General features: G+C 72.4%; 95 protein-coding genes. 60 read left to right on the forward strand and 35 right to left on the reverse strand.

What is annotated here, in order from left to right:
* Positions 1-128: 128 nt before the first annotated feature.
* Entirely contained in the window at positions 129-359 is a 231-nt protein-coding gene (locus tag GWK15_RS20150; RefSeq protein ID WP_168043186.1) for a hypothetical protein, read from the forward strand.
* Positions 360-439: 80 nt separating this feature from the next.
* Positions 440-1,366, forward strand: coding sequence for a 4-hydroxy-3-methylbut-2-enyl diphosphate reductase (ispH, locus tag GWK15_RS20155; protein ID WP_168043187.1), 927 nt, complete (start codon positions 440-442; stop codon positions 1,364-1,366).
* Between the two features lie 6 nt (positions 1,367-1,372).
* On the opposite strand, the gene GWK15_RS20160 is transcribed toward ispH, so the two are convergent.
* The gene (locus GWK15_RS20160) at positions 1,373-2,638 is read right to left on the reverse strand and encodes an MgtC/SapB family protein (RefSeq protein ID WP_168043188.1); all 1,266 of its coding nucleotides are present in this window, start codon (positions 2,636-2,638) and stop codon (positions 1,373-1,375) included.
* Positions 2,639-2,718: 80 nt separating this feature from the next.
* On the opposite strand from GWK15_RS20160, the gene GWK15_RS20165 reads away from it, so the two are divergent.
* Both GWK15_RS20165 and GWK15_RS20170 read left to right on the forward strand, forming a co-directional pair.
* A complete protein-coding gene (locus tag GWK15_RS20165; RefSeq protein WP_168043189.1) occupies positions 2,719-3,540 on the forward strand; it encodes a HesA/MoeB/ThiF family protein in 822 nt (273 codons plus the stop codon).
* 70 nt (positions 3,541-3,610) lie between these two features.
* Positions 3,611-5,506 carry a hypothetical protein gene (locus tag GWK15_RS20170; RefSeq protein WP_168043190.1) on the forward strand — a complete coding sequence of 632 codons (1,896 nt, stop codon included), beginning with the start codon at positions 3,611-3,613 and terminating at the stop codon, positions 5,504-5,506.
* 10 nt (positions 5,507-5,516) lie between these two features.
* Here the strand turns inward: GWK15_RS20170 and GWK15_RS20175 are convergent, their stop codons facing one another.
* Complete coding sequence (locus GWK15_RS20175) at positions 5,517-8,624, reverse strand: AAA family ATPase (protein ID WP_168043191.1); 3,108 nt, start codon at positions 8,622-8,624, stop codon at positions 5,517-5,519.
* Positions 8,625-8,671: 47 nt separating this feature from the next.
* On the opposite strand from GWK15_RS20175, the gene GWK15_RS20180 reads away from it, so the two are divergent.
* From GWK15_RS20180 to GWK15_RS20205, 6 genes are read left to right on the forward strand one after another with little or no spacing between them, the layout of a single operon-like run.
* Positions 8,672-9,019 (forward strand): hypothetical protein, encoded by a 348-nt coding sequence (locus GWK15_RS20180; protein ID WP_168043192.1) that lies wholly within the window; start codon positions 8,672-8,674, stop codon positions 9,017-9,019.
* A 14-nt stretch (positions 9,020-9,033) separates the two neighbouring features.
* Positions 9,034-9,387: a DsrE family protein gene (locus GWK15_RS20185; protein WP_272870074.1), complete on the forward strand. Its 354-nt coding sequence runs from the start codon at positions 9,034-9,036 to the stop codon at positions 9,385-9,387.
* Positions 9,388-9,431: 44 nt separating this feature from the next.
* A complete protein-coding gene (locus GWK15_RS26085; RefSeq protein ID WP_245211787.1) occupies positions 9,432-10,319 on the forward strand; it encodes an SH3 domain-containing protein in 888 nt (295 codons plus the stop codon).
* A gap of 44 nt (positions 10,320-10,363) precedes the next feature.
* Positions 10,364-10,657: an SH3-like domain-containing protein gene (locus tag GWK15_RS26390; RefSeq protein WP_168043193.1), complete on the forward strand. Its 294-nt coding sequence runs from the start codon at positions 10,364-10,366 to the stop codon at positions 10,655-10,657.
* A complete protein-coding gene (locus tag GWK15_RS26395; protein WP_168043194.1) occupies positions 10,654-10,947 on the forward strand; it encodes an SH3-like domain-containing protein in 294 nt (97 codons plus the stop codon). Before GWK15_RS26390 ends, GWK15_RS26395 begins: the two co-directional genes overlap by 4 nt.
* A complete protein-coding gene (locus GWK15_RS20205; RefSeq protein WP_168043195.1) occupies positions 10,947-11,531 on the forward strand; it encodes a nitrile hydratase subunit alpha in 585 nt (194 codons plus the stop codon). Before GWK15_RS26395 ends, GWK15_RS20205 begins: the two co-directional genes overlap by 1 nt.
* Here GWK15_RS20205 and GWK15_RS20210 read toward each other — a convergent pair whose 3' ends face one another.
* Positions 11,532-12,884 (reverse strand): MATE family efflux transporter, encoded by a 1,353-nt coding sequence (locus GWK15_RS20210; protein ID WP_168043196.1) that lies wholly within the window; start codon positions 12,882-12,884, stop codon positions 11,532-11,534.
* A complete protein-coding gene (locus GWK15_RS20215) occupies positions 12,877-13,362 on the reverse strand; it encodes a winged helix-turn-helix transcriptional regulator (RefSeq protein WP_168043197.1) in 486 nt (161 codons plus the stop codon). Before GWK15_RS20215 ends, GWK15_RS20210 begins: the two co-directional genes overlap by 8 nt.
* Before the next feature lie 174 nt (positions 13,363-13,536).
* On the opposite strand from GWK15_RS20215, the gene GWK15_RS20220 reads away from it, so the two are divergent.
* Positions 13,537-14,031 (forward strand): GcrA family cell cycle regulator, encoded by a 495-nt coding sequence (locus GWK15_RS20220; RefSeq protein WP_168043198.1) that lies wholly within the window; start codon positions 13,537-13,539, stop codon positions 14,029-14,031.
* Between the two features lie 226 nt (positions 14,032-14,257).
* On the opposite strand, the gene GWK15_RS20225 is transcribed toward GWK15_RS20220, so the two are convergent.
* A complete protein-coding gene (locus GWK15_RS20225; protein WP_168043199.1) occupies positions 14,258-14,932 on the reverse strand; it encodes a hypothetical protein in 675 nt (224 codons plus the stop codon).
* A gap of 146 nt (positions 14,933-15,078) precedes the next feature.
* Here GWK15_RS20225 and GWK15_RS20230 point away from each other — a divergent pair, with 146 nt between their 5' ends.
* The 4 genes from GWK15_RS20230 to GWK15_RS20245 all read left to right on the forward strand — a co-directional run bounded on the left by GWK15_RS20230 (position 15,079) and on the right by GWK15_RS20245 (position 18,523).
* Positions 15,079-15,930, forward strand: a complete 852-nt coding sequence (locus GWK15_RS20230; protein WP_168043200.1) for a SirB1 family protein — start codon at positions 15,079-15,081, stop codon at positions 15,928-15,930.
* Positions 15,931-15,988: 58 nt separating this feature from the next.
* On the forward strand, positions 15,989-16,957 hold the full coding sequence (locus tag GWK15_RS20235; RefSeq protein ID WP_168043201.1) for a Bug family tripartite tricarboxylate transporter substrate binding protein: 969 nt from the start codon (positions 15,989-15,991) through the stop codon (positions 16,955-16,957).
* A gap of 67 nt (positions 16,958-17,024) precedes the next feature.
* Entirely contained in the window at positions 17,025-17,798 is a 774-nt protein-coding gene (locus tag GWK15_RS20240; RefSeq protein WP_168043202.1) for a (Fe-S)-binding protein, read from the forward strand.
* Positions 17,795-18,523, forward strand: a complete 729-nt coding sequence (locus tag GWK15_RS20245; protein ID WP_338147306.1) for a 2OG-Fe dioxygenase family protein — start codon at positions 17,795-17,797, stop codon at positions 18,521-18,523. The genes GWK15_RS20240 and GWK15_RS20245 overlap by 4 nt, the downstream gene beginning before the upstream one ends.
* A 205-nt stretch (positions 18,524-18,728) precedes the next feature.
* Here the strand turns inward: GWK15_RS20245 and GWK15_RS20250 are convergent, their stop codons facing one another.
* Positions 18,729-19,238: a fasciclin domain-containing protein gene (locus GWK15_RS20250; protein ID WP_168043203.1), complete on the reverse strand. Its 510-nt coding sequence runs from the start codon at positions 19,236-19,238 to the stop codon at positions 18,729-18,731.
* A 164-nt stretch (positions 19,239-19,402) separates the two neighbouring features.
* Between GWK15_RS20250 and GWK15_RS20255 the strand changes: the two genes are divergently transcribed.
* From GWK15_RS20255 to GWK15_RS20280, 6 genes are read left to right on the forward strand one after another with little or no spacing between them, the layout of a single operon-like run.
* On the forward strand, positions 19,403-20,827 hold the full coding sequence (locus tag GWK15_RS20255) for a LutB/LldF family L-lactate oxidation iron-sulfur protein (RefSeq protein WP_168043204.1): 1,425 nt from the start codon (positions 19,403-19,405) through the stop codon (positions 20,825-20,827).
* 4 nt (positions 20,828-20,831) lie between these two features.
* Positions 20,832-21,539 (forward strand): LutC/YkgG family protein, encoded by a 708-nt coding sequence (locus GWK15_RS20260; RefSeq protein WP_168043205.1) that lies wholly within the window; start codon positions 20,832-20,834, stop codon positions 21,537-21,539.
* Positions 21,536-22,069, forward strand: a complete 534-nt coding sequence (locus GWK15_RS20265) for a Smr/MutS family protein (protein WP_168043206.1) — start codon at positions 21,536-21,538, stop codon at positions 22,067-22,069. Before GWK15_RS20260 ends, GWK15_RS20265 begins: the two co-directional genes overlap by 4 nt.
* Positions 22,066-22,434 carry a helix-turn-helix domain-containing protein gene (locus GWK15_RS20270; protein ID WP_168043207.1) on the forward strand — a complete coding sequence of 123 codons (369 nt, stop codon included), beginning with the start codon at positions 22,066-22,068 and terminating at the stop codon, positions 22,432-22,434. Before GWK15_RS20265 ends, GWK15_RS20270 begins: the two co-directional genes overlap by 4 nt.
* Entirely contained in the window at positions 22,434-23,567 is a 1,134-nt protein-coding gene (locus GWK15_RS20275; RefSeq protein WP_168043208.1) for a benzoate/H(+) symporter BenE family transporter, read from the forward strand. The genes GWK15_RS20270 and GWK15_RS20275 overlap by 1 nt, the downstream gene beginning before the upstream one ends.
* Complete coding sequence (locus GWK15_RS20280) at positions 23,555-24,145, forward strand: DUF2585 family protein (protein ID WP_338147307.1); 591 nt, start codon at positions 23,555-23,557, stop codon at positions 24,143-24,145. Before GWK15_RS20275 ends, GWK15_RS20280 begins: the two co-directional genes overlap by 13 nt.
* A gap of 4 nt (positions 24,146-24,149) precedes the next feature.
* On the opposite strand, the gene GWK15_RS20285 is transcribed toward GWK15_RS20280, so the two are convergent.
* Entirely contained in the window at positions 24,150-25,109 is a 960-nt protein-coding gene (locus GWK15_RS20285) for a tripartite tricarboxylate transporter substrate binding protein (RefSeq protein WP_168043209.1), read from the reverse strand.
* 204 nt (positions 25,110-25,313) lie between these two features.
* Here GWK15_RS20285 and GWK15_RS20290 point away from each other — a divergent pair, with 204 nt between their 5' ends.
* A complete protein-coding gene (locus GWK15_RS20290) occupies positions 25,314-26,315 on the forward strand; it encodes an NAD(P)-dependent oxidoreductase (protein ID WP_168043210.1) in 1,002 nt (333 codons plus the stop codon).
* 112 nt (positions 26,316-26,427) lie between these two features.
* Here GWK15_RS20290 and GWK15_RS20295 read toward each other — a convergent pair whose 3' ends face one another.
* The 5 genes from GWK15_RS20295 to GWK15_RS20315 all read right to left on the reverse strand — a co-directional run bounded on the left by GWK15_RS20295 (position 26,428) and on the right by GWK15_RS20315 (position 31,422).
* Positions 26,428-27,396, reverse strand: a complete 969-nt coding sequence (locus tag GWK15_RS20295; protein ID WP_168043211.1) for a Bug family tripartite tricarboxylate transporter substrate binding protein — start codon at positions 27,394-27,396, stop codon at positions 26,428-26,430.
* 52 nt (positions 27,397-27,448) lie between these two features.
* Positions 27,449-28,948, reverse strand: a complete 1,500-nt coding sequence (locus GWK15_RS20300; RefSeq protein ID WP_168043212.1) for a tripartite tricarboxylate transporter permease — start codon at positions 28,946-28,948, stop codon at positions 27,449-27,451.
* Complete coding sequence (locus tag GWK15_RS20305) at positions 28,948-29,478, reverse strand: tripartite tricarboxylate transporter TctB family protein (RefSeq protein WP_168043213.1); 531 nt, start codon at positions 29,476-29,478, stop codon at positions 28,948-28,950. The genes GWK15_RS20300 and GWK15_RS20305 overlap by 1 nt, the downstream gene beginning before the upstream one ends.
* Positions 29,475-30,497, reverse strand: a complete 1,023-nt coding sequence (locus GWK15_RS20310) for a tripartite tricarboxylate transporter substrate binding protein (protein WP_168043214.1) — start codon at positions 30,495-30,497, stop codon at positions 29,475-29,477. The genes GWK15_RS20305 and GWK15_RS20310 overlap by 4 nt, the downstream gene beginning before the upstream one ends.
* A gap of 115 nt (positions 30,498-30,612) precedes the next feature.
* Positions 30,613-31,422 carry a GNAT family N-acetyltransferase gene (locus GWK15_RS20315; RefSeq protein WP_168043215.1) on the reverse strand — a complete coding sequence of 270 codons (810 nt, stop codon included), beginning with the start codon at positions 31,420-31,422 and terminating at the stop codon, positions 30,613-30,615.
* A gap of 76 nt (positions 31,423-31,498) precedes the next feature.
* Between GWK15_RS20315 and GWK15_RS20320 the strand changes: the two genes are divergently transcribed.
* From GWK15_RS20320 to GWK15_RS20345, 6 genes are all read left to right on the forward strand, one after another.
* Positions 31,499-32,515: a Gfo/Idh/MocA family protein gene (locus GWK15_RS20320; protein ID WP_168043216.1), complete on the forward strand. Its 1,017-nt coding sequence runs from the start codon at positions 31,499-31,501 to the stop codon at positions 32,513-32,515.
* Positions 32,515-33,336 (forward strand): sugar phosphate isomerase/epimerase family protein, encoded by an 822-nt coding sequence (locus tag GWK15_RS20325; protein ID WP_168043217.1) that lies wholly within the window; start codon positions 32,515-32,517, stop codon positions 33,334-33,336. Before GWK15_RS20320 ends, GWK15_RS20325 begins: the two co-directional genes overlap by 1 nt.
* Positions 33,333-34,766 carry an enolase-like domain-containing protein gene (locus tag GWK15_RS20330; RefSeq protein ID WP_168043218.1) on the forward strand — a complete coding sequence of 478 codons (1,434 nt, stop codon included), beginning with the start codon at positions 33,333-33,335 and terminating at the stop codon, positions 34,764-34,766. Before GWK15_RS20325 ends, GWK15_RS20330 begins: the two co-directional genes overlap by 4 nt.
* A 69-nt stretch (positions 34,767-34,835) precedes the next feature.
* Positions 34,836-35,333: a YcgN family cysteine cluster protein gene (locus tag GWK15_RS20335; RefSeq protein ID WP_168043219.1), complete on the forward strand. Its 498-nt coding sequence runs from the start codon at positions 34,836-34,838 to the stop codon at positions 35,331-35,333.
* Complete coding sequence (locus GWK15_RS20340; protein ID WP_168043220.1) at positions 35,330-36,268, forward strand: dihydrodipicolinate synthase family protein; 939 nt, start codon at positions 35,330-35,332, stop codon at positions 36,266-36,268. Before GWK15_RS20335 ends, GWK15_RS20340 begins: the two co-directional genes overlap by 4 nt.
* Positions 36,268-36,582: a cupin domain-containing protein gene (locus tag GWK15_RS20345; RefSeq protein ID WP_168043221.1), complete on the forward strand. Its 315-nt coding sequence runs from the start codon at positions 36,268-36,270 to the stop codon at positions 36,580-36,582. The genes GWK15_RS20340 and GWK15_RS20345 overlap by 1 nt, the downstream gene beginning before the upstream one ends.
* On the opposite strand, the gene GWK15_RS20350 is transcribed toward GWK15_RS20345, so the two are convergent.
* Positions 36,572-37,456: a DMT family transporter gene (locus GWK15_RS20350; RefSeq protein ID WP_168043222.1), complete on the reverse strand. Its 885-nt coding sequence runs from the start codon at positions 37,454-37,456 to the stop codon at positions 36,572-36,574. The genes GWK15_RS20345 and GWK15_RS20350 overlap by 11 nt on opposite strands.
* Before the next feature lie 76 nt (positions 37,457-37,532).
* On the opposite strand from GWK15_RS20350, the gene GWK15_RS20355 reads away from it, so the two are divergent.
* The 3 genes from GWK15_RS20355 to GWK15_RS20365 are packed head-to-tail and all read left to right on the forward strand — an operon-like array spanning position 37,533 to position 39,700.
* Complete coding sequence (locus GWK15_RS20355; protein WP_168043223.1) at positions 37,533-38,252, forward strand: M48 family metallopeptidase; 720 nt, start codon at positions 37,533-37,535, stop codon at positions 38,250-38,252.
* A 39-nt stretch (positions 38,253-38,291) separates the two neighbouring features.
* Positions 38,292-39,305, forward strand: a complete 1,014-nt coding sequence (locus GWK15_RS20360; protein ID WP_168043224.1) for a zinc-binding alcohol dehydrogenase family protein — start codon at positions 38,292-38,294, stop codon at positions 39,303-39,305.
* Between the two features lie 23 nt (positions 39,306-39,328).
* On the forward strand, positions 39,329-39,700 hold the full coding sequence (locus GWK15_RS20365) for a hypothetical protein (protein ID WP_168043225.1): 372 nt from the start codon (positions 39,329-39,331) through the stop codon (positions 39,698-39,700).
* Here GWK15_RS20365 and GWK15_RS20370 read toward each other — a convergent pair whose 3' ends face one another.
* The gene (locus tag GWK15_RS20370) at positions 39,701-40,534 is read right to left on the reverse strand and encodes a sugar phosphate isomerase/epimerase family protein (RefSeq protein WP_168043226.1); all 834 of its coding nucleotides are present in this window, start codon (positions 40,532-40,534) and stop codon (positions 39,701-39,703) included.
* A 128-nt stretch (positions 40,535-40,662) separates the two neighbouring features.
* Here GWK15_RS20370 and GWK15_RS20375 point away from each other — a divergent pair, with 128 nt between their 5' ends.
* Genes GWK15_RS20375 through GWK15_RS20385 form a run of 3 tightly spaced genes read left to right on the forward strand, consistent with a single transcriptional unit; the run spans position 40,663 to position 44,474 of the window.
* Positions 40,663-41,712, forward strand: coding sequence for an ABC transporter substrate-binding protein (locus GWK15_RS20375; protein WP_168043227.1), 1,050 nt, complete (start codon positions 40,663-40,665; stop codon positions 41,710-41,712).
* Positions 41,713-41,731: 19 nt separating this feature from the next.
* A complete protein-coding gene (locus GWK15_RS20380; protein ID WP_245211788.1) occupies positions 41,732-43,423 on the forward strand; it encodes an ABC transporter permease in 1,692 nt (563 codons plus the stop codon).
* A gap of 1 nt (position 43,424) precedes the next feature.
* Positions 43,425-44,474, forward strand: a complete 1,050-nt coding sequence (locus tag GWK15_RS20385) for an ATP-binding cassette domain-containing protein (protein WP_168043228.1) — start codon at positions 43,425-43,427, stop codon at positions 44,472-44,474.
* A 106-nt stretch (positions 44,475-44,580) separates the two neighbouring features.
* Here the strand turns inward: GWK15_RS20385 and GWK15_RS20390 are convergent, their stop codons facing one another.
* Positions 44,581-45,126 carry a cytochrome P460 family protein gene (locus GWK15_RS20390; protein ID WP_168043229.1) on the reverse strand — a complete coding sequence of 182 codons (546 nt, stop codon included), beginning with the start codon at positions 45,124-45,126 and terminating at the stop codon, positions 44,581-44,583.
* Positions 45,127-45,224: 98 nt separating this feature from the next.
* Here GWK15_RS20390 and glpK point away from each other — a divergent pair, with 98 nt between their 5' ends.
* The 5 genes from glpK to GWK15_RS20415 all read left to right on the forward strand — a co-directional run bounded on the left by glpK (position 45,225) and on the right by GWK15_RS20415 (position 50,533).
* A complete protein-coding gene (gene glpK, locus GWK15_RS20395; RefSeq protein ID WP_168043230.1) occupies positions 45,225-46,730 on the forward strand; it encodes a glycerol kinase GlpK in 1,506 nt (501 codons plus the stop codon).
* A gap of 139 nt (positions 46,731-46,869) precedes the next feature.
* On the forward strand, positions 46,870-47,514 hold the full coding sequence (locus tag GWK15_RS20400; RefSeq protein ID WP_168043231.1) for a Flp family type IVb pilin: 645 nt from the start codon (positions 46,870-46,872) through the stop codon (positions 47,512-47,514).
* Between the two features lie 126 nt (positions 47,515-47,640).
* Positions 47,641-48,822, forward strand: coding sequence for a hypothetical protein (locus GWK15_RS20405; RefSeq protein ID WP_168043232.1), 1,182 nt, complete (start codon positions 47,641-47,643; stop codon positions 48,820-48,822).
* The gene (locus GWK15_RS20410; protein WP_168043233.1) at positions 48,819-50,198 is read left to right on the forward strand and encodes an acyclic terpene utilization AtuA family protein; all 1,380 of its coding nucleotides are present in this window, start codon (positions 48,819-48,821) and stop codon (positions 50,196-50,198) included. Before GWK15_RS20405 ends, GWK15_RS20410 begins: the two co-directional genes overlap by 4 nt.
* Positions 50,189-50,533: an AtuA-related protein gene (locus GWK15_RS20415; RefSeq protein WP_168043234.1), complete on the forward strand. Its 345-nt coding sequence runs from the start codon at positions 50,189-50,191 to the stop codon at positions 50,531-50,533. The genes GWK15_RS20410 and GWK15_RS20415 overlap by 10 nt, the downstream gene beginning before the upstream one ends.
* A 1-nt stretch (position 50,534) precedes the next feature.
* Here GWK15_RS20415 and GWK15_RS20420 read toward each other — a convergent pair whose 3' ends face one another.
* The 6 genes from GWK15_RS20420 to GWK15_RS20445 all read right to left on the reverse strand — a co-directional run bounded on the left by GWK15_RS20420 (position 50,535) and on the right by GWK15_RS20445 (position 55,232).
* The gene (locus GWK15_RS20420) at positions 50,535-51,227 is read right to left on the reverse strand and encodes a DUF1194 domain-containing protein (RefSeq protein ID WP_168043235.1); all 693 of its coding nucleotides are present in this window, start codon (positions 51,225-51,227) and stop codon (positions 50,535-50,537) included.
* Between the two features lie 154 nt (positions 51,228-51,381).
* Entirely contained in the window at positions 51,382-52,332 is a 951-nt protein-coding gene (locus GWK15_RS20425; protein WP_168043236.1) for an SMP-30/gluconolactonase/LRE family protein, read from the reverse strand.
* Positions 52,333-52,395: 63 nt separating this feature from the next.
* On the reverse strand, positions 52,396-53,574 hold the full coding sequence (locus GWK15_RS20430; RefSeq protein WP_168043237.1) for a cupin domain-containing protein: 1,179 nt from the start codon (positions 53,572-53,574) through the stop codon (positions 52,396-52,398).
* Positions 53,568-54,005: a hypothetical protein gene (locus tag GWK15_RS20435; RefSeq protein ID WP_168043238.1), complete on the reverse strand. Its 438-nt coding sequence runs from the start codon at positions 54,003-54,005 to the stop codon at positions 53,568-53,570. The genes GWK15_RS20430 and GWK15_RS20435 overlap by 7 nt, the downstream gene beginning before the upstream one ends.
* Positions 54,006-54,018: 13 nt before the next feature.
* Complete coding sequence (locus GWK15_RS20440) at positions 54,019-54,606, reverse strand: hypothetical protein (RefSeq protein WP_209442321.1); 588 nt, start codon at positions 54,604-54,606, stop codon at positions 54,019-54,021.
* A gap of 89 nt (positions 54,607-54,695) precedes the next feature.
* On the reverse strand, positions 54,696-55,232 hold the full coding sequence (locus tag GWK15_RS20445) for a hypothetical protein (RefSeq protein WP_168043239.1): 537 nt from the start codon (positions 55,230-55,232) through the stop codon (positions 54,696-54,698).
* 146 nt (positions 55,233-55,378) lie between these two features.
* On the opposite strand from GWK15_RS20445, the gene GWK15_RS20450 reads away from it, so the two are divergent.
* The 5 genes from GWK15_RS20450 to GWK15_RS20470 all read left to right on the forward strand — a co-directional run bounded on the left by GWK15_RS20450 (position 55,379) and on the right by GWK15_RS20470 (position 60,006).
* Positions 55,379-56,338, forward strand: coding sequence for a Bug family tripartite tricarboxylate transporter substrate binding protein (locus GWK15_RS20450; RefSeq protein WP_168043240.1), 960 nt, complete (start codon positions 55,379-55,381; stop codon positions 56,336-56,338).
* Between the two features lie 16 nt (positions 56,339-56,354).
* Positions 56,355-56,861 (forward strand): tripartite tricarboxylate transporter TctB family protein, encoded by a 507-nt coding sequence (locus tag GWK15_RS20455; protein ID WP_168043241.1) that lies wholly within the window; start codon positions 56,355-56,357, stop codon positions 56,859-56,861.
* Positions 56,858-57,751, forward strand: a complete 894-nt coding sequence (locus GWK15_RS20460; protein ID WP_168043242.1) for a PhzF family phenazine biosynthesis isomerase — start codon at positions 56,858-56,860, stop codon at positions 57,749-57,751. Before GWK15_RS20455 ends, GWK15_RS20460 begins: the two co-directional genes overlap by 4 nt.
* A 117-nt stretch (positions 57,752-57,868) precedes the next feature.
* The gene (locus GWK15_RS20465; protein ID WP_168043243.1) at positions 57,869-59,365 is read left to right on the forward strand and encodes a tripartite tricarboxylate transporter permease; all 1,497 of its coding nucleotides are present in this window, start codon (positions 57,869-57,871) and stop codon (positions 59,363-59,365) included.
* Between the two features lie 8 nt (positions 59,366-59,373).
* A complete protein-coding gene (locus tag GWK15_RS20470; protein WP_168043244.1) occupies positions 59,374-60,006 on the forward strand; it encodes a flavin reductase family protein in 633 nt (210 codons plus the stop codon).
* On the opposite strand, the gene GWK15_RS20475 is transcribed toward GWK15_RS20470, so the two are convergent.
* The 10 genes from GWK15_RS20475 to gltS all read right to left on the reverse strand — a co-directional run bounded on the left by GWK15_RS20475 (position 60,003) and on the right by gltS (position 72,861).
* On the reverse strand, positions 60,003-61,250 hold the full coding sequence (locus GWK15_RS20475) for an MFS transporter (protein ID WP_168043245.1): 1,248 nt from the start codon (positions 61,248-61,250) through the stop codon (positions 60,003-60,005). The two genes, GWK15_RS20470 and GWK15_RS20475, sit on opposite strands and share 4 nt — an antisense overlap.
* A gap of 58 nt (positions 61,251-61,308) precedes the next feature.
* Complete coding sequence (gene pgaD, locus GWK15_RS20480) at positions 61,309-61,761, reverse strand: poly-beta-1,6-N-acetyl-D-glucosamine biosynthesis protein PgaD (RefSeq protein WP_168043246.1); 453 nt, start codon at positions 61,759-61,761, stop codon at positions 61,309-61,311.
* The gene (gene pgaC, locus GWK15_RS20485; RefSeq protein ID WP_168043321.1) at positions 61,761-63,026 is read right to left on the reverse strand and encodes a poly-beta-1,6-N-acetyl-D-glucosamine synthase; all 1,266 of its coding nucleotides are present in this window, start codon (positions 63,024-63,026) and stop codon (positions 61,761-61,763) included. Before pgaC ends, pgaD begins: the two co-directional genes overlap by 1 nt.
* Positions 63,027-63,031: 5 nt before the next feature.
* Positions 63,032-64,978 carry a poly-beta-1,6-N-acetyl-D-glucosamine N-deacetylase PgaB gene (pgaB, locus tag GWK15_RS20490; protein ID WP_168043247.1) on the reverse strand — a complete coding sequence of 649 codons (1,947 nt, stop codon included), beginning with the start codon at positions 64,976-64,978 and terminating at the stop codon, positions 63,032-63,034.
* Positions 64,978-67,452: a poly-beta-1,6 N-acetyl-D-glucosamine export porin PgaA gene (gene pgaA / locus GWK15_RS20495; RefSeq protein ID WP_168043248.1), complete on the reverse strand. Its 2,475-nt coding sequence runs from the start codon at positions 67,450-67,452 to the stop codon at positions 64,978-64,980. The genes pgaB and pgaA overlap by 1 nt, the downstream gene beginning before the upstream one ends.
* A 225-nt stretch (positions 67,453-67,677) precedes the next feature.
* Positions 67,678-68,946 carry a DNA polymerase IV gene (locus GWK15_RS20500; protein WP_168043249.1) on the reverse strand — a complete coding sequence of 423 codons (1,269 nt, stop codon included), beginning with the start codon at positions 68,944-68,946 and terminating at the stop codon, positions 67,678-67,680.
* Positions 68,927-69,322 carry a hypothetical protein gene (locus GWK15_RS20505; protein ID WP_168043250.1) on the reverse strand — a complete coding sequence of 132 codons (396 nt, stop codon included), beginning with the start codon at positions 69,320-69,322 and terminating at the stop codon, positions 68,927-68,929. The genes GWK15_RS20500 and GWK15_RS20505 overlap by 20 nt, the downstream gene beginning before the upstream one ends.
* The gene (locus GWK15_RS20510) at positions 69,319-70,209 is read right to left on the reverse strand and encodes an ROK family protein (protein ID WP_168043251.1); all 891 of its coding nucleotides are present in this window, start codon (positions 70,207-70,209) and stop codon (positions 69,319-69,321) included. The genes GWK15_RS20505 and GWK15_RS20510 overlap by 4 nt, the downstream gene beginning before the upstream one ends.
* Positions 70,210-70,213: 4 nt before the next feature.
* Positions 70,214-71,674, reverse strand: coding sequence for a TAXI family TRAP transporter solute-binding subunit (locus GWK15_RS20515; protein WP_168043252.1), 1,461 nt, complete (start codon positions 71,672-71,674; stop codon positions 70,214-70,216).
* Between the two features lie 5 nt (positions 71,675-71,679).
* Positions 71,680-72,861 carry a sodium/glutamate symporter gene (gene gltS / locus GWK15_RS20520; RefSeq protein WP_168043253.1) on the reverse strand — a complete coding sequence of 394 codons (1,182 nt, stop codon included), beginning with the start codon at positions 72,859-72,861 and terminating at the stop codon, positions 71,680-71,682.
* Between the two features lie 101 nt (positions 72,862-72,962).
* On the opposite strand from gltS, the gene GWK15_RS20525 reads away from it, so the two are divergent.
* The 13 genes from GWK15_RS20525 (at position 72,963) to GWK15_RS20585 (ending at position 84,444) form a co-directional block, all read left to right on the forward strand.
* The gene (locus GWK15_RS20525) at positions 72,963-73,202 is read left to right on the forward strand and encodes a sulfurtransferase TusA family protein (RefSeq protein WP_168043254.1); all 240 of its coding nucleotides are present in this window, start codon (positions 72,963-72,965) and stop codon (positions 73,200-73,202) included.
* Positions 73,199-74,128, forward strand: a complete 930-nt coding sequence (locus GWK15_RS20530) for an arginase family protein (protein ID WP_168043255.1) — start codon at positions 73,199-73,201, stop codon at positions 74,126-74,128. Before GWK15_RS20525 ends, GWK15_RS20530 begins: the two co-directional genes overlap by 4 nt.
* Positions 74,129-74,321: 193 nt before the next feature.
* Positions 74,322-75,287, forward strand: a complete 966-nt coding sequence (locus tag GWK15_RS20535; protein ID WP_168043256.1) for a Bug family tripartite tricarboxylate transporter substrate binding protein — start codon at positions 74,322-74,324, stop codon at positions 75,285-75,287.
* A gap of 34 nt (positions 75,288-75,321) precedes the next feature.
* A complete protein-coding gene (locus GWK15_RS20540) occupies positions 75,322-75,579 on the forward strand; it encodes an exodeoxyribonuclease VII small subunit (RefSeq protein WP_168043257.1) in 258 nt (85 codons plus the stop codon).
* The gene (locus GWK15_RS20545) at positions 75,569-76,492 is read left to right on the forward strand and encodes a polyprenyl synthetase family protein (protein ID WP_245211789.1); all 924 of its coding nucleotides are present in this window, start codon (positions 75,569-75,571) and stop codon (positions 76,490-76,492) included. Before GWK15_RS20540 ends, GWK15_RS20545 begins: the two co-directional genes overlap by 11 nt.
* On the forward strand, positions 76,492-78,411 hold the full coding sequence (dxs, locus tag GWK15_RS20550; RefSeq protein WP_168043258.1) for a 1-deoxy-D-xylulose-5-phosphate synthase: 1,920 nt from the start codon (positions 76,492-76,494) through the stop codon (positions 78,409-78,411). The genes GWK15_RS20545 and dxs overlap by 1 nt, the downstream gene beginning before the upstream one ends.
* 2 nt (positions 78,412-78,413) lie before the next feature.
* Positions 78,414-79,151, forward strand: a complete 738-nt coding sequence (locus GWK15_RS20555) for a TlyA family RNA methyltransferase (RefSeq protein ID WP_168043259.1) — start codon at positions 78,414-78,416, stop codon at positions 79,149-79,151.
* A 51-nt stretch (positions 79,152-79,202) separates the two neighbouring features.
* Complete coding sequence (locus GWK15_RS20560) at positions 79,203-80,129, forward strand: BKACE family enzyme (protein ID WP_168043260.1); 927 nt, start codon at positions 79,203-79,205, stop codon at positions 80,127-80,129.
* Between the two features lie 113 nt (positions 80,130-80,242).
* On the forward strand, positions 80,243-81,580 hold the full coding sequence (locus tag GWK15_RS20565) for a FliI/YscN family ATPase (RefSeq protein ID WP_168043261.1): 1,338 nt from the start codon (positions 80,243-80,245) through the stop codon (positions 81,578-81,580).
* A 28-nt stretch (positions 81,581-81,608) separates the two neighbouring features.
* Positions 81,609-82,256 carry a glutathione S-transferase family protein gene (locus GWK15_RS20570; RefSeq protein WP_168043262.1) on the forward strand — a complete coding sequence of 216 codons (648 nt, stop codon included), beginning with the start codon at positions 81,609-81,611 and terminating at the stop codon, positions 82,254-82,256.
* Between the two features lie 64 nt (positions 82,257-82,320).
* On the forward strand, positions 82,321-83,223 hold the full coding sequence (locus tag GWK15_RS20575; RefSeq protein WP_168043263.1) for a hydroxymethylglutaryl-CoA lyase: 903 nt from the start codon (positions 82,321-82,323) through the stop codon (positions 83,221-83,223).
* Positions 83,224-83,276: 53 nt separating this feature from the next.
* Positions 83,277-84,203, forward strand: a complete 927-nt coding sequence (locus tag GWK15_RS20580) for a S1C family serine protease (protein WP_168043264.1) — start codon at positions 83,277-83,279, stop codon at positions 84,201-84,203.
* 91 nt (positions 84,204-84,294) lie between these two features.
* Complete coding sequence (locus GWK15_RS20585) at positions 84,295-84,444, forward strand: peptide chain release factor 1 (protein ID WP_168043265.1); 150 nt, start codon at positions 84,295-84,297, stop codon at positions 84,442-84,444.
* Here GWK15_RS20585 and GWK15_RS20590 read toward each other — a convergent pair.
* The gene (locus GWK15_RS20590; RefSeq protein ID WP_168043266.1) at positions 84,432-85,157 is read right to left on the reverse strand and encodes an aspartate/glutamate racemase family protein; all 726 of its coding nucleotides are present in this window, start codon (positions 85,155-85,157) and stop codon (positions 84,432-84,434) included. The two genes, GWK15_RS20585 and GWK15_RS20590, sit on opposite strands and share 13 nt — an antisense overlap.
* A gap of 249 nt (positions 85,158-85,406) precedes the next feature.
* On the opposite strand from GWK15_RS20590, the gene GWK15_RS20595 reads away from it, so the two are divergent.
* The gene (locus GWK15_RS20595; protein ID WP_168043267.1) at positions 85,407-86,171 is read left to right on the forward strand and encodes a 3-ketoacyl-ACP reductase; all 765 of its coding nucleotides are present in this window, start codon (positions 85,407-85,409) and stop codon (positions 86,169-86,171) included.
* Here GWK15_RS20595 and GWK15_RS20600 read toward each other — a convergent pair.
* A complete protein-coding gene (locus GWK15_RS20600; protein ID WP_209442323.1) occupies positions 86,155-86,559 on the reverse strand; it encodes a hypothetical protein in 405 nt (134 codons plus the stop codon). The two genes, GWK15_RS20595 and GWK15_RS20600, sit on opposite strands and share 17 nt — an antisense overlap.
* Before the next feature lie 119 nt (positions 86,560-86,678).
* Here GWK15_RS20600 and GWK15_RS20605 point away from each other — a divergent pair, with 119 nt between their 5' ends.
* Complete coding sequence (locus GWK15_RS20605; RefSeq protein ID WP_209442324.1) at positions 86,679-87,464, forward strand: helix-turn-helix domain-containing protein; 786 nt, start codon at positions 86,679-86,681, stop codon at positions 87,462-87,464.
* Here GWK15_RS20605 and GWK15_RS20610 read toward each other — a convergent pair whose 3' ends face one another.
* Together GWK15_RS20610 and GWK15_RS20615 are read right to left on the reverse strand one after the other, a co-directional pair.
* On the reverse strand, positions 87,465-88,247 hold the full coding sequence (locus GWK15_RS20610; protein WP_168043269.1) for a potassium channel family protein: 783 nt from the start codon (positions 88,245-88,247) through the stop codon (positions 87,465-87,467). It lies immediately after the preceding gene.
* Positions 88,248-89,147 (reverse strand): NAD(P)-dependent oxidoreductase, encoded by a 900-nt coding sequence (locus tag GWK15_RS20615; protein WP_168043270.1) that lies wholly within the window; start codon positions 89,145-89,147, stop codon positions 88,248-88,250.
* A 207-nt stretch (positions 89,148-89,354) separates the two neighbouring features.
* On the opposite strand from GWK15_RS20615, the gene GWK15_RS20620 reads away from it, so the two are divergent.
* On the forward strand, positions 89,355-89,852 hold the full coding sequence (locus tag GWK15_RS20620) for a DUF992 domain-containing protein (RefSeq protein ID WP_168043271.1): 498 nt from the start codon (positions 89,355-89,357) through the stop codon (positions 89,850-89,852).
* Positions 89,853-89,977 lie beyond the last annotated feature (125 nt).

Consider the following 89,977-nt stretch of genomic DNA (forward strand, 5'->3'; position numbering starts at 1 on the left):
GGGGGCGCCCGGGGGGGGGGGCACCCGGCCGTTCCCCCCCCGGGGGGGGGGGGGGGGCGAGCAGAACGCGCCCGGAGCCCCCCCCCAGCCGGACCGGCACGGGAACCTTTCCCTGGGCCGCCGCCGCGGTGGCGGCGGCCGTCTTCGACCTGACCGGCAGCCTCATCGCCGCCATCGCGACGGCGGCCATTCCCTTCGCGCTGGGCGTCACGAACCTGATGCCCTTCGCGGGCTGGGCCGTGCCGGTGGCCTTCGTGGCCTGGGCGGTGACGGCCCGCACCCTGGCGCCGGAGGCGAATGCCGCCGCGCCGGCGCCGGACCGCGCCGTCCTCGCCGCCGCGCCGGCCGCCACGGACTGATCCCGGCCACCCGCACCGCTTGCATTCCGGCGAACCGACCCAAACCTCTTACCAGAGAACAAGTCGGGAGCCTGTCCGGGATGCGGGTGATCTTGGCGCAGCCGCGCGGATTCTGCGCGGGCGTTGTGCGTGCGGTTGACATCGTCGAGCGCGCGCTCGCGACCTTCGGGCCACCCGTCTATGTCCGGCACGAGATCGTCCACAACGCGCATGTCGTGGCCGACCTCAAGGCCCGCGGCGCGGTCTTCGTGCGCGAGGTGGACGAGATTCCCGAAGGCGCGGTCGCCGTCTTCTCCGCCCATGGCGTGGCGCGGAAGGTCGAGCGCGCGGCGGCGGAGCGCGGCCTCGACGTGCTGGACGCGACCTGCCCGCTGGTCACGCGCGTGCACAATGACGGGCGCCGCTACGCCGCCCAGGGCCGCGCCGTCATCCTGGTCGGCCATGCCGGCCATCCGGAGGTGATCGGCACGCTCGGCCAGATCGAGGGCGAGGTGCACCTGGTCGCCACTGCCGAGGACGTCGCCGCCCTGCCGATCCCGCCCGACCGGCCGGTCGCCTACGTCACCCAGACCACGCTGTCGGTGGATGAGACGCGGGGTGTGATCGCCGCCATCGCGGCGCGCTTCCGCGACGTCGCCGGGCCCGACACCCGCGGCATCTGCTACGCGACGCAGAACCGCCAGACGGCGGTGCAGGACCTCGCGCGCGTCGCGGAGCTCGTCCTGGTCATCGGTTCGGCCAATTCGTCGAATTCCAATCGGCTGCGGGAGATCGCCGCGGAGTGCGGCGTGCGCGCGCACCTGATCCCGGATGCCGGGGCACTCGACCCGGCGTGGCTCGAGGGCGTGCGGGTGGTGGGGGTGACGGCTGGCGCCTCGGCGCCCGAGCGGCTGGTCGAGGCGCTAGTCGCGCGGCTGCGCGCCCTTGGCGCCACCGCGGTCGAACCGCTGCCCGGCCCCATCGAGGACGTCGCCTTCCGCCTGCCGCCGCGCCTCGCTGCGGCCTGAGTCGCCTCAGCCCGGGGTGGCGAGGAGCGCCGCCGCTCCGGCGGCCAGACCCGCAGCGGAGCCCATCCCGAAGATCCGCCCGAAGCGTCCGCTGCCCAGCGTCACGCCATAGGCGGCCTTGGCGACGATGTTGCTCGCCACCGCCACGGCGACCGCCTTCGCCGCCAGGGCCGTGGTGATGGTCTCGGGTGCCAGGAGCGGGACGGACAGGGTGATCGCGTCCACGTCGGTCAGCCCCGTGACGGCGGCGATGACGATGACCGCGGCGCCGCCGAGCCTCTCCGAGCCGAACTTCGCCAGCGCGCCGACGCCCGCCAGCAGCAGCGCCATGCGCAGCACGGCGCCGATCTCGAAGGGATTGCCGAGCGGCGTGTCGGTGTCGGAGGCGCCGCTCCGCCGCCGCACCAGCACCGCGGCGACCAGCCCCATCGCCGCCGCGGCGGCCAGCAGCGCCGGCGACAAGGCCCGTGCCGTTTCCGGCGCCACGATGAAGGCCAGCACCGCCGTCCGCAAGCAGGAGACGACGCCCGCCACCAGCGCCCCGGCCGCGAGCGCCCCCGCCGCACCGCCCTTCGCCGAGGAGGCGGCATTCGACAGCGTCACGGCGGTCGAGGAGACTAGCCCGCCCGCCGCCCCCGCGAGCAGCAGCCCCGTGCCCTCGCCGCCGAGCTTGATGCCGAGGTAGCCGAGGAAGGAGATCCCGGCGAGCAGGATGGCCAGCGTCCAGACCTTGTGCGGGTTCACCCCGGCGAGCCAGGGGATCGGCACGTCCGGCACCAGCGGTAGCGCGACCAGCGTCATGGACAGCAGCAGGATGGCGGATCGCAGCTCGACCCAGGTGATGCGCGCCATCAGCCCGTGCAGGCTTTCCCGCGCCGCGAGCACGGCGGTCATGGCGACTGCGGCCGCACCGGCGGCCTGGGCTTCCCCCGCCATGGCCAGCGCGCCCAGCGCATAGGTCGCCACCGCCGCGACCAGGCTGGTGGCGCTGTAGCGATCCTCGGCCTCGGCTTCCCGCAGGGCGAAGGGGATCAGCGCCGCCATCAGCGCGAACAGCCCGGCGCCCAGCAGCAGCGCCCCGCCCACGGGCCCGAGCGGAGCGGCGAGCGCCGCCACGATGCCGCCCGACAGGCCGACAAGGGCGAAGGTCCGCACGCCGGCGGTGCGCTTGCCGGCGGCCTCGTCCCGTTCGCGCCAGTGTCGTTCCGCACCCACCAGCAATCCGATGGCCAGCGCGACCGCCAGGCGACGGATCAGGTCCTCCCCATGCATGGCGGCATTTCGCGCCGCGGCGGCCCGCGCCGCAAGGGTGCGGCTTGCGCCGGCGGGTGCGGCGCGCCCATATCCCGGCCATGGACCTCGACTTCACCACGGCGGAGTTGCACCGCTATTCGCGCCACATCCTGCTCGAGGAGGTGGGCGCGACCGGCCAGGCGAAGCTGCGCGCCGCGCGCGTTCTCGTGGTCGGCGCCGGCGGGCTGGGCTCGCCGCTGTCGCTGTATCTGGCCGCGGCGGGGGTGGGCACGATCGGGCTGATCGACCACGACGTGCTGGAACTGTCGAACCTGCAGCGGCAGGTGGCGCACACCACCGCGCGCATCGGGCGCAACAAGGCCGAAAGCGCCGCCGAGACGCTCACCGCCCTGAACCCCGGCACGCGCGTCGAGGTCCATGCGCGGCGGCTGGACGTCGCGGCGGCGCTCGAACTGATCCCGCGCTACGACATCGTCTGCGATGGCACCGACAATTTCGCGACGCGCTTCCTGCTCGGCGATGCCTGCCACCTGCTGAAGCGGCCGCTGGTCAGCGCGGCGGTGCTGCGCTTCGAAGGGCAGCTTTCGGTCTTCGCCGGGCATGACGGCATCCATCCCTGCCATCGCTGCCTGCATCCCGAGCCCCCGCCGCCGGGCCTGGTGCCGACCTGTTCCGAGGCCGGCGTGCTCGGCGCCGTGACCGGCGTGATGGGCACGCTGCAGGCGACCGAGGTGCTGAAGCTCATCATGGGCATCGGCGATCCGCTGAAGGGCCGGCTGCTGCTGTGGGATGCGCTCGATGCGCGGTTCCGCACGGTGCGGCTGAAGCGCGACCCGGGCTGCGCGCTGTGCGGCGATGTGCCGCAGATCACGGACCTCTCGGGCCATCTGGAGTCCGCGCCGCCCGTCTGCGCGATCTGACCTCCGCGCGCTTGACGCGGGCGGGGCCCGGCGGGAACGGTGGCGGTTCGTTCCGGGCGGGAAGGCGGCCATGCTGATCGGCAGGATTTTCGGACGCGGCGTGTGCCGCTGCGGTTCGGCCGCGGATGCGCGGCCGCTGACGGCAGCACCCGTGCAGCCGCAGCGCGGCGGGGATCCCGCACTCGGGCCGGCTTTCGGGCCGCTGCCGGCGCCGATCGGCGCATGGACGCCGTTCCGGTGGGGCGCGATCGAGGTGTTCTACACGCTGAACAGGGACGCGCATCCCGCGCATGCCCTGCCGGACGCCATCAAGGATCCGCCGAAACAGGCGGACGACTGCGTGATCGGCGGCATCGCGTTAGGGCGTGTCGAAGACCTCGCCCATCCGGCCCATGTGCAGAAGGTCGCGCTGATGGCCGAGCATTGCCTCGGCGTCTATCGCGGCTTCGGCTTCAGGGTGCCGGCATCGCTGCGCATCCACCTCTGCACCTTCGGCACCGATGCGGATGCGAATTTCCGGGGCGGGACCGAGGTCTGGCTCGACCATGTCTGGGTCTCGACGCGACTGAACGAGACGGATGCGCTGCTGACCGTCGCGCACGAGGTCTTCCACCGCGTGCAGTACGAATACAACGCGACCATCGCCAAGACCTCGCCCTTCTATGCCGCGCTGCGCGAGGGCGGGGCGCGCCTCGCCGAGGACTGGGTGCTCGATTCCGGCGACCGCTACCTCAAGGACGGCATCGAGTTCCTCGAGGATCCCGGCCGGCCGCTGATGCACCATCCGGGACCTGGCCCGGAAATCCCGCCGCATTCCTACGCCGCCGCGCTGTTCTGGCGCTGGCTGTGCGAACAGCATGGCGAGATCCGCAGCGGCACCGACGGCATCGAGGTGATGCGCACCATCCTCGAGACCATGAAGGACGGTTCCGGCTACATCCTGACCGACCTGCGCGAGGCGCGCGGCGCCGTGGTGGGGGAGGGGCATCTCGATGCCTTCCAGCACCTCGACCGCGCGGCGGGCGAGACGCTGTCGACCGAGACCGACTGGGGCAATTTCCTCGTCGCCAACTGGATGCACGGCACGGCGAGCCCGACGCCCGACAAGCGCTTCGACTATGTCGAGGACGACGACCTTGGCGGCAGTTTCTCCCGCCGTCGTCCCTTCGTCTGGCCGGGGGAGAAGAAGACCGCGGCGGACCTCGCCGCGAAGCCCTTCGCCTTCGAGATCCCGCGCGGCGCCGTCCGGGCGGGCTTCTCCGCGCGCTACACGGTGGTCGATCTGTCCCAGGGCACGCCGCCGCCCCTGCTGCGCCTCGACTTCAAGGTGCTGGAGGGCATGGAGGATCCGCTCGTCCAGGTGCTGATGATCGGCCGCAACGCCGCGGGCAAGGAGGACCTCAAGGACCTGCTGCGCAGCGACCGCACGGACTGGACGACCTTCATCCCGACGAAGGGCCTGACGCAGGTGGTGGTGATCGTCGCGGCGCGGGAGCATCCGGGGCGGTATCGCATCGCCCTCGCGCCCGCTGCCGGCCAGGTGGTGCTGCACGCGGCGGCGTGCAATGCCGCCCCGGGCCGGAGCTACGAGACCGACCCGCGCGAGGGCGCCTGGCCCTGGACCTCGCCCGACGTGGCGCTGGACGGCGATGCGGTGCGCGTGCGCGTCACCAATCGCGGCGATGCGCCGAGCGGCCCGGTGACGGTGACGCTGGCGGCCCAGGGAACGACGCGCGACGTGCCGCTGCGCGCCGGCCGCTGGACCGATGTGGGGGAGGCGACGACCGGCTCCATCGCCCCGGGCGCGACGGCGGAATTCCGCATTCCGTGGACGGCGCCGCGCACCCCGGCGGCGGCGACCGGCTGGGGCCTGAGGGCGCGGATCGCTTCGGGCGGCGCGGCCTTCGTCGTGCTGTCCTCGGTCGGCAGGCTCTCGCTGCCGGACCGGATCGACGCGGTCCTCTGACCGCCGCGCGTCAGAAGCGCGCGGGGGCCGAAAGGGCGCGGATCTGCGCGGCGAGGGGGCGCAACGACAGCGCCTCCGCTTCCTCGAGCGCTTGGGCGGCGAGCGCGGCGGCGCCGTCCTCGTCGCCGGCCTGGCGGGCCAGCTGCGCCTCGACCATCAGCGCATGGGCCACGGCACCGCGCGATCCCTGCCGTTCGGCGAGGCTGCGCGCCGCCTTGGCCTGGGTCGCGGCCTCGGCCCTTTGGCCATCGGCGAGGAGCGCCTCGGCCAGCATGGCGAGCCGCAGCGGCTGCTGGAACATGAAGCCCATGCGGTCGGCATCGGCGACGGCGGCGGTCAGTTGTCGCACCCCGTCGGCCCAGCGCCCCGCCGCGGTGCAGGCGGCGCCGAAGAAGCCCTCGGCCACCGGGATCATCAGTTCCGTCTCGGCCTTGCGCGCGAAGTCGAGCGCGGCCTCGAGCGAGGCCATGGCCGCGGTCGGCTCGCCGGTCATCAGTCGCAGATGGCCTTCGGCGATGCTCGCGAAGATCGAGGTGAAGGGCCGCTGCACGGTGGCGGCGAGCGCCTGGCAGGCCTCCACCGCCTCCGAGGCGCGCTGGAATTCCCCGAGCTCGGACAGCGCGCGGGCGCGGTAGCCGAGGGCGACGACTGTCAGCGGCCGCTCGAGCCCGAAGCGGTCGAGGTAGCCCGGCTGCTCGGCGAATTCGGCGACCGTCGCCATGGAGTCCGCCGCCGCGGCGAACTGGCACAGCCCCATCTGCCCCAGCCCGGCCTGGAAGCCGGCGCGCACCACCAGGGCGCGGTCCCCCGCGCTGCGTCCGATCGCCGCGGCGCGTTCCGCCGCGCCGATCGCCCCGGCATTGTCGCCGGCGAGCCAGCGCTGGTGGCTCATGAACAGGGCCAGCTGGCCGAGCCGTTCGTGGTCGCCCAGGCGTTCGGCGATCTCCTCCGCTTCCCGCAACCGGCCGAACAGTGGTGCCACCTGGCCGAGGCGGAACAGCGGCGTGCGCAGGTCGAAGCGCAGGTCGACGGCCTCGCGCAGCACCTCCTCGGTCTCTGGCAGGTGGGCGAGGGCCTCCATCGCCTGTTCTAGGAACTGCACCGCCTCGCGGTTGGCCGAGCGCGCGGCGGCCTTGCCGCCGGCCTGCCGCCCGTAATGCGCTGCCTTGGTCCAGGTCTCGCCGCGCGCGGCGTGCAGGGCGAGCGCCTCGATCCGGTTGGTCAGGCGGTCGCCGAGCGGGCCCTCCAGCACCTCGACCAGCCGGGCATGCTGGGCGCGGCGATGGGACCGCAGCATCCCGGCATAGGCGGTTTCCTGGATCAGGGCGTGGCGGAAATTGTAGGTCGCCTCGGCGGCCTCGATCTCGCGCACCAGCAGGTTCGCGCGTTCGAGCCGCACCAGTGCGGGCAGCACCTCGCCGTCCGGGACGTCGAGCATGGCCGCGAGGATGCGCGGTTCCACGTCGCGCGCCATGATCGCCGACGCCTGCGCCACCTGCTTGTCGGTCGGCAGCAGGCGGTCGAGGCGCGAGGCGATGATGCTGCGCACCGTGTCCGGCAGGTCGAGCGTCTCGAGTTCCGCGACCAGGCGGTAGGCGCCGCGTTCGCCGACCAGCGCGCCCTGTTCCAGCAGCGAGGAGATGCATTCCTCGAGGAAGAAGGGATTGCCGCCGGTGCGTTCCGCCAGCAGCCGGGCGAGCCGGTGGTTGGCGACATGGTCGCCGAGCATCTGGCGGATCAGCTCGAGCGTGTTCTCGCGCGACAGCGGCTCGACCCGCAGCGCGGTGACCGAGGACGGCCAGGACCGGCTGAATTCCGGCCGGTGGTCGAGCAGCAGCATCTGCCGCGTCTCGGGCAGGGATTCCGCGACGCGGTCGAGCACAGCGAGCGTCTCGCCATCCGCCCAGTGCAGGTCCTCGACGGTGAGGACGAGCGGGCGTTCCTCGGCCAGGTGGCGAAACAGCCCGGTGAAGGCGGTGTGCAGGCGCCGCTGCCGCTGGTCGGGCGCGAGGGCACGCCAGCCGGCCTGCTCGGCGCCGCGGCTCAGCGTCGCGACCAGGGCCGGGATCGAATCCGCCATGCGGGTTCCGGCATCCCGCAGCCCGTGCTCGACGCGTTCCTGCACGCGGTCGGTGTCGTCCTCGGGCGCGATGCCGAAATGGCTGCGCGCCAGCGTCGCGAGCGGCGCGAGCGGCGTCGTCGCGTCGTAGGGCTGGCAGAAGGCGTGCATGACGCGCGGATTGTCGCGCGGCTGCCGGGCGAGGAATTCGTGCACCAGCCGCGACTTGCCGCAGCCCGCATCGCCCACCAGCACCACGCCCCCGCCCTGTCCGGCGGCGCTGCGGTCCAGCGTCGCCATCAGCGTCGCCATCTCGGCATCGCGGCTGACGAAGGGCGCGTGGCCGCGCCGCGCGCTGACCTGCAGGCGCGGGCGGCGCGGATCGGCCGCGACCAGGCGATAGACCTCGACGGGCTCGGTCGCGCCGCGCAGTTCCAGCATGCGCGGCGTGTCGGCGGTGACGTAGCCCTCGACCAGGCGCAGCGTCGCGGCCGAGATCCACACCTCGCCCGGTTCGGTCGCCTGTTCGATGCGGGCAGCGATGTGCACCACGGCCCCCGCGGCATCGAGGCCCATGGCGAGGTCGTTGGCGACGTCGTGGACCACCACCTCGCCCGAATGCACGCCGATGCGCGCGGAGATGTCGACGCCGAGGCGCGCACGCTGGTCGAGCGCCACCTTGCGCAGCGCGTCGCGCATGTGCACGGCCGCGCAGCAGGCGCCGAGCGCGTGCTGTTCCATCGCGACCGGCGCGCCGAACATCGCCATCACGCCGTCGCCCTGCACGCGGTTGACGGTGCCGCCGAAGCGGCGGACGGCATCGACCATCGCGTCGGTGGACGGGCGCAGCAATTCGCGCGCGCGCTCGGGGTCCTCGTTGAAGATCAGCCTGGTCGATCCGCGCACGTCGGCGAAGAGCACCGTCAGCGCCTTGCGTTCCTCGGTGCGCGCATTCGCCGATGCGCCGAGGAAATGACCGCAGACATGACAGAATCGTGCCCCCGTCAGCGACGGTGTCGCGCACTTCGCACAGACCGGGCTATCTTCCGGAGGGGGCATCGTGATGCATTATCATATGCATCGTTACTTGGGGGATGGGTGATCAGATGAGCGACGATCCATTTCAGAGCATGCCTCTGGCGAAGGCGCGCGAGGCCGCCTTCGACGCGGACAACGATCGTGCGAGCTACGAAATCCTGTGGACGCCGGGTTCCGTGACGCGGGCGGTGTTCCATCCGGGCGCGTTCAAGGTGACCTATCGGCAGAACGGACGCATCCAGCGCTACCTGATGAAGGACGGCGTGTGGGAAGCGCAGGAACCGGAGGACGTCGTCGCCGGCCAGACCATCACGCGTGATGAGACGGGAACAATTCAGCGCGTCGTCAACCTGGGCGCGAATGATCTCGAGGCCGACAAGGACCAGGATGGCGGCCGCTCGAAGGTCTGGCCCTGACGCGACTCGGCATCCTGCTCGAAGCGGGCACGCATGAGCGTGCCCATTACGCGCTGGTCGTCGCCGCCGGCGCTGCGGCGCTCGGGCGGGAGACGACGCTCTTCGTGACGAATGCGGGCTGCCGGCTGCTGCTGGATCCGACGCCGCTGCGCGACGATCCGCGCGAGGCGAGGATCGTCGCGCGCGGCGTCGCCGGCATCGCGACGCTGCTGCCCGCCTGCGCCGAACTCGGCGTGCGGATGATCGCCTGCGAGGCCGGGCTGAAGGCCGAGGGGCTCGTGGCCGCGCCGCTCGCAACTGGTGTGGAGGTTGCCGGCATCGCCACCTTCCTGTCTGCCGTGGGCGACGGGCAGATCGTCACCCTGTAGCGCGCTTGCTTGACCGCGCGGGGGCGAGGGGGGGAGACAGGGGCATGACAGCCGCCCTGCGCACCGGAGTCGTGATGCTGGCGCTGCTCGGCGCCACGCCGGCGCTCGGGCAGTCGAGCCTGGGCGGCGCGGGCAGCCTGCCGCCGCCGCAACGCCCGGGCGGCACGCCGGCCCCGACTGCGACGCCGCCGGCGGCCACGCCGTCCCAGCCGCCGCGCCAGGCGACGCCGGCCCCGGCCAACCGCCCGCCCGCCCAGGCGCAGCAGCGGTCCGGCCAGACACGGCCGCAGGCCGCCGCGCCGGTGGTGCGCCCGCCCTCGCGCCCCGACGCGCGCCCGCCGGGCGGCAGCGCCGCGGCGCGGCAGGGCGGCACCTCGCGCCGCGCCGGGGCTGCCGCGGGCGCCGCCGCGGGGGCCGCGGCCGGAGCCGCCGCCGCGCCGCGCCCGGCCGAGCCCGCGCCGGCCGCGCCGCCGCCGGAACCGCAGCCATCCATCGGGTCGGTCACGAACCTGCCGCTGCCGCGCTTCGCCGCGCTGCGCTCGGACGAGGTGAACCTGCGGACCGGCCCGGGCACGCGCTTCCCGATCGAATGGACCTACCAGCGCCGCGAATTGCCGGTGGAGATCACGCGCGAATTCGAACTCTGGCGCCGCATCCGCGACCCCGAGGGCACCGAGGGCTGGGTCCACCAGTCGACCCTGATGGGCCGGCGCAGCGCCATCGTGCGCGGCGCCCCCAACACCGAGGTCGTCCTGCGCCGCCGCCCGGAGGAGACCGCCAATCCCGTCGCGCGGCTGCGCCCCGGCGTGATCGTCCGCCTGCGCCAGTGCGAGGCGCGCAACCCGTGGTGCGAGGCCCAGGTCGGCGACCACCGCGGCTACATCCGCCGCGCCGAGGTCTGGGGCGTGCTGCCGGATGAGGAAGTGAAGTAGCCCCGGCTTGCCGGGCCGGCGCCGGGCGGCCTAGCCTCGCATCCATGTCGGACGACACCCCCATCCCGGCGACCCACGACATCGGTGGCCTCGCCCGCTTCCATTGCACGCCCGTCGAGCATGACGAGGTCCCACCCGATGGCTTCGGCCGCAAGGTCGATGCGCTGCGCCAGGTCCTCGCGCAGAAGGGGCTGATGACCGTCGACGAGCTCCGCCGCGGCATCGAGGGCATCCCCGAGGCCGAGTATTTCGCCCTCGGCTACTACGAGCGGTGGCTGCGCTCGATCACCGCGCTGATGATCGAGAAGGGCCATGTCCAGAAGGACGTGTTGGAATGAGCGACGCGCCCCGCTTCGCGCCCGGCGCGGCCGTGCGCGTGAAGGACGACTGGCCCGAGCGCCGCGGCCCCTGCCACATCCGCACGCCGCACTACATCCGCGGCCGCCGGGGGACGGTCGTGCGTCCCCTCGGCGCCTTCGCGAACCCCGAGGACCTCGCCTTCGCCCGGCCCGCGCCGAAGCGCACGCTCTACCACGTGTTGTTCGAGCAGGAGCCGATCTGGCACGAGGGCAAGCCGGCCGACACCATCATGGTCGAGGTCTTCGAACACTGGTTGGAGGAAGCCTGATGGCCGCCCCCCCGCGTCCCGAGAGCCTCGCGCTGCTCGACCGCCTGATGGCGGCGCTCGAGGCCAAGGGCATCGTCACCGAGGCCGAGATCGCCGAGCGCCAGGCCAATACCGACAAGGCGAGCCCCGAGACCGGCGCGCGCATGGTCGCGAAGGCCTGGACCGACCCGGCCTATCGCCAGCTGCTGCTGACCGACGGCAAGGCGGCGGCCGAGGCGATGGGCGTGTCGATGGCCGGCGCGCCGCCGCTCGGCGTGCTCGAGAACACGCCGACGCGGCATCACCTGGTCGTCTGCACCCTGTGCTCCTGCTACCCGCGCGCGGTGCTGGGCTATCCGCCGAATTGGTACAAATCCTTCGCCTACCGGTCGCGGGCGGTGCGCGAACCGCGCGCGGTGCTGGCGGAATGGGGCCTGAACCTGCCGGACAGCGTGGAGGTGCGCGTCGTCGACAGCACCGCCGATTATCGCTGGATGGTGCTGCCGATGCGTCCCGCCGGGACGGAGGGCTGGGACGAGGCGCGGCTCGCGAGCCTCGTCACCCGCGACGCCCTGGTCGGCGTCGCGGTCGCGAAGCCGGCCTGATCAGCCGCGGCCCGGCCACACGCCGGGCCGCACCGCCGCCGCGCAGATCGCGCCATAGGCGGTGATGCCGAGGGCGACCGCGACGAACTGGCCGGTCAGCCCGAAGCCCATCACGTCCGACAGCAGCCAGCCGCCGCCGACGGCAAGGCCGATGCGGCTGAGCCCGGCGGCGACCGGCCAGGCCATCCGTCCCGCCCCCATGGCCGCGAAGTAGAAGGCCATGCCGACGCCGAAGCCCGGCATCGCCCAGGCGATGATGCCGAGCGCCTGTGCGGCGATGACGCGCACCGCCGGGTCCGAGGTGAACAGCGCGGCGGTCTCGGCGGGGAAGATCGCGACCGGGATAGCGATGGCGCTGGTGACCCCGAGGGCGAGCGCAGCACCCGTCCAGGCGATGCGCCGGGCCTCGGCCCAGTCACGGCCGCCGACGGCGCGGCCCACGAGGGCCGTCAGCGCCGAGCCGACCCCGAAGGCGAGCGGGATCATCAGGAATTCCATGCGCGCCGAGATGCCGTAGCCCGCGACGGCGGCCGGCCCGTGGCGGGCGATATGCGCGGTGACCAGGATGGTCGCGAGGTTCGCGATGGTCGCCATGATGCAGGCGAGCAGCCCGACCGCGAGGATCCGCCGGAAATACGCCCCGCGCAGCGGCGTGCGCAGCGACAGCGTGAAGCCCGCGCCGCCGCCGAGGACCACCGCGGCCATCAGCGCGGCCACCCCCCACATCGCGATGCCGTAGGCGAGGCCGGCGCCGGCCAGGCCCATGCCGAAGGGTTCCATGAGCAGCCAGGCGAGCGGCGGATAGGCGAGCCAGCCGCCCACCATGCCGCGCGCCGCAAGCCCGTGCCGTCCGCCGCCGCGCAGGATCGAGGCGAGGGTATTGGCGAACCAGGTCGGCAGCGCGCCCACGCCGAACAGCCAGGCGGAATAGACGGCCGCGGCCGCCGCCGTGTCCGGCCCGCCGATCAGGCCGAACACCGCCTGGGGCAGGAGCACGAGTGGCACCACGAAGAGCGCCGCGCCGCCGCAGGCGATCACGAGCGCATGGGTCGCCAGCGCGGCCGCTTCGTCCCGGTTGCCGGCGCCGAGGGCGCGGGCGATCGCCGAGACGACGCCGCCCCCCATCGCGCCCGCGGTCATCTGGCTCATCAGCAGGGCGAAGGGCAGCACCAGGGCCCAGCCGGCGAGGGGCAGGGTGCCCTGCCGCGCGGCGAGCCAGGGCTCGATCAGCTGCGCCCCGACCTGCGTCGCGGCGAGCAGCGTGGTGGGCGCCGCGAGTGCGAGGATGCGGCGGATGCGGTCCCGCGTCGCGATGGTGGCGGCCGGGGCGGCAGCGGCTCCGGCGTCACCCATCGGCCTGGTCCTCGCCGAAGCGGCGGCGCACCGCGTCGTTGGCGCCGGGGCCGGGCAGGATGCGGACCTCCTCCGGCAGGATCCGCGACCCGTCGGCGCGCAGCGGCTCGGGGGCCTGCACCGGCGCGCCGGTCAGGGTGTCGATCATCACGGTGGGTGGTCCTTCCGGGCCGGAGAGATGCCGCGCGCCCCAGTCGCGGATGGCGAGGTAGAGCGGGAAGGCATCCCGCCCGCGCTCGGTGAGGCGATAGGCGTGCCGCCCGCCATCGGGCACGCGCTCGAGGATGCCGTGCTCGACCAGGGCGGAGAGGCGCGTCGAGAGGATGTTCGGTGCGATGCCGAGGTTGCGTTCGAAGGCGTCGAAGCGGGTGGTGCCGGCGAAGGCCTCGCGCAGGACCAGGATGGTCCAGCGTTCGCCCAGCACCGCCATGGCGCGGGCGACGGGGCAGCGCATGCGGGCGAAGTCGGTCCGTTGCATCGCGGGCCATCCAGTGACCGGCGCATCGGACCTGAAAAGCTTTCAATTTGCAAGTCAGCGGGCGGCGAGTCTTGTCCACAGGATTCTGTGGCTCTGCGCCATCGCAGCGCTTGTGTCCCGAGGCCCCTTTTGCCTACTGTATCTTGTGTCTGGGGGACATCGGGGGAGCTTGTCATGGACTGGACGGCGGAGGCGATCGAGCGCCTGAAGGCGCTCTGGGCCGAGGGTCACTCGACGGCGGAGATCGGTCGCCGGATGGGTATTTCGAAGAATGCCGTGGTGGGCAAGGCGCATCGCCTGAACCTCTCCGCGCGCCCGAGCCCGATCCGCCGCGACGCGGCGCCGCGCCCGGCCCCGGTGCCGCGCGCCCCGCGCCCCGTGCCGGCGCCGATCCAGCGCCTTGCGCCTGCGCCGGTGGTGCGCCCGGCCATGGCCCCGGCGCCGCAGCCGGCCCCGGTGGTCGCCGCTGCGCCGGCCCCGGTGGTACGCGGCTTCCCCGCTGCCCGGCCGCGCCTCGGCGCACGCAGCTGCTGCTGGCCGATCGGCGAACCCGGGACCAGCGGCTTCCGCTTCTGCGGCGGCGAGCCGATGGCCGGCAAGCCGTACTGCACGGAACACGCGGCGCTCGCCTATGTGAAGCCGCGCGACCGGCGCGAGGACGCGGCGTAAGGCGCTGCCGGAGGGGCGCCGCCCCTCCAGGCCTCCCCGCCAAAGGCCGAAAGGCCTTTGGGAACCATGAATTGGCGCCGGGCAGGGCGGGCTGAGGCCGCCTTCCCGGCGTTTTCATGTGCGCCCGCCCGGCTGCGGGCATCCGACACCTAGTATCGGTTTCCAAAGGCCTTTCGGCCTTTGGCAGGGAGAGCCCGAGAGGGGCGGCGCCCCTCTCGGCCCTGCGTCATCGCCTGCGCACGGGCGCGCTCTCGACCGTCGCCGCCGCCTTCTGCTGATCGAGCCGCGCCAGGTCCTCCGCCACGTAGCCGCGCAGCGTTTCGGCCGTATCGATGGTCGCCTGCGGTGCGCGTTCGGCCTGTGCGATGCCGGCGGCGGCCCCGGCGCGGATCGCCTGGGCGCGGTCGGCGAACCAGGCGTCGCGCGCCTCGGCCGAGGCGAAGGGGGAGGGCGGCATCACCACCGTGGTGTTCTCGTAGCGGCGCGTGCGGCCGGTCCGCACGGCGTCGGCCACCTGCACGACCGCGGTCGGGCCGGTCGGCTGCGGGTGGTGGATGTCGGGGGCGAAGTCGCGGATGGGGCGGATCATGGCGACCGTCTCCATCCGGCCGGCCGCGGTGCAGCGCGCCTCGATGATGGCGGTGCTGCGCGGCAGCGTGACCTGCGCCGGCGTCGTCACCGTGCCGACCGCCGCTTGCGTCGCCGTGTTGGTCAGCACGCAGGACGCGCCGGGCGGTTCGGAGGCGAGGGTGATGCTGCCCGGATAGGGCGCCGGGCGCGACGCCCCGGCGAGCGCCGTGTTGTCCGAGACCGCGCTGCCGCAGCCGGCCAGGGCCAGCAGGCCGGCCAGGCCGGCGGCAAGGGGCAAGGCCCGGCGAATGGCGGGCGTGGCGTGCGGCATGGTGGTCCCCTTCCAGGTCGCGCGGCCCCCGCGCGATGTCTCTGGGCCGGAACGTTAACCGTTCGGAAACAACCGGCAACGGGGAAAGCGCGCCGACTCCGCAGGCGTCGCTTGATGCCGCCCGCCGCCGCGCCGAGACTGTGCCCATGCCTGCTTCTTCCCAGGACGAGGCCCGCGCCGCGCTCGAGGCCGCGGGCCAGTTGCCGGACGCCGAGATCGACCTCGCCGCGACGGCGCTGCAGTTCGCCCGCATCGACGCGCCCGGGGCCGATTGGCGCCGCGCGGCGGAGACGCTGACGGGCGTCGCGCGCCTTGCCGTCGCTTCCGCCGCGGCGGACCCGATCGCCGATGGCGGGGATCTTTCGGCGCGCCGCGCCGTGCTCGCGCGCGTGATCCATGAGCTGTTCCACTTCGCCGGCGATGCCGAGACCTATGACGACCTGGCCAACGCGAACCTAATCCAGGTGCTCGAGCGCAAGCGCGGCCTGCCGGTCGCACTCGGGATCCTCTGGCTGCACGCCGCCGAGGCCGCGGGATGGGGCGCGCACGGCGTCGACTTTCCCGGCCATTTCCTGATCGCGCTGCAAGGCGAGCGCGCGCAGCAGGTGATCGACGTCTTCGGCGGCGGGGAGGCGCTCGAGGCGCCGGCGCTGCGCGGCCTGCTCAAGCGCATCGAGGGCGAGGCGGCGGAACTTCGCCCCGGCCTGCTGCGCCCGATGGGCAAGCGCGAGGTGCTGCTGCGGCTGCAGAACAACATCAAGCTGCGGCGACTGAAGGCGGGCGACCTCAAGGGCGCGCTCGACTGCACCGACGACATGCTGCGCCTCGCGCCCGATGCCGCGCCGCTGTGGCGGGAGGCGGGGCTGATGAACCAGCGGCTCGAGCGCATCGGTGCCGCACTCGCCTGCTTCGACCGCTTCCTCGACCTGGTGCCCGAGGGCGATGCGGCGGCGCGCATCCGCGCGCTGACGATCGAACTCCGCCAGCGGTTGAACTGAAGCCGCAGGCGCGTAGTCTCCGGCCCCAACAAGCAAGGGCCGGAGGATCGTCCAACCCATGAATCGTCGCCTGCTGCTCGCGGCCGGACTCGCCGCGCCGTTCGCGCGCGCCCATGCCCAGCCTGCCGGGTCGCCCAACCGGCCGATCCGCTTCGTCGTGCCCTTCGTCGCCGGCGGCAGCACCGACGTCGCGGCGCGGATCATTGCCGACCGCATGGGCGAGACGCTCGGCCAGCCGGTGATCGTGGAGAACCGCGGCGGATCGGGCGGCAACATCGGCGGGGACATCGTCGCCAAGGCGCCGCCCGACGGGCACACCATCCTGATGAGCGTGACCGGGCTGCTCGCGACCAACAAGCACATCTACCGCCAGATGGCCTTCGATCCGGACCGCGACCTCGCCCCGGTGTCCATGGCCTACACCGCCGACATGGCGATCGTCGTGACCAACCGGCTGGGCACGCGGACGCTCGCGGAGTTCGTCACGCTGGCCAAGGCCAATCCGGGGAAGTTCTCCTTCGGCTCCTCGGGGCACGGCGCCTCCACGCACACGGCGGCCGAGCTGTTCCGCCAGCAGGCGGGCATCGACATGGTGCACGTGCCCTATCGCGGGTCGGGCGCGGCGATGAACGACCTGATCTCGGGCAACATCGAGATGATGCTGGTGCAGATCGCCGGCGCGGCGGGGAGCATCCGCGCCGGGCAGGTCACCGCGCTCGCCGCGACCGGGCCGCGGCGGCACCCGCTGATCCCGGACGTGCCCTCGATCGCCGAGGCCGGCTACCCGCAGGCCGAGGCGACCTCCTGGGGCTGCGTCATGGTCCCGGCCGGGACGCCGGCGCCGGCGGTGCTGCGGCTGTCGCAGGCGGTGCGGGAGGCCGTCGTCCACCCGCCCGTCGCCCAGCGCCTGGAAGGGGCAGGCGTGGACGGCGCGGCCTCGACGCCCGAGGAACTCGCCGCCTTCCTGCGCGCCGAGAGCGAGAAGTGGGGCCGGGTGGTGCGCCAGGCCGGCATCCGCGTCGAATAGCAGGGCGGCGTCCAGGTCGGGCATCGGGGACTGTTGCCAGGGCGGCGCGGTCCCTATTCTCCGCCCCATGTCGCAGACCAAGCCGCGCGTCGCCCTCCTCGTCACCTGCCTGGTGGACCTCTACCGGCCGACCGTCGGCTTCGCGGCGATCCGATTGCTGGAGCAGGCGGGCTGCCTGGTCGAGGTGCCGCCGGCCCAGACCTGTTGCGGCCAGCCGGCCTACAACAGCGGGGATCGCGCGGCGGCGAAGGACCTCGCGCGCCAGGCGATCGACACCTTCGCGGGCTACGACTACGTCGTCGCGCCCTCGGGGTCCTGCTCCGGGATGGTCGCGCACCATTATCCGTCGCTGTTCGAGGACGACCCGCAATACCGCGCCAAGGCCGAGGCGCTGGCGGAGCGGACGCACGAGCTCGTCTCCTTCCTCCGCGACGTGATGAAGATGGAGAAGGTCGCCGCGCGCTTCGACGGCAGCGTGACCTACCATGATTCCTGCTCGGGCCTGCGGGAGATGGGCGTGAAGGCGCAGCCGCGCGCGCTGCTCGCCACCGTCGAGGGGCTGAGCCTGGCCGAGATGGCCGAGCCCGAGATCTGCTGCGGCTTCGGCGGCACCTTCTGCGTGAAGTATCCGGACATCTCGACGCGCATGGTGACGGACAAGTGCCGCGACATCGCGGCGACGGGCGCGGGCACGCTGCTCGCGGGCGACCTGGGCTGCCTGCTGAACATGGCCGGCCGCCTGAAGCGGGAGGGCAGCCCGGTGAAGGCGCGGCATGTGGCGGAGGTGCTGGCAGGCATGACGAACGACTTGGCGCCGATCGGCGAAGGCGGGTCGCGGTGACCGCCCCGGCGGGACCGCTGGCCGACCTGGCGGCGAAGGGCTTCGCCCGGGTCCCGGGCACGACGCTCATCGGACTGATGGGCGAGGCCGGGCGGGCCGAGGCGCTCGCGCGCTTCTTCGCCTCCTGGGCGCGTCTCGAGACCGATGCCTTCATGCGCGACGGCGGACGTTATCGCCGCCGCCGCATCGCGAACTTCGCCGCCGAGCCCGGCGTGCCGGGCCATGTCCGCGGGCCGCACCGGCCGCATTTCCAGGCGGTGGTGCACAACACGCTGAATGGCGGCGTGGATCGCTGGTTTGCGGCGATGGAGGACGAGGTCGCGGCCTCGGCGCCGCTGACGGCGCTGCTCGACCTCGGGCGTTCGATGGCCGAGGCGCTGCACGGGCCGCAATCCTGGTTCGTCGAGGCGCACCAGTTCCGCATCGAGGCCGCCGCCGGCGCGCCGGGCTTCCCGACGCCCGAGGGCGTGCACCATGACGGCGTGGACTTCGTGCTGATCGCGATGATCGCGCGGACGAATCTCACGGGCGGGGAAACGGTGATCGAGGACGATGCCGGCAACCGCCTGGCGCAGTTCGTCCTGCAGGACCCGCTCGACACGGCGATGGTGGACGACCCGCGGGTGATGCACGGGGTGACGCCGGTGGCACCCGCCGATCCGGCGCTGCCGTCCTGCCGGGACGTGCTGGTGCTGACCTGGAAGCGGGGCGGGGTGCCGGGGTGAGGTTGGACCGAGAGGGGCGCTGTCCCTCTCGGGCTCTCCCCGCCAAAGGCCGAAGGGCCTTTGGGAACCGGCTTCTGGTGCCGGGCGTTGCTGCGCGTAGCGACAGTGAAACGTGCGTCTGCGCGCATGTCGCCCGCGGTCCAGGGGGCCGCAAGCCCCTGGCGGGGTGGTCCGGAGGGGCGGCGCCCCTCCGGCAATCCGAGCCTCAGCTCGGGATCAGCACCGCGCCGATGACGTGGATGATCCCGTTGCTGCACAGGATGTTCGGGCGGACGATGCTGCCCGAGGCGCCGGACGGCGCGGCGTTGCCACGGGCGGCCTGGATGCGCGGCTCGGTCGCGGTGCCGCCGACCACGCGGATATCGATGCCCGAGAGCATGCGCACGCGGTTCCCGCGGGCGGCGATGTCCGGCAGGCGCAGGCGGCCGGCGGCAATCAGGTTGCGCAGCGCGGCCGGGTTGGCGTTGCGGAAGTCCGGCGGCGCCGCACCCCAGGCGAGGTTGGTCGGCGCGAAGACCGTGAACGGGCCGGGGCCCTTCAGGACATCGTCGAGGTCCGCGCGGCGCAGGGCGGAGCGGAAATCGGAGACCTCGGGGATGATCCCGAGCACGTCCATGATCGGGTAACGGCCATCGGCAGCGACCTGGGCGGTCTCGCAGCCCGCGAGCATCAGGGCCCCGCCGCCGGCGGCGAAGAGGGAACGACGCGTGATCACCGGGCGCATCTCCTTGTAACGGCGCGAATCGGGCCCCGGGCACGGGGCGCGGCCTTTTCGCGCCCCGTGCGGCATAGGGCAAGCCCCGTGACGGCCCGGCCTGTCACCGGCTGCCTTTCGCGCTAGGATAGGCGCTTCCGCAGCGTCTCCGTCGGGATATCCCCTTGGTCCAGATCACCTCCCCCGCCTTCAAGCAGAACGCGGCCCGCGCCCTGGCGGATGCCGGGCTGCAGAAGGCGCTCGGCAAGGCGAAGGGCGCCTTCCTGCAGCGCCGCGCCGAGGCCGTGGCCCGCCTGCCCGAATTCGAGGAACTGCGGAACATCGGGCGCGACATCAAGAACCACACGCTGGCGAACCTCGACTTCTACCTCGAGACCTTCGCGGCGAACGTGGAGCGCGCCGGGGGCAAGGTGCATTGGTGCTCGACGGCCGATGAGGCACGGGCGGCGGTGCTGGAGATCTGCCGCCAGGCGGGTGCTAAGACGGTCACCAAGGGCAAGTCGATGATCTCCGAGGAGATCGCCCTCAACGACCATCTCGAGAAGAACGGCGTCACGCCGGTCGAGACCGACCTCGGCGAATACATCATCCAGCTCCGCAAGGAGCATCCGAGCCACATCATCGCCCCCGCCTTCCACCTCAACCGCGAGGACTGGGAGGCGGATTTCCGCCGCATGCACACCGACCTGCCGGCGGATCGCGTGTTCAACGAACGGCGCGACATCCTCGCCGAGGCGCGCACCAAGCTGCGCCAGCGCTTCATCGCCGCCGACGTCGGCATCACCGGCGCGAACTTCCTGATCGCCGAGACCGGGTCCTCGGTGATCGTGACGAACGAGGGCAATGGCGACCTGACGCAGACGCTGCCGCGCGTGCACATCGCGCTCGCGTCGATCGAGAAGGTGGTGCCGACGCTCGAGGACGCGACATCGCTGCTGCGGCTGCTGGCGCGGTCCGCCACGGGGCAGGATTTCTCGGTCTACACGACCTTCAGCACGGGCGGGCGGCGGCCGGGCGACCTGGACGGGCCGGAGGAATATCACGTCGTCCTGATCGACAACGGCCGATCCAACATGATCGGGTCCGAGTTCCAGGAGATGCTGCGCTGCATCCGCTGCGCGGCCTGCATGAACCATTGCCCGGTCTATGGCGCGACCGGCGGGCACGCCTATGGCTGGGTCTATCCGGGGCCGATGGGGTCCGTGCTGACGCCGGCGCTGGTCGGCGTCGACAAGGCGGGGCTGCTGCCCAATGCGTCGACCTTCTGCGGCAAGTGCGAGAGCGTCTGCCCGATGAAGATCCCGCTGCCGAACATGATGCGGCATTGGCGGGAACGCGAGTTCGAGCGCCACCTGACGCCGGCGACGGTGCGCAGCAACCTCGCCCTCTGGGCCTGGGTGGCGCAGCGGCCGGGGCTCTATCGCTTCGCGACGAAGATGGCGGTGGGGACGCTGCGGCTTCTCGCGCAGGGCAAGGGGGCGCTGCGCTCCATGCCCTTCGCCGGCGGCTGGACCCAGGGGCGCGACCTGCCGGTGCCGGAGGGCGGCACCTTCATGGACCGCTACGCGAAGATGCAGCGGGGACGCTGAGGCGATGAGCAAGGAAGCGATCCTCGGCGCCATCCGCCGCGGGCTGAAGCGCGGGCCGCTGCCGGCCGACCAGCGCGCGATGCTGGAAGGTCGCCTCGCGACCCATCCGCGCCACCTGATCCCGCAGCGGTCCCGCCTGCCGCGGCCGGAGCAGGTGACGCTGTTCGTGAAGAACGTCGAGAAGGAATTCGGCACCGTCGCGCGCGTCGCCTCGGCCGCCGAGGTGCCCGGCGCGGTGGCCGACTACCTGGCGCAGCAGAACCTCGCGCCGCGCTTCGTCCTCGCGCCGAACGACGAGCTGACCGGCCTGCCCTGGTCCGAGAAGCCCCTGCTGGAATTCGAGGCACGGCGCGCCCAGCCGACCGACACCGTCTCCGTCCAGCATGGCTTCGCGGCCATCGCGGAGACGGGGACGCTGATGCTGCCATCGGACCCGCAGCGCCCGACCACGCTCAATCTCCTTGCCGAGACCGAGATCGTCGTGCTGCGCGCCTCGCGCATCGTCGGCGCCTATGAGGAAGCCTGGGACCGGCTGCGCGCGGAGCGCACCGATCCCGTCACCGGCGGCTTCATGCCGCGCAACGTGATGCTGGTGACCGGGCCCTCGCGCTCGGCCGATATCGAGCAGACGCTGGAACTCGGCGCGCACGGGCCGCGGCGGCTGCACATCGTGCTGGTCGACGACGACCCGGCCGCACTGCCGGAGGCATGACCCGCCGCCGCCCGCGCGGCCTGACCGAGGCCGATCGCGCGCTGTGGCGGGCCTATGCGGCGGAGATCGTGCCCCTGCCGGGGCGCGAGCTGCCGCCCGAGTCCGCCCCGCCGCCCGTCCCGGTCGCCGCCCCGCCGCCCGCGCCTGCCGCCGCGCCGGCCGCGCCCGCGCCGCGCTGGGCGCCGCCCGACATCGTGGTGAATGCGCCGCCTTCCGGGCTCGACGACCGGCGCTGGCGCGACCTGCGGCGGGGCAAGGTGAAGCCCGAGCGCACGCTCGACCTGCATGGACGCTTCGCGCAGGAGGCGCATGGCGCCGTGCGCGCCTTCCTTGCCGACGCCTATGCCGACGGGCTGCGCTGCGTCGCCGTCATCACCGGGCGCGGTTCCTCGCCCGAGGGCGGGGTGCTGCGGCGGGAATTGCCGCATTGGCTGAATGCGCCGGACCTGCGGCGGATCCTGCTCGGTGCCGCGCATCCGCATCGGGCGAACACGGGCGCCGTTCACCTGCTGCTGCGGCGGCGGCGATGACGCCGTTCGGCGCCAGGCTGCGGGAACTGCGCGCGCAGCGCGGCGTGACGCTGAAGGACCTTGCCGCGGCGCTGCAGGTCTCGGCGGCCTATCTCTCGGCGCTCGAGCACGGGCAGCGCGGCAAGCCGAGCGCGGGCCTGGTGCACCAGGTGAACGAGTTCTTCGGCCTGATCTGGGACGATGCGGAGGAGCTCGCGCGCCTCGCGCGGCAATCGCACCCGCGCGTGGTGCTGGACACCTCCGGCCTCGCCCCCGAGATCACCGATTTCGCGAATCGCCTCGCGCGCGAGATCCGGCATCTGACGCCGGAGGCGGCGGCACGAATGGAGGCGGAACTCGACCGCCTGCCGAAGGGGAAGCGTTGATGCAGGCGGTCTCGGCCGGTCTTCTCGCGGGGTTCGTCGGCTTCGCGTCCTCCTTCGCCGTCGTGCTGCAGGGGCTGGTGGCGGTCGGGGCCTCGCCGGCGCAGGCGGCCTCGGGGCTGATGGCGCTGTCGATCGCGATGGGGCTCGCGGGCATCGTGCTGTCGCTGCGGCTGCGGCTGCCGATCAGCGTCGCCTGGTCGACGCCCGGCGCCGCGCTGCTCGCCGCGACCGCCGCCCCGGCGGGTGGCTTCGGGGAGGCGGTTGGCGCCTTCCTGGTCTGTGGCGTGCTGCTGACGGTGGCGGGCTTGTGGAAGCCGCTGGGGCGGGCGGTGGCGGCGATCCCGGCGCCGCTCGCGAATGCGATGCTGGCGGGGATCCTGTTCACGCTCTGCCTCGCGCCGGTGCGCGCGGTGGCGCAGCAGCCGGTGGCGGGGCTCGCGATCATCGTCGCCTGGGCGGTGGTGGCGCGGATCAACCGCGTGCTGGCGGTGCCGGCGGCGGTGGCGGTCGCGGTGGGGGTGATCGCGGCCTCGGCGCCGCTGCCGACGCAGGGCTGGGTGCCCGATCCGGTGCTGGTGATGCCGGGCTTCTCGCTATCCTCGCTGACCGGCATCGCGCTGCCGTTGTTCATCGTGACCATGGCCTCGCAGAACATCCCGGGCCTCGCGGTGCTGTCGGCGAATGGCTACCGGCCGGAGGCGGGGCCGCTCTTCGCGACGACCGGCGCCTTCAGCCTGGCCTCGGCGCCCTTCGGCGGGCATGCGGTGAACCTCGCGGCGATCACCGCGGCGTTGTGCGCGGGCGAAGGGGCGGGGCCCGATCCGGCGCGGCGCTGGGTCGCGGCGGTGGTGGCGGGGGCGACCTATGTCGTCTTCGGCCTGCTCGCCGGCGGGGTGACGGCCTTCGTCGCCTCGGCCCCGCCGGTGCTGATACAGGCGGTGGCGGGGCTGGCGCTGCTCGGGCCCTTCGGGGGGGCGATGCTCGGCGCCGTCCATGCGCCCCAGGGGCGGGAGGCCGCGTTGGTCTGCTTCGTGGTCACGGCTTCGGGTGTTGCGTTCCTCGGCATCGGCGGGGCCTTCTGGGGGCTGCTGGCAGGGGGCGCGATGATGATCCTGGCGCGGTGGCGGGCGTGACGGCGCGCTGGGTGCCCTGGGCGGCGATGGCGGGGATCCTCGCCGTCGTCGCGGGCACGCAGTTCGCGATGGGGCGCCTGCCGATCTGCGCCTGTGGCGAGGTGAAGCTGTGGCACGGGGATGTCTGGTCCTCGGGCAATTCGCAGCACATGACCGACTGGTACACGCTGTCGCACCTCGCCCACGGCTTCGTCTTCTATGCGCTGCTGCGCTGGCTGCGGCCGGGCTGGAGCGTCGCCTGGCGCGCCGTCGCCGCGCTTGCGATCGAAGGCGCGTGGGAGATCGCGGAGAACACGCCGCTGATCATCGACCGCTATCGCGCGGTGACGGCCTCGCTCGATTATTACGGCGACAGCATCGTCAATTCCTTCGGCGACGGCCTCGCGATGCTGGCGGGCTTCTTCCTCGCGGCGCGGCTGCCGGTCGTGGCCTCGGTGCTGGTCGTGCTGTCGCTCGAAGGTGTCGCGGCCTGGATGATCCGCGACAACCTGGGGCTGAATGTCCTGATGCTGCTCTGGCCGGTCGAGGCGGTGCGCGAGTGGCAGATGCAGGGTGCCCCGACCGGCGTCGGACGATAGCCCGTCAGGTGATCCAGGGCTGGCGGCGCCAGAGGTCGGCGTAGACGCCCTGCACGCGGCGCATCCGCGCTTCCCAATGCTCGCCGGGCTCGTAGTTCGGCTCGATGAACTGGGCCTCGAAGGTGCGGCGGGTGGCGGGGTCCTCGGCGGCGTCCTTCACCGCCTCGCGCAGGCGCTCGACGATGGCGGCGGGCGTGGCCTTCGGCACGACGATGCCGCGCTCGGAATACATCTCGATGTCGATGCCCATGCTGCGCAGGGTCGGCGTGTCGGGGGCGAAGCGGCTGCGCTCGGCGCCGGCATGGGCGACGTAGCGCATGCCCTCGGGCGTGGGCGCGTATTCGCCGATCGAGACCATGTTCACCTGCACCTGGCCGGCCATCAGCGCGTTCCGCTGCTGCGGCGCGCCGTTGTAGTGGACGATGGTGAAGCGCGCGCCGGTCGCGCGTTCCAGCATCACCAGCAGCAGGTGGTCGTCGGTGCCGATGCCGGAGGTGGAGACGACGATCTCCTCCGGACGTTCGCGGCCTAGGCGGATGAGGTCCGCCATGTCGCGGATCGGCCCGTCCGACTTGACCATGAAGCCGGTCGGGTCGGTCATCACGTTGCCGACGAAGGTGAAGCTGTCGAGGTTGTACTGCGCGCGACGTTCCACCGGGACGGTGACGAAGGAGGGCATGTTGGTCAGGCCCAGCACCAGCCCGTCGGGCCGCGCCCGCGCGACGTAGGTCAGCGCGATCTCGGAGGAGGCGCCAGGCCGGTTGGTGACGGTGACCGGCTGGCCCAGCCGCGGTTCGAGATGCCGGGCGAACAGCCGCGCGACGATGTCGGTGCCGCCGCCGGCCGAGAAGCCGACGGCCAGTTCGAGCGGCCGGTCCGGGCGCCAGGGCGCCGCGATCGCCGGCGCGGCGAAGGGGGTGGCGATCAGGGCGCCGAGGGCGGCGCGGCGGGTCAGCGTCGTCATGCGGTCCTCCTGGGAACGGACCGCTGATGTGCCGGGACTCCGGCGGATTTTCAGGGGGGAATCTCGGCGCGGCCGCGTGAAGCCGTGAAGGTCAACACACGGGTCGCATCGAATCTGTAAGAAATTTACAGCACGCCCGGCCCCGCCCCATCCCGCCGGCGGGGAAATGCCCTAGGCTGCGCCGGATACGGGAAGGAAGCGTTCATGCTGCGTGTTTTCCTGACGCATACGCCGGAGATGTTCGCCGGCTACTACGGCGCGCGCGCCCTGGCCGCGCTGCAGCAGCATGCCGAGGTGGTGCGCAACCCTGGCACGACAGTGCTGTCCGGCGCCGCGCTGGCCGAGGCGGCGCGCGGCTGCCAGGCGATCGTCGCTGACCGCGCGACGCCCGGCACGTCCGAGACCTTCGCCGCGGCGCCGGACCTCGTCGCCTTCATGCGCGTGGCGGTCGACATCAGCACCATCGACGTGGCCGCGGCGAGCGCGGCGGGCGTACTCGTCACGCGCGCGACGCCGGGCTTCGTGGACAGCGTCACGGAGCAGGCGGTGGGCTTCATGGTGGACCTGGCCCGCGGTCTGTCGGGCCATGTGCAGGCCTATCGGCGGGGCGAGGAGCCGCAGGGGCGGATGGGCGTGCAGCTCTCGGCCGCGACGCTCGGCATCGTGGGGTATGGGCGGATCGGGCAGCGGCTGGCGGAGGTCGCGCTCGCGCTCGGCATGCGGGTGCTGGTGGCGGATCCGCATGCGACGGTGGCCGATCCGCGCATCGTGCAGATGCCGATGGCCGAGTTGCTGCCGCAGGCGGATTTCGTGGTGTGCCTGGCGATCTCGATCCCCGAGACGCGCGACCTGTTCGATTCGGCGGCCTTCGCGCGGATGAAGCGGGGGGCGCGGTTCATCAATCTCTCGCGCGGGGAGCTGGTGGACGAGCAGGCGCTGGCGGCCGCGCTGGACAGCGGTCAGTTGTCGGGGGCGGCGATGGATGTGGGGCGGGCGCTGGACCAGCGGCCGTCGTTGTTCCTGGCACGACGGCCGGATGTGATTGCCGCGCCGCATATCGGCGGCATGACGCCCGAGGCGATGGAGCACCAGGCGATGGACACGGTGCGGCAGGTCGCTTCGCTGGCGCGGGGCGCGTTGCCGGACAACGCCGTCAATGCGGCTGCCGCGCATCGTCTCTCGCGGCTCGGCATATCGGTGGCCTGAAGTCTCGGTTTGCAAGGGCCTTTCGGCCTATGGGCACCCATTGGCGTTGCTTCGCAACGTCAATGGGATCCCCGCCGGGGTGGTCCGGGGGGGCGGCGCCCCTCCGGTCGCGTCAGCCCGCGGCGATCCCCGCGCGGCGAACCACGTCCCGCCACCGCGTCGTCTCGCTCTCGATCGTCGTCGTCAGTTCCGTCGCGCTGCTGGCCTCGACGCCGAAGCCTGTGGCGGCCAGGCGTTGGCCGACTTCGGGCAGGCGCAGCGTGGTGGTCACCTCGGACTGGATCCGCGTGGCCAGCGGTGCGGCCATGCCGCGGGGTGCGACGATGCTGTGCCAGGATCCGGAGGTGAAGTCTGGCAGGCCGGCTTCCATGATGGTGGGGACCTCGGGCAGCAGCGGGTGCCGGGTGCGGCCGCCGACGGCGATGGCGCGCAGGCGCCCTGCCTGCACCTGCGGCACCACCGTCGCCATGTTCAGCAGCGCGAGGGACAACGTGCCCGAGACCAGGTCCGTCGCTGCCGCACCGCCGCCGGGATAGGGGATGTGGGTCGGCCTGGTGTCGGTGCGCTGGGCAAACAGTTCCATGCCGAGATGCTCGGAGGAGCCGATGCCGGAGCTGCCGTAGGAGGCCTTGTCCGGGTTGGCGCGCATCCAGGCGATGAGCTCGGGCAGGGTCGTCACCGGCAGGCCAGGATTCACCACCAGCAGGTTGGGCGCGCTGATCGCGACGGTGAGCGGCGTGAAGTCGCGGATCGGGTCGTAGCCGGCGCGGGCGAGCAGCAGCGGGTTGATGGTCATGATGCCCGAGGCGGCGACGAAGAGCGTCGCGCCGTCCGGCGCCTGCCGGGCGACGTATTGCGCGGCGACGGCGCCGTTCGCGCCGGTGCGGTTCTCGACCACGAAGGGCTGGCCGAGCCGCGCCTGGAGATGCTGGGCGAGGGTGCGCGCGAGGATGTCGGACGGCCCGCCCGGCACATAGGGCACGACGATGGTGGTCGGGCGGGTCGGCCAGGCCTCCTGCGCGCGGGCGCGTGGGGCGATGGCGATCGCGGGGGCGGCCAGGAACAGGCTGCGGCGGTTCATGCGGAAACTCCCGGGGATTTTCGCCCCGGGAGGAAGCAATCCGCGTGCCGGATCAGGCCTCGGCCGGCTTGCGCCGCCGCAGCAGGCCGGCGACCGAGGGGATGGACCAGAGCGCCGCGATCAGCGTCAGCGCGCAAAGCCCCATGCTGATCGGGCGGGTGAAGAAGGGCGTGACATCCCCGCCCGAGAGCACCAGCCCGCGCAGCAGGTTCTTGTCCAGCAGGTCGCCCAGCACGATGCCGAGCACCAGCGGCGCCATCGGGAAGCGCAACTCCCGCAGGATGAAGCCGACCAGCCCGGCGCCGAGCATCACCCAGATGTCGAAGAGCCGCGACGTGATGGCGAAGGCGCCGACGGTGCACAGCACGAAGACGATCGGCATCAGGCGTTCGCGCGGGATCAGCAGGATCCACAGCAGCGGGCGCACCAGCACCAGGCCGTAGAACATCTTCACCATGTCGGCGATCACCAGCATGGCGACGATCTGGTAGATGAACTCGGGCGCGGTGATCGCGAGCATCGGCCCGGGGTTGAGGCCGTGGATCATCATCGCGGCCATCAGCACGGCGGCGGGTGCCGAACCCGGGACGGCGAGGGTGAGGACGGGGATGATCGCGCCGGGGACGCAGGCGCTCTCGCCGGTCTCGGCGGACATCAGGCCCTCGATGCTGCCCTTGCCGAACTTCTCCTTTTCCTTCGAGGCGCGCTTGGCGGCGGCGTAGGAGGTCCAGGCGGCGATGTCCTCGCCGAGGCCGGGCATCGCCCCGATGAAGGTGCCGAGCGCCCCGGATCGCAGGATGGTCTTCCAGTATTTCGTGACGTCCGACAGGCGCGGGATGACGGAATCGATCTTGGAGGAGACCGCCTTCACCGCCGGCCCGCGCATGGCCGAGAGCACCTCGGCCACGCCGAAGACGCCCACCAGGACGGGCAGCAGGCCGAGCCCGCCGGCGAGATCGCCATTGCCATAGGCGAAGCGGGCATAGGCGTGGTTGGTCTCCTGCCCGATGGTCGCGACAAACAGGCCGATGAAGCCCGCGATGTAGCCCTTGAGCGGATCGCCGCCCGACAGCGACCCGGCGATGATGATGCCGAACATCGCCACCCAGAACATCTCGTAGGAGCCGAACTGCAGGGCGAATTCCCCGAAGCTCGGGGCAAACAGGGCGAGGATCAGCGTCCCGAACAGCGTCCCGAGCCAGGAGCCGGACGTCGAGATGCCCATCGCCCGGCCCGCGAGGCCCTGGCGCGCGAGCGGGAAGCCGTCGAGCGTCGAGGCCGCCGAAGCCGGCGTGCCCGGGATGTTGAGCAGGATGGCGCTGCGCGACCCGCCGTAGATCGCGCCGACATAGACGCAGACCAGCACCAGCATCGCGACGTTCGGCCCCATGCCGAAGGTCAGCGTGGTCAGCAGCGCGACGCCCATGGTGGCCGTGAGGCCCGGCAGGGCGCCGATGATGATGCCGATCAGCGTGGCCCAGAGCGCGTGCCACACCGCCCCGCCGCCGAGCACATGGGCGAAGCCGCCCGCCAGGTTGTTGAGCGCGTCCATCAGGGCAGCCGCAGCAGGAAGAGCTTCTCGAAGACCAGCATGACGCCGAGGCCGGTGCCGATGCCGATCAGCGCGGCCTCGATCATGCGGCGGGCGCGGCGTTCGGGCCCCTGGTCCCATTCGAAGGCGGTGGTGAAGGCGAAGACGAACAGCGCGGATGCGATCCAGAACGGCACCCGGCCGACGAGCACGCCCGCATAGAGCACGCCGAGCAGCGCCGCGAGACCGAGCCGCCGCCCGTCGCCGGTGGCCTTCGCGACCGGCCCGCGCGCCGCCCAGCCGCCGCGCCCGATCGCCCGGACGCCGAGCACGACGGAGAGCAGCGCGAGCATCACGCCGTAGAAGCCCGGCACGATGCCGGGCGCGGTGAGGCCGGTGCCGGATTGCTCGACGAAGCGCGGCATGGCGATGGACTGCTGGACGATCGCCACGCCGAAGACGAAGAGGAGCGCCGCGGTGATAAGGTCCGCGCGCGGCGAGGCCGGCGCCTTTTCCCCATCGAAGGGGGACTCGGCCTCGACCTCGCTCAAAGCCGGGCGATCCCCAGCGTGTCGGGCGAGACGCGCGCCTTGCCGCCGTCGAAGTAGAGCCAGGCGGTCTGGCGGACCATCTTCCACGCCTCGTCATGGGCCTGCTGGCCGTAGATGGGCGTGAAGAGCGCGGCGCGCGACGTCGCGTAGTCCTTCAGGCGCTGGGAGTTCGCGATGGTGGTGCGCCAGATGTTGGTCATGGTCGCGACCGCGGGTTCGGGCACGCCCTTGGGGCACCAGATGCCGAAGTAGTTGAGCGGCGCGGGCATGTTCGGCAGCCAGCGGCGGACCGAGGGGATCTCGATCGCCGGGCTGTTGCCCTGCGCGGCGAGCGTCACCGGGTTGTCGGACTGCACGGCGAGCGGGATCAGCCGGCGGGCGCGGATCATCTCCGCCGCCTCGACCAGCAGCACCGCGCCGAGCGGCGTTTCGCCCGAGACGGTCGCGATCATCGCGGGGTTGCCGCCGTCATAGGTGGCGTGGCGGTATTGCAGGCCCGGCGTCGCGGCGCGTACGGCCTCCATCATGTTGTGCCCGGCCGAGGAGACGCCGGCGGTGGCGATGCCGATGCCTTGGCCGCGGGTCTTCAGCGCCTCGAGCGCCGCGCCGAAGTCGCGGAAGCCGGATTGCGGGTTGGCGACCAGCACGTTCACGTTCGCCACCGCGAAGAACAGGTTCCAGTCCGACAGCTGCGTGTCGAGCAGGCCGAGCACCTTGTAGCAGCCGACGTCGACCGCCGCGCCGGCGGCCCAGGTATAGCCGTCCTTCGCCGCTTCCATCGCGTTGCGCGTGCCGATGGACCCCGAGGCGCCGGGCTGGTTCACCACCACCACGCGCTGGCCGAGCGGGCCTTCTGCCTCGGCCGCGACGATGCGGGCCATCTGGTCGGTCGATCCGCCGGCGGCCCAGGGGACAATCAGGGTCACCGGACGTTCGGGCCGCCACGCGGCCTGGGCGCGGAGCGTGGCGGGCGCCGCGATCCCGGCGGCAGTGGCGGCGAGCAGGTGCCTGCGCAGCATGTCTTCGACCCTTTCCTCGTTCGCGCGCCGCGTTCGCCACGGCGTCAGGGGTTGGTAACCCGGTAGTTACTGCGAATGGTGCGGCGGTCCTCGCGGTGGCGTCAAGCCGGGCGGGTCAGCCGAATTCCGGTCCGGCGACGGCTGCGAACATCGCCGGGTCGCCCGGCGTGTCCGCGCCCAGGGCCATGCGCGTGAAGGGCCGCTGCGGCGCGGCGCCGTGCGCCGACAGCCATCCGGCGAGTACCGGCCGCGCGTCCGGCAGGTCGAGCACCGGCGCGCCGGGCAAGGCGTTGCGGGCGGCGGCGATGAGGGCGCGGGCCGTTGCGTCGTCGCGCGCGACCACCGGGCCGATCTGCGGTCCGCGCGCACCGTCGCGGGCGAGGGCGAAGCCGCTGCCGTCCTCGGCGATGAAGGCCGCGCCGGGCTGGCGCGCGGCGAAGTCGCGCAGCAGGGCTTCGCGCGGCGCGCCGAAGGCGGCGGCGTCGAGCGCCAGCAGCGTCGGCCAGTCGGAATCGGCCAGCGGGCGAACGCCCGTCCCACCCGGCAGCGGCGCCGGCAGCGACCAGCGCGCGAAGCCCCAGAGGTCGCGGAAACCAAGGCGGCGATAGACTTCCCGCCCCGCCGGCGTCGCGTCGAGCGCGGCGCAGCGCGTGCCGGCGAGCGCGTCGACGGCCCAGCGCATCAGCGTCGTCGCGTGGCCTCGCCGCCGCATGTCGGGGCGGACCAGCACCATCGAGATCCAGGCGAGGTCACCGCCGTAGCGGATCACGGCGGCGGTGGCGGCCAGTGCCTCCTGCCCGTCGTCGAGCGCCTGGCCTTCGCCTTCATGGAGGAACAGCGCCCAGTCGCGCGCGACCTGGTTCCAGCCGATGAGGAAGGAGAGCGCGGCGGCGCGGGGCAGGTCGGCCTCGGTGAGCGGTCGCATGGGCCTGATGCGACGATGCGCCGGGCCGCGCGTCAAGCGCTTGACGGTCGGGCGGGATCGAAGCCCACTCGCGCGCATGGAACGACCGGGACTGCTGCTGATCGGATGCGGCGCCTTCGGGCGCGTGCACCTGGCCGCGCTGAAGCGGCTCGGCGTGCCGGTGACCGTGTTCGATGCGGACCGCGGCCTGGCGGCGGCGACCGGGGAGGCGGTGGCGGAAAGCCTCGAGGCCGGGCTTGCCGCCTGCGACGCGGCGATCGTGGCGACGCCGGTGCCGACGCATGTCGCGGTGGCGGGTGCGGTGCTGCGCGCCGGGCGGGACCTGTTCCTCGAGAAGCCGGCGACCGAGACGGCGGCCGAGGCCGCCGCGCTGGCGGACCTCGCGGAGGCGCAGGGCCGGATCGCGCAGGTCGGCCTCTATTTCCGCTTCCATCCGAAGGCGATGGAGTTGCGGCGGATGGTGGCGGCGGGCGACTTCGGGCGGCTGCATTACCTCGCCGCGCGGTTTTCGGGATTGAAGCGCGCGCGCGGCGATTCCGGCGCGCTGCTGAACGACGCGGTGCATTTCGCCGACCTGCTGCCCTGGATCGCGGGGGAGGCGCCGTCCCGGATCTTCGCGACGACGGCCGATCCGCTCGGGCGCGGGCGCGAGGACCTGGCGGTGATCCAGATGATGTTTCCCTCGGGCCTCACCGGCTTGATCGAGGCCGGCTGCGTGCTGCCCGGCCGCTGGCCCGACGCGGTGGTGCCGGGGGCGGAGACGCGCAAGGAAGTCGTCGTCGCGGGCCATGACGCGCTGGCCGAGGTCGACTTCGCTGCCGAGACCTTCGCCCTGCGCCGCGGCGCCCATGCCCCCGGCGCGAACGGCGCCTGGCTGCCGCAGCATGCGGCGCGGGAGGAGGCCGCAATTCCCGCCGCCGATCCGGTCGAGGTCGTCGCCGCCGAACTCGCCGCCTTCATCGAGGCGGTGCGGACGCGCCGCGCGCCGGAGGCGGGGCTGCGGTCCGGCGCCGTCGCGCCGGCGCGGATCCTGGATGCCGCGCGGCTGTCCGCCGCCGAGGGGCGCGTCGTCGCGCTGGAGGAGATCGCCTGATGCGCATCAGCCTGTGCAACGAGGTCATCCGCGACCTCGACTTCGCCGCGCAATGCGCGTTGGCGGCGGGGCTCGGCTATGACGGGCTGGAGGTCGCGCCCTTCACCCTCGATGCCGAGGCGCCGCACCTGCTGCCGGCCTCGCGCCGCGTCGCATTCCGCCGGGCGGCGGCGGAGGCCGGCACGACGATCACCTCCCTGCACTGGCTGCTGGTCGCGCCCGCCGGGCTGTCCATCACCAGCGCGGACCCGGCGCTGCGCGCGCGCACGCTGGACGTGATGGAGCGCCTGGTGGCGCTGGCCGCCGATCTGGGCGCGACGCTGCTGGTGCATGGCTCGCCCGGCGCGCGCCGCGTGGAGGCGGAGGGCGACCCGGCCCGCGCCGAGGAGGCGATGGCCAAGGCCGGCGAATGGGCGGCGCAGCACGGCGTGACCTATTGCCTCGAGGCGCTCGACCCCGGCCAGACCAACTGGTGCACTACGGTGGCGGAGGCGGCGGCGATCGTGCGGCGCATCGGCAATCCGGCGCTGCGGACGATGCTGGATGTCTGCTCGGCGGGGAATGGCGAGGTGGAGCCGGTGCCCGCGCTGCTGGAACGCTTCGTGCCGTCCGGCGACGTGGTGCATGTGCATCTCAACGACCGCAACAAGCGCGCGCCGGGGCAGGGGAATGACCGCTTCGGACCGGTGCTCTCGACGCTGCGGTGCATCGGCTATGGCGGCTTCTGCGCCGTCGAGCCCTTCGACTACGTCCCCGACGGGCCGACCAGCGCGGCGCGCGCCATCGGCTACCTCCGTGCGCTCGAGGAGACCACCGCATGACCGCGCCCCGGTTCCGGCTGCTCGAGACGCAGCGCTTCGAATGGCCGTTCAAGCTGCGGATGCCCTTCCGCTTCGGCGTCATCACGGTGACGCATGGGCGCCAGGCGGTGATCCGCGCGCGCATCGCGCTGGAGGACGGGTCGGAGCACTGGGGCGTTGCGGCGGAGACGCTCGCCGCGAAGTGGTTCGAAAAGGACCCTCGCTGGACCGATGCGCAGAACGAGGACCAGCTGCGCCGCGCGCTCGAGATCGCCTGCGCGGCGACGATGGCGGCGGGTGCGAATACCGCCTTCGGACATTATGCGGATGCCTATGGCGCGCATGTCGCGGCCTGCGGGGCGGAAGGGCTGAACCCGTTGGTCGCGGCCTATGGTCGCGCGCTGGTCGACCGCGCCATGCTGGATGCCCTGCTGAAGGCGAAGGGGCTGTGCTTCGCCGCCGGGATGCGCGCGAATGTCGGCGGCATGGCCGCGCATGCGGCGCTGCCCGACCTCGCCGGACATGATTTCGGGGCGATGCTGGCCTCGCTGACGCCCGCACGGCGGATGCATGCGCGGCATACGGTGGGTCTGGTCGATCCCATCACCGCGGCGGACCAGGCGGAGCGGGTGAATGACGGGCTGCCGGAGACGGTGGAGGAGGTCGTCGCGACCTACCGTCATTCCTGGTGGAAGCTGAAGGTCGGCGGGAATGTCGCGGCGGATGTGGACCGGCTGTGCCGCATCGCCTCGGTGCTCGATCGGCTGCACGGCTATCACGTCTCGCTCGACGGCAATGAGCAGTACGAGGATGCGGAAGGCGTGCTCGCGCTTTGGCGGGCGATGCAGGCGGAACCGCGGCTGGCGCGGCTGAATGCCTCGATCGCCTTCATCGAGCAGCCGGTGAAGCGGGCCAAGGCGCTGGAGGGCGCGATGGGCGTTCTGGCAGCGGAACGCCCGGTGATCGTGGACGAAAGCGACGGGCCGCTCGATGCCTTCGTGCAGGCGAAGGCGCTCGGCTATGCCGGCATTTCGTCGAAGGCCTGCAAGGGCGTGTGGCGGTCGCTGATCAACCTGGCGCGCTGCCGCGCCTGGAATGCTGGGCTGCCGGAACCGCGCTACTTCATGAGCGCGGAGGACCTCACGACGCTCGCCGGCGTCTGCGTGCAGCAGGACCTGGCGCTGGTCAGCGCGATGGGCCTGGTTCACGTCGAGCGCAACGGCCATCATTTCGTGGACGGCTTCGCGGGCCGGCCGAAGGCGGAAGCGATCCGTTTCATGGAGGCGCATCCGGACCTCTATGCCGACACGCCGCGCGGCCCGCGCCTGGCGATCCGCGACGGCACGCTGGACCTCGGATCGGTGGTGGATGCCGTCGGCCTGGGCACCGCGCTGGAACCCGACGTCACGGCAATGGCACCGATGCCCGCCGCCGCCTGGCCCCCTCGCTGAAGTAACCAAAGAAGGGAGGGGGATTCGGGGGAGGTTCTCCTCCCCCGCTCTTCGGCGTAGAACCCGCCCGTGACCGATCCGGCCCCTTTCTGGCGCGCGAAGACGCTCGACGCGATGACCCGCGCCGAGTGGGAGAGCCTGTGCGACGGCTGTGGGCGCTGCTGCCTGCACAAGCTGCGCGACGAGGAGACCGATCGCCTCGCCTACACCAACGTCGCCTGCCGGCTGCTGGATGGCGAGACCTGCCGGTGCAAGGACTACGCGAACCGGCGGAAATGGGTGCCGGACTGCGTGAAACTGACGCCGAAGCGGCTCGAGAAGATCGACTGGCTGCCGCCGACCTGCGCCTATCGCCTGGTGGCCGAGGCGCAGGACCTGCCCTGGTGGCATCCGCTGGTGTCGGGCCGGCCCGAGACGGTGCACGAGGCCGGGATTTCCGTCCGCGGCCGCACGGTCGCCGAGCGCGATGCCGGCGATTTCGAGGACCACGTCGTGTCCTGGCCGGGCAAGTGGCCGGCCAAGGCACGCACGCCCCCTGTTGTGACGAACCGGAGGAGACCGGGATGAAGGACGCGATCTATGGCGGCGTGAATGCCGCGGTGCTGACGGCGATGGGGCCCGACCTCACGCCCGATCTCGACCGCATGGCGGCGCATGCGAAGTGGCTGCTCGCCAATGGCTGCACCGGCCTCGGCGTGCTGGGCACGACGGGGGAGGCGAATTCCTTCGGCCTGCATGAGCGCAAGGCGATCCTCGAAGGCCTGATCGCGCGCGGCATCCCGGCGGCGAAGATGATGCCGGGCACGGGCTGCGCCAGCCTGACGGACAGCGTGGAACTGACGAAGCATGCCCGCGACGCCGGCTGCCCCGGCGTGCTGATGCTGCCGCCCTTCTACTACAAGGGGCCGAGCGACGACGGGCTGTTCGCCTATTTCTCGGAAGTGGTGAACCGCGTCGGCGGCGGGGTGAAGATCTACCTCTATCACTTCCCGCAGCAGTCGGCGGTGCCGATCAGCCTCGACTTGATCGGGCGGCTGCTGAAGGCCTTCCCGGGCACGATTAAGGGCGTGAAGGATTCGTCCGGCGACTACGCCAACATGCAGGCGATGGTGCGCGAGTTCGCCAAGGACGGGTTCGAGGTCTATTCCGGGAGCGACGAATTCCTGCAGCAGATCCTCGCCGAGGGCGGCGCGGGCTGCATCACGGCGGCGTCGAACGCGAACAGCCACTGGGGCGGCATCGTCTATGCGAAGCGCACCGGCCCCGAGGCCGACGCCGCGCAGGCGACGCTGACGGCGACGCGCCGGGCCGCGACCTCGGTGCCGCTGATCCCGGGCCTGCGCGAGATCATCGCGCGCAGCACCGGCGATGCCGGCTGGCGCGTGATCCGTCCGCCGCACCTGCCGCTGACGGCCGAGCAGGCCGAGAAGGTCTGGGCCGCCTGGACCGCGGCCGGCGCGATCCCGCTGCCCGGCATGGCGACCGCGAAGGCGGCCGAGTGATGAACGAGCCGCTGCGCTGCCGCGAGCCCGCTATCGCCACCGTGCAGGTGGATGACGCGAACGTCCGCGTGACCCGGTGGGATTTCCCGCCGGGCTCCGAGACCGGCTGGCACCGGCACGGCATGGCCTATGTCGTCGTGCCGGTGAGCGACGGGAAGATGCTGCTGGAACTGCCGGGCGGCGAGACGGCGACGGCCGAGATCAAGGCGGGCGTGGCCTATGCGCGCGCCGCGGGAATCGAGCACAACGTCGTCAATGCCGGCGACACGGCCTTCGCCTTCGTCGAGACGGAACTGAAACACCTCATCGGGTGACCTTGCGCTCGGGCAGCGTCACCAGCGCCAGCCCGGCGAAGACCAGCGACGCGGCCGGGATGGTCAGCCATCCCGGCCGTTCGCCGAACAGGGCCCAGCCCCAGGCCAGGCCCGTCAGCGTGATGATGTAGCCGGTCTGCGACGTCACCACGCCGCCATGCGCGGCGAGCGAGCGGAAGTAGATCATGAAGGCGCCGGCGGTGCAGGCCGCCTGCAGCGCCGAGACCAGCGCGCCGTCCAGCGGCGGCACCTGCATCTGCCCCAGCAGCGTCGCGACGATGCCCGCCTGCAGCGCCCCGGCCGCCAGCGTGCCCGTGGCGAGCGCAAGCGGCGCCGTGCCCTGGGGCGCGAGCCGCACCGCGAGCAGGTTCGACGCCGCGTAGCAGGCCGGCGTCAGCGCCGCGAAGAGCGCCCAGGGCAGCATGGACGGATCCGGCAGCGCCGCGCCGGGGCGCATCGCGACCACCACGCCCGCGAAGCCGAGCACGGTGCCGACCAGCCGGCGCCGCGTCGCCCGTTCCATGCCGAGCGCCGCGGCGCCGAGTACGGTCAGGATCGGCGAGAGTGGCACGATCAGGGAAAAGAACCCCGCGGGGATGTGCGGAATGCTGGTGAAGGCGACCAGGTTCGCCAGCGCCATGCCGAACAGGCCCGATACCGCATAGTGGCGCAGATGCGCCCGCGAGAGCGGCACGTCGATTCCCCGCGCCCGGCAGGCGACGAACAGGATCGCCGCGCTGCCCGCCGCCGCGCAGGTCGCGATCAGCATCGGCGGCCAGCCGAGCGCCGCCAGGTGCTTCACGAAGGCCGGTGTCGCACCCCAGACGGTGCCGAGCAGGAGCAGCGGCGGCAGGGGGCGGAGCGCCTCGGGCATGGTGTGCAGTGGTCGTGCGCGCGACGTCGCTGTCAAGCAGTTGAAGCCGCCATCGTCGCTGCGCCATGTTGCGGCGATGCAGTCGCCCGATTCGGAAACCGTCGTGTTGCGCCCCGGCGTGCTGGGAGCCCCGGTGGGCTGCCCCGTGCGCTGGAACCGCTCCACGCGCGCCCGCAGGGTGAGCCTGCGCATCGATGCGCGCGCGGGCGAGGTCGTGGTGACCCTGCCGATGCGCGCCGGCCGGCGCGCCGGCATGGCGCTGCTGACCACGCACGCCGCCTGGGTGATGCAGCGCCTCGCCGCGCTCGCGCCGCCGGTGGAACTGGCGCCGGGCGTGGAAGTGCCGCTCGGCGGCGAGCCCCATGTCATTCGGCACGATCCCGCGGCGCGCGGGGGCGCCTTCCTCGATGGCCGCGCGATCGTCGTCTCCGGGCGTTCCGAGTTCCTGGCGCGCCGCGTGAAGGACTTCCTGCGTGCCGAAGCGAAGCGCCGCATCGCCCTGCTAGCCGAAGGCCATGCCGCGACGCTCGGGGTGAAGATCCGCGCCATCCGGCTGAAGGACACCAATAGCCGCTGGGGATCCTGCGCGCCGGACGGGACGCTCGCCTTCTCGTGGCGGCTGGTGATGGCGCCGGACTGGGTGCTGGACTACGTCGTGGCGCATGAGGTCGCGCATCTGCGCGAACTGAACCATTCCGCGCGCTTCTGGGCCCATGTCGCGGCGCTGACGCCGAACCGCGAGCCGGCGCAGGACTGGCTGCGCGAGAACGGGCCGGCCCTCCTGCGCGTCGGCTGATTCCGGCGTATATCCTCCGCAAGCCCACGGAGGATGCGCATGAAGGCGGTCGGATTCACCAAATGCCACCCGGTCGATCACCCGGAGGCGCTGCTCGATCTCGATATTCCGGCACCGGCCGCGCCCGAGGGGCACGACATGCTGGTCGAGGTGCGCGCCGTCTCGGTCAATCCGGTCGACACCAAGCGCCGCAGGACCGAGGAGCCGAAGGACGGCCCGCGCATCCTGGGCTTCGACGCCGCGGGCGTCGTGCGGGCGGTCGGCCCGGCCTGCACCCTGTTCGGCCCGGGCGATGAGGTCTTCTACGCCGGCGTGGTGAACCGCCCCGGCAGCAACGCGGAGCTGCAGCTGGTCGACGAGCGGATCGTCGGGCGCAAGCCGGCCTCGCTGTCCTTCGCCGAGGCGGCGTCCATGCCGCTCACGACCATCACGGCCTGGGAAGGGCTGCACGACCGGCTCAGGGTCCATGAGGGTGGCGGCGCGGGGGAGGCGCTGCTGGTGATTGGCGGTGCCGGCGGCGTCGGGTCCATGGTCATCCAGGTCGCCCGGCAGCGGACGGCGCTGACCGTCGTCGCCACCGCCTCCCGCCCCGAGACGGCGCAATGGTGCCGCGACCTCGGCGCGCATCACGTCGTCGACCACCGGGAGGACATCCCGGCGCAGCTCAAGGCGCTGGGGGTGAAGCCGCGCTACGTTTTCTCGACAAACACCACGGCGCGGAACTGGGACCAGATCGTCGCATCCATCGCGCCCCAGGGTGCGATCGTGCTGATCGAGAGCCAGGCGCCGATCGATGCGCGGCAGCTGATGCCGAAATCGGTCTCCCTGCACTGGGAGCTGATGTTCACCCGCCCGATGTTCGGCACGCCGGACATGATCGAGCAGCACCACCTGCTGAACGCGGTCGCCGACATGGTCGACCACGGGCGCATCCGTCACACCATGACGCTCAACCTCGGCCCCATGACCGCGGCGCGGCTGCGCGAGGCCCATGCGAAGGTCGAGAGCGGCACGATGATCGGTAAGGTGGTGCTGGAGGGCATGGGCGCATGACGAAATCGCGCTGGCGCTGAGCCATGCCGCAGGGCGTGGCGTCACTTCGGCGGATCGTGCTCGGCTTCTGGGCGGCTGCGATCCTGACCATCGCGGTCGCGGTCTGGCTGTCTGCCTCGACCGGGGACTGGACATGGCTGGCGCGGTCCGGGGCGATCCTGACCGCGCTGGGACTCGTGCTGGCGAGCCGCAAGATCCTCATCGCCCGCAACGACCTGCTCAACCTGCTGCATGACATGGAGAAAGCCGACGGCGCCGAGCGGACCGCGCGCCTGGCTTCCTTCAAGCAGCTGCAGCGCGACATCGACCGTCAGGTGCTCGAAAGGGCGGGCTTCGCGCTCCTCGTGCTCGGAACGCTGATCTGGGGGTTCGGCGACCTCGTCGGGCGGATCTGATCAGTCCACCGTTACCCCGGCGGCGTGCGCCTTTTCGACCAGATAGGCGCGGGCGTCCTGCATGGCCTCGAGCGTCCCGAAGGCGTTCGTATAGGCACCGCGGTAGCCCTTGCCTTCGAGCAAGGCGAACATCGCGCCGAAATCGAAGTCGCCCTTACCGGGGATAAGGTGCTCCTCGTAGCCGTTGCGCCAGCAATCGGCGAGGCGGACCTCCTTCACGCGCTCGAGCGGGACCTCCGCGACGAAGCCCTCCACCCCCGGCGGCAGCAGGTGGGCGTGGTTGGCGGTGAAGGACAGCGCGAAGGCGGGCGAGTGGATGGCGTCGAAGTAGTAGCGCCATTCCTCCATGGTGTGGGCGAGGTAGTGGACCTCGGCATTCTCCGGCTCGCGGTTGAGGTTCTCGAGCAGCAGCAGCGCGCCGTGCTGTTCGGCGTGCTTCACCATGCGCTGCAGCCGGTCGCGCCCGGTTTCCATGCGCATCTTCACGTCGGCGGTGAAGTGGTAGCCGGCATGGACGACGATCCACTGGGCCTCGAGCCGCGGCGCGACCTCGATATAGGCGCGGAGATAGGCGTCGACGGCTTCCGACAGGAAGGGGGAATACTCGGCGACGTTCACGGCCGAGAGCGTGTGCAGCGCAATGTGCACGCCGTTTGCCTTGGCACTTTGCCGGATCGCGCGACAGCGTGCCTCGTCGAACAGCGTCACGGCATTGGCGCCGGTGTCGAGCTGGATGTCGATGTGCCGCACCTCGTTGCGCGCGGCCCATTCGATGGCATCTTCCAGCTTAAGCTTACGTCCGACATCCACGCCGATGCGGTCGATGAGCGTCATGGCTTCCTCCCGGTCGTTGCACGATGGTTGCCAGCGTGCGGGGGCGATGGCAACGTTCCCGCGTCCAAGAACAACGCGCGCCGAGACCGCCCAACGCGGCAGGTGCGCCATGGTTGGGAGGAAGCCGGATGTTCCTGATCGACAGGCGTCAGATGCTGGCACTCGCGGCATGGTCCGCGGCTGCCTCCAAGGCCTGGGCGCAAGCGCCGCTCACGCCCGCGGAACAGGCGCTGCATGAAGCGGCGAAGCGCGAGGGCGAGATCACCTGGTATTCCGGCCAGTACAGCGCCGAGGCCTCGGAAGCCGCGGGCCGCGCCTTCAATGCGCGCTATCCGGGCGTGCGCTGCAACGTGGTGCGGTCGACCTCGCAGGTCGCCTTCCAGCGTCTCTCGCAGGACCAGCGGGCCGGCGTCGCGCAGTGCGACGTCTTCTCCTCGACCAATGGCGGGCACTACATCCAGCTCAAGCGGCAGAACCGGCTGATGCAGTTCCGCCCGGCGAGCGCCGACGGGATGCTGCCGATCCTGCGCCAGGCGGACCCGGACAACTACTTCCAGTCCTCCTTCCTCGGCATCTACCTGATGGCGCACAACACGCGCATGGTCAGCGAGGCCGATGCGCCGAAATCCTGGACCGACATTCTCGACCCGAAGTGGAAGGACAAGCTCGCGGTCGGGCATCCCGGCTTCAGCGGCGCGATCGGGCTCTGGGCGCTGCAGATGCGCACCATGTACGGGCCCGACTACCTGCGGCGGTTCGAGCGCAACAAGCCGCAGATCGGGCGCTCCTCCATCGATCCCGTCACGATGATGGAAGCCGGGGAACGCGCTGTCGGCGTCGCGGTGCCGTCCGCCTCCACCCTGTTCTCCATGTCGCGCGGCAACCCGCTGAAGCTGATCTACCCGACCGAGGGCGTGATCGCCGCGCTCTCGCCCTCCGCGATCATCCGCAACGCGCCGCATCCGAATGCCGCGAAGCTGTTCATGGAATTCACCTGCGGCCCCGCGCTGTCGATTGCGGTGCGCGAGCTGTTCAACGAAAGCCTGCGCCCCGACGTGCCGCCGCCCGAGGGCTCCCGCCCGCTCGACCAGGTGACGATGCTGGCGCCGAGCCTCGAGGACGCCGAGAAGGGCGTGCCCGAGGTGCGCGAGCAGTGGCGCGAGATCTTCGGGGTCTGAGCCGCTGTCCGTGAATGCTTTGAGGCCGTCCCGGCTCCGCCTGCTGGAGCCGGTCACCTTCCTGTGGATCGCCCTGATCGTCGCCCTGCTGGTCCTGGTGGCGGTGCCGCTGGGCAAGATGGTGGTGATCTCCTTCGAGACGCAGGAGACGGGCGAGTTCACCATCGCCAACTACCTGACCGCCTATGGGCGGCAGCGCTACCTCGATGCGCTGCGGAACTCGCTGCTGCTCGGGCTGTATTCCGCGGCGATCTCGACCGTGCTGGCGGTGCCGATGGCCTGGGCGGTGTCGCGTACGGACATGCCGGGCAAGACCTTCACCTGGGTGATGGTGCTCGCGGCCTTCATCATGCCGCCCTATCTCGGCGCGATCGGCTGGATCCTGCTCGCCGGGCCCAATGCCGGCTGGATCAACCAGGTCTGGCGCTGGGCGAGCGGGGCGGAAGCGCCGCTGGTCAACGTCTACACCTTCACCGGCCTCGCCTTCGTCATCGCGCTGCATTCCTTCCCGCTCGTCTTCATCTTCGTGAAGTCGGCGCTGGACCTGATCTCCTCCGAGATGGAGGACGCGGCGAACATCCTTGGCGGCGGCACCTGGGTGACGATGCGCAAGGTCACGCTGCCGCTGGTCTGGCCGTCCATCCTGGGCGGCTTCATCCTGATCTTCCTCGAGACCATCGCGCTGTTCGGCACGCCGGCGATCATCGGCATCCCCGCGCGGATCAACGTCGTCACGACGCAGCTGTGGCAGTTCTTCGAGGATCCGGTCCGCGTCGAGGTCGCGGCCGCCTATGCCATTCCGCTGCTGCTCATCACCGTCGCGCTGATCGCGGTGCAGAAGCTGATGCTGAACCGCAAGGGCTTCGTCTCCCAGACCGGCAAGGGCGGGGAGCGGCGCCAGGTGAAGCTCGGCCCCTGGCGCTGGGTGCTGTTCGCCTGGTGCCTGATGGTGGGCATGCTCTCGGTCGTGAAGCCGCTCGGCGTGCTGCTGCAGGCGTCCTTCTCGCGCGCCTGGGGGCGGGGGCTGTCCTGGGACAACCTGACCTTCCGCAACTACCACCTGCTGCTGTTCGACCACGACATGGCGCCGCAGGCGGTATGGAACACCATGTGGTTCTCGGCCGCTTCGGCGAGCCTCGCGATCCTGCTGGCGCTGCTGGTCGCCTATATCGTCGTGCGCCGGCTGATGCGCTTCGCCGATGCGCTGGGCTTCCTCGCCATGGCGCCCTTCGTCATCCCGGGCATCGTCATGGCCATCGGCTTCTACGCCGCCTATGCCGGGCCGCCGCTGTCGCTCTACGGGTCGGCGCTGCTCATCATCCTCGCCTTCACGGCGCGCTTCCTGCCGATCGCCTATGCCAATTCTCAGGCCGCGATCCGTGCGGTGCACCCCGAGATGGAGGAAGCCGCGCGCATCCTCGGATCGGGCCGGCTGCGGGCGATCCGCAGCATCACCGCACCCTTGCTCAAGACGTCCCTGCTCGGGGGCTGGCTGATCGTGTTCATCGTTGCCTCGCGCGAGCTCTCGGCCGCCATCTTCCTGGTCGGGCCGCGGACGCGGACCATGTCGGTGTTGCTCTACGACCTCAGCGAGCAGGGCAATTTCGAGGTCGTCTCCGCCTTCGGCGGCATCCTGCTGGTCATCACCCTCGTCATCGTCGGCATTGGCATGAAGCTGGTCGGCCGCGACTTCATGCTGCGGAGGGAATAGCGTGCCCCGCCTGACACTCTCCGGCCTGACCAAGGCCTATGGCAAGCTGACCGTGGTGGACGGCGTCGACCTGACGCTCGAGGAAGGGGAATTCGTCTCCCTGCTGGGTCCGTCAGGCTGCGGCAAGACCACGACGCTGCGCATGATCGCGGGCTTCGTCGACCCCACGGGCGGGACGATCTCGGTCGACGGCAACGTGCTGTCCGCCCCCGGCGCCGTGGTGCCGCCCGAACGGCGCGGCATGTCCATGATCTTCCAGTCCTACGCCATCTGGCCGAACATGACGGTGGAGGAGAACGTCGCCTTCGGCCTGAAGCTGCGCAAGCTGCCGCGCGAGGAGATCCGCCGCCGCACGGCCGAGATGCTGGAGGTGGTGAAGCTGAACCACCTCGCGCATCGCTACCCGGCGGAACTGTCGGGCGGCCAGCAGCAGCGCGTCGCACTCGCGCGTGCCATCGTCGTGAAGCCGGCGGTCCTGCTGCTCGACGAGCCGCTGTCCAACCTCGACGCCAACCTGCGCGAGGAGATGCGCTTCGAGATCCGCCGCCTGCATGACGAGTTCCGCATCACCACCGTCTATGTCACCCATGACCAGGCGGAGGCCATGGCGACCTCCGACCGGATCGCCGTGATGAATGGCGGCCGGATCGAACAGGTCGACGCGCCCCACCTGCTCTACACCAAGCCGCGCACGCGTTTCGTCGCCGGCTTCGTCGGGCGCACCAATCTGCTCGAGGCGCGGGCGGAGGGAGGCATGCTGCGCATCGACGGCATCGCGCTCGCGCCTACGACGCAGGCCGATGGCCCCGCGCTGGTGTCGCTGCGGCCGCAGGCGATGACGATCCTCGATGCGCCGCCGGCCGGCGATGGTCCCGCGCTCGAAGCCACGATCGTGGAACGCACCTATCTCGGGGAAGCCTGGGATTATGTCGTGACGCCCACTGGCAGCGGGTTGCGGCTGCGCGCCTCGGCGCCGCCGCTCGCGGCCTATGACGTCGGTAAGGCCGTGTGGGTCGAGATCGATCCGCGGCAGGTTGCCGTCGTGCAGTAGGCGGGGGGAGAAGGGAACTTCTCCCCCCGAACCCCCCTCAACCTTCTTTGGAACCAAGTAACCAGAGAAGGGAGGGGGTTCGGGGGAGGTTCCCCTCCCCCGACCTTCACCTGGCCCTGTTCGCGTAATCCCACGCCGTGAAGGTGAAATCCTGCTGCCCCCGCGCCTGTAGGTGGCAGGTGAAGCAGGCGTTCAGCGGCGTGTCGCGCCGCGCGCCGGTCTGCGCGTCGAAGCGTGCATATTCCCACTCGCCGTTGCGCTGCTCGGGCCCGTAGCCTTCGCCCCAGCCGCGTTCCTTCTGCTGCACCTCGATGCCGATGAAGGCGGGTTCCGGGATCATGCGCCCGGCGGCGTCGCGCAGCGGCACGCCTTGCGCGTCGAGCCGCGCGCGCTGGTCGGCCATGATGATCATGCTGCCGTAGGGCAGCGGCTGGCCCGGCGCGAGCGCGGCGAACGCCTCGGGGTTGATGTAGATGTTGCGGATGATCTTGCGGTCGGGCTTGTCCACGGTCGCGTAGCGGATGAAGCGCCCCTGCCAGTCCGCCGGCAGGCTGATGTTCTGCGGCCCCGGCGTGTAGGGCCGCTGCTGGGCCGTCGCCGAGGCGGCGAGGGCGGCGCCGAGCAGCGCCGCGGCAAGCATGGTCCTGCGCATGATGGGATCCTCCGAAGCGCATCGGGCACCGGTCCGGGGGCGGGATGCAAGACCTTCCGTGCGGCGGCTAGGATGCGGGCCGGGAGGACCGCCGCGACATGACCGATGCCCTGCTGCTCGCCCTGGACCAGGGCACCACCAGCACGCGGACCATTGCCTTCGACGCCGCGCTGGTGCCGCGGGCCACGGCGCAGGAAGAACTGCCGCAGCATTTCCCCGCCCCCGGTTGGGTCGAGCATGAGCCGGAGGACATCTGGCGCGGCGTGGTCGCGACGCTGCGCGGGGCGCTCGAGCGCGCGGGCGGCGATGCCTCCCGCGTCGCGGGCATCGGCATCACCAACCAGCGCGAGACGACGCTGCTGTGGGATCGCGCGACGGGGCGCTGCCTGCACCGCGCGATCGTCTGGCAGGACCGACGCACGGCCGAGCATTGCGCCAGGCTGCGCGCCGAGGGCCTCGAGGCCCTGATCACCGAGCGCACCGGCCTGCTGGCCGACCCTTATTTCTCGGCGACGAAGCTCGCCTGGCTGCTCGACCGCGTGCCCGGCGCACGGGAGGCAGCGGAGCGCGGCGAGCTCGCCTTCGGGACGGTCGATTGCTTCGTGCTCTGGCGGCTGACCGGCGGGCGGGTGCATGCGACGGACGCCACCAACGCGGCCCGGACGATGCTGTTCGACATCCGCCGGGGCGATTGGGACGAGGATCTGCTGCGGCTGCTCCGGATTCCGCGAGCCGTTCTGCCGTCGGTTCACGACTGTGCGAGCGATTTCGGCCTGACCGAGGCCGCGATCCTCGGCGCGCCGGTCCCGGTTCGCGGGATGGCGGGCGACCAGCAGGCCGCGACGCTCGGCCAGGCGTGCTTTTCGCCGGGCATGGTGAAGTCGACCTACGGCACCGGCTGCTTCGCGCTGCTGAACACGGGGGCGGAACCCGTCGCCTCGCGGTCGCGGCTGCTGACCACGATCGCCTATCAGCTCGGCGGGCGGCGGACCTATGCGCTGGAAGGCGCGATCTTCGTCGCCGGCGCGGCGGTGCAGTGGCTGCGCGACGGGCTCGGCATCATCGGCCGCGCGTCCGAGGCCGGGGAACTGGCCGCCCAGGCCGATCCGGCGCAGCGCGTCATCATGGTGCCGGCCTTCACCGGGCTCGGCGCGCCGCATTGGGATGCGGAGGCGCGGGCGGCGATCTTCGGCATGACGCGCGGCACGGGGCGGGCGGAACTCTGCCGCGCCGCGCTCGAATCCGTCGCCTTTCAAACCCGTGATCTGGTCGAGGCGATGCGCGCCGACTGGCCGGGCGCGGCGGGGGAGACGGTGCTGCGCGTCGACGGCGGCATGACCGCGTCCGACTGGACGATGCAGGCGCTGGCGGATGTCCTCGGCGCGGCGGTGGACCGGCCGCAGGTCCAGGAAACCACGGCGCTTGGCGCGGCCTACCTGGCCGGCCTGCAGGCGGGGCTGCTGCCCGAACCGGGCGTCGCCGGCGCATCCCATTGGCGGCTCGAGCGACGCTTCCTGCCCGGGGCCGGGTCGGCCGAGGCGGAGTTGAGATACGGCCACTGGCGCAACGCCGTGCGGCGGACGCTGGGTCCAATGGACGCGTAGCGTTCAGGGTGCGGATTCATGCACGCGATGGTTGAGAAAATTCTCCCCGTCATGTGATTCGCGTCCGGTTCGTTCACGACTCTAAGCGCGAAGTCCCAAGCGGTGCGCCAGCCACCGCGCGCCGGAGTCGCCGACGACCATGATCCATGCATGCACGCGCCTGTTGGCCCGGCTTGGCCGGCGCGGCGTCACCTCCGCCGAATACGCGATCCTCGCGAGCGGCCTGGTGGCCGTCGTCGGCACCTCGGCGATCAACTACGGCGGCAACCTGACCGGCGCCTTCGGCGGCATCGGCACGGAGATCAGCCGCCAGACCAACGCGGTCCAGGCGGCGACGGGCAGTGGCGGCGGATCGGGTGGTGGTTCGTCGGGCGGCACCGTTTCTGGCGGCGGCACGACCTCGTCCGGTGGGGACGGCACGGGCACGGGCGGTTCCGCCGGGACAGGCGGTGGCACGAGCGGCGATGGCGGGTCCACCGCCGGGGGTGGGACGGGTGGCGGCACCACGGGCGGCACCACCACCGGCGGGACGGACTCCGGATCCGGCACCAGTGCCGGCACTGGCACTGGCACCGGGAGCGGCACCGGATCGGGGAGCGGCACGACGGGCGGGACCACCGCCGGCGGCACGGGTGGCACCAGCAGCGGCAGCGGGACGTCCTCGGGCAGTGGCAGCGGGACCGGATCGGGCAGTGGTTCGGCCGGGTCGGGCGGCAGCGGCTGCACCACCAACGGAAACGGCAACGGCAACGGGAACGGCAAGAAGAACAACTGCACCACCTGACCCACGCCCTCGCCCCCGCGCGCATCCCTTGGCAGGATGAGCGCCGGCGGGTCCTGGCCCCGCCGCAGCGACCAGGACGATGGGCATGGGTGGAAACAGGGTGACGGTGCCGCGGGCCACGCCGGCATGACGGGTGGCATCTACGCCGCGCTCGGCGTGCGGCGGATCATCAACGGCTACGGCACCAATACGCGCCTCTCGGGCGGCCTCATGGCGCCGGAGGTGATGGCCGCGATGGCCGAGGCCTCGCGCGCCTGCGTCGAGATGCATCACCTCCAGGCCGCGGCGTCGCGCGCCATCGCCGAGGCGACGGGTGCGGAGGCCGGCATCGTGACGTCGGGCGCGGCCGCCGCCCTGCTGCTCGGCGCCGCGGCGTGCATGGCGCGGCTCGATCCCGGCGCGATGAACCGCCTGCCGGACACGGCCGGGATGCCGGACGAGTTCATCGTCATCCGCAGCCAGCGCAACATGTATGACCGCGCGCTGCGCGCCGCCGGCGGCCGCATCGTCGAGGTCGGCATCCCCGATCGCTATTCCGGCCCCGGCGTGCGGGATGCGAGCGCCGGCGAAGTCGCCGACGCCATCACCGATCGCACCGCGGGCATCTACTACCTGGCGGGCGACGCCGCCGAGCCGCCGCTGCCCGACATCGTGCGCGTCGCCCGTGCCCGCGGCGTGCCGGTGCTGGTGGACGCCGCGGCGCAATTGCCGCCGGCGTCGAACCTCCGCCGCTTCATCGCCGAGGGCGCGGACCTGGTCTGCTTTTCCGGCGGCAAGGCGATCGGCGGGCCGCAGGCCTCGGGCATCCTCGCGGGGCGGCGGGACCTCGTCAGCAGCGCATTGGCGCAGATGCTCGACCTCGACCTGCCGGAGGCGCAGTTCGTCGCACCCGCGGAATTCGCGCCGCTGAACCAGATGCGATTCCTGCCGCATCACGGCATCGGGCGATCCGGCAAGGCGGGGAAGGAGGAGATCGTCGGCCTGATCGTCGCGCTGCGCCGCTTCGTGGCGGAGGATCCGGCGCAGCGCACCGCGCGCTGGACGAATTGCCTGGTTCCGCTGCGCGATGCCGTGCCGGGCGCGGTGCTGGTGCCGGACGGCGCCAAGCCCGGCCTGCCGCTGCTCGAGCTGCGCTTTCCCGACCGCGCGGCGGCGGAACGCGCGGACGCCGCGCTGCGCGCGCGCGATCCGGCGGTGCATCTCGATGCCTCCCGCATCCGCCGCGGCGTGCTGGCGGTGAACCCGACCGCGCTCGACGATGCGGACCTGCCGCTGCTCGCGGCGGCGCTGAAGGAATGCTGCGCATGAGTGACCTTTTTCTCGTCGGCAATGGCGCCGGTTTTTCCGGCGATCGCGTCGATGCGCCGATCCCGGTGGTGCGCGCGCTGGTGCAGCGCGGCCTGCCGGCGGCGATGTTCTTCGAATGCCTGGCCGAGCGCACCATCGCGCTCGCGCAGATCGAGAAGCGCCGCGATCCCGATGCGGGCTATGAGCCGATGCTCGAACGCCTGCTCGAACCGATCCTGGCCGATTGCGCGCGCGCGGGCATTCCGATCCTGGGGAATTTCGGCGCGGCGAACCCGATGGCCGCGGCGCGCTGCGTCGCGCGGCTGGCACGGCGCCTCGGCATTCCGGAGTTGCGCATCGGCGTCGTCACGGGCGACGACGTGTCCGGCACCGTCGACCTGTCGACGCTCGCGGTGCACGAGGCTGATGCCGGGCTCGACATGTCCGCCTGGACGCTAGTCTCGGCCAACGCCTATATCGGCGCCGCGCCGCTCGCCGGGGCGCTCGCGCGCGGCGCGCAGGTTGTGGTGGCGGGACGCACCTCCGATCCCTCGCTCGCCATCGCGCCGCTGATGCATCATTTCGGCTGGGCGGAGGATGACTGGCAGGCGCTCGCGCTCGGCGCGGCCTGCGGGCACCTTCTGGAATGCGGGTCGCAGGTGACCGGCGGCGTCTTCTGGGATCCCGGCTTCAAGGACATTCCCGACCCCGCGAATATCGGCTTCCCCTATGCCGAGATCGGCCGCGACGGATCGCTCGTGGTCACCAAGCCCGAGGACACTGGCGGCCTGGTGGACCTGCGCAGCGTCAAGGAACAGCTGCTGTATGAATTGCACGACCCGGCGGCCTACCTGACGCCGGACGTGGTCATGGACATCACCGGCGTGACGCTCGAACAGCAGGGCAGGGACCGCGTCGCGCTGCGCGGCGTGAAGGGCCATGCGCGGCCGGAACGGCTGAAGGTCACCGCCTGCTACGAGGGCTCGTGGCTCGGCGAGGGCGAGGTCTCCGTCGCCGGCCCCAACGCCCTGGCCCGGGCGCGCGCCACCGCCGACGTGCTGCTGCAGCGCGTGAAGCAGCGCGGCCTGGGACGCCGCGCGCGCGCCGACCTGATCGGGATTTCAGCGGTGCACGACTCCGACGCCGGCGCGCTCTGGCGATCCTATGACGGGCCGGAGCCGCCCGAGATCCGCATCCGCCTCGCCGTCGAATCCGCGACGCGGGACGACGCCGACCAGGCCTCGCGCGAGGCGCTCGCCATGCTCTGCTGCGGCACCGCCGGCACTTCCGGCGCGCGCTGGCGCGTCACGCCGCGCATCCTGACGCGATCCTTCCTCGTGCCGCGCGAGATGGTGCCGACGGAAGTGACGGTGCGGGAGGCAAGGCTGTGGAACTGATCGAAGTGCCGCTGCATGCGGTCGCGCATTCCCGCGCGGGGGACAAGGGCAACCGCGCCAATCTCTCGCTGATGCCCTACGACCCCGAACTCTGGCCCGCGCTGGCCGAGCAGGTGACGGAGGCGCGAGTCCTCGCGCTGTTCGCGCATCGGGGCGCCACGCGCTGCACGCGCTACGACCTGCCGCTGATCCACGCCTTCAACTTCATCATCGATGATGCGCTGGAAGGCGGGGTGAACGGATCGCTGAACCTCGACGGCCACGGCAAGAGCCTGTCCTTCCGGCTGCTGTCGATGACGGTGAAGGTGCCGGCGGACAAGCTGCCCCGGACCTGACTCAGGCCGCGCCGCCGGCATCCGGTCCGGCGGCGATCTCGAGGATCAGCTTGCGCCGGATGGCGTGGCCGAAGTCGCGGATGCTCTCGGCGACCTCGACGAAGGCGCCGGGCCCGCCGATCACCGCATCGCGGTAGTAGTCCGCGAGGCGCGCGCCGGGGCCGAGGATCCGCTCGACTTCCGGATCGCCCTCGACCGCCAGGCCGTTGATGGTGATGCCGGCGGCGATGGCGCGATCGCGCGCCTCCTCCACCGGCGGGCCTTCGTTGTTGGGGCCGTCGCCGGACACGTCGATCACCCGCCGCGGCGCATCCCAGGCCGCCTGTGCGAAGAGGCGGCGCGAGAAGTCTATGCCGCGGGAGATGCAGGTGAGCGACCCGTTCGGGAAGGCCTCGGACGCGGCTTCGTCCGGCACGGGCAGCCAGGCGGTCGCCAGCGCGTCGCCCCAGGCCTCGGCGTCGCGACGGCCCGCGATCCGGGTCCAGGGCAGCACCAGCTTCTGGAAGCCGAGGCCGGCCCAGGCGACGGTGGCGATGGCAATGGCGCCGAGCGGGCCGGAAGCGATCGCATCCAGCACCCGCGGATGGGGCAGCGCGCGCTGGTAGCCGCGCTGCTGCATCCGTGCTTCCTCGGCGCTGATCGAGGCCGAGGCATCCACGGCGAGGACCAGCAGCAGGGCCACGCGGTCATGCATCTCCGCTGGCCGCGCCGCTTCTGGAATCCGCACCCTCGGCCGCTGCATGAGGATCCTCGCCCGCGCGGCGCCGATCGCCCCGCACGCAAGACCCTACGCCGCGGCCGTCGCCGCGCGGTCCGAAATTCTCACGAAATCGCGATGGTTGTGGGGCTCAGCCCCCCGCCACCCCCTGGGTGTTCACGTACAGCGCGTAGAGCGACTGCGCGGCGGCCATGAACAGCCGGTTCCGGTGCCGCCCGCCGAAGGCGACGTTCGCGCAGCGCTCCGGCAGGTGGATATGCCCGATCGGCGCGCCGGCGCTGTTGAACACGCGGATGCCGTCGAAGGCCGGCGACATGCCCCAGCCGCACCACAGGTTGCCGTCGACGTCCACGCGGAAGCCGTCCGGCGTCTCGCCCGGCTGGCAGGCGATGAAGGTGCGGCGGTTGCGGATGGTCGCCCCATCCACGTCGTAGGCGAGGATGTTGCGCGGCTCCGACCGGCTCTCGACGATGTAGAGGATGCGCTCGTCCGGACTGAAGGCGAGGCCGTTCGGGTGGTTGATGTCGTCGGCGACGAGGGTGATCTCCCCCGTCACGCCGTCCACCCGGTAGACATTGGTGTGCGGCAGTTCGGGCGCGTGCTTCTCGCCCTCGTAGAAGCCGAGGATGCCGAAGGGCGGATCGGTGAACCAGATCGACCCGTCCGACTTCACCACCACGTCGTTGGGGCTGTTCAGCCGCTTGCCCTGGAAGTGGCTGGCGATGACGGTGATGGCCCCGTCATGCTCGAAGCGCACCACGCGCCGCCCGCCATGCTCGCAGGCGATGATGCGGCCCTGCCGGTCGCGGGTGTGGCCGTTCGCGTTGTTCGACGGCTTGCGCCAGGCGGAGACGGCGCCCGTCTCCTCCTCCCACTTCAGCACGCGGTTGTTCGGGATGTCCGACCACAGCAGGCAGCGCGCATCGCCGAGCCAGACCGGTCCCTCGCCCCAGCGCGTGCCGTGATACAGGCGCTCCACCGCGGACAGCGGCAGCTGGTAGCGCTTGAAGGACGGGTCGAGCGCGACGATGGACGGGTCGGGGTAGCGCAGGCTCGGCTGCCAGCGCGGGTCGTCGGTCATGGGGCTTCCTCCGGTCGTTGCACCGGAGGATAGGCGGGATGGCGCGGCGCGCGAAGGCGCCCGTCAGGCGCGTTCGAGCAGGCCGTGCCGCGCGAGCCTGCGGCAGAAATCCAGCGCGCCTTCGCCAAGCGCGGCCGGCGTCGCGCCATCCTCGAGCGCCTGGAGCCAGTCTAGCTCCGCGGCCGAGAGCGTCTCGACGCCGCCATACCAGCGCAGCGCGGCGCCGCCCTCGGGCAGCGGGACGATGGCGTGGTGCATGGTCTCGGACAGGCGCAGCCGGTCGTCGGGGCCTGGTGGCGGCGTATGGAGCGCGCGGCCGGGCAGGGACATCCGGTCGCGCAGCACGCGGTCGAGCGCGTTCACCGCCATGCGGTCCGCGACATCGGGGCGGTCCAGCGCCTCGAGCGCGGCGGCGAGGCGGCCGCGCAGCAGCGCCACGCCTTCGGGCTCGGCCAGGCGCCAGGTCGGGATCGCCGCGCGCAACGCGGGTTCCTCCGCCTCGAGCTCGCCGAGCAGCGCGCGCAGCACCTCGCCCAGGCCCGGTTCGAGCAGGCCGATGGTGATGTGCAGGGATGGCTCGGCGCCGGCCTGGACCATCGCCTCGTGCATCACCCCGCGCGGCAGGTAGAGCGCATCACCCGGCGCCATCACCAGCTCATGCGGCTCGCCCTCGGGCGTGGCGTTGTTGCGCCAGGGCGTGTGGCGCGTCGGCGCGGCGTAGGGGATCGCGTCCCACACCCGCCAGGCCTTGCGGCCGGAGACCTGCAGCACCAGCACGTCATGCGTGTCGAAATGCACGCGGAATCCCTGCGCGCCGGGGGGCGTGAGGTAGATGTTCGCCTGCACGCCGTGCAGGAAGGCCTTTTCCAGCCCGCGGCAGAAGCGGGCGAGCGGCGGATGGATCTCGTGGAACTGGGAGACGACGAGACTGGCGCCCTCGTCGTGCCGGGCCATCAGGCGCGGCAGGTCGACGCGGTCGCCGCCCTCCTCGATGTACTCCTCGACCGGCACGGCGGCGCTGCCCTTGCGGGCGCCGTCGGCCATCGACACGCGCGGGGTGCGCGCCGCATCGGTGCGCAGGAAGGCGTCGAGGTCGCCGATCGACAGCAGCCCCGTGAAGCGATCCGGATCGTTGCCCGGCATCAGACGCCAGGCGGTGCCTTCGCGCAGCGCCAGCCCGTCCTCGAGCGGCATGGTGCCGAAGGCGAGTGCCCAGGCCTCCTCGGCGAGTGTCGCTACCATCGTGATCCTCTGCCGCGCCCGGCGGCATCGCGCGGGTCGCTGTCTGAAAAGCCGGTGCGCGGGCGGCCTCGGCCGGCGGCATCGTTGGGGTCGCTGTCGGAATAGCCGGTGCGGGGCCGGCCGCGCCCGGCGGCGTCGCGCGGGTCGCTGTCCGAATACCCGGTCTGCGGCCGGCCCCGGCCTGCCGCGTCGCGCGGATCGCTGTCGGACATACCGGTGCGGGGCCGGCCGCGCCCGGCGGCATCGCGCGGGTCGCTGTCCGACATGCCGGTATGCGGCCGCCCGTAGCCGGCCGGATCGCGCGGATCGCTGTCGGAGGTCCCGGTGCGGCCCTGCGCCGCTGCGGCGGCGGGAACCAGGCCCGCGGAGGCGCCGACCACCACCAGCCGGCGCGTCAGCCGGCTGCGGCGGGCCTCGTCATCCGCGGGCATGGGTCATGCGCGCTCAGCGCCAGCCGCGGCCGCGGCCGGGCGCATCGCCCGGGTCGTTGTCGGTCACGTTGCGCGGGCGGTATCCGCCGCCGCGGCCGCGGCCCGGCCCGTCGCTGGGGTCGGCATCGGTGATGCCGGTGCCACGCTGGCGCCAGCCCGTGCCGTAGCCCGAGGGATCGCGCGGGTCGCCGTCGTTGATGCCGGTATAGGCGCGGCCCTGCGGCGCGGCGCGATAGCCGCGGCCCTGGCCAGCGCCGTCGCCGGGATCGTTGTCCGTGATGCCGGTGCGCGGTGCGCCGCGATAGCCGCCGCGGCCCTGGCCGGCGCCATCGCCCGGATCGTTGTCGGTGAGGCCGGTGCGCGGCGCGCCGCGATAGCCGCCGCGGCCATAGCCCGGCCCGTCGCCCGGGTCGGAATCGGTGATGCCGGTGCGGTACTGGACGGGCGTCGGCTCGAGCGCCTCGGCGGCGCGCGTGGCCGTCGCGGTCGCGCCCCCCGCGACCGCCAGGACGAGGAGGCGCCGGCCGAGGCTCCGCGACGGTGCGGGGCCGTCCGCCTGCGGCGCGCCGGGCGCACCCTTGGTGTCGTCACGTTCGGTCATCGCGTCGCTCTCCTTCCCCCAGGCGCATCATCCTGCGGAGAGCGCCCCTACGGCAAGGTTGCGCCACGCAGGCCGCGTGCGCCGGGTCACTACCAGCCGCGGCCGCGCCCCGGCGCATCGCGCGGGTCGCTGTCCGAGACCTGGCGGCGGGAACTGCCGCGGCCCTGGCCGGGCCCGTCGCCGGGATCGGCGTCGGTGTAGCCGGTGCGGGCGGGGCCCCTGTATCCGCCACGACCCTGGCCGGGCCCGTCGCCGGGATCGGCGTCGGTGTAGCCGGTGCGGGCGGGCCCGCGGTAGCCGCCGCGGCCCTGGCCGGGCCCGTCGCCGGGATCGGCATCGGTGTAGCCGGTGCGCGCGGGGCCGCGATATCCGCCGCGGCCCTGGCCGGGCCCGTCGCCGGGGTCGGCGTCGGTGTAGCCGGTGCGCGCGGGACCGCGGTATCCGCCGCGGCCCATGCCGGGTCCATCGGCCGGATCGGCGTCCGTGATGCCGGTGCCGCGCGGCGCGTAGACCGGCTGGGGCGCGACGACGCACCCCGCCAGCGCCGGCGCCGCAGCGCCCACCGAGGCAAGCTTCAGCACCAGCATGCGGCGCTTCAGGCGCGGCGCGCCGTCATTCTCATCCATGCCGCGTCCTTCCCCCGATGCGCCTGCCGCCATACTTCCTGCGCCACGGTGCCGGCGCAACCGGTCATCTCGCGCGATTGCCCCTTCACGGCGGATGGCGCACTGACGCAGACTTTACCGCTCAGGGAAACGGTCCGGACCACGCCATGATCAATCGCCGCACACTTCTCGCCGCCACGGCCGGGCTTGGCCTCGCCCCTGGCCTCGCGCAGGCGCAGCAGCGCTTCGCCAGCATCTACATGTTCGTCCCGGCCAATCCGGGCGGCGGGTGGGACGGGCTCGGCCGCGCCATCGAACAGGCGGCGCGCCAGGCCGGCCTGGTCGGCTCCTTCCAGTTCGAGAATGTTGGCGGCGCCGGCGGCACGGTCGGCCTGCCGCGGTTCTTGGCGCAGCGGCGCGGGCGGGCGGATGCGCTGATGGTCTCGGGCTCGGTGATGGTCGGCGCGACGCTGACGAACAAGACGCCGGTGTCCCTGCAGAACACCGTGCCGGTCGCGCGCATGACGGACGAGGCCGGCGTCATCATCGTGCCGGCCAACAGCCCGATCCAGAACATCGGCCAGTTCGCCGATGCGCTGAAGGCGAACCCCCGGGGCGTCTCGGTCGCCGGCGGCAGCGCGGGCGGCACCGACCACATCATCCTCGGGCTGATGCTGCAGAAGCTCGGCCGCCAGCCGCGCGAGGCGTCCTTCGTCGCCTTCCCCGGCGGCGGTCCGGCCCAGGCCGCGATCCTCGGCGGGCAGGTCACCGCGGGCATCTCCGGCTGGTCGGAATTCTCCGAGCAGATCAAGGCGGGGCGCGTGCGCGCGCTGGCGACGACCGGCGAGCGCCGCATCGACCCGGCGGTGCCGACCCTGAAGGACAGCGGCATCGACGTCGTCGCGACCAACTGGCGCGGCGTGTTCGGCGCGCCCGGCATCAACCCGACCCAGCGCCAGGCGCTGGTCGACCTGATGACCGCCATCCATGCCAGCGAGGGCTGGCGCCGCATCCTCGAGGACCGCGGCTGGGACGACGCCTTCCTGACCGGCGCGCCCTTCGAGGAATTCCTCACCCGCGACCGCGCGGACACCGAGGGCGTGCTGAAGGACCTCGGCCTCGCCTGAACGGAGGATGGGCGGCATGAAGCCCGGAGCGGTTCCCGACCTCGCGGTCGGCCTCGGTGTCGTCGTGCTCGGCGTGCTCGCGGCCTGGCTGACCTGGGTCATCCCGGTCACGCCGGTCTATGCGGTGGTCGGGCCGAAGCTGGTGCCCGCGGTGATCGCCGCGGCGCTGGTGGTGCTCGGGCTGATGCTGACCGCAGCGGCGCTGCGCGGCGGCTGGAGCGCCGACCTGCCCGAGGTCGCCGAGGCCGGGCCGCCGAACCTGGTCGCCCTCGCCTGGCTGGGCGGCGGGATGGTGCTGAACCTGGTGCTGATCGAGCCGCTGGGCTTCTCGATCGCGGCCGCGATCCAGTTCGTCTGCACGGCGCGGGCCTTCGGCAGCGCGTCGATCCTGCGCGACGCGGCGATCGCGCTCGCCGTCTCGCTCGCCGCCTTCTTCCTGTTCGTCGAGGCGCTGGGCGTGAACATCGGCGCCGGGCTGCTGGAAGGCGCGATCCTGCGCCTGCTGGGGCAGGAGGTGCCGTGAGGGCGTTCCGCTTCGTCACCGTCGACGTCTTCACCGAGACGCGCTTCGGCGGGAACCAACTGGCCGTCTTCCCCGATGCGCGCGGGCTGACGGATGCCGAGATGCAGGCGCTCGCAGCCGAGTTCAACCTCAGCGAGACGACCTTCGTCCTGCCGCCCGAGAACCCACAGAACTCGGCGCGGGTGCGCATCTTCAACCGGGTGCGGGAGATGGGCTTCGCCGGGCATCCCAATGTCGGCACCGCCTATGTCCTCGGCCGCGAGGACGAGGAGAGCCCGCGCAGCTACCGCTTCGAGGAACCCGCCGGCCTCGTCGAGGTGACGCTGGTGCGGGATGCGGCCGGCCGGGTGACGGGGGCGGAGGTCGCGGCCCCCCAGCCGCTCGCGATCGGGGCGACGCTGCCGGTGGCGCTCGCCGCGGCCTGCGCCGGCATTCCGGAGGCGGCGATCGTGACCGCGCGCCACCAGCCGACGCTCGCCGCGGATGGCGGCAACCAGCGCCTGCTGACGGAGGTGACGCGTGAGGGGCTCGCCGCCGCCTCGCCGGACCTTGGCGCGTTCCGCCGCGCCGTCGCCGAGCATCCCGAGGCAACGCGCGGTTTCCTCTCGCTTTACATCTACTGCCGCGATGGAGCGGAGGTGCGGACGCGCATGTTCTCTCCGCTGGTCGGCACCTGGGAGGATGCGGCGACGGGCAGTGCCGCGACGCCGCTGGCGGGCTTCCTGCTGCATCTCGACGGCGCCGATGAAGGCGCCTGGCGGATGGTGCAGGGCGTCGAGATGGGACGCCCGAGCGTGATGCTCGCCCGCGCGCGCCGTCGCCCCGAGGGGATCCGCGCCTGGGTCGGCGGCAGCAGCGTCCCGGTCCTGCGGGGCGAGGCCGTGCTGTGACGTTGCATTGCCTGATGCGGGTCGCCGGAGGCGATCCGCCCTGACAGAAAAGGGAGGGGGTGCGGGGGAGGTTCATCCTCCCCCGCATCTTCTTCGTCCTTTGCGAAGGTCGACTGCATGGATTCGCTCTCGGGCCTGGCCCTCGGCTTCGGCAATGCCTTCTCCCTGGTGAACCTCGCCTGGGCGTTGCTCGGGTGTTTCCTGGGGACGGCCGTCGGCGTGCTGCCCGGCATCGGTCCGGCGCTGACCATCGCGCTGCTGCTGCCGATCACCTTCAGCGTGAACGCGACCGGAGCCTTCATCCTGTTCTGCGGCGTCTTCTACGGGGCGATGTATGGCGGATCGACCACCTCGATCCTGCTGAACACGCCGGGCGAGAGCGGGTCGATCATCACCGCGCTGGAGGGGGCCAAGATGGCCCGGAACGGGCGTGCGGGACCGGCGCTGGCGACATCCGCGATCGGGTCCTTCGTCGCCGGCACGGTGGGCACGCTGGGCATCGCCTTCCTCGGGCCGGTGATCGTGGAATGGGCGCTGGTCCTCGGGCCGGCGGAATACTTCACGCTGATGGTGCTGTGCTTCGTCACCGTGTCGGCGGTGCTGGGCTCCTCCGCGCTGCGCGGCCTGACCTCGCTGTTCTTCGGGCTGCTGCTGGGGCTGGTCGGGATCGACCTGCAGACCGGCCAGCCGCGGCTGACCTTCGGCGTGCCGGAATTGCTCGACGGCGTGAACGTTGTGCTGGTGGCGGTCGCGCTGTTTGCGGTGGGCGAGGCGCTCTACATGGCCTGGCACCATCATGCCGGGAAGCAGGAGGTCCTCGAAGTTGGGCGGCTGATGCTGTCGAAGGAGGACCTGAAGCGGTCCTTCTGGCCCTGGATGCGCGGGGCGGGGCTCGGCTTTCCCTTCGGCGTGCTGCCGGCGGGCGGCACCGAGATGCCGACGATGCTGTCCTATTACGCCGAGCGGAAGCTGGTGGACCCGAAATACGCCCCTGAGTTCGGCACGACCGGCGCCATCGAGGGCGTGGCCGGGCCGGAGGCCGCCAACAACGCCGCGGCCGCAGGCATCCTGGTGCCGATGCTCACGCTGGGCATCCCGACCAGCGCGACGGCGGCGATCATGCTGTCGGCCTTCCAGTCCTACGGCATCAATCCCGGGCCGCTGCTGTTCACGCAGCAGGCGGAACTGGTCTGGACGCTGATCGCGTCCCTGTTCATCGCGAACGTGATGCTGGTGGTGCTGAACCTGCCGCTGGTAGGGCTGTGGGTGCGGATCCTGAAGATCCCGGTGCCGCAACTCTATGCCGGCATCCTGGTTTTCGCGACGATCGGGACCTACGGCATCTCGAACAGCGTCATCGACCTGGTGATCCTCTACACGCTCGGCGTGGTGGCGATGTTCATGCGCCGCTTCGACTTCCCGGTGGCACCCGTGGTGATCGGCATGATCCTGGGCCCGATGGCCGAGCAGGCGCTGCGCCAGGCCCTGACGATCAGCCAGGGCGACTGGACGGTGTTCGTCACGCGGCCGGGCAGCGCGATCATCCTGGGCCTTGCCGTGGTGGCGCTGGTCGGGCCGAAGCTCTATGGCGCCTGGTCGGCGCGGCGCGCCTGAGGAGCAAGATGTTCTACGAACCCCGCAACGGCCACGGCCTGCCGCACGATCCCTTCAAGGCCATCATCGCCCCGCGGCCGATCGGCTGGATCTCGACCATCGATGGGCAGGGGCGGCCGAACCTCGCGCCCTATTCCTTCTTCAACGCGGTGCATTCGCGCCCGCCGATGCTGATGTTCACCAGCGAGACGATGAAGCACAGCGCCGCGAACGCCATCGCGACCGGGGAGTTCGTGTTCAACCTCTGCTCGCGCGCGCTGTTCGACGCGATGAACATCTCCTCCGGCGCGCTCGGGGAGGGCGAGAGCGAATTCGCTGCCGCGGGTCTCGAGGCCGCGCCTTGCCGGGTGGTGAAGGCGCCGCGCGTCGCCGCCGCGCCGGCCTCGCTGGAATGCCGGGTGACCTTCTCGACGCGGCTGCACGACGTGGACGGCACGCCGCTCGAGGGATGGATCATCATCGGCCAGGTCGTCGGCGTGCATATCGACGAGGCCTTCCTCAAGGACGGCCGCTTCGACACCGCCGCGGTGCAGCCTGTCGCCCGCTGCGGCTACCGGGACTATTCCGCCGTGACCGAGATGTTCGAAGCGCTGCGCCCGACCGATGGCGGGGCCTACGCGCTGGGCCAGCGCGACCGCTAGCAGCGCACCGGCCGCACGGTCGCGAGGATCGCCGCACCGAGCGAGAGGAACACCAACACCGTCGCCATCCCCGCGCGTTGGCTGCCCGTCGCCGCGGTCACGGCGGCGAGCACCGCCGGCCCCAGGAAGCCGGTGATCCGTCCCGACAGGGCGAACAGGCCGAAATGGGAGGTGATCTCCCCTTCCGGCGCCATGCGCGCCATCAGGGTGCGCGATGCCGCCTGGGCCGGCCCCATGAAGATGCCGAGCGCCATGGCGAGCCCCCAGAAGGCGGTCTTGCTGTCGGTCAGCAGCAGCCCGGCACCGAGCACGGTCATCGACACCAGGGCGACCATCACGGTGCGCTTCGACCCGACGCGGTCCTCGACCAGGCCGAAGCCCGCGGCGCCGAGGCCCGCGGTCACGTTCAGCGCGATGCCGAAGACCATGATCTCCTCGAAGGTCATGCCGTGCACGCCGGCGGCATAGATGGCGCCGAAGGCGAACAGCGTGTTCAGCCCGTCCGTGTAGAACAGCCGCGCGACCAGGAAACGCAGCATGTCCGGCCGCTGCGGCAGGCCGCGGACCAGCAGGCGCGTCTCCCGCACGCAGGCCGTCACGGCCTCGCGCATCGGCTTGCGTTCGCAGGCCGGGTCCGGGACGGCGATCAGGACGGGCCAGCCGAAGATGATCGTCCAGGCGGCGACCAGCAGCGCCGTGGCGCGGACCTGTTCGGACGTCTCGCGGTCGAGGCCGAAGAGCGGCGGGTTCGGCTGGACCAGCAGCACCAGCGCGATGGCGAGGCAGGCCAGGCCGCCCGCATAGCCGAGCCCCCAGGCCAGGCCCGAGACACGGCCCATGCGCTCGGGCGTCGTCACGTCGGGCAGCATGGCGTTGTAGAAAACGGTCCCGACCTCGAAGGCGATGGTCGCGAGGCCGACGCAGACCAGGGCCCAGAGCGTCCAGGACGGGTCCGGCTTCGCGTACCAGATGAGCCCGGTGAAGATCGCGGTGCACAGCGTGCAGGCCGCGAGCAGCGCCCGCCGACGTCCCCCATGGTCCGCGATGGCCCCGAGCAGCGGCGAGAGGATGGCGATGCCGACGGCCGAGACCGTCTGCATCCAGCCCCATTGCGCCTGGCCGGTCGCCGGGTCCGGGGCGATGCCCTGGGAGAAGTAGGCGGCGATGACGAAGGTCGAGACGACCGTCGGGAAGGCGCTGTTCGCCCAGTCGAAGGTGGCCCAGGCGATCGCCTTGCGGTTCATCCTGTCGGCGTGCCGGATCGCCGCGCGGCTGACAAGGGGGCTTTGCGTGACAGCCCGGTCAGGTCCCGGTTTCCGCCCGCACCGCCCGCCCGGCCGCGTCGTGGTGCACCACCAGGCGCTTCGCCCCCCGCCAGGCGGTCAGGTCGGCCGAGGGCAGGGAGAGTGCGGCCGCGACCTCGGCATCCGAGGGCGGCGCGAAGCCGAGCCGCCGGTCGTCCCCGGCAAAGCGCCGGCGTTCGAACAGCACGCGGACGAACATCCAGGCGCAGACGACCGAGGCGACCATGACGTTGATGAGCGCGAGGCGCAGCACCTCGAGCGGATGGTCCGGAGGGGAGACCGGCAGCATGTGCTGCACGAAGGGCGGCATCCACAGCGTCCCGATCGCCGCCATCAGCAGGTAGAGCCAGCCGAGCCAGAGCAGCGCCGTCAGCACCGAATCGCGGATCCGCGCCCAGCGGGGCCGGGAGGCGGCGTCGAGGATCAGCGGCGGTTCGAAGTGCGGCGCCATCAGCGGAACCCCCGGTCCGGGCTGGTCCATCGGGCGCGCCGGCCCTCCCGCCGGACCAGCGCGCGGGGGAAGCCCACCGCCGTCGCCGCCGCCGACAGGCACCAGAAGACCGCCGGATACCAGATGACCCAGAGCAGCGGGCGCAGCGTCTCCCGCCGGTGGGGTTCATGCCGGCGGTCGACCCAGAGGCTGACGGCGAACTGCACCATGCAGGCGACGGACAGCACCATGCCCCAGATCGAAAGCAACGCCGGCGGCGGCCCGAAGCCTGCCGGCAGGACGCCCGCGAGCGCGAGCAGGGTCAGCGCCAGCGTCAGGATCATCGCATAGCACCAGAAGACCGAGATCGCGTATTCGCCCAGCACGCCCCACATCCGCCGGCCCTTCCAGTGCAGGAAGTCCGGCGCGTAGCGCAGGAAGGTCTGCGCCCCGCCCGAGGCCCAGCGCAGCCGCTGCCGCCACAGCCCGCGCAGCGTCTCGGGCATCAGGATGTAGCAGAGCGCGTTGGGCTCGAAATGGACGGTCCAGCGGCGGCGCTGCAGCTTCCAGGTGACGTCGACATCCTCGGTCAGGTTGTCGTCGGTCCACCAGCCCACGTCGTGCAGCGCGCTGACGCGGAAGGCGACCACGACGCCCGAGACGGTGAAGACCCGCCCATAGAGCCGTTGCGTGCGCTTGATCAGCCCGATCGTCGCCGAGAATTCCCCCACCTGCAGCAGGCCGAGAAGCGAGGAGCGATTGCGGATGCGCGGATTGCCGGTGACGGCGCCGAGGCGCGGGCGGTTGCCGAAGCGCCGCACCAGCCAGGCGACGCAATCGGGGTGCAGGATGGCGTCGCCGTCGATGCAGACCAGCACCTCCCCGTTCGCGACCAGGGCGCCGGTGCGCAGCGCGGTGGCCTTGCCCTGGTTCTGCGCCAGGTGGACCACGCGCAGGCGCGGGATCTCCGCGGCCAGGCGGTCCAGCACCTCGGCGGTGCGGTCGCGGGATCCGTCGTTGATGGCGATGATCTCGTAGTCCGGATACGACTGCGCGGCGCAGGCGCGGATTGTCTCCTCGGCGTTGTCCTCCTCGTTGTAGCAGGGGATGAGGATGCTCACGCGCAGCGCCTGCGCGAGCGGCGGCGGCGCTTCGCGGCGGCGGGCGCCGGTCTCGTGCAGCAGGTAGAAGCCGAGCCCGCCGATGACCCAGACGAGCATCATCAGCAGTGGCCAGAAGCCGACGAAGGCATAGAGCCAGGGCAGGATGGCGGCGAAGGTCTCCATCACGCTCACCGCCGGTAGGGGAAGGAGCGCGCGTTGATCGCGTCGCGCACGACGGAGGCCTCCGGCAGGCCGCGCACGAAATCGTCCGGATACCAGCCCATGTGATGCGCGCCGAGGCGCTGCAGCAGGCGCAGCTGCGCCCGCAGCGTCGTGGCCGGGACCGGACGGGCCGGACGGTGGCGCCAGTCGGCGGCCTGGAGTTCGAAGACGGTCTTCGCGACGCCGCCGGGTTCCGCCGCGACGCGGGCGTATAGGCGCCGAAGGAAGGCGTCCGGATCGCGCGCCTGTTCCATGTAGGGCATGGCCATGATCGCCGTGCGGTCATAGGCGGCGAGGAAGGCGGGCAGGGACTGGGCGAACCAGTCCTCGGCGGCCGGGTTCAGCACCGGTTCGGCGTACATGTTGCGCGCGGTCTCGAGCGGCGCGCGCCACCGCCGCGCATGATCAGTGGCGGCCAGCGTCAGGTCGATCAGCGCGCGCGTCTTGAGCGCGGTCCAGCGCGCCCGCGCCTCCCGGTCCGCGCGCAGCGCCGCGACGTCGCCGGGCAACCCTGCCGCGCGATAGGCCGCGAGCGCGTCGGGGTTCGCATCCTCGTAATCCGTCAGGAAGGCGTCGTCGTGGAAGACGATGCCGGCGAAGGAGGCGTGCTTGGCGAGGTCGTCGTAGAGGTCGAGGATCCAGCCCCGCGCCCGCGCGCTGAAGGGCGACAGGCGCCGGTACTGGTCCGGGTCGATGGCCGGCGCGCCGCTGCGCGTGGACAGCACGAGGTCCGCCTCGGTGCCCAGGCGGAAGCCCAGCACCGGCATCCAGGCGAAGACCTTCACCCCCGCGCGGGAGGACAATTGCCAGGCGACGCGGTTGAACAGGTCGGCCCGCATCGGCAGGTGCCGGTTCGGGAAGTACATCGCCTCCGCGACGCCATCCCCGTCCGGGTCCGCGAAGGCCTGCAGGTAGACATGGGACGGGCCGAGCGAGGCCACGCGCTCGATCAGCGCGTCGAGGTTTCGCGCCGCCTGCGCCGCATCCTCGTCATGCACGGCGTCGAGGTCGACATGCAGCACGCGTTCGCGCACCGGCTCGTCGAAGCGCATCATGCGGGCGAGGTCACCGACGCGCGGATCGCCCATGGTCAGCAGCCGCCCGACGGCGCCGAGGCGGTCGGTGCGCGCGGGCTCGGGGTCGAGCGTCATCGCCACCGGCATGCCCAGCCGCCGCGCGATGGACACGGCCTCGAGGTTGTAGCGCCCGTAGGGCCAGACCATGACGCGCGGCCGGCGGCCGAGGCGGCTGCCGATGATGCTGCTGGCCCGCGCCAGGTCGCCCTCGATCCGCCGCGTCCAGGCGGCGTCGGTCTCATAGGTGCCGGTGCGCGCATCCCAGATGCGCGTCACCGCCGCGGGCTGCACGTTGCCCTGCGGGTTCGCCGGCACGCCGTGGTGCAGGTCGTGGGAGTGGGAGGCGAATTCGCACAGCCCGCTCGCCTGCATCTCGCGCGCCTGGGCCCACGTCATGAGCGCGCTGCGCGGCGTCGCCTGCCCGCCATAGTCGAAGGTGCCGCCGGGCGGCGTCTCCATCCAGGATGTCACCAGCGCGAAGACCCCCGGCGCGCGGAAGGCGCGCAGCAGCGGGAAGACGCGGGTGTAGTAGTCGTCGTAGCCGTCGTCGAAGCTCAGCAGCACGGTCTTGTCGGGCAGCGGCCGGCGCCCGTCGCGCGCGGCGAGCAGCTCGTCCACGCTCGCGAAATGCCAGCCATCGTGGCGCAGGAAGGACAGGTGCTGGACGAACTGGCTCTCGGAGAGCGAGTAGTGCCGGCCGGCGCCATCATCGCCGATCTCGTGATAGGCGATGGCGACGAAGCGGCCCGGGCCGGGCTGGGCGCGCGTGCCCCGCGGCAGCGCCATCGCACCGGCCAGCGAGAAGGCGCCGCGGCGGGTCAGGGGGATCAGCCGCATCAGAACCTCCAGCGCAGGCCGCCGACGACCGAGCCGGAATCCTCGGCCTGGCCGTCATAGTCGCGCCGCACCCAGCCCGCGCCGTAGACCACGGAGAGCGTGTCCGACAGCGTGTGCTCGTTCTCCCACCGCGCGGCGAGGACCGGCGACCAGCCGAAGCCTTCCTGCCAGTAGCCGCCGGCGGTGACGACGAAGCGCACGCGCAGGTCGCGCTCGTAGCGCTTCCACGCGATCCAGGTCAGCGCTGCACTCGCCGCGACCTCGATGTCCCGTTCCGGGCTGTAGTAGGGCACGTCCTGGCGCGAGTTGGACGACGCATAGGCATAGGGCTGGATATCGAGCTTCCAGTCCGGCAGGTTCATCACCCGTTCCTGCCAGCGCGCGAAGCCGATCCAGCGCGTGTTGTCGTCGGAGAACTGCATGACGCGGACATAGGCCGCGGCCTCGCGCAGGTCGGATTGCCGCCAGGCGACGCCGATCCGCGCGGAATCGGCGTAGACCCCGGCGCGCAGCGCGGCGAGCGGCGTGTCCACCGCGGTCAGCTGCCCGCCGGCGTCGATCGCCCACTGGTCCGACAGGCGCAGCGTCGCATCGACGAAGGCGCCGCCGCGATCCACCCCTTCCCAGTCGATCGTCGCGCCGCCGCTGACCACGAGATCCGGCGAGCGCCATTCGAGCCCCGCCACGGCGCGATAGGTGGTGAGGGAGCCGTTGTTGGTGTCCCCCGTGCGGAGCAGCGCGCCGCTGAAGGCGCGCCAGTTCTCCGCGATCGGCGGGGTGTAGAGCCGCACGCCGACATCGAGTTCCGGCTTGCTCGAATCGCGCCCGAGGCCGCCGCGCACCGTCGCTTCCAACTCCCACATGTCGCGGATCGCCTGGCGGCGCTGCAGCCGCTGGACCGCGGTGTTCTCGGGGTATTGCGCGCCGAGCACGCGGATCTCCTCGCGCGCCTCGGCATAGCGGCGGCGGTCGAGCAGCGCCTCGGCGCGGCCCAGCCGCAGGTCGAGATCGTCCGGCGCATTGGTCAGCGCCGTCTCGTATTCCTCGAGCGCCTGGTCGGGCCAACCGCGCAGCCGCCAGATGTCGCCGCGCAGCGAGCGCAGCGAGGCGTTCATCGCCGCCGCCGCGGCGAGCGGATCGACCACCGCCTCCGCCCCCGCGAGGTCGTCGCCCCACATGCGCCAGAGGATATCGGCGGTATCGACCTGCAGCCGATCCCATTCGGCGATGGGCGGCTCGGGGCCGCGCAGGGCGCGCCAGGCCGGGATCTCACGGTCGAGGCGCTGGACCACCTCCCGCGCCTCGGTCCATCGGCGCTGTTCGGACAGCGCGTAGAACAGCCCCACCGAGGGCGTGAGCGCGCCCGGATCGGCGGCGAGCACGGCGCGGTACTCGGCCTCGGCCTCCTCCGGCCGGCGCCGGCTGAGCAGCGCGTCCCCCACCGCCTCGCGTGCGTAGGCGGGCAACTCGCCGCCCTCGCGCAGCCGCGCGGCCTCGGCGATCACCTCCTCCATGCGGGCGCGGTCGCGCAGCGCGACCAGCCGGTCGGTGCGCGCGGCGCGCACCGCGTCCGCCGCCTCGGGCCCGAGCGGCGTCCAGGCGGCGATGGCGGCGTCCAGCGCGGCGATGGCTGCATCCGTGCGGGCGTAGCGCGCGGTGGGGTCGCGCGGCGTCGGCGATTCGATCTGCGCGCCCCAGCGCACCAGGAAGGCATTGGCCGCGCCGCGGATGCGGCGTTCCTCGGCGGGGCTGAGCGCGCCGGGCACGGAGGCCGCGCGCACCAGTGCGAGTTCCGGCGCGCCGACCGCGGCGAGGGCCAGCGCCTCCCGCCGGCGCAGCGCCGGGTCGCGGGGGGCGCGCAGCAAAGCGGGTTCCAGCACCGCCAGGGCATCGAAGGGCCGGCGGATGTCCATCAGCGCATCGGCCAGCGCCGCGGCGGACCCGACGTTGCCGCCGCTCGCCGCCAGCCGGGCCGCGGCAACCGCCTGCGCGGTCCCGCCGGATTGCGCGAGGGCACGCACGCGCCGCGCCTCGGCCGCCGGGTCGGGACGCAGCAGGGCCTCGACGTCGCGCGCGGCGTCCCGCAGGCGGGGGTTGGCGGGATCGGCGGCTTCCGCCTCGGCCAGCGCCGCGCGGGCCGCCGGGCCGTCGCCGCGCGCGGCCTCGGCGAGGGCGAGGCCGATGCGCGTCTCGGTGCTGCGCTCCCCGCCCGCGATGGCGGCCTGGTAGAGCCGCACCGCGCGCGCCGCCTGGCCCGTGCGCCGCGCGGAGACCGCCGCGGCGGCGATGGCATAGGCGGGGGCAGCGGCTTCCCCGAGGCTGTCGAAGCGCGCCAGCGCCTCGCGGTCCCGCCCGGCCCAGGACAGCACGACGACGAGGTCGGCGAGCGTCCCGCGGTCGGACGGCGCGGCGGCGAGCGCGGCCTCCAGCAGCCCTCGCCCTTCGTCGAGCCGGCCGGCGCGCGCCGCGCTCACGCCCTCGGCGCGCAGCGTGGCGGCATCCTGCGCCGCCGCCGGGACGGCGGGGAGCAGGGCGGCGACGAGACCCAGGGCGAGAAGCCGGTGGCGGTGTCGGGAGCGTGCGGCAGGCGGCAGGGCGAAGCGTCCTGATCTCGGGGCAAGGCGGCTTCACCGGGCCGCGCATCCCAATCTACGGGCGATATGGTTATCGCTTCCTTCGCGCGGAATGCAGCGCCGGCGCTATTCCGAGCGTCCCTTTTTGAGGCCGCGGCCCTTCACTACTGCGTCATCCCCGAAGCGGGCGCGCAGCGCCTCCACCGCCGCCCAGCGCGCGGCGCGCTTCGGCGCCTCGGGGTCCGCGAGGTCGCCGCGATCCGCTTCCGCCGCCGGGGCGAGGGGCTGCGCCCCGATGCCGATCAGGCGGAAGGCGGTGCCGTCGGCCTCCTTCGCCAGCATCGGTCGCGCCGCGGCGAACAGCACGTCCGGCAGGCGCGTCGGCTGCGGCAGGCGCGTCGCGCGCGTGCGGGTCGCGAAGGAAGCGGTCTTGAGCTTCAGCGTCACCCCCGCGGCGGCGAGGTCCTTCTCCTTCAGCCGCCGCGCGAGCTTCTCGCACATCCGCCACAGCGGCGCCTCGAGCGCCTCGCGCGCCGCGATGTCGGCCTCGAAGGTGGTCTCGGCGCTGATCGACTTCGTCTCGCGGTCCGGGTTCACGGGGCGGTCATCCTCGCCGCGGGCGCGGGCGGCGAGGGAGGGGCCGTCCTCCCCGAACCGCTGCATCGCCTCGCGCGGCGACAGCGCGGCGAGCTGGCCGAGCGTGCTGAATCCCGCCCCCTGCAGCCGCTTCGCCATGGCGGGCCCGACGCCCGGCAGCAGGGAGACCGGCTGGGGCGCGAGCCAGCCGGCGGCTTCATCGGCGCCGATCACCGCGAAGCCGCGCGGCTTGTCGCGTTCCGCCGCCAGCTTCGCCATCAGCCGGTTGGCGGCGAGGCCGATCGAGACGGTAACGCCGACCTCCTTCTCCACCTGGCGGGCGAAGCGGGCGAGCACCACCGACGGCGGCGCGCCGTGCAGCGCCTCGGTGCCCGTCAGGTCGAGCACCGCCTCGTCGATCGAGAGCGGCTGCACCAGCGGCGTCAACGCCTCCATCAGGGCGCGGATGCGGCGTCCCTCGCGCACGTATTTCGCCATCTCCGGCTTGATCACCACGGCGTCCGGGCAGGCGGCGAGCGCCTTGAACATCGGCATGGCGGACCGCACGCCGCGCGTGCGCGCCAGGTAGCAGGCCGCCGCGACCACGCCGCGCTTGCCGCCGCCGACGATCACCGGCTTCGTCAGCAGCTCCGGGCGGTCGCGCTTCTCGACGCTGGCATAGAAGGCGTCGCAATCGACATGCGCGACGGTCAGGTGGAACAGGTCGGGATGCGTGACGGTGCGCCGCGACCCGCAGGCCGGGCAGCGGCCGAAGGGCTGCGCCGCATGGTGCAGGCAGTCACGGCAGAGCGACGGCATGGCGGCGCACCAGGAAGGGCAGGGCAAACAGCCAGGCAAGCAGCGCGACGCCGATGCCCTGTTCGGCAAGGCCCCGGGGCGCGCGGGCGGCGGCGAGGCCGCTCGCGTCGAAGGCCAGGGCGAGCAGCGCCTCGAGCGCCAGGACGACGACCAGGCCGAGCGTCGCGACCACGGCTCGCGCGCGCAGCGCCTCGACGCCGGCCACGGCGCGGCGCGCTGCGAGCCACAGCAGGCCCGCCATCGCCGCGGCCTCGGCCAGCGCGGCGGCCAGGCCGCCGATGCGCGGCGCGAGGAGAAGTTCGCGCAGCGGCCCCAGCACCGCGCCCGCCGCGAAGGCGAGCCCGCCATAGAGCACGCCCGCGCGGGCCGCGTTCATCCCGCGTCCCACAGCCGCGCGGCGCCGAAGACGCCGGAGGAGTCCCCATGCTTCGCCTGCACGATCGGCGTGCGCGCGACGTCGCCGAAGACGTGCCGCGCCATCAGCGGCGGCACCTCGGCATAGAGGTGCTGCATGTTCGACAGCCCGCCGCCGAGCACGATGACATCCGGGTCGAGGATGTTCGCGATCATGCCGAGCGCGCGCGCCAGCCGGTCTGTGTGCCGGGCGAGTGCCGCGGCCGCCTTGGCCTCGCCCGCCGCGGCGCGGGCGGGGATGGATCCCGCGTCGCGCGACCCCGGCCCGTCGCAATCCGCCGCGAGGCCGGGGCCGGCGAGGAAGGTCTCGAGGCAGCCATGCCGCCCGCACCAGCAGCGCGGCCCGGGGAATTCCGCTTGCGTCATCCAGGGCAACGGCGTGTGGCCCCATTCGCCCGCGGTGCCGTTCGGCCCGTCCAGGATGCGGCCGGAGGTGACGATCCCGCCGCCGCAGCCCGTGCCGATGATGACCGCGAAGACCGTGCGGTAGCCGGCCCCGGCGCCGTCGGCCGCCTCGCTCATCGCGAGGCAGTTGGCGTCGTTCGTCACGCGCACCTCGCGCCCGATCGCGGCGGCGAGGTCCTTGTCGAGCGGCTTCCCGTTCAGCGCCTGGGTGTTGGCGTTGCGGACCAGGCCGGTCGCCGGGCTGAGGCTGCCCGGGATGCCGACGCCGATGGTCCCGCGCGATCCGGTCTCGCGCTCGGCCTCGGCGACCAGGGCGGTGATCGCCTCGATGGTCGCCGCGTAGCCGCCGGGGGTCGGGCGCCGCTGGCGCAGCCGCACCTGCCCGTCGCGGTCCAGCGCCACGATCTCGATCTTCGTCCCGCCCAGGTCGATGCCGAAGCGCATCGGATCACTCCCCGCTGTTCCCGTAGAACCTCTGCGCGGCGGGGTGGAAGGGCAAGGGGAGCGGGCCGCGAGCCGTTTCGCGCCGGATCATCAGCGCCGCCGGTCCGCCCGTGGCTGCGAGGCCCTGGCCCTCGAAGAGCCGCCCGAGCAGGGCGGTGACCTCGGCGGGCGTCAGGGCCTCGGCGGCCAGCAGGGCGGCGGGCGTCGCGACGGTCGCGACCGGCCCGGCCTGGCCGGGATAGGTGCCGGCGGGGATGGTCGCGCGCATCAAGGGGCCCTCGGCGCCGGTCAGACGGGCGATGGCCGTGTCGTCGAGCGGGAGGAAGCGCATCGGCACGGCATCCGCGATGCGCAGTACCGCCTGGGCGGGGGCGAGGCTCACCCCGATCGCCGCGGCGATCCGCCCGCTCGCAAGTGCGGCCGCGACCTCCTCCGGCGCCAGCGCGACGCGCGGCGTGGTGGCGGCGTCGAGGCCATGGGCGATGAGCACTTCTTCCGCCGTCACCCGCGTGCCCGATCCGATGGCGCCCACGCCGACCGGCTTGCCGCGCAGGTCCTCCATCCGACGCAGCGAGGAGGCGGCGGGAACGCCGACATGAACGACCTCGGGGTAGAGCGCGGCGAGCGCCCGCAGGCCGGGTGCGGCCGGCAGGTCCCATTCCGGCGCGCCGCCCAGGATCGCGCGGCGCGCCACATCGGCCTGCACGATGCCGACCAGCGCGGTGCCGTCGGCGAGCAGGCGGATGTTCTCGACGCTGCCGGCCGAGGGCAGCGCCACCGCCTGGCCGAGGCCCGAGGCGGCGGGCAGCCGCGCCATCGCCTCGGCGAGGCGCGCATATTCCGACCCTGCCGCGCCGCCGGCGACCGGCAGCCCGTGGCGCAGCCTGGCCTGCCGGGCCTCGATGTTGCGCCAGGCCTGGGCGAGCTCCTGTTCGATCACCGGCGTCATCCGCCCGCCCGCGGCCTGCTGCCCGGCGGTCAGCGCGGTGCCGATTGCGCTCAGCAGCCGGGCGGCCTGCGCGCCCTGGCCCTCGAAGGCCGAGAGCGGCGTGTCCGCCGCGGTGGCGGCGAGCGGCACCCAGCGCCCCGCTTCCTCCCGCATCCGCAGCGCGCCGTTCACCCGCAGCACGTCGCCGGCGCGGTTGCCCTCCCGGTTCGCGCCGCCGATGGCGCGCGGCCCGGCGCCGAGGGCGGCCGCCAGGGCCTGCAGGTTCCGCCCGTCCCAGGCGCCGAATTCATGGTCGCGCGCGAGGCGCAGCCGGGCCGCGAAATAGGCGATGCGCGCCCCGCCCGCCGGGTCGGGCGCCTGGCCCATGGGGCGGAACTCGATCACCTCGAGCAGGCCGGGGCCGGCGGCTTCGGCAATGCGCGCCTCCACCATCCCGCGCAGCGTCGCGGCATCGGGCATGGCCAGCGCCGGCGCGGAGAGAAGCAGCCCGAACAGGAGAACGATGCGGCGGAGCATGGCGCCTACTCCCCGTAGACCGGCAGCGTCAGCGCGCCGGTCAGCACCAGCGCATTGGCGAGGTCGATGAAGAAGGCCCCGGTGAGCGGCACGACCAGGAAGGCGACCGGCGCCGGGCCGTAGCGGTTCGACACGGCCTGCATGTTGGCGATCGCCGTCGCCGTCGCGCCCATCGAGAAGCCGAGGAACCCCGCGGTTGCCACGGCCGCCTCGTAGTCCCGCCCCATCGCCCGGTAGACGATGAGGATGGCGTAGACCACCGCGAAGCCCGCCTGCGCGGCCACGATCGCCATCAGCGGCCCGGCCAGCGCGGCCAGTTCCCACAGCCGGATCGTCGCCATGGTCATCGCGAGGAACAGCGCGAGCGCCGTGCTCCCCACCAGGTCGACCGAGGCGTCCGAGACCGGCAGGCGGATCGCCGGCGCGATGGCGTTGCGCACGATCACCCCGGCGAAGAGGCACCAGAGGAAATCCGGCAGCGCCACCGGCAGCCCCTGCGTCAGCGAGGCCATCCACCCGCCGAGCAGCAGGCAGAACAGCACCAGGCAGGTGGTGACGATCGCACCCTCGGTGGTGGCGGGCTCGGCGGCGTCCGTCGCCGCCTCGGCGGTGCCCTTCGCGACGGGCGCGTGGCCGCGCAGCAGGAACTGCGCGACCGGCCCGCCCACCACGCCGCCGAGCACGAGCCCGATCGTCGCCGCCGCCATGGCGAGGCCCATCACGCCCGCGAGGCTGTGCGTCTCCTCGAAGATGCGGGCATAGGCGGCGCCGGTGCCGTGGCCGCCGACCAGCGTGACCGACCCGCCGATCAGCCCGATTAGCGGATGCTGGTCGAGCAGCAGCGCCATGCCGGTGCCGACCACGTTCTGGAGCATCAGGAACGGCACGACGCAGCAGAGGAACAGCACGAGCTTCGGCCCGCCCTTGCGCAGCCGGCCGAGATCGGCCGAGAGCCCGACGCTCGCGAAGAAGGCGAGCAGCAGCGGCGGGCGGAGCGAGGCGGAGGTGTCCACCGTGATCCCCCACCAGGCGTGCAGCCCCGCCGCCAGCAACGCGAAGGCGAGGCCGCCCGAGATCGGCTGCGGGATGTTGTAGCGCGCCAGCGGCGCGATGCCGGCGTTGAGGAACCGCCCCGCCAGCAGGATCGCCGCCGCGAGCGCCAGCGTTCCCGTCGAATCGAGCGTCATGGGCAGCACCTCCGTTGCCATTGTGCACTGGTCGCCGAGGCGTGCGGAACCCTTGCGCGCCGCGCTTGCCCCGGGCGGCGCCGGGTGGTGCAATCGCGCGCATGGGAGAGACGCTGCTCGACGTGAAGGGCCTCACCTGCCCCTTGCCGGTGCTCAAGGCCAACAAGGCGCTGCGCGGCCTGCCCGGCGGCGCGCGGCTGACGGTGCTCGCCACCGACCCGGCCTCGGTCGCGGATTTCCGCGCCTTCTGCAAGGAGACGGGGCACGCCCTGGTCGCCTTCGGGGAGGAGGCCGGCGCCTATCGCTTCGTCATCCGCAAGCGGGAGGATCCCCCCGCGTGAGCGTCCTGCTGCTGACCCACCGCGCCTGCCTGCACCACGATCCCGGCCCGCACCATCCGGAATGCCCAGATCGCCTGCGCTACGTGCTGAAGGCGCTCGACGCCGGGGAGTTCGCCGACCTGATCCGGGACCAGGCGCCGCTCGCCACCGTCGAGCAACTGACGCGCGTGCATCCTCAGAATTACGTCGACGCGATCCTCGCTATCCGGCCGGAGCCGGACGAGCATGTGCCGCTCGATGGCGACACCATCATGTCCTGGGGCAGTGCCGAGGCCGCGCTCCGGTCCGCTGGCGCCGCCATCGCCGCGGTGGATGCGGTGATGAAGGGCGAGTTCCGCCGCGCCTTCTGCGCCACCCGCCCGCCCGGGCACCATTGCGAACCGGCGCGGCCGATGGGCTTCTGCCTGTTCGCCAACGCTGCCGTCGCGGCGCGGCACGCCCAGGCCGCGCATGGCGCGAAGCGCGTCGCGGTGGTGGATTTCGACGTCCATCACGGCAACGGCACCCAGGCCTGCTTCGAGACCGATCCCTCGCTGTTCTACGCCTCCAGCCACCAATGGCCGCTCTATCCGGGCACCGGCGATGTCAGCGAGACGGGGGTGGGCAACATCCTCAACGTCACGCTGCCGCCGGGGGCGGATGGCGCGGCGTTCCGCGACGCCTGGGCGGACCAGATCATCCCCGCGCTCGATGCCTTCGCGCCGGATCTTCTCATCATCTCCGCGGGTTTCGACGCCCATGCGGCGGATCCGCTGGCGCAGCTACGGGTGCGGGAAGCCGACTTCGCCTGGTTGACCGAGGCGCTGTGCGGCATGGCCGATCGGCAGTGCCAGGGGCGGGTCGTATCGGTGCTGGAAGGCGGCTACGACCTCGATGCGCTGGGGCGGTCGGTTGCGGCGCATGTGCGGGCGCTGATGCGGGCGTGAACGCGGAGGGGCGCTGCCTCTCCGCACCTCCCCGCCAAGGGCCGAAAGGCCCTTGGAACCCGAGAATGGGGTCCCGAAGGTCGTTCGGCCTTTGGTCGGTGGGTGTTCGAAGTAGGGCGGCGCCCTCCACCGCCCCTTGCCCTGTCCCGACCCCCGGGCCTATCTGCCCGCCGCGTTCCGGGAAGGAGATGCCATGAACCGCCGTGCCCTGCTGGCCGCCGTGCCGGCCGCCGCCCTGCTGCCCGTCGCCGCCGGCGCCCAGGCCTGGCCGGACCAGCCGATCCGCGCCATCGTTCCCTTCGCCCCCGGTTCCGCCACTGATACCGTCGCCCGCGTCGTGGCCGAAGGCATGCGCCCGGCGCTCGGCCAGCCCGTGGTGGTCGAGAACCGCGCTGGTGCGAACGGCCTGATCGGCGCCGAGGCCGTCGCCCGTGCCGCCCCGGACGGCAACACGGTGCTGATCGGCACCAATTCGACCAACGCCGCGGCCAACGCCCTGTTCCGCCGCGTGCCCTTCGACATGGAGAACGGCTTCATCCCCGTCTCCACCATCGCGACCGTCCCCCTGCTGGTCGCGGTGAAGGCTGACAGCCCCTACCGGACGCTCGCCGACCTGATCGCCGCGGCCAAGGCGCGGCCCGAGGGCATCACCTTCGCCTCCGCTTCCTCGTCCCAGCGCGTCGCGACCGAATCGCTGGCCGCGATGGCCGGCATCAAGATGTTGCACGTGCCGTATCGCTCCTCGCCGCTCGCAGTGCAGGACGTGCTGTCGGGGCGCGTCGACCTCTTCATCGCCGACCAGGCGGTGATCCTGCCGCAGGCCCAGGCGGGCGCGCTGCGCATCCTCGCCGTCACCTCTGGCCAGCGCTCCGGCGCGGTGCCGGAGATCCCGACGGTGCGCGAGGCCGGCAGCCTGCCGGACTACGAGGTGATCGCCTGGTTCGCGCTGTTCGTCCCCGCCGGCACGGCGGCGGACCGGGTGGCGAAGCTGAACAACGCCGTGGTGACCTCGCTGGGCACCGCGGAGGTCCGCCAGCGCCTCGGCACCTTCGGCATGGACATCCGTCCCTCCACCCCGGCCGAGGCGGTCGCCTTCGTCCGCGCCGAGACGGTGAAGTGGACCAACGCCATCCGCCAGGCCGGCATCGAGCCTGAATAGCCCCGGCCCGCCAGGGCTGGTAAGATGGTTTCGCATGGTCAGGACACGCACGGCGGAGGGTGAGACGCCCTCCGACATCGAGACACTGACCTTCGAGCAGGCGCTGGCCGAGCTCGAAGGCATCGTGAAGGCGCTGGAGAGCGGGCAGGGGGCACTCGAGGCCTCGGTCGCCGCCTATCAGCGCGGCGCCGCGCTCCGCGCCCATTGCGAGCGCAAGCTCGCCGAGGCGGAGCAGAAGGTGCAGGCGATCGTGGAAGGGCCGGCCGGGCCCGGGCTGCGCGATGTCGAATAGCGCGACGGACGCGCCCGCCGAGGAGGCGCTGCGCGCCGCCATGGCCGAGGCAGCGGCGGAGATCGACCAGGCGCTCGAGGTGCTGATCCCGCCCCCCGAGGGTCCCGAGGCGAAGCTGTTCGAGGCGATGCGCTACGCCGCCATCGGCGGCGGCAAGCGCCTGCGGGGCTTCATGGTGCTGGAAGGCGCCCGCCAGTTCGGCGTGGCGCGCGATGCGGCCCTGCGCACGGCGGCCGCGATCGAGATGCTGCACGCCTATTCGCTGGTGCATGACGATCTGCCCTGCATGGACGACGACGAGCTGCGCCGCGGCAAGCCGACCGTCCACAAGGCCTTCGACGAGGCGACCGCGGTGCTCGCGGGCGACGCGCTGCAGGCCAATGCCTTCTATGTGCTGTCCGAGGCGGACACCCATGCCGATCCGGGCGTGCGCGCCGAGCTCTGCCGCGGCCTCGCCCGTGCGGCGGGCCCGCGCGGCATGTGCGGCGGGCAGATGCTCGACATGCTGGCCGAGGAAGCCGGCGAAGCGCTCGAGGAAGCCGAGATCGGCCGCCTCCAGATGCTCAAGACCGGCAAGCTGATCGAATTCGCCGCCGAGGCCGGTGCGATCCTCGGCAAGGCGCCGGCCCAGCTGCGGCACGCCTTCGCGGCCTATGGGCGCGATGTCGGCGCCGCCTTCCAGATCGCCGACGACCTGCTCGACGCCACGGCCTCGGCCGAGGAGACGGGCAAGCGGACCGGCAAGGACGCGGCGGCCGGCAAGGCGACGCTGGTCGGGCTGCTCGGCATCCCGCGGGCCCAGGCGCAGGCGGAACGTCTCGCGGCCCAGGCGGCCGGACATCTGGACGCCTTGGGGGATCGTGCCGATCTATTGCGCGCGCTCGCCCGTTACGCGATCGCGCGGAGGAATTGATGACCCGCCCGGCCACACCCCTGCTGGATCGCGTGACGGTCCCTGCGGACCTGCGCAACTTCTCGGCCGACCAGCTGAAGCGGCTGGCCGAGGAACTGCGCGCGGAGACAATCGACGCGGTCTCGGGCACCGGGGGGCATCTCGGCGCCTCGCTCGGCGTGGTGGAGCTCACGGTCGCGATCCATGCCGTGTTCGACACGCCCAAGGACCGGCTGATCTGGGACGTCGGCCACCAGGCCTATCCGCACAAGATCCTGACCGGGCGGCGCGACCGCATCCGCACCCTGCGCCAGGGCGGCGGGCTGTCGGGCTTCACGCGGCGCAGCGAGAGCGAATACGACCCCTTCGGCGCGGCGCATTCCTCGACCTCGATCTCCGCCGGCCTCGGCATGGCCGTGGCGCGCGACCTCAAGGGCGACGACCGCAACGTCATCGCCGTGATCGGCGACGGCGCGATGAGCGCGGGCATGGCCTATGAGGCCATGAACAATGCGGGCGCGTCGAAGGCGAACCTGATCGTCGTCCTCAACGACAACGACATGTCGATCGCCCCGCCCGTCGGTGCGATGTCGGCTTATCTGTCGCGGCTGATTTCCTCGCGTCCCTTCCTGAACCTGCGGGAACTGATGGCGCGCGTGGCCCGCCGCTTCCCCGCGCCGCTGGAACGCGCTGCGCGGCGCGCCGACGAATATGCCCGCGGCCTGCTGACCGGCGGGACGCTGTTCGAGGAACTGGGCTTCTATTATGTCGGCCCGGTGGACGGGCACAGCCTGGACCATCTGCTGCCGGTGCTGCGCAACCTGCGCGACACCGACCATGCCGGCCCCATCCTGCTGCACGTCGTCACGCAGAAGGGCAAGGGTTACGCGCCGGCGGAAGCCTCCGCGGACAAGTACCACGGCGTCGTGAAGTTCAACGTCGTGACGGGCGAACAGGCCAAGGCGCCGCCCGGCCCGCCGTCCTACACCAAGGTCTTCGCCAACGCCCTGATCGCCGAGGCCGAGGCCGACGACCGCATCGTCGCGATCAACGCCGCCATGCCCTCCGGCACCGGCATGGACGCCTTCGCGAAGAAGTTTCCGAAGCGCTGCTTCGATGTCGGCATCGCCGAGCAGCACGCCGTCACCTTCGCCGCCGGCATGGCGACCGAGGGGATGAAGCCCTTCTGCGCGATCTATTCGACCTTTCTGCAGCGCGCCTATGACCAGGTGATGCACGATGTCGCGCTGCAGTCGCTGCCGGTGCGTCTCGCGATGGATCGTGCGGGCCTGGTCGGCGCCGATGGCGCGACGCATGCGGGGGCCTATGACATCGCCTATCTCGGCTGCCTGCCGAACATGGTGCTGATGGCGGCCTCCGACGAAGTCGAGCTGGCGCATATGGTCGCGACGGCGGCGGCGATCGACGATCGGCCCTCGGCCTTCCGCTATCCGCGCGGGGAGGGGCTCGGCCTCGAGCTCCCGAAGCGCGGCAGCGTGCTCGAGATCGGGCGCGGCCGCGTGCTGCGCGAGGGGACCTCCATCGCGATCCTGTCCTATGGCGCGCGGCTGCAGGAATGCATCAAGGCGGCGGACGAGCTCGCGGCGCACGGGCTGTCCTGCACGGTGGCCGATGCGCGCTTCGCCAAGCCGCTCGACGCCGCGCTGGTCGAGCGCCTGGCGCGCGAGCACGAGGTGCTGATCACCATCGAGGAGGGCTCGATCCTGGGCTTCGGCGGGCTGGTGATGCACCACCTGGCGACGCGCGGGCTGCTTGATGGCGGGGTGAAGATCCGGCCCATGTGCCTGCCCGACCGCTTCATCGACCATGATGCGCCGCGCAAGCAGTACGACGAGGCCGGGCTCAACGCGCCGCAGATCGTCACGACGGCGCTGGCGGCGCTGGGCCAGGCGGACAAGGTCCTGCCGGCCAGGGCCTGATCATGGCGAAGCAGCGCGCCGACGTCGCGCTGGTCGAACGCGGCCTGGTCGAGACGCGCACCCGGGCCCAGGCGCTGATCCTCGCCGGCAAGGTCTTTTCCGGCGAGAAGCGCATCGCCAAGGCCGGCGACCTGCTGCCCGAGGGAACGCCCATCGAGGTGCGCGGGCAGGAGCATCCCTGGGTCAGCCGCGGCGGCATCAAGCTCGCCCATGCGCTGGCGCATTTCGGGCTGGACCCGGCGGGGCGCATCGGGCTCGACATCGGCGCCTCGACCGGCGGCTTCACCGATGTGCTGCTGCAGCAGGGCGCGGCGAAAGTGTATGCCGTCGATGTCGGCCATGGGCAGCTCGACTGGAGGCTGCGCAACGATCCGCGCGTGGTGGTGCTGGAACGCACCAATGCGCGCCATCTGACCGCCGAACATGTGCCCGAGGCACCGGGCATCGTCGTCTGCGATGCCTCCTTCATCGGCCTGCGCACCGTGCTGCCGGCGGCCCTCGCGCTGGCGGCGCCGGGCGCCTTCGCGGTCGCGCTGATCAAGCCGCAATTCGAGGCCGGGCCCGACAAGGTCGGCAAGGGCGGCGTGGTGCGCGACCCCGCGGTGCATGAGGAGGTCTGCGCGACCATCCGCGCCTGGTGCGAGGCGCTGCCCGGCTGGCGGGTCCTCGGCATCGAGCCGAGCCCCATCACGGGGCCCGAGGGCAACCGGGAATTCCTGATCGCCGCCATCCGCGACTAGCGCGCGGCCGCCCCGCGCGGCAGGATCGCCGCCATTGCGGAGGAGCCTGCCATGTCCAAGGTCATCATCACCTGCGCCGTCACGGGCGCGATCCACACGCCCTCGATGTCCGACCACCTGCCGATCACGCCGCAGGAGATCGCGGAGCAGTCCATCGCGGCGGCCGAGGCCGGCGCCTCCATCATCCACCTGCACGCCCGCGACCCCAATGACGGCCGCCCGACGCCGGACCCGGCGGTGTTCATGCAGTTCCTGCCGGTGATCAAGCAGTCCACCGACGCGGTCATCAACATCACGACCGGCGGCGGGCTCGGCATGACGGTGGATGAGCGCCTCGCCGCGCCGCTGCTCGCCAAGCCCGAGATGTGCAGCCTCAACATGGGTTCGATGAACTTCAACATCGCGCCGTCGGCCGCGCGGGTGAAGAAGTTCAAGTACGAGTGGGAGCGGCCCTACCTCGAGGGCACGACCAACTACATCTTCCGCAACACCTTCCAGGACATCGAGCAGATCGTCGAGCGCCTGGGCAAGGGCCACGGCACGCGCTTCGAGTTCGAGTGCTACGACATCGGCCATCTCTACAACCTCGCGCACATGCTGGACCGCAAGGTGGTGGAGCCGCCGCTGTTCACGCAGACGATCTTCGGCATCCTCGGCGGCATCGGCGCCGAGCATCGGAACCTGATGTTCATGAAGGAGACCGCCGACCGGCTCTTCGGCAAGGACTATGTCTGGTCCGTGCTGGCGGCCGGTCGCCACCAGATGCCCTTCGTGACCATGGCGGGGATGATGGGCGGCAATGTCCGCGTCGGGCTCGAGGACAGCCTCTGGATCGGCAAGGGCAAGGCCGCGACGTCCAACGCCGAGCAGGTGGCGAAGATCCGCCGCATCCTCGAGGAACTCTCGCTCGAGATCGCGACGCCGGCCGAGGCCCGCGAGATGCTGAAGCTGAAGGGCGGCGACCTGGTCGGCTTCTGAGTGCCGGTTTGACGAACGCGGCGCCGGACGGCTGAAGGCGCCGCACGGCGCATTCCCACACGGATGCCGCGGCTTAACGCGGCGCCAACCGGCGCCGGGGCAGGGTCGCGCCCATGCGCCCCGACCCCGCCGCCGCTGCCGCGGCACTCGCGCTCGTGCCGCGGGAGGCGGTGCAGGGCACCGTCACCGCGCTCGGCGGCCTGACCGTGACGCTGGCGGGCTTCGGCCCGCTGGCCGCGATCGGGGACCGGGTCCGCATCGACCTGCCCCGCGCCGCGCCCCTGCTCGCCGAGATCGCGGCCTTCCGCGACGGCATGGCCGAGGCCATCGCCCTCGGCCCCCTGCACGGCCTTTCTGCCGGCGCGCGCGCGGTGCTGGCGCCGCGGCCGGCGCTGTCGGTCTCGGAGGCTTGGCTCGGACGCGTGCTCGATCCGATGGGCCGGCCGATGGATGGGCGGCCGCAGCCTGCGCCGGGGCCGGCGCCACGCCCCACCCACGCCCCCGCGCCGGAGGCCGGCGGCCGCGCCCGGCTCGGGCCGCGCATGGCGCTCGGGGTGCGCGCGCTCGATCTCTTCACGCCCGTCCGCCGGGGGCAGCGGCTCGGGTTGTTCGCCGCCTCGGGCGTGGGGAAATCGACGCTGATGGCGATGCTCGCGGGTGGCGTCGCGGCGGATGTCATCGTCTTCGCGCTGGTTGGCGAACGCGGACGCGAACTGCGCGAATTCCTCGAGGACGATCTCGGTCCCGAGCGCCTTGCGCGGTCCGTCGTCATCTGCGCCACCTCGGACACGGCGGCGCCGGTGCGGCGGGAGGCCGCCTATGCCGCCATGACCGTCGCCGAGCATTTCCGCGACCAGGGCCGCCAGGTGCTGCTGCTGATGGACAGCGTGACGCGCTTCGCCCTCGCGCTGCGCGAGATCGGCCTCGCCGTGCGGGAACCGCCGGCGACGCGGGGCTATCCGCCCTCGGTCTTCACCGAGTTGCCGCGCCTGCTCGAACGCGCCGGGCCGGGGCCCGAGGGCTGCGGCGGCGCCATCACCGCGCTGTTCACCGTGCTGGTCGAGGGCGACGACCATGACGAGCCGGTGGCCGACGCTGTGCGCGGCATCCTCGACGGCCATGTCGTGCTCGATCGCCGCATCGCCGAGGCCGGGCGCTATCCGCCGGTCGACGTCCTCCGCTCGCTGAGTCGCACCGCGCCCGGCGTGCTGGACGCGCATGAACGCCCGTTGGTCGCGGAGGCGCGGCGCCACCTCGCGACCTGGGCGGAGGTGCGCGACCTGGTGCGGCTCGGCGCCTATCGCCCCGGGCATGACCGCGAGGCCGATGCGGCCGTCGCCCTCGCCCCCGCGATCGAGCGCGTCCTCGCCCAGCCCAAGGGCATGGCGAGCGATCCGGACGAGGCCTTCAGCGCGCTCGCCTCTGCCATGTCCATGCCGGACTCGCCCTGACGCATCACGCTGCGCCAGGATGGCCGGCATGAGCGAGATGGTCCTGCACTGCTTCCCCGAATCCGGCGGCTGCTACAAGGCGGCGCTGATGCTGGCCCTGACCGGCACGCCCTGGCGCGGCGTCTGGGTCGACTACTTCAAGGCCGGGCAGACGCGCACCGCCGAATGGCGCGGCGCCCATTCCGTGATGGGCGAGGTGCCGGTGCTCGAGGACGGCGGGCTGGTGCTGACCCAGTCCGGCGTGATCCTGCATCACCTGGCGGAGCGAACCGGGCAGTTCGGCGCGTCGGGCAAGGAGGAGGCGCGGGAGATCCTGCGCTGGATCCTCTTCGACAACCACAAATTCACCTCCTACCTCGCGACCTGGCGCTTCCTGCTGGGCTGGGCGAAGGACCCCGATCCGGCGGTGGTCGCCTTCTTCCGCGCGCGGGTGGACGCGGCCTTCGCGGTCGCTGACCGGCAGCTCGAGACGCGGCCCTTCATCACCGGCGACCGGCCGACCATCGCGGACGTCTCCATGAGCGGCTACGTGCATTATCCGGATTCGGAATGGCCGCTCGACGTCGCCAGGCGCTACCCGGCGGTCGCGGCCTGGATCGGGCGCATCCGCGCCCTGCCGGGCTGGCAGGCGCCCTACAACCTGTTGCCAGGCCCTCGCACGCCGCCCCACGCCTGACCGGCCCGCGTTGCCCCGGGACCCGCCCGGGGGCTACACGGAAACGGAATTCGCGGAGGTAGCCATGTCCGAAACCGCCATCATCAGCGAGGTCGCCCCGCGCGACGGCATCCAGTCCATCACCGGCGCACCGGTGACGACCGAGGCCAAGATCGCCCTGATCCGGGCCTGCTACGACGCGGGGATCCGGCGCATGGAGGTCGGGTCCTTCGTCTCGCCCAAGGCGATCCCGCAGATGGCGGGCACCGAGGCGGTGCTCGCGGCCTGCAAGACGATGCCTGGGCTCGAATCCACCGTGCTGGTGCCGAACCGCCGCGGCTTCGAGACAGCGATCGCGAATGGCGCCGACCGCCTCGGCTTCTTCATGTCGGCCACGGCGGGGCACAACAAGGCGAACCTCAACCGCACGCGGGAGGAGAGCTTCGCCGAGCTCGCGAAGCTCGTGCAGGACACGCCCAAGGGCACGCTGATCCGCTTCAACCTCTCCTGCGTCTTCCACTGCCCCTTCGACGGCGTGGTGCCGGAGGCCGAGGCGCTGGACTGGGTGGAGCGCATCGTCGCCCTCGACCCCGAGATGGAGATCGCGCTGGCCGACACCACCGGCAATGCGAGCCCCGACCAGGTCGGGCGCGTCTTCCGCCACGCGATCCGCGCCTGGGGCAAGCGCTTCGCCTTCCATGGCCATGACACCTACGGGATGGGCGTCGCCAACGTCATGGCGGCCTGGGAGGCCGGCTGCCGCGTCTTTGACAGCGCGGCGGGCGGCATCGGCGGCTGCCCCTTCGCGCCGGGGGCCACGGGCAATGTCGCGACCGAGGACGTGGTCTGGATGTTCCGCCGCATGGGCGTGAAGACCGGCGTGGAATGGAACCGGCTGCTGGTCGCCGCCGACATGGCCGCGGCGATCCCGGGCGCGGTGCCCGGGGGGCGGATGCGCGCGGTCCCGGCGGCGCGGCAGGCGGCGTGAGGCGCATCGCGCCCCTTTCCCCGGCGGGTCCGGGACCCAAGGTGAAGGGGACGATGCGTCGCGCCACTCCGCTGCTCCTCCTCCTGCTCGCCGCCGCCTGCGCCGAGGCCCTTCCGCCCCCCGCCGCCCAGGCCCCCGACCAGGGGCCTGACGGGACCATCGTGACCGATTACGGCGGCGGGCAGGCGCCGGTGGCGCGCTACATCCGCCTGCCGGACGGCCGCGCGATGCGCGTCGGCGAGGAAGGCACGCCCGCCGCCCCGCCACCCGTCGCGGCCGCGCCGGGCGCGGCCGGCAAGCCCGGCCAGACCGGGCCCGCGCAGGCCGAGGACACCACGCCGCCGCCCCAGGGCCGGCGCGGGCGGGCCATCGGCACCGGATCGGCCTTCGCCGTGACGGCGAACGGGCTCGCCATCACCAATGCCCATGTCGTCGGCGGCTGCCGCCAGGTGGTGGACGATCAGGGCCGCGCCGTGCGCGTGGTCGCGTCCGACGAACGGCGCGACCTCGCTCTGATCGACACCGGCCGGGCCTTCGGCTCGGTGGTGCATTTCCGCCAGCAGGCGGCGGTCGACCTCGGCGAGACGGTGCTGGTCTTCGGCTTTCCCTATGGCCAGGCGCTCGGCACCGGGCTCAACGTGACCAACGGCATCGTGACCGGTCTCGCGGGGCCGGGGGGCGATGCCTCGCGCTTCCAGATGAACGCCGCGGTGCAGCCGGGCAATTCCGGCGGGCCGGCGGTCGACGATGCGGGGCTGCTGCTCGGCGTCGCGGTCGGGCGGCTGAACGACATCGCGGTGCTGCGCGCCACCGGCAGCCTGCCGCAGGGCGTGAACTTCGCCATCCGCGCGGCCGAGGTGGAACGCTTCCTCGCCGAGCGGGGCGTGAACCCGTCGCGCGGCGCGGCGGGCGGGACCGGTGCGCGGGCCGTATCCGCGACGGTCGCCCCGGCGGTCTTCCAGGTGCTCTGCCGCGGCTGAGGCCGCGCCCGGGGAATGCCCCGGCGCGTCCACCTTTCGGTCGCTTTTGACGCCGAGAGTCCGTCCTGTCGCAGACCATGATGGTGCGGACATGTCGGACCTCGAGACCGATCGCCGGATGGCGGAACTGGAGCGGCTGCTGAACGACCCGGAGGTGCGACTCGATCCGCACCGGGTCTGGGCGCTGCTCGCGGAAATCAGGCTGCGGCTGACGGTGCCGCGGGGCGTTCAGCCCGCATAGGCCGACGCGACCTCCGGCGGGAAGCCGGTCAGCGTCCGCGGCCGCCGCGGGCGAGGGCTGCGCGGCACGAGGCCGGCCATCGCCTCGGCGAGGCGCACCGCCGCCTGGGTGCCGTCGACCAGCGGCACCGCCACGCGGGGCTGCAGCAACGGCGCGATGCCGGCGAGCGGCCCGCCGGCGAGAATGACCGCCTCGGCCCCGTCCTGCTCCACGCTCTCGGCGCAGAGCCCGGCGAGGAGCTCGAGTCGCTCCTCCGCCACCTTGCCCGGATCGCCCGCGAAGGCCGGGCCCATGCGGAACCCGGCGCAGCGCGCCGTCAGGCCGTGATGCGCGAGGCATTCCTCGAACATCGGGCGCAGCGCGGCGGTGAAGGAGACGACGCCGAAGCGCCGTCCGAGCATCGCGGCCGCATGGAAGGCGGCCTCGCTGATGCCGAGGACCGGCACCTCGATCAGTTCCTTCGCCGCGTCGAGTCCCGGATCCCCGAAGCAGGCGATCACCGCCGCATCATAGGTGCCGCGCCGGGCCTGGAGCGCCGCGAGGGTTGCGGGCCCGGCGACGAGCCAATCCGCGCGCGTGACGATCAGCGGCAGGCCGAAGGGCGCGGTCACCGCCTCGATCTCCGTGCCGGGACTCGCCACCGCCCGTGCGGCGGCGCCGATGCGGTCGGTGACCGAAGGCGTGGTGTTGGAGTTCACGACGAGGATCTTCATTCCGCCAATGTGCCCCATGTTGCAGCGCACACCAACGGGGTTGACCTGCCATGTCCATGCATTGTCAGATTGCACCGTCCAGTTCGGGGCAACGTCCAGGAAAACGGCGCCGATCAACGGCGACAGGCCCGCTCAGCCGCAAGGCGAGCGGGCCTTTCATTGAGGGGTCAGGAAACTGCATCAGCGTGTTGCCACGCTGCGCCCCCGGCGCCGTTATCGCCCCGGCCCCACAGCACCGGAGTCGCATCGATGAAGCCAGCCGCCCTCGTCACCGGCGCGCGGCGCGGGATCGGCCGCGCCACTTGCGTCGCCCTCGCGGAGAAGGGCTTCGACATCGTCGGCGCCGACATCGTCGAGGAAGGCGTGCCCGAGACACGCGCGGCGGTCGAAGCCGCGGGCGGCCGCTTCGTCTTCGTGCCGGCCGACGTGTCGGACGTCGCGGCGCATGGCGCGCTGATCGATGCGGCCTGGGCGGCCTTCGGCGGGCTCGAATGCCTGGCCAACATCGCCGGCGTGCAGGTCGCCAAGCGTCAGGACATGCTGGAGACGACGCCGGACTCCTGGGACCGGCTGCTCGACGTCAACACGCGCGGCACCTTCTTCCTCAGCCAGGGCGTGGCGAAGCGCATGATCGCCGACGGCGCGCCGAAGCGCGGGCACCGGTCGATGTGCTACGTCTCCTCGGTGAACAGCGTCATGGCCTCGGTAAACCGGGCCGAGTACTGCGTCTCCAAGGCCGGCGTGACGATGGTCGCGAAGCTGTTCGCGCTGCGCCTCGCCGACCACGGCATCAACACCTACGACATCCAGCCCGGCGTCATCCGCACCGATATGACGCGGGGCGTGTGGGACAGCTACGGCGCGCTGCTCGAAGGCGGCCTCGCGCCGATCCGCCGATGGGGGGAGGCCGAGGATATCGGCCGCGCCATCGCGACGCTCGCCGCCGGCGCCATGCCGTATTCCACCGGCCATTCCTTCCCCATCGACGGCGGCATGCTCATGCCGCGCTTCTGAGCGCGGCGCGACGGAGCGCGATCAGGTAGAGCTCGGCGAAGACCGCCACGGCGACCGCCTGGACCGCGAGGAAGGCGATACCCCAGCCGTTCGGCGCCACCCAGCCGAGCAGCGGCAGGGCCGCGCATTCCACCGCCCAGGCCAGGTTGCCCGCGACGAGCAGCCAGAGCATCGGCCGCGGCAGCGCCGCCCGCGCACCGAGCCAGGCGAGCAGCCCGCCATAGGCCAGCAGGAACAGCCCGGCGCCGAGCAGCAGCGGCGCCGGCAGCCCGGTCAGCGCCGCGACCGGCCCGGGCAGGCCGGCCATCAGCACCCCGCAGGCGCCGCTCACCGCCGCGTCGAGCCGCAGCGCCAGCCGCAGGAAGGGGGTCATCGGAACAATCGTCATCGCATGTCTCCTCTGCGCCGCGGGATCGCGGCCGAGGGGAGGGATCGCCGATGGCGCGGGGCGAAGCGATTACCTCGGAGGTCGTCGCCGCGACGCGCCGCCCGGGTAGGATCGGCGCCATGACGGATTTCGGACCCCTGCTGAAGGAATGGCGCCAGCGCCGGCGCATCAGCCAATTGGACCTCGCGCTCGAGGCCGAGGTCTCGCAACGCCATCTCTCCTTCGTGGAGTCAGGCCGTTCGCGGCCGAGCCGGGAGATGGTGCTGCGACTGGCCGAACGCCTCGCCGTGCCGCTGCGCGCGCGCAACGCGCTGCTGGTCGCCGCGGGCCATGCGCCGGAATTCGGCGAGCGCGGCCTCGAGGACCCGGCCCTGGCGCCGGCGATGGAGGCGGTGCGCCTCATCCTCGATGGCCATGCGCCGTGGCCGGCGCTGGCGGTGGACCGTCACTGGAACCTGGTGGCGGCAAATGCGACGGCGGGGCGGCTGATGGCAGGCGTCGCGCCTGCGCTGGTCGCGCCGCCGGTAAACGTGCTGCGCCTCAGCCTGCACCCCCAGGGGCTGGCGCCGCGCATCGCCAATCTGCGCGCCTGGAAGACGCATGTGCTGGACCGGCTGCGGCGGGATGCGGAGGCCTCGGGCGATGCGGGGCTGGAGGCGCTGATTGCCGAGATCGCGCGCTATCCCGCCGGGACCGACGCGCCGCCGGGGCGGGAGGATCGCGCCCGCGCGCTGATCGCGACGCCGCTGCGCCTGCGCGTGCCGGGCGACGAACTCTCCCTGATCAGCACCACCACCGTCTTCGGCACGGCGACCGAGGTGATGCTCGCCGAGCTGACATTGGAAACCTTCTTCCCCGCGGACGCGGAGAGTGCGGCGATGCTGCGCGCCATGGCCGCGGCCTGATCAGTCGCGGCCCTCGTCGGGGATGTTCAGCAGCGTGCCGCAGGCCTTGCAGTGCACCGCGTCGGGTTCGTGCCGCTGCAGCCCGCAATTGGGGCAGGGGAAGCGCACCTTGGCCGGGCGGAACATCGCCTGCGCCAGGCGCAGGAACAGCGTCACGCCGGCGATCATGATGACGACCGACAGAAGCCGCCCTGTCGTTCCCGACAGGGTGATGTCCCCGAATCCCGTCGTGGTCAGCGCGGTGACGGTGAAATAGAGCGCATCGGCATAATGCTGGATGTGCGGGTTGCCGTCGTGCTGGGTCTCGTAGACCACCGCCGTCATGATGAAGACGAAGACGCAGAGATGCGTCGCCGCCAGCACCGCTTCCTCGTTGCGGCGGAAGAAGGCGAAGTCCTCCCGCAGCATGCCGAGCATCCGGTAGGAATGCAGCAGCCGCAGCGTGCGGACGATGCGCAGGAAGCCGAAGCCTTCACCGGCGAGCGGGGCGAGGAAGGAGGCGATGGCGAGCAGGTCCGCCGCCGTCGCGACCGTGAAGGCCTCCCGCAGCGGTCGTCGGCTGCCCGCCAGCCGCGCGACGAATTCGCCCGCCAGCACGATCCCGATCATCACGTCCACCACGCCGATCCAGGTCGCGCGATCGACGAAGGAGGTGCAGATGACGAACAGCATCGTCGACAGGTCGAAGGCGAGCACCGCATAGCGGAACCGCCGGCAGTCCGACGTCGTGCCGTAGTAGAGCTGGTGCAGCCGGGCCCGGAGGCGGGAGGGCGGCTGCGACATTCAGTCCTTCAGCCCCGAGAGCTCGGCCACCAGCGCGCCGAGGCTCGCGCAATCGTCGCCGCCGCGACCCGAGTTCACCACCGCTTCCATCATCTGCGCCGCGAGCGCGGTGGACGGCGCGAAGACCCCGTTGTCCCGCACCGCGCCGAGGGCGAGGCGGATGTCCTTGCGCATCAGCTCGGCGCGGAAGCCCGGCTTGAAGTTGCGGTCGAGCATCCGTTTCGCATGGTTCTCCAGCACGAAGGACCTGGCCGAGCCGCCGAGCAGCGCCTGGCGCATCAGCATCGGATCCAGGCCCGCCTTGCGGCCCATGGTCAGCGCCTCGGCCACCGCCTGCATCGCCGCGACGATCATCAGCTGGTTGGCGGATTTGCAGATCTGCCCCGATCCGGCGGGCCCCAGCAGCGTGACGGTCTTGCCCACCGCGTCGAACACCGCGCGCGCGGCCGAGAAGCCGGCATCCGCGCCGCCCACCATGCAGGTCAGCGTGCCGTCGATCGCCCCCTGCGGCCCGCCCGAGACCGGGCTGTCGAGCAGGATCACGCCGCGTTCGGCCATCCGCCTGGCGAAATCCGCCGAAGCCGCGGCGGCGATGGTCGAGAAGTCGATCACCACCGTGCCCGGCGCCGCGCCATGGATCACGCCTTCGTCGCCGAACAGCACGGCCTCGACATCCCGGGTGTCGGGCACGCAAAGGCAGACGCAGGCCGCGCCGTCGGCCGCGTCCTGCGCGGTCGGCGCCCATTCGGCGCCGGCGGCGATCAGCGATTCCGCCTTCGCGCGGCTGCGCGTGCTGACCGTCAGCGCGAAGCCCGCCTTCATGATGTTGGCCGCCATGGCGGCGCCCATGACGCCCATGCCGATGAAGGCGATGCGGGCGGGGGGCAGGATCGGGGTCATGGTGGGTCAGCCTCGGTGTCGGGGGGCGGCGCGAAGCGGGGGGTGGCGCATCGCGGGCCGCGGTCGCCAGAGACTGCCCGAGCCCCGTCCAAAGGCAAGGCCGCGCGCACGCAGGCGTGAGGAAACCGCCGGACGCCGCGCCCGTTGATGGTCCGACGGGACGCCGGCCTGGCCGCGCGGTCCCGCCCATCGCGGAAGGAGTTTCCCATGCGTCAGTCCCGCATCGCCATCGCCGCCCTGCTCGGCCTCGCCGCCGCCGTCCCGGCCATGGCGCAGACCCAGCAGCCCCAGCCGCAGCAGACGGGCCATGTCCGCGCCGGCACGCTGCGCTGCGACGTCGCGGCCGGCACCAGCTTCGTCTTCGGTTCGACGCGCGAGGTGACCTGCGTCTACACGCCGACGCGCGGCGCGGCCGAGCGCTACACCGGCGAGATCAAGCGCTACGGCGTCGATGTCGGCTACACCAGCTCGGCGGTGATGCTGTGGGGCGTGCTGGCCTCGACCGGCGACCTGGGGCGCGGCGCGCTGGCGGGCGGCTATGCCGGCGTCTCCGCGGGTGCCACGGCGGGCGTCGGGGCCGGGGCGAACCTGCTGGTCGGCGGCAGCAACCGCGGCGTGTCGCTGCAGCCGCTCAGCGTCGAGGGCAATACCGGCCTGAACATCGCGCTCGGCGTGGCGGAACTGACGCTCACCGCGGCGCGGTAAACGCGTGGAGGGGCCTTCGGGCCCCTCCATGCGACGAGTTTGCGTGAGCCCGGCACCGGCCCGCACCCCCACCCGGCCACCCACGTCAGTATCCTGGAATGGGTGGCCGGGTGGGGGTGCGGGCC

The organism is Neoroseomonas oryzicola (assembly GCF_012163135.1).
GTDB lineage: Bacteria > Pseudomonadota > Alphaproteobacteria > Acetobacterales > Acetobacteraceae > Neoroseomonas > Neoroseomonas oryzicola.

Excerpts from the sequence above, each read along its gene's own strand:
- ispH (WP_168043187.1), top strand. The coding sequence starts at position 440 with ATGCGGGTGATCTTGGCGCAGCCGCGCGGATTCTGCGCGGGCGTTGTG.
- GWK15_RS20160 (WP_168043188.1), bottom strand. The coding sequence starts at position 2,638 with ATGCATGGGGAGGACCTGATCCGTCGCCTGGCGGTCGCGCTGGCCATC.
- GWK15_RS20165 (WP_168043189.1), top strand. The coding sequence starts at position 2,719 with ATGGACCTCGACTTCACCACGGCGGAGTTGCACCGCTATTCGCGCCAC.
- GWK15_RS20170 (WP_168043190.1), top strand. The coding sequence starts at position 3,611 with ATGCTGATCGGCAGGATTTTCGGACGCGGCGTGTGCCGCTGCGGTTCG.
- GWK15_RS20175 (WP_168043191.1), bottom strand. The coding sequence starts at position 8,624 with ATGCCCCCTCCGGAAGATAGCCCGGTCTGTGCGAAGTGCGCGACACCG.
- GWK15_RS20180 (WP_168043192.1), top strand. The coding sequence starts at position 8,672 with ATGAGCGACGATCCATTTCAGAGCATGCCTCTGGCGAAGGCGCGCGAG.
- GWK15_RS26085 (WP_245211787.1), top strand. The coding sequence starts at position 9,432 with ATGACAGCCGCCCTGCGCACCGGAGTCGTGATGCTGGCGCTGCTCGGC.
- GWK15_RS26390 (WP_168043193.1), top strand. The coding sequence starts at position 10,364 with ATGTCGGACGACACCCCCATCCCGGCGACCCACGACATCGGTGGCCTC.
- GWK15_RS26395 (WP_168043194.1), top strand. The coding sequence starts at position 10,654 with ATGAGCGACGCGCCCCGCTTCGCGCCCGGCGCGGCCGTGCGCGTGAAG.
- GWK15_RS20205 (WP_168043195.1), top strand. The coding sequence starts at position 10,947 with ATGGCCGCCCCCCCGCGTCCCGAGAGCCTCGCGCTGCTCGACCGCCTG.
- GWK15_RS20210 (WP_168043196.1), bottom strand. The coding sequence starts at position 12,884 with ATGGGTGACGCCGGAGCCGCTGCCGCCCCGGCCGCCACCATCGCGACG.
- GWK15_RS20215 (WP_168043197.1), bottom strand. The coding sequence starts at position 13,362 with ATGCAACGGACCGACTTCGCCCGCATGCGCTGCCCCGTCGCCCGCGCC.
- GWK15_RS20220 (WP_168043198.1), top strand. The coding sequence starts at position 13,537 with ATGGACTGGACGGCGGAGGCGATCGAGCGCCTGAAGGCGCTCTGGGCC.
- GWK15_RS20225 (WP_168043199.1), bottom strand. The coding sequence starts at position 14,932 with ATGCCGCACGCCACGCCCGCCATTCGCCGGGCCTTGCCCCTTGCCGCC.
- GWK15_RS20230 (WP_168043200.1), top strand. The coding sequence starts at position 15,079 with ATGCCTGCTTCTTCCCAGGACGAGGCCCGCGCCGCGCTCGAGGCCGCG.
- GWK15_RS20235 (WP_168043201.1), top strand. The coding sequence starts at position 15,989 with ATGAATCGTCGCCTGCTGCTCGCGGCCGGACTCGCCGCGCCGTTCGCG.
- GWK15_RS20240 (WP_168043202.1), top strand. The coding sequence starts at position 17,025 with ATGTCGCAGACCAAGCCGCGCGTCGCCCTCCTCGTCACCTGCCTGGTG.
- GWK15_RS20260 (WP_168043205.1), top strand. The coding sequence starts at position 20,832 with ATGAGCAAGGAAGCGATCCTCGGCGCCATCCGCCGCGGGCTGAAGCGC.
- GWK15_RS20265 (WP_168043206.1), top strand. The coding sequence starts at position 21,536 with ATGACCCGCCGCCGCCCGCGCGGCCTGACCGAGGCCGATCGCGCGCTG.
- GWK15_RS20270 (WP_168043207.1), top strand. The coding sequence starts at position 22,066 with ATGACGCCGTTCGGCGCCAGGCTGCGGGAACTGCGCGCGCAGCGCGGC.
- GWK15_RS20275 (WP_168043208.1), top strand. The coding sequence starts at position 22,434 with ATGCAGGCGGTCTCGGCCGGTCTTCTCGCGGGGTTCGTCGGCTTCGCG.
- GWK15_RS20285 (WP_168043209.1), bottom strand. The coding sequence starts at position 25,109 with ATGACGACGCTGACCCGCCGCGCCGCCCTCGGCGCCCTGATCGCCACC.
- GWK15_RS20290 (WP_168043210.1), top strand. The coding sequence starts at position 25,314 with ATGCTGCGTGTTTTCCTGACGCATACGCCGGAGATGTTCGCCGGCTAC.
- GWK15_RS20295 (WP_168043211.1), bottom strand. The coding sequence starts at position 27,396 with ATGAACCGCCGCAGCCTGTTCCTGGCCGCCCCCGCGATCGCCATCGCC.
- GWK15_RS20300 (WP_168043212.1), bottom strand. The coding sequence starts at position 28,948 with ATGGACGCGCTCAACAACCTGGCGGGCGGCTTCGCCCATGTGCTCGGC.
- GWK15_RS20310 (WP_168043214.1), bottom strand. The coding sequence starts at position 30,497 with ATGCTGCGCAGGCACCTGCTCGCCGCCACTGCCGCCGGGATCGCGGCG.
- GWK15_RS20315 (WP_168043215.1), bottom strand. The coding sequence starts at position 31,422 with ATGCGACCGCTCACCGAGGCCGACCTGCCCCGCGCCGCCGCGCTCTCC.
- GWK15_RS20320 (WP_168043216.1), top strand. The coding sequence starts at position 31,499 with ATGGAACGACCGGGACTGCTGCTGATCGGATGCGGCGCCTTCGGGCGC.
- GWK15_RS20325 (WP_168043217.1), top strand. The coding sequence starts at position 32,515 with ATGCGCATCAGCCTGTGCAACGAGGTCATCCGCGACCTCGACTTCGCC.
- GWK15_RS20330 (WP_168043218.1), top strand. The coding sequence starts at position 33,333 with ATGACCGCGCCCCGGTTCCGGCTGCTCGAGACGCAGCGCTTCGAATGG.
- GWK15_RS20340 (WP_168043220.1), top strand. The coding sequence starts at position 35,330 with ATGAAGGACGCGATCTATGGCGGCGTGAATGCCGCGGTGCTGACGGCG.
- GWK15_RS20345 (WP_168043221.1), top strand. The coding sequence starts at position 36,268 with ATGAACGAGCCGCTGCGCTGCCGCGAGCCCGCTATCGCCACCGTGCAG.
- GWK15_RS20350 (WP_168043222.1), bottom strand. The coding sequence starts at position 37,456 with ATGCCCGAGGCGCTCCGCCCCCTGCCGCCGCTGCTCCTGCTCGGCACC.
- GWK15_RS20355 (WP_168043223.1), top strand. The coding sequence starts at position 37,533 with ATGCAGTCGCCCGATTCGGAAACCGTCGTGTTGCGCCCCGGCGTGCTG.
- GWK15_RS20360 (WP_168043224.1), top strand. The coding sequence starts at position 38,292 with ATGAAGGCGGTCGGATTCACCAAATGCCACCCGGTCGATCACCCGGAG.
- GWK15_RS20365 (WP_168043225.1), top strand. The coding sequence starts at position 39,329 with ATGCCGCAGGGCGTGGCGTCACTTCGGCGGATCGTGCTCGGCTTCTGG.
- GWK15_RS20370 (WP_168043226.1), bottom strand. The coding sequence starts at position 40,534 with ATGACGCTCATCGACCGCATCGGCGTGGATGTCGGACGTAAGCTTAAG.
- GWK15_RS20375 (WP_168043227.1), top strand. The coding sequence starts at position 40,663 with ATGTTCCTGATCGACAGGCGTCAGATGCTGGCACTCGCGGCATGGTCC.
- GWK15_RS20390 (WP_168043229.1), bottom strand. The coding sequence starts at position 45,126 with ATGCGCAGGACCATGCTTGCCGCGGCGCTGCTCGGCGCCGCCCTCGCC.
- glpK (WP_168043230.1), top strand. The coding sequence starts at position 45,225 with ATGACCGATGCCCTGCTGCTCGCCCTGGACCAGGGCACCACCAGCACG.
- GWK15_RS20400 (WP_168043231.1), top strand. The coding sequence starts at position 46,870 with ATGATCCATGCATGCACGCGCCTGTTGGCCCGGCTTGGCCGGCGCGGC.
- GWK15_RS20405 (WP_168043232.1), top strand. The coding sequence starts at position 47,641 with ATGACGGGTGGCATCTACGCCGCGCTCGGCGTGCGGCGGATCATCAAC.
- GWK15_RS20410 (WP_168043233.1), top strand. The coding sequence starts at position 48,819 with ATGAGTGACCTTTTTCTCGTCGGCAATGGCGCCGGTTTTTCCGGCGAT.
- GWK15_RS20420 (WP_168043235.1), bottom strand. The coding sequence starts at position 51,227 with ATGCATGACCGCGTGGCCCTGCTGCTGGTCCTCGCCGTGGATGCCTCG.
- GWK15_RS20425 (WP_168043236.1), bottom strand. The coding sequence starts at position 52,332 with ATGACCGACGACCCGCGCTGGCAGCCGAGCCTGCGCTACCCCGACCCG.
- GWK15_RS20430 (WP_168043237.1), bottom strand. The coding sequence starts at position 53,574 with ATGGTAGCGACACTCGCCGAGGAGGCCTGGGCACTCGCCTTCGGCACC.
- GWK15_RS20435 (WP_168043238.1), bottom strand. The coding sequence starts at position 54,005 with ATGCCCGCGGATGACGAGGCCCGCCGCAGCCGGCTGACGCGCCGGCTG.
- GWK15_RS20440 (WP_209442321.1), bottom strand. The coding sequence starts at position 54,606 with ATGACCGAACGTGACGACACCAAGGGTGCGCCCGGCGCGCCGCAGGCG.
- GWK15_RS20445 (WP_168043239.1), bottom strand. The coding sequence starts at position 55,232 with ATGGATGAGAATGACGGCGCGCCGCGCCTGAAGCGCCGCATGCTGGTG.
- GWK15_RS20450 (WP_168043240.1), top strand. The coding sequence starts at position 55,379 with ATGATCAATCGCCGCACACTTCTCGCCGCCACGGCCGGGCTTGGCCTC.
- GWK15_RS20455 (WP_168043241.1), top strand. The coding sequence starts at position 56,355 with ATGAAGCCCGGAGCGGTTCCCGACCTCGCGGTCGGCCTCGGTGTCGTC.
- GWK15_RS20465 (WP_168043243.1), top strand. The coding sequence starts at position 57,869 with ATGGATTCGCTCTCGGGCCTGGCCCTCGGCTTCGGCAATGCCTTCTCC.
- GWK15_RS20470 (WP_168043244.1), top strand. The coding sequence starts at position 59,374 with ATGTTCTACGAACCCCGCAACGGCCACGGCCTGCCGCACGATCCCTTC.
- GWK15_RS20475 (WP_168043245.1), bottom strand. The coding sequence starts at position 61,250 with ATGAACCGCAAGGCGATCGCCTGGGCCACCTTCGACTGGGCGAACAGC.
- pgaD (WP_168043246.1), bottom strand. The coding sequence starts at position 61,761 with ATGGCGCCGCACTTCGAACCGCCGCTGATCCTCGACGCCGCCTCCCGG.
- pgaC (WP_168043321.1), bottom strand. The coding sequence starts at position 63,026 with ATGGAGACCTTCGCCGCCATCCTGCCCTGGCTCTATGCCTTCGTCGGC.
- pgaB (WP_168043247.1), bottom strand. The coding sequence starts at position 64,978 with ATGCGGCTGATCCCCCTGACCCGCCGCGGCGCCTTCTCGCTGGCCGGT.
- GWK15_RS20500 (WP_168043249.1), bottom strand. The coding sequence starts at position 68,946 with ATGCCGTCGCTCTGCCGTGACTGCCTGCACCATGCGGCGCAGCCCTTC.
- GWK15_RS20505 (WP_168043250.1), bottom strand. The coding sequence starts at position 69,322 with ATGAACGCGGCCCGCGCGGGCGTGCTCTATGGCGGGCTCGCCTTCGCG.
- GWK15_RS20510 (WP_168043251.1), bottom strand. The coding sequence starts at position 70,209 with ATGCGCTTCGGCATCGACCTGGGCGGGACGAAGATCGAGATCGTGGCG.
- GWK15_RS20515 (WP_168043252.1), bottom strand. The coding sequence starts at position 71,674 with ATGCTCCGCCGCATCGTTCTCCTGTTCGGGCTGCTTCTCTCCGCGCCG.
- gltS (WP_168043253.1), bottom strand. The coding sequence starts at position 72,861 with ATGACGCTCGATTCGACGGGAACGCTGGCGCTCGCGGCGGCGATCCTG.
- GWK15_RS20525 (WP_168043254.1), top strand. The coding sequence starts at position 72,963 with ATGGGAGAGACGCTGCTCGACGTGAAGGGCCTCACCTGCCCCTTGCCG.
- GWK15_RS20535 (WP_168043256.1), top strand. The coding sequence starts at position 74,322 with ATGAACCGCCGTGCCCTGCTGGCCGCCGTGCCGGCCGCCGCCCTGCTG.
- GWK15_RS20540 (WP_168043257.1), top strand. The coding sequence starts at position 75,322 with ATGGTCAGGACACGCACGGCGGAGGGTGAGACGCCCTCCGACATCGAG.
- GWK15_RS20545 (WP_245211789.1), top strand. The coding sequence starts at position 75,569 with ATGTCGAATAGCGCGACGGACGCGCCCGCCGAGGAGGCGCTGCGCGCC.
- dxs (WP_168043258.1), top strand. The coding sequence starts at position 76,492 with ATGACCCGCCCGGCCACACCCCTGCTGGATCGCGTGACGGTCCCTGCG.
- GWK15_RS20555 (WP_168043259.1), top strand. The coding sequence starts at position 78,414 with ATGGCGAAGCAGCGCGCCGACGTCGCGCTGGTCGAACGCGGCCTGGTC.
- GWK15_RS20560 (WP_168043260.1), top strand. The coding sequence starts at position 79,203 with ATGTCCAAGGTCATCATCACCTGCGCCGTCACGGGCGCGATCCACACG.
- GWK15_RS20565 (WP_168043261.1), top strand. The coding sequence starts at position 80,243 with ATGCGCCCCGACCCCGCCGCCGCTGCCGCGGCACTCGCGCTCGTGCCG.
- GWK15_RS20570 (WP_168043262.1), top strand. The coding sequence starts at position 81,609 with ATGAGCGAGATGGTCCTGCACTGCTTCCCCGAATCCGGCGGCTGCTAC.
- GWK15_RS20575 (WP_168043263.1), top strand. The coding sequence starts at position 82,321 with ATGTCCGAAACCGCCATCATCAGCGAGGTCGCCCCGCGCGACGGCATC.
- GWK15_RS20580 (WP_168043264.1), top strand. The coding sequence starts at position 83,277 with ATGCGTCGCGCCACTCCGCTGCTCCTCCTCCTGCTCGCCGCCGCCTGC.
- GWK15_RS20585 (WP_168043265.1), top strand. The coding sequence starts at position 84,295 with ATGTCGGACCTCGAGACCGATCGCCGGATGGCGGAACTGGAGCGGCTG.
- GWK15_RS20590 (WP_168043266.1), bottom strand. The coding sequence starts at position 85,157 with ATGAAGATCCTCGTCGTGAACTCCAACACCACGCCTTCGGTCACCGAC.
- GWK15_RS20595 (WP_168043267.1), top strand. The coding sequence starts at position 85,407 with ATGAAGCCAGCCGCCCTCGTCACCGGCGCGCGGCGCGGGATCGGCCGC.
- GWK15_RS20600 (WP_209442323.1), bottom strand. The coding sequence starts at position 86,559 with ATGACGATTGTTCCGATGACCCCCTTCCTGCGGCTGGCGCTGCGGCTC.
- GWK15_RS20605 (WP_209442324.1), top strand. The coding sequence starts at position 86,679 with ATGACGGATTTCGGACCCCTGCTGAAGGAATGGCGCCAGCGCCGGCGC.
- GWK15_RS20610 (WP_168043269.1), bottom strand. The coding sequence starts at position 88,247 with ATGTCGCAGCCGCCCTCCCGCCTCCGGGCCCGGCTGCACCAGCTCTAC.
- GWK15_RS20615 (WP_168043270.1), bottom strand. The coding sequence starts at position 89,147 with ATGACCCCGATCCTGCCCCCCGCCCGCATCGCCTTCATCGGCATGGGC.
- GWK15_RS20620 (WP_168043271.1), top strand. The coding sequence starts at position 89,355 with ATGCGTCAGTCCCGCATCGCCATCGCCGCCCTGCTCGGCCTCGCCGCC.